The sequence below is a fragment of the Bacillus sp. EB600 genome (assembly GCF_024494385.1).
Taxonomy (GTDB): Bacteria; Bacillota; Bacilli; order Bacillales; family Cytobacillaceae; genus JAEVLT01.
In genome coordinates, this window is the sequence record NZ_JAEVLT010000016.1 from 1 (window position 1) to 98,896 (window position 98,896).

General features: G+C 36.5%; 89 protein-coding genes, 1 other RNA gene and 9 pseudogenes. 63 read left to right on the forward strand and 36 right to left on the reverse strand.

From position 1 onward, the window contains the following. Positions 1–235: 235 nt before the first annotated feature. Both JN080_RS16300 and JN080_RS16305 read right to left on the reverse strand, forming a co-directional pair. Positions 236–1,456, reverse strand: coding sequence for an MFS transporter (locus tag JN080_RS16300; protein ID WP_256237051.1), 1,221 nt, complete (start codon positions 1,454–1,456; stop codon positions 236–238). Further along, on the reverse strand, positions 1,446–2,669 hold the full coding sequence (locus tag JN080_RS16305; RefSeq protein WP_256237052.1) for an MFS transporter: 1,224 nt from the start codon (positions 2,667–2,669) through the stop codon (positions 1,446–1,448). The genes JN080_RS16300 and JN080_RS16305 overlap by 11 nt, the downstream gene beginning before the upstream one ends. A gap of 157 nt (positions 2,670–2,826) precedes the next feature. Between JN080_RS16305 and JN080_RS16310 the strand changes: the two genes are divergently transcribed. From JN080_RS16310 to JN080_RS16320, 3 genes and pseudogenes are all read left to right on the forward strand, one after another. Next, complete coding sequence (locus tag JN080_RS16310; RefSeq protein ID WP_256237053.1) at positions 2,827–3,708, forward strand: LysR family transcriptional regulator; 882 nt, start codon at positions 2,827–2,829, stop codon at positions 3,706–3,708. Between the two features lie 416 nt (positions 3,709–4,124). Beyond that, positions 4,125–5,168: pseudogene (locus JN080_RS16315) on the forward strand (alkene reductase); the annotation flags it as partial. A gap of 42 nt (positions 5,169–5,210) precedes the next feature. Then, positions 5,211–6,320 (forward strand): Gfo/Idh/MocA family protein, encoded by a 1,110-nt coding sequence (locus JN080_RS16320; RefSeq protein WP_256237055.1) that lies wholly within the window; start codon positions 5,211–5,213, stop codon positions 6,318–6,320. 1,180 nt (positions 6,321–7,500) lie between these two features. Here the strand turns inward: JN080_RS16320 and JN080_RS16325 are convergent. Beyond that, entirely contained in the window at positions 7,501–8,385 is an 885-nt protein-coding gene (locus JN080_RS16325; protein ID WP_305474056.1) for an aldo/keto reductase, read from the reverse strand. Positions 8,386–8,632: 247 nt separating this feature from the next. On the opposite strand from JN080_RS16325, the pseudogene JN080_RS29650 reads away from it, so the two are divergent. Beyond that, a pseudogene (locus tag JN080_RS29650) lies at positions 8,633–8,728 on the forward strand (DUF1259 domain-containing protein); the annotation flags it as partial. A gap of 260 nt (positions 8,729–8,988) precedes the next feature. Here the strand turns inward: JN080_RS29650 and JN080_RS16330 are convergent. Both JN080_RS16330 and JN080_RS16335 read right to left on the reverse strand, forming a co-directional pair. Next, positions 8,989–10,134 (reverse strand): SLC13 family permease, encoded by a 1,146-nt coding sequence (locus JN080_RS16330; RefSeq protein WP_256237056.1) that lies wholly within the window; start codon positions 10,132–10,134, stop codon positions 8,989–8,991. Positions 10,135–10,322: 188 nt separating this feature from the next. Next, positions 10,323–10,715 carry a YkvA family protein gene (locus JN080_RS16335; protein ID WP_256237057.1) on the reverse strand — a complete coding sequence of 131 codons (393 nt, stop codon included), beginning with the start codon at positions 10,713–10,715 and terminating at the stop codon, positions 10,323–10,325. Positions 10,716–10,986: 271 nt separating this feature from the next. Here JN080_RS16335 and JN080_RS16340 point away from each other — a divergent pair, with 271 nt between their 5' ends. Continuing rightward, entirely contained in the window at positions 10,987–11,442 is a 456-nt protein-coding gene (locus JN080_RS16340; RefSeq protein WP_256237058.1) for a C40 family peptidase, read from the forward strand. Positions 11,443–11,743: 301 nt separating this feature from the next. On the opposite strand, the gene JN080_RS16345 is transcribed toward JN080_RS16340, so the two are convergent. Continuing rightward, on the reverse strand, positions 11,744–12,484 hold the full coding sequence (locus JN080_RS16345; RefSeq protein WP_256237059.1) for a metallophosphoesterase family protein: 741 nt from the start codon (positions 12,482–12,484) through the stop codon (positions 11,744–11,746). A 419-nt stretch (positions 12,485–12,903) separates the two neighbouring features. Here JN080_RS16345 and JN080_RS16350 point away from each other — a divergent pair, with 419 nt between their 5' ends. After that, on the forward strand, positions 12,904–13,233 hold the full coding sequence (locus JN080_RS16350; protein ID WP_256237141.1) for an NADPH-dependent FMN reductase: 330 nt from the start codon (positions 12,904–12,906) through the stop codon (positions 13,231–13,233). 171 nt (positions 13,234–13,404) lie between these two features. Here JN080_RS16350 and JN080_RS16355 read toward each other — a convergent pair whose 3' ends face one another. Then, on the reverse strand, positions 13,405–14,103 hold the full coding sequence (locus JN080_RS16355) for a DUF542 domain-containing protein (RefSeq protein ID WP_256237060.1): 699 nt from the start codon (positions 14,101–14,103) through the stop codon (positions 13,405–13,407). A gap of 179 nt (positions 14,104–14,282) precedes the next feature. Between JN080_RS16355 and JN080_RS16360 the strand changes: the two genes are divergently transcribed. Further along, on the forward strand, positions 14,283–14,582 hold the full coding sequence (locus JN080_RS16360; protein ID WP_256237062.1) for an SIR2 family protein: 300 nt from the start codon (positions 14,283–14,285) through the stop codon (positions 14,580–14,582). Between the two features lie 152 nt (positions 14,583–14,734). Here the strand turns inward: JN080_RS16360 and JN080_RS16365 are convergent, their stop codons facing one another. Further along, positions 14,735–15,205 (reverse strand): hypothetical protein, encoded by a 471-nt coding sequence (locus JN080_RS16365; RefSeq protein ID WP_256237063.1) that lies wholly within the window; start codon positions 15,203–15,205, stop codon positions 14,735–14,737. Between the two features lie 510 nt (positions 15,206–15,715). On the opposite strand from JN080_RS16365, the gene JN080_RS16370 reads away from it, so the two are divergent. Continuing rightward, positions 15,716–15,961 (forward strand): hypothetical protein, encoded by a 246-nt coding sequence (locus JN080_RS16370; protein WP_256237064.1) that lies wholly within the window; start codon positions 15,716–15,718, stop codon positions 15,959–15,961. Between the two features lie 486 nt (positions 15,962–16,447). Here JN080_RS16370 and JN080_RS16375 read toward each other — a convergent pair whose 3' ends face one another. The 5 genes from JN080_RS16375 to JN080_RS16395 form a co-directional block, all read right to left on the reverse strand. Continuing rightward, a complete protein-coding gene (locus JN080_RS16375; protein WP_256237065.1) occupies positions 16,448–16,798 on the reverse strand; it encodes a hypothetical protein in 351 nt (116 codons plus the stop codon). A 16-nt stretch (positions 16,799–16,814) separates the two neighbouring features. Continuing rightward, positions 16,815–17,177, reverse strand: a complete 363-nt coding sequence (locus JN080_RS16380) for a hypothetical protein (RefSeq protein WP_256237066.1) — start codon at positions 17,175–17,177, stop codon at positions 16,815–16,817. A gap of 16 nt (positions 17,178–17,193) precedes the next feature. After that, on the reverse strand, positions 17,194–17,379 hold the full coding sequence (locus tag JN080_RS16385; protein ID WP_256237067.1) for a hypothetical protein: 186 nt from the start codon (positions 17,377–17,379) through the stop codon (positions 17,194–17,196). 13 nt (positions 17,380–17,392) lie between these two features. Continuing rightward, entirely contained in the window at positions 17,393–17,788 is a 396-nt protein-coding gene (locus JN080_RS16390) for an Hsp20/alpha crystallin family protein (protein ID WP_256237068.1), read from the reverse strand. Between the two features lie 195 nt (positions 17,789–17,983). After that, positions 17,984–18,391, reverse strand: coding sequence for a hypothetical protein (locus JN080_RS16395; RefSeq protein ID WP_256237069.1), 408 nt, complete (start codon positions 18,389–18,391; stop codon positions 17,984–17,986). Between the two features lie 360 nt (positions 18,392–18,751). On the opposite strand from JN080_RS16395, the gene JN080_RS16400 reads away from it, so the two are divergent. Genes JN080_RS16400 through JN080_RS16410 form a run of 3 tightly spaced genes read left to right on the forward strand, consistent with a single transcriptional unit; the run spans position 18,752 to position 21,660 of the window. Then, complete coding sequence (locus JN080_RS16400; RefSeq protein ID WP_256237070.1) at positions 18,752–19,327, forward strand: DeoR family transcriptional regulator; 576 nt, start codon at positions 18,752–18,754, stop codon at positions 19,325–19,327. 15 nt (positions 19,328–19,342) lie between these two features. Next, positions 19,343–20,998: a copper resistance protein CopC gene (locus JN080_RS16405; protein ID WP_256237071.1), complete on the forward strand. Its 1,656-nt coding sequence runs from the start codon at positions 19,343–19,345 to the stop codon at positions 20,996–20,998. A gap of 23 nt (positions 20,999–21,021) precedes the next feature. Beyond that, a complete protein-coding gene (locus JN080_RS16410; protein WP_256237072.1) occupies positions 21,022–21,660 on the forward strand; it encodes a YcnI family copper-binding membrane protein in 639 nt (212 codons plus the stop codon). A 215-nt stretch (positions 21,661–21,875) separates the two neighbouring features. Here the strand turns inward: JN080_RS16410 and JN080_RS16415 are convergent, their stop codons facing one another. Both JN080_RS16415 and JN080_RS16420 read right to left on the reverse strand, forming a co-directional pair. Further along, entirely contained in the window at positions 21,876–22,817 is a 942-nt protein-coding gene (locus JN080_RS16415) for a TIGR03943 family putative permease subunit (protein ID WP_256237073.1), read from the reverse strand. Positions 22,818–22,827: 10 nt separating this feature from the next. Beyond that, the gene (locus JN080_RS16420; protein WP_256237074.1) at positions 22,828–23,835 is read right to left on the reverse strand and encodes a permease; all 1,008 of its coding nucleotides are present in this window, start codon (positions 23,833–23,835) and stop codon (positions 22,828–22,830) included. A 229-nt stretch (positions 23,836–24,064) separates the two neighbouring features. Here JN080_RS16420 and JN080_RS16425 point away from each other — a divergent pair, with 229 nt between their 5' ends. From JN080_RS16425 to JN080_RS16445, 5 genes are all read left to right on the forward strand, one after another. After that, the gene (locus tag JN080_RS16425; RefSeq protein ID WP_256237075.1) at positions 24,065–24,706 is read left to right on the forward strand and encodes a L,D-transpeptidase; all 642 of its coding nucleotides are present in this window, start codon (positions 24,065–24,067) and stop codon (positions 24,704–24,706) included. Between the two features lie 175 nt (positions 24,707–24,881). Then, positions 24,882–25,664, forward strand: coding sequence for a metal ABC transporter ATP-binding protein (locus JN080_RS16430; RefSeq protein WP_256237076.1), 783 nt, complete (start codon positions 24,882–24,884; stop codon positions 25,662–25,664). Between the two features lie 14 nt (positions 25,665–25,678). After that, on the forward strand, positions 25,679–26,500 hold the full coding sequence (locus JN080_RS16435; RefSeq protein ID WP_256237077.1) for a metal ABC transporter permease: 822 nt from the start codon (positions 25,679–25,681) through the stop codon (positions 26,498–26,500). A gap of 69 nt (positions 26,501–26,569) precedes the next feature. Continuing rightward, the gene (locus tag JN080_RS16440; RefSeq protein WP_256237078.1) at positions 26,570–27,523 is read left to right on the forward strand and encodes a metal ABC transporter solute-binding protein, Zn/Mn family; all 954 of its coding nucleotides are present in this window, start codon (positions 26,570–26,572) and stop codon (positions 27,521–27,523) included. A gap of 12 nt (positions 27,524–27,535) precedes the next feature. Then, positions 27,536–27,946, forward strand: coding sequence for a Fur family transcriptional regulator (locus JN080_RS16445; RefSeq protein ID WP_256237079.1), 411 nt, complete (start codon positions 27,536–27,538; stop codon positions 27,944–27,946). A 169-nt stretch (positions 27,947–28,115) separates the two neighbouring features. Here the strand turns inward: JN080_RS16445 and JN080_RS16450 are convergent, their stop codons facing one another. Continuing rightward, positions 28,116–29,126 carry an N-acetylmuramoyl-L-alanine amidase family protein gene (locus tag JN080_RS16450; RefSeq protein ID WP_256237080.1) on the reverse strand — a complete coding sequence of 337 codons (1,011 nt, stop codon included), beginning with the start codon at positions 29,124–29,126 and terminating at the stop codon, positions 28,116–28,118. Positions 29,127–29,632: 506 nt separating this feature from the next. On the opposite strand from JN080_RS16450, the pseudogene JN080_RS16455 reads away from it, so the two are divergent. Continuing rightward, positions 29,633–29,955: pseudogene (locus JN080_RS16455) on the forward strand (recombinase family protein); the annotation flags it as partial. 96 nt (positions 29,956–30,051) lie between these two features. Here the strand turns inward: JN080_RS16455 and JN080_RS16460 are convergent. Next, positions 30,052–31,326 carry a M20 family metallopeptidase gene (locus tag JN080_RS16460; protein ID WP_256237081.1) on the reverse strand — a complete coding sequence of 425 codons (1,275 nt, stop codon included), beginning with the start codon at positions 31,324–31,326 and terminating at the stop codon, positions 30,052–30,054. Positions 31,327–31,716: 390 nt separating this feature from the next. On the opposite strand from JN080_RS16460, the gene JN080_RS16465 reads away from it, so the two are divergent. Further along, positions 31,717–32,343, forward strand: a complete 627-nt coding sequence (locus JN080_RS16465; RefSeq protein ID WP_256237082.1) for a hypothetical protein — start codon at positions 31,717–31,719, stop codon at positions 32,341–32,343. 93 nt (positions 32,344–32,436) lie between these two features. On the opposite strand, the gene JN080_RS16470 is transcribed toward JN080_RS16465, so the two are convergent. Continuing rightward, positions 32,437–32,742, reverse strand: coding sequence for an iron-sulfur cluster biosynthesis family protein (locus JN080_RS16470; protein ID WP_256237083.1), 306 nt, complete (start codon positions 32,740–32,742; stop codon positions 32,437–32,439). 464 nt (positions 32,743–33,206) lie between these two features. Between JN080_RS16470 and JN080_RS16475 the strand changes: the two genes are divergently transcribed. Continuing rightward, positions 33,207–33,344, forward strand: coding sequence for a hypothetical protein (locus JN080_RS16475; RefSeq protein WP_256237084.1), 138 nt, complete (start codon positions 33,207–33,209; stop codon positions 33,342–33,344). 117 nt (positions 33,345–33,461) lie between these two features. Here JN080_RS16475 and JN080_RS16480 read toward each other — a convergent pair whose 3' ends face one another. Continuing rightward, a complete protein-coding gene (locus tag JN080_RS16480) occupies positions 33,462–33,542 on the reverse strand; it encodes a YjcZ family sporulation protein (RefSeq protein WP_375141678.1) in 81 nt (26 codons plus the stop codon). Positions 33,543–33,755: 213 nt separating this feature from the next. On the opposite strand from JN080_RS16480, the gene JN080_RS16485 reads away from it, so the two are divergent. Next, positions 33,756–34,529 carry an LssY C-terminal domain-containing protein gene (locus JN080_RS16485; RefSeq protein ID WP_256237086.1) on the forward strand — a complete coding sequence of 258 codons (774 nt, stop codon included), beginning with the start codon at positions 33,756–33,758 and terminating at the stop codon, positions 34,527–34,529. Between the two features lie 259 nt (positions 34,530–34,788). Here JN080_RS16485 and JN080_RS16490 read toward each other — a convergent pair whose 3' ends face one another. Beyond that, positions 34,789–35,493: an aspartate/glutamate racemase family protein gene (locus JN080_RS16490; RefSeq protein ID WP_256237087.1), complete on the reverse strand. Its 705-nt coding sequence runs from the start codon at positions 35,491–35,493 to the stop codon at positions 34,789–34,791. A gap of 276 nt (positions 35,494–35,769) precedes the next feature. Between JN080_RS16490 and JN080_RS16495 the strand changes: the two genes are divergently transcribed. From JN080_RS16495 to JN080_RS16520, 6 genes are all read left to right on the forward strand, one after another. Then, the gene (locus tag JN080_RS16495; protein ID WP_256237088.1) at positions 35,770–36,330 is read left to right on the forward strand and encodes a class I SAM-dependent methyltransferase; all 561 of its coding nucleotides are present in this window, start codon (positions 35,770–35,772) and stop codon (positions 36,328–36,330) included. A gap of 332 nt (positions 36,331–36,662) precedes the next feature. After that, positions 36,663–37,610: an amidohydrolase family protein gene (locus JN080_RS16500; RefSeq protein ID WP_256237089.1), complete on the forward strand. Its 948-nt coding sequence runs from the start codon at positions 36,663–36,665 to the stop codon at positions 37,608–37,610. 355 nt (positions 37,611–37,965) lie between these two features. After that, entirely contained in the window at positions 37,966–38,730 is a 765-nt protein-coding gene (gene aroD, locus JN080_RS16505) for a type I 3-dehydroquinate dehydratase (RefSeq protein ID WP_256237090.1), read from the forward strand. 381 nt (positions 38,731–39,111) lie between these two features. Next, the gene (locus tag JN080_RS16510) at positions 39,112–39,879 is read left to right on the forward strand and encodes a pirin family protein (protein WP_256237091.1); all 768 of its coding nucleotides are present in this window, start codon (positions 39,112–39,114) and stop codon (positions 39,877–39,879) included. A gap of 41 nt (positions 39,880–39,920) precedes the next feature. After that, the gene (locus tag JN080_RS16515) at positions 39,921–40,367 is read left to right on the forward strand and encodes a MarR family winged helix-turn-helix transcriptional regulator (RefSeq protein ID WP_256237092.1); all 447 of its coding nucleotides are present in this window, start codon (positions 39,921–39,923) and stop codon (positions 40,365–40,367) included. 83 nt (positions 40,368–40,450) lie between these two features. Continuing rightward, positions 40,451–41,464 carry a pirin family protein gene (locus tag JN080_RS16520; protein ID WP_256237093.1) on the forward strand — a complete coding sequence of 338 codons (1,014 nt, stop codon included), beginning with the start codon at positions 40,451–40,453 and terminating at the stop codon, positions 41,462–41,464. A gap of 91 nt (positions 41,465–41,555) precedes the next feature. On the opposite strand, the gene JN080_RS16525 is transcribed toward JN080_RS16520, so the two are convergent. Beyond that, a complete protein-coding gene (locus JN080_RS16525; protein WP_256237094.1) occupies positions 41,556–42,497 on the reverse strand; it encodes a DMT family transporter in 942 nt (313 codons plus the stop codon). Between the two features lie 329 nt (positions 42,498–42,826). On the opposite strand from JN080_RS16525, the pseudogene JN080_RS16530 reads away from it, so the two are divergent. From JN080_RS16530 to JN080_RS16555, 6 genes and pseudogenes are all read left to right on the forward strand, one after another. Then, positions 42,827–43,170, forward strand: a pseudogene (locus JN080_RS16530) (DUF898 family protein). Between the two features lie 896 nt (positions 43,171–44,066). Continuing rightward, on the forward strand, positions 44,067–44,243 hold the full coding sequence (locus tag JN080_RS16535; protein WP_256237095.1) for an alpha/beta hydrolase family protein: 177 nt from the start codon (positions 44,067–44,069) through the stop codon (positions 44,241–44,243). A gap of 64 nt (positions 44,244–44,307) precedes the next feature. Beyond that, on the forward strand, positions 44,308–44,490 hold the full coding sequence (locus tag JN080_RS16540) for an aspartyl-phosphate phosphatase Spo0E family protein (protein WP_256237096.1): 183 nt from the start codon (positions 44,308–44,310) through the stop codon (positions 44,488–44,490). A 190-nt stretch (positions 44,491–44,680) separates the two neighbouring features. Next, positions 44,681–44,881: a hypothetical protein gene (locus JN080_RS16545; protein WP_256237097.1), complete on the forward strand. Its 201-nt coding sequence runs from the start codon at positions 44,681–44,683 to the stop codon at positions 44,879–44,881. Positions 44,882–45,287: 406 nt separating this feature from the next. Next, a complete protein-coding gene (locus JN080_RS16550; RefSeq protein ID WP_256237098.1) occupies positions 45,288–47,165 on the forward strand; it encodes an ATP-binding protein in 1,878 nt (625 codons plus the stop codon). Between the two features lie 1,189 nt (positions 47,166–48,354). Continuing rightward, positions 48,355–48,651: pseudogene (locus tag JN080_RS16555) on the forward strand (C40 family peptidase); the annotation flags it as partial. Between the two features lie 21 nt (positions 48,652–48,672). On the opposite strand, the gene JN080_RS16560 reads toward JN080_RS16555, so the two are convergent. Beyond that, positions 48,673–49,146, reverse strand: a complete 474-nt coding sequence (locus JN080_RS16560) for an AAA-type ATPase lid domain-containing protein (protein WP_256237099.1) — start codon at positions 49,144–49,146, stop codon at positions 48,673–48,675. Between the two features lie 717 nt (positions 49,147–49,863). On the opposite strand from JN080_RS16560, the gene JN080_RS16565 reads away from it, so the two are divergent. Continuing rightward, on the forward strand, positions 49,864–50,391 hold the full coding sequence (locus JN080_RS16565) for a hypothetical protein (RefSeq protein WP_256237100.1): 528 nt from the start codon (positions 49,864–49,866) through the stop codon (positions 50,389–50,391). Between the two features lie 323 nt (positions 50,392–50,714). On the opposite strand, the gene yppF is transcribed toward JN080_RS16565, so the two are convergent. Then, the gene (gene yppF, locus JN080_RS16570; RefSeq protein ID WP_256237101.1) at positions 50,715–50,936 is read right to left on the reverse strand and encodes a YppF family protein; all 222 of its coding nucleotides are present in this window, start codon (positions 50,934–50,936) and stop codon (positions 50,715–50,717) included. A gap of 374 nt (positions 50,937–51,310) precedes the next feature. Beyond that, positions 51,311–51,441: pseudogene (locus JN080_RS29880) on the reverse strand (DUF6584 family protein); the annotation flags it as partial. A 491-nt stretch (positions 51,442–51,932) separates the two neighbouring features. On the opposite strand from JN080_RS29880, the gene JN080_RS16580 reads away from it, so the two are divergent. Then, positions 51,933–53,051, forward strand: a complete 1,119-nt coding sequence (locus JN080_RS16580) for a GerAB/ArcD/ProY family transporter (RefSeq protein WP_256237102.1) — start codon at positions 51,933–51,935, stop codon at positions 53,049–53,051. Positions 53,052–53,286: 235 nt separating this feature from the next. On the opposite strand, the gene JN080_RS16585 is transcribed toward JN080_RS16580, so the two are convergent. Together JN080_RS16585 and JN080_RS29885 are read right to left on the reverse strand one after the other, a co-directional pair. Then, complete coding sequence (locus tag JN080_RS16585; protein ID WP_256237103.1) at positions 53,287–54,813, reverse strand: arylsulfotransferase family protein; 1,527 nt, start codon at positions 54,811–54,813, stop codon at positions 53,287–53,289. A 722-nt stretch (positions 54,814–55,535) separates the two neighbouring features. Next, positions 55,536–56,104: pseudogene (locus JN080_RS29885) on the reverse strand (tyrosine-type recombinase/integrase). Positions 56,105–56,301: 197 nt separating this feature from the next. Here JN080_RS29885 and JN080_RS16600 point away from each other — a divergent pair. The 8 genes and pseudogenes from JN080_RS16600 (at position 56,302) to JN080_RS16635 (ending at position 65,068) form a co-directional block, all read left to right on the forward strand. Further along, complete coding sequence (locus JN080_RS16600) at positions 56,302–56,640, forward strand: ATP-binding protein (protein ID WP_256237105.1); 339 nt, start codon at positions 56,302–56,304, stop codon at positions 56,638–56,640. Positions 56,641–57,273: 633 nt separating this feature from the next. After that, positions 57,274–59,151, forward strand: coding sequence for a XylR N-terminal domain-containing protein (locus JN080_RS16605; RefSeq protein ID WP_256237106.1), 1,878 nt, complete (start codon positions 57,274–57,276; stop codon positions 59,149–59,151). Positions 59,152–59,404: 253 nt separating this feature from the next. Then, on the forward strand, positions 59,405–59,608 hold the full coding sequence (locus JN080_RS16610; RefSeq protein ID WP_256237107.1) for a hypothetical protein: 204 nt from the start codon (positions 59,405–59,407) through the stop codon (positions 59,606–59,608). A gap of 830 nt (positions 59,609–60,438) precedes the next feature. Then, complete coding sequence (locus JN080_RS16615) at positions 60,439–61,671, forward strand: ATP-binding protein (RefSeq protein ID WP_256237109.1); 1,233 nt, start codon at positions 60,439–60,441, stop codon at positions 61,669–61,671. 467 nt (positions 61,672–62,138) lie between these two features. Continuing rightward, a pseudogene (locus JN080_RS29890) lies at positions 62,139–62,219 on the forward strand (hypothetical protein); the annotation flags it as partial. A gap of 269 nt (positions 62,220–62,488) precedes the next feature. Next, positions 62,489–63,226 carry an SDR family NAD(P)-dependent oxidoreductase gene (locus JN080_RS16625; protein WP_256237110.1) on the forward strand — a complete coding sequence of 246 codons (738 nt, stop codon included), beginning with the start codon at positions 62,489–62,491 and terminating at the stop codon, positions 63,224–63,226. 327 nt (positions 63,227–63,553) lie between these two features. After that, positions 63,554–64,210 (forward strand): nitroreductase family protein, encoded by a 657-nt coding sequence (locus JN080_RS16630; protein ID WP_256237111.1) that lies wholly within the window; start codon positions 63,554–63,556, stop codon positions 64,208–64,210. 360 nt (positions 64,211–64,570) lie between these two features. Beyond that, entirely contained in the window at positions 64,571–65,068 is a 498-nt protein-coding gene (locus JN080_RS16635; protein WP_256237112.1) for a DinB family protein, read from the forward strand. 352 nt (positions 65,069–65,420) lie between these two features. On the opposite strand, the gene JN080_RS16640 is transcribed toward JN080_RS16635, so the two are convergent. Both JN080_RS16640 and JN080_RS16645 read right to left on the reverse strand, forming a co-directional pair. Next, positions 65,421–65,624 (reverse strand): hypothetical protein, encoded by a 204-nt coding sequence (locus tag JN080_RS16640; protein WP_256237113.1) that lies wholly within the window; start codon positions 65,622–65,624, stop codon positions 65,421–65,423. 41 nt (positions 65,625–65,665) lie between these two features. Next, a complete protein-coding gene (locus JN080_RS16645) occupies positions 65,666–65,812 on the reverse strand; it encodes a hypothetical protein (RefSeq protein WP_256237114.1) in 147 nt (48 codons plus the stop codon). Positions 65,813–66,636: 824 nt separating this feature from the next. Here JN080_RS16645 and JN080_RS16650 point away from each other — a divergent pair. Beyond that, positions 66,637–66,966, forward strand: coding sequence for a hypothetical protein (locus JN080_RS16650; RefSeq protein ID WP_256237115.1), 330 nt, complete (start codon positions 66,637–66,639; stop codon positions 66,964–66,966). 175 nt (positions 66,967–67,141) lie between these two features. Here JN080_RS16650 and JN080_RS16655 read toward each other — a convergent pair whose 3' ends face one another. Next, positions 67,142–67,861 carry an LppM family (lipo)protein gene (locus JN080_RS16655; protein WP_256237116.1) on the reverse strand — a complete coding sequence of 240 codons (720 nt, stop codon included), beginning with the start codon at positions 67,859–67,861 and terminating at the stop codon, positions 67,142–67,144. A 422-nt stretch (positions 67,862–68,283) separates the two neighbouring features. Between JN080_RS16655 and JN080_RS16660 the strand changes: the two genes are divergently transcribed. Further along, positions 68,284–68,772 carry a sigma-70 family RNA polymerase sigma factor gene (locus tag JN080_RS16660; RefSeq protein WP_256237117.1) on the forward strand — a complete coding sequence of 163 codons (489 nt, stop codon included), beginning with the start codon at positions 68,284–68,286 and terminating at the stop codon, positions 68,770–68,772. A gap of 257 nt (positions 68,773–69,029) precedes the next feature. After that, entirely contained in the window at positions 69,030–69,437 is a 408-nt protein-coding gene (locus JN080_RS16665) for a hypothetical protein (protein WP_256237118.1), read from the forward strand. A gap of 540 nt (positions 69,438–69,977) precedes the next feature. On the opposite strand, the gene JN080_RS16670 is transcribed toward JN080_RS16665, so the two are convergent. Beyond that, positions 69,978–71,054 carry a mechanosensitive ion channel family protein gene (locus JN080_RS16670; RefSeq protein WP_256237119.1) on the reverse strand — a complete coding sequence of 359 codons (1,077 nt, stop codon included), beginning with the start codon at positions 71,052–71,054 and terminating at the stop codon, positions 69,978–69,980. A 563-nt stretch (positions 71,055–71,617) separates the two neighbouring features. Between JN080_RS16670 and JN080_RS16675 the strand changes: the two genes are divergently transcribed. The 5 genes from JN080_RS16675 to JN080_RS16690 all read left to right on the forward strand — a co-directional run bounded on the left by JN080_RS16675 (position 71,618) and on the right by JN080_RS16690 (position 77,005). Then, positions 71,618–72,850: a GerMN domain-containing protein gene (locus tag JN080_RS16675; protein WP_256237120.1), complete on the forward strand. Its 1,233-nt coding sequence runs from the start codon at positions 71,618–71,620 to the stop codon at positions 72,848–72,850. Between the two features lie 403 nt (positions 72,851–73,253). Then, positions 73,254–74,402, forward strand: a complete 1,149-nt coding sequence (locus JN080_RS16680; protein ID WP_256237121.1) for an ArgE/DapE family deacylase — start codon at positions 73,254–73,256, stop codon at positions 74,400–74,402. Between the two features lie 546 nt (positions 74,403–74,948). Further along, positions 74,949–75,434, forward strand: a complete 486-nt coding sequence (locus JN080_RS16685; RefSeq protein WP_256237122.1) for a glutathione peroxidase — start codon at positions 74,949–74,951, stop codon at positions 75,432–75,434. Next, positions 75,317–76,138, forward strand: a complete 822-nt coding sequence (locus tag JN080_RS29895; RefSeq protein ID WP_375141676.1) for a CBO0543 family protein — start codon at positions 75,317–75,319, stop codon at positions 76,136–76,138. Before JN080_RS16685 ends, JN080_RS29895 begins: the two co-directional genes overlap by 118 nt. 276 nt (positions 76,139–76,414) lie before the next feature. Next, positions 76,415–77,005 carry a hypothetical protein gene (locus JN080_RS16690; protein ID WP_256237123.1) on the forward strand — a complete coding sequence of 197 codons (591 nt, stop codon included), beginning with the start codon at positions 76,415–76,417 and terminating at the stop codon, positions 77,003–77,005. 269 nt (positions 77,006–77,274) lie between these two features. On the opposite strand, the pseudogene JN080_RS16695 reads toward JN080_RS16690, so the two are convergent. Continuing rightward, positions 77,275–77,391 (reverse strand): annotated as a pseudogene (locus JN080_RS16695) (protein teg); the annotation flags it as partial. Between the two features lie 338 nt (positions 77,392–77,729). Continuing rightward, complete coding sequence (locus tag JN080_RS16700; RefSeq protein WP_256237124.1) at positions 77,730–78,347, reverse strand: hypothetical protein; 618 nt, start codon at positions 78,345–78,347, stop codon at positions 77,730–77,732. 466 nt (positions 78,348–78,813) lie between these two features. Between JN080_RS16700 and JN080_RS16705 the strand changes: the two genes are divergently transcribed. The 3 genes from JN080_RS16705 (at position 78,814) to JN080_RS16715 (ending at position 80,730) form a co-directional block, all read left to right on the forward strand. Further along, the gene (locus tag JN080_RS16705; protein ID WP_256237125.1) at positions 78,814–79,107 is read left to right on the forward strand and encodes a hypothetical protein; all 294 of its coding nucleotides are present in this window, start codon (positions 78,814–78,816) and stop codon (positions 79,105–79,107) included. A 182-nt stretch (positions 79,108–79,289) separates the two neighbouring features. Further along, a complete protein-coding gene (locus JN080_RS16710; protein WP_256237126.1) occupies positions 79,290–80,228 on the forward strand; it encodes a LysM peptidoglycan-binding domain-containing protein in 939 nt (312 codons plus the stop codon). Positions 80,229–80,472: 244 nt separating this feature from the next. Next, positions 80,473–80,730 (forward strand): DUF4236 domain-containing protein, encoded by a 258-nt coding sequence (locus tag JN080_RS16715; protein ID WP_256237127.1) that lies wholly within the window; start codon positions 80,473–80,475, stop codon positions 80,728–80,730. Between the two features lie 303 nt (positions 80,731–81,033). On the opposite strand, the gene JN080_RS16720 is transcribed toward JN080_RS16715, so the two are convergent. Further along, positions 81,034–81,978: an alpha/beta hydrolase gene (locus tag JN080_RS16720; protein ID WP_256237128.1), complete on the reverse strand. Its 945-nt coding sequence runs from the start codon at positions 81,976–81,978 to the stop codon at positions 81,034–81,036. 534 nt (positions 81,979–82,512) lie between these two features. On the opposite strand from JN080_RS16720, the gene JN080_RS16725 reads away from it, so the two are divergent. From JN080_RS16725 to JN080_RS16735, 3 genes are all read left to right on the forward strand, one after another. Then, positions 82,513–82,737 carry a helix-turn-helix transcriptional regulator gene (locus JN080_RS16725; protein WP_256237129.1) on the forward strand — a complete coding sequence of 75 codons (225 nt, stop codon included), beginning with the start codon at positions 82,513–82,515 and terminating at the stop codon, positions 82,735–82,737. A gap of 72 nt (positions 82,738–82,809) precedes the next feature. Further along, positions 82,810–83,145: a DUF4386 domain-containing protein gene (locus JN080_RS16730; protein ID WP_256237130.1), complete on the forward strand. Its 336-nt coding sequence runs from the start codon at positions 82,810–82,812 to the stop codon at positions 83,143–83,145. 208 nt (positions 83,146–83,353) lie between these two features. Then, complete coding sequence (locus tag JN080_RS16735; protein WP_256237131.1) at positions 83,354–84,322, forward strand: NAD(P)-dependent alcohol dehydrogenase; 969 nt, start codon at positions 83,354–83,356, stop codon at positions 84,320–84,322. A gap of 213 nt (positions 84,323–84,535) precedes the next feature. Here JN080_RS16735 and ssrS read toward each other — a convergent pair. Continuing rightward, positions 84,536–84,729, reverse strand: a non-coding RNA gene (gene ssrS / locus JN080_RS16740) — 6S RNA. A 376-nt stretch (positions 84,730–85,105) separates the two neighbouring features. On the opposite strand from ssrS, the gene JN080_RS16745 reads away from it, so the two are divergent. Beyond that, positions 85,106–85,855 (forward strand): hypothetical protein, encoded by a 750-nt coding sequence (locus JN080_RS16745; protein ID WP_256237132.1) that lies wholly within the window; start codon positions 85,106–85,108, stop codon positions 85,853–85,855. A 102-nt stretch (positions 85,856–85,957) separates the two neighbouring features. On the opposite strand, the gene JN080_RS16750 is transcribed toward JN080_RS16745, so the two are convergent. Continuing rightward, positions 85,958–86,557, reverse strand: a complete 600-nt coding sequence (locus tag JN080_RS16750; RefSeq protein ID WP_256237133.1) for a hypothetical protein — start codon at positions 86,555–86,557, stop codon at positions 85,958–85,960. Between the two features lie 802 nt (positions 86,558–87,359). Here JN080_RS16750 and JN080_RS16755 point away from each other — a divergent pair. Beyond that, positions 87,360–89,855 carry a glycoside hydrolase family 3 protein gene (locus JN080_RS16755; RefSeq protein ID WP_256237134.1) on the forward strand — a complete coding sequence of 832 codons (2,496 nt, stop codon included), beginning with the start codon at positions 87,360–87,362 and terminating at the stop codon, positions 89,853–89,855. Between the two features lie 201 nt (positions 89,856–90,056). After that, complete coding sequence (locus tag JN080_RS16760) at positions 90,057–91,154, forward strand: DUF4236 domain-containing protein (protein ID WP_256237135.1); 1,098 nt, start codon at positions 90,057–90,059, stop codon at positions 91,152–91,154. 540 nt (positions 91,155–91,694) lie between these two features. On the opposite strand, the gene JN080_RS16765 is transcribed toward JN080_RS16760, so the two are convergent. Continuing rightward, on the reverse strand, positions 91,695–93,035 hold the full coding sequence (locus tag JN080_RS16765) for an MFS transporter (RefSeq protein WP_256237136.1): 1,341 nt from the start codon (positions 93,033–93,035) through the stop codon (positions 91,695–91,697). A 1,732-nt stretch (positions 93,036–94,767) separates the two neighbouring features. Here JN080_RS16765 and JN080_RS16770 point away from each other — a divergent pair. The 4 genes from JN080_RS16770 to JN080_RS16785 all read left to right on the forward strand — a co-directional run bounded on the left by JN080_RS16770 (position 94,768) and on the right by JN080_RS16785 (position 98,217). Continuing rightward, the gene (locus JN080_RS16770) at positions 94,768–94,920 is read left to right on the forward strand and encodes a hypothetical protein (protein WP_256237137.1); all 153 of its coding nucleotides are present in this window, start codon (positions 94,768–94,770) and stop codon (positions 94,918–94,920) included. 315 nt (positions 94,921–95,235) lie between these two features. Next, on the forward strand, positions 95,236–95,673 hold the full coding sequence (locus tag JN080_RS16775) for an Hsp20/alpha crystallin family protein (RefSeq protein ID WP_256237138.1): 438 nt from the start codon (positions 95,236–95,238) through the stop codon (positions 95,671–95,673). A 53-nt stretch (positions 95,674–95,726) separates the two neighbouring features. Then, complete coding sequence (locus JN080_RS16780; protein WP_305474102.1) at positions 95,727–96,308, forward strand: thermonuclease family protein; 582 nt, start codon at positions 95,727–95,729, stop codon at positions 96,306–96,308. 310 nt (positions 96,309–96,618) lie between these two features. Continuing rightward, entirely contained in the window at positions 96,619–98,217 is a 1,599-nt protein-coding gene (locus tag JN080_RS16785; protein ID WP_256237139.1) for an ATP-binding protein, read from the forward strand. The last annotated feature ends 679 nt before the right edge of the window (positions 98,218–98,896 follow it).

The window sequence follows — 98,896 nt, forward strand, 5'->3', positions numbered from 1 at the left end:
ATTCAAAAGTTAATCAAAAGTCAACTACAACAATGGATCGCAGGCTTGCCCAGCTATATCAAGGCATACCTGCCTATTTCAGTGTGCGAAAGTTGAGTTAATAATAATACATGTGAAAAGATCAGGTTTCGGGCAGGGAGATCGAAACCTGATCTTTTTTAATTTTTTTTATGAGTTCTATTCTTTTAAGATTAAAAAATAGGATGAAATCGCCTTTAGTTTCCTAATCATTTAATCATTGTACATCCACATTCCCTTGATAATCCCTCTTTGAAGATTGTATTTTACCCTTTATTAGTGCAATCCCATAAAGGATAAGAAACAGAACCATAAATAGTGCTGAAATTCGATACATTTCTGAATTACTTGTAACATCAGCGACAAACCCTAGCAACATAGAACCAACAGCAATTCCAAAATCAATCGAATTGAAAAACATAGCATTCGCTATTCCTCTTTTCTCCGGTGTAACACGTTTAATTGTCCATGCTTGCAAGGAAGGCTGTAAAATGCCGAAGCCTAACCCATAAACTATCCCGGATAAGAGAAAAACAAAAGGCGTTGTTGTAAATGACAATAAAACAAGAGCAAGAATTGTTAGGATCGTACCTGGAATCAAAACTGCAGCAGGGCCCTTTTTATCAAAAAGCTTACCTGCTATTGGTCGAACTAATATAATTGCTAAAGCATTGCACAGAAAAAAATAACCAGGATTCATTATGTGCAACTCTTTACCAAATACGGCTATAAAACTTATAATTCCGCCGTAAGTAAGCGACAAAAGCGTATTCAGAATACATGGAAGCATGATACCGCGATCCATTATTACTTTATGAAATTCTATAGTAGAAGCTTGAGTCGGTGTCTGTTGGTTTGGAACAAAGTGAATGAAAACAGTAAGTACGAATACCATGCATACCAAAAAGACAATGGAAGAAACAAGTATATTAAAACTATAGTTATTCAGAAGAGGCAGGCCAAGGGCGGGACCAAGCCCTAGAGCAATGCCTGCAGATAATCCAAAGTATCCCATCCCTTCTCCCATTCGATTTAATGGAATAATATCGGATACCATTGTCGCAGTCGTTGTACTCGTAAACCCAAATCCGATTCCCATCATAATACGCAGCATGACCAAGATGGCAACGATACTTCCCCAATAAAATCCAATAATAGAAAGTAAATAGATACAAAGTCCAATATAAAAGATCTTTTTTCTACTTGCAGTATCGAGAATTTTTCCTATAAATGTTCTTGTTACAACTGCTGCAAGGGCAAAAACGCTGATTACAATACCAGCGGTAAAACTAGTACCATGTAATGTTCCAACAACATAGACTGGCAAAGCAGGAACAATCATTTGTAAAGCTAAATATAATAGCATGTTTGAAGATGTTAACAAAATAAAATCTTTACTCCATAATTTCAATGGTTTTGTTTGAATCTTACCTCCCATTTGTATCCACCTCCCTTTTTATTAGACCTTCCTTTAATCTACTGTATAGTGTAAATTTTCCATGAAGTAAATAATAAACTCCGATTCCGGCTAGGACAATGAAGGTGCAATAAAAGTATAATGAACCATAGCCTACTTTTACCGTTGCAAGACCGAATAAAAAGGAACCAATTCCAAATCCAAAATCAAATATTGATAGGAATGTAGCCGTAGCCAAGGCCCTTTTATCAGCTGGTGCAATTTGAATGGCGATGGTCTGAAGACTTGGAAAGATGGTTCCCCAGCCTAAACCAATTAGGGCCGCTGAAAGAAGAAATATGAGTGATGATGTTGATACGCTAAGTAAATATGTACCAACAGCAAAAAGTAAAATTGCTGGATAGATAACTTTATTTGCTCCATATTGATCAAACCATTTCCCGGTAAACGGTCTAGAAATTAAAAGGACGATCGCATACACTACAAAGAAATAACTAGCTGCTTCAACTAAACCAATCCTTTTGGCATATACAGACACAAAGGAAACAATCGCAGAATAAGCCAGTGCAAAAAAAGCAGAAATCAATGAAATGGGAATAGCAGAACCCTCAAATAACGACTTAATTCCTTTATTTGATTCTATTTCTTTGACTTCTTGTGTTACTGTCTTTTTAGGAATTCGAACGAAAAAGCCTGCTATCAGAGCAAATAGGGCCAATAATGCATTAATGTAGAACATTGAATTTGTTCCTGCATGGTGCATAATCGTTAATCCTAAAAAAGGCCCAATTACCATACCGAGATTGAGTGTTAAACCATAATAGCCCATCCCTTCACCTTTTCGTGATTCAGGGATGAGATCAGCTACGATGGCTCCGGTAGCTGTCGTTGCCATTCCAAATCCAATTCCATGAAAAAAGCGAAGAATAAGTAGTTGTGTGATCGATTGCGTTATAAAATAAAAAAAGGATGAACCGCAAACAATTAAGAAAGCTATCAAAAGAACAGGATACTTTCCAATCCTTTCTATCCATTTTCCCGCGAATGGGCGAGTAATGATCGCTGCAATTAAAAAAATGGTAACAATAAGCCCAGCTTCCGATTCATTACCATTTAGTCCTTGCAGAGCATAAATCGGTAAAGTAACCAATAGATAGTAAAATGTTGTAAAGGCAAGAAAATTAGCGATTGCAATACTAATAAAATTTTTTGTCCATAATTTTGGTTTGAGCAATAGATTCCCTCCAATATTCAAGCATTATTAAAAAGTATTTAATTTTCGAAAAATATTAAATACTTGCTGTTAGTCATAATATCATGTATAAATTTATATGAATAATATTAATAAAGTTACTTTTATATATGTTTATCATATATATTGGAGGTTAAAAGTGGACATAAGACAGTTACGCTATTTTACCGCTATCGCTGAAGAAGGCCAAATATCTCTAGCGGCTAAAAAATTAAATATGGCCCAGCCCCCTTTAAGCCAGCAGCTTCAGCTGATGGAAGAAGAGCTGGGAGTAAAATTAGTAGAACGAAAAAGAAACGGAAAAAAGATGGAACTTACGGAAGCGGGGAGGGTTCTCTACGAAAAGGCTCAAAGTGTTTTACATTTATTTAGTGAATCTATAAAGGAAGTAAAAGAGATTGGCGAGGGTTTGCAAGGAACGTTATCAATTGGTGTGGTACCATCCTGTGTTTCCTATCTTCCTAATAGAATTCAATGTTTCCACCAAAGATTTCCCCTGGTTTCCTTTAAAATATGGGGAGGGGATCCATATGAAATTAGAAAACACTTAGAATACCGGAAAATAGAGCTTGCAATTGTTCGTTTTCCCTTGGAAATGAAAGGGCTTTCGATGGTTCAATTAAAAAAAGAGCCATTTGTATTTGTTGCTCCAAAGGTTTGGAAGACATTTCCCCTGAGTGAAAAGATTTCATTAATCGAAATCAAGGATATTCCTTTACTATTAACCCATCGAACGAAAGGAGAAGGGGTATACGAAAAAATCATAGAAGAATGTAACCGTTTTGCATTTCACCCAACTGTTTTGTGCCACTGTCCTGATGTAAATATCCTCCTTTCTTTAGTAGCTTCTGGCGTTGGAGCAAGTATACTTCCTAAATCTTCCATTCCGGCATTTTTAAATGAGGATGTAAATGTATTGGAGATAGTGGATTCCTCTCTCCAATCGGATATAGCACTAATATGGCTGGAAAATCGGTATATATCAAAAGCTGCTAGGAGCTTTATTGAATGTTTTAATTAAACTTCAGTATTCGAAACAGTATGACAGAACATTTGTATGCTCTACACAAAATGTAAGAGAGGATGACACCCAGTAAAATAAATCCTCACATAATGGAGCCGATGATTCCTTATACATAGAAGTCATCGGCTATTTTCATTGATATTTAACTTAATGGTACCGCGTTTTGTTGGCAGGATTCCAAAGAAGTTTTTACCATACTTAGCCTTATGCGTATAATACAGCTGTTAATTGAGTTTCCGAGGTATTCGGATGAAATAGTGTTCTCATAATTGCTTGATAACATAAAAATGTTATACTGTTAAATAGTTCGAATATATTCGAACTATGAAACGAATAAATAAGGTAAGAATATAGAATTATATGGTGCACCGCCATATAGAACAGGAGGAAACACAATGAAACAATCAATACAGGAAAAACTATTTGAGACTGTTCAAGTTGGCGCTTGGAACTTAAGAACCCGTACGGCTATGGCACCGATGACACGCTGTTTTGCTGACGACCAGACAGGTGTTGTAGGCCAAGATGTGGTCGAGTATTACCGGAAACGCGCGGCAGATGGTATCGGTCTTATTATTACAGAAGGAACAGTCATCAGTCCACGAGGAAAAGGAAATCCGAGAGTGCCAGGTCTGTATACTGCAGAACAAATGACAGCATGGAAAAAAGTGACCGATGCTGTTCATTCAGAAGGAGGCACGATTATTGCTCAGATTTGGCATGTAGGAAGACTTACACATCACGAATTAGCAGGAGGCCTTCCTCCACAGGCACCATCCTCCGTTCAAAAAGAAGGATTAGTTCATCGTTTACGCAAACCATATGATTTGCCTGAGGAGATGTCGATTGAAGAGATTCATGAAGTGGTACGCCAATATGCTCAAGCGGCAAAAAATGCAATAATAGCTGGCTTTGATGGAGTAGAGATACACGGAGCTCATGGATACTTGATTGACCAATTCAATTCTGACCTTACTAATAAGCGAACGGACCGCTATGGTGGAGAATTTGCTCAGCGCCTTACTTTTATGAAAGAAGTATTAACTGCTGTCATTGATGCAATTGGTGCGGAACGCACATTAATTCGCTTCTCTATTATGGCAGGCGGGTATACAAACACCGTATTGAAGGATCCAGAACAAGCTATTCGGACATTTACTGATGCTTTTAAAGAAGTGGGAGTAAAAATGATCCACCCCTCTACGATGGAATTTCAGCAAGTGCTTGCTGATGGGAAAACGCTGCATCAACTAGTGCGAAAATACTGGGATGGTGTCATTATCGGGGTAGGTCATTTAAATCCAGAAATAGCTGAACAAGCTTTGCGAGAGGGAACAATCGATATAGCTGCATTTGGCCGGCCGCTCCTTGCCAACCCTGATTTTCTGCATCGTATCAAAAATGGTCAAGAATTAATTGAATATGATGTCAATAAGCATTTGTCTACACTTGTGTAAAGATATAAATGGAATAAGTAATTTTGTAGGAGGATAACAACAATGAAGGTAAATAAATTAGGTGTTGGAATCATTGGAGCAAGTCCGAATGGTGGATGGGGTAGCATGGGGCACATCCCTGCGTTACAAGCGTTGCCAAATTTTGAAGTGACAGCGGTAAGTACCACCCGTCAAGAGAGTGCAAATGAAACATCTAAACGTTTTGGGATTCCTCACGCATTTACTGACCCTTATGAACTTTCGATTCATCCTGATGTAGATATTGTTACTATCACTGTTAGGGTTCCGGAACATGACAAATTGGTACGAGCAGCATTAAGTGCCGGTAAACATGTGTACTGCGAATTTCCTCTGGGGCGTACAACGAAGGAAGCAGCCGATCTTCTTCAAATTGCGGAGGGAAAAGGGGTTCGTCATATTATCGGGCTTCAAGCCCGAGCAAATCCTGCAGTGAATTATGTCAAGGATCTCATTTCAAGTGGTTATGTTGGTAAAGTTCTATCGGTAAATGTAAGCTATTCACTACCGCCCTTTCCGGCCGCCAGTGGTACGATTGATCAGGCACACCGTTATATTCTCGATAAAGCAAATGGAGCAAACCAGCTGACCATTGGGAGTGGACATTTGCTAGATGGAATCACATACATGTTGGGACAATTCTCTGAGGTATCAGCGATTTTAGGGACACAATTTAAAAACGTAAAGGTTATGGAAACGGGAGAAATCATTCAAGCAACTTCACCAGACTATGTTCTGGTAAATGGATTCATGGAAAATGGAGCAATCATATCAAGTCATGTACGTAATACTATTGTTGCAGGGTTAACATTGGAAATCAATGGTACGGAAGGGGATCTTGTGATGGTTTCCAAGGATAAGATGATGTTTCAAATGGATCCGTTTATTTTAAAAGGGGCCCAAGGGGAAAATAAAGACTTCGAAGAATTGACGATTCCTTCGCAATATTACTGGGTACCTTCCGAGTTGAACTATGGGCCTTCTTTTAATGTTGCACAACTTTATTCTGAATTTTATAAAGATATCCGTGAAAATACCTATAACACTCCTGACTTTAACACGGCGGTTAAAATGCATCATTTATTCGATACAATAGAGAAAGCCGCCGAAACAGGTATTCGCCAAAAAGTTTAAATTGGTGGAGAAGTAGAAATTTTGAAATAACGCTACCTAGTTTAATTGAAACCATCACCTTGCCACCAATGTATTGTTATAAGTCGGGTTCGTATCATTAAAGAATGTATGCTGCCCATTTGGATATACGATAGCCACTGCATACGGCGTTCCAACTAATTCGATTCATTCAGTTTCCTGCAACACTATTAATTTAAATAAAGGATTCTTGTTATGACAGTGCCAATCGCTATTTCCAAGTTCTGCTCCGGTTACCGAAAACTTTCCATATTGGGCTATCAAGTAAAGAATTTCAAACACTGGCTTCCTATGATTGAAATAAATTAAATAAACAAAAATAGCATTACCATGTATTAGCAAAAAGGGCAGTATCACGTTATGATACGTGCCCTTTTTACATGCTATATATTTATTTAGGAATTTTCTATTTACAACGATTTATGGTCAAAAGAAACTCTATTACTTTCATTTATTCATTCAGTAAATACATAAAAATGATAGATTCGAGTTCTATCCGGCATTTCGGTTACATATGTATGTAAGGGAAAAACAAAAGAAGGGTGATAAAAATGGCTGGCAATAAACTTTGGTCTCCATAAGAAAATAAATTAATTCTTCCACATCGAACAGAACTATCTAACATGCTTAAATTAATATAGATAGAAAGAATTAGGAGAGGGGATAAAAAATTGGAACTTTTATTTGAACAATGTGAACATAACCAGTCGGAAGAATCTTGTGAAGAGTGTACTCCAACAAAAGAAATGGAAGTGAACTCCATTACATCTGAATACGATTATAATAAAAGACTGTGGTTTTAATATAAAAAGAGTGGCCTTGGTATTATTTCCTACAGGTTGACAGTAAAAATAGATTATACGGGAGATGGTAAGTTAAAACAGTGTTGCCATTGACTTATAGATAGTAATGAAATAGTTATCAAGAGTGGCCGTATATAAAATCTTGATCTTTTAACAGGTGTGATGAAGAAACAGGAAAAGCAATTTTATTTTTTATCCGGGACTTGGCAGGAACTTCTATGTTCTTACATAGTAAGATAATAGATGGACAATATCTACATGAAAGTTACAGGCTGTTTAAGAGCCGGTTACATTTTCGTAACTGGCTCTTGTAAAAAAAATGAATCACTATCAAACTAAATGTTTCATCAATAATAAAATCAAATAATATCCAAAGAAATTTTTTTAATCGGTGCCGGGAAAATTTTATCAAGCCTTGCTAAATCTTCTGCTGTTAATTCGATCGAAGCTGCCTCCGCATTTTCCTTTATATGCTCCAACTGTACAGCCTTTGGGATCGCAATAACATGATTAGAACGGATCGACCAAGCCAGAATAATTTGCATCGGTTTAACACTATGCTCCTCGGCAATAGAGCGGACAGTGGCATCCGTTAGAAGCTGCTTCCTCAAGGAGCCTCCTTGGGCAACTGGACTATAGGCCATAATTGGCATTTGCTGGCTTTTATGCCATGGCAGCAGATCAAACTCAATCCCCCTGGATCCTAAATGATAGAGAACCTGATTGGTCATACAGTTTGCACCATTTGGGATCGTAAATAACTCTTCCATGTCATCCATGTCAAAATTAGATACACCCCAACGCAGAATTTTACCTTCCTTTTTTAACTTTTCCATTCCTTCAACGGTTTCTTTTAAAGGAATCTGGCCTCTCCAGTGTAAAAGATACAAGTCTAAATGATCGGTCTTGAGCCGTCTCAAACTATTCTCACAAGCCACCACAATTTTATTTCGTCCTGCATTATGAGGATAGACCTTGGAGACGAGAAATACCTGTTCTCTAAGGCCCTTGATTGCTTCTCCTACAACTGATTCTGCACCGCCGCTGCCATACATTTCGGCCGTGTCAATTAACGTCATTCCTAATTCAATTCCGAGCCGAAGTGCTTTCACTTCCTGCTCTTTCATCCCTTGTTTTTCTCCCATATTCCATGTTCCCTGGCCTAAAAGGGGAACAGAAGTACCATCCGGAAATGAAACAACTCGCATACCAGGCGAATTACTATTTTTTGGCTTTTTATTCATATACTTTCCACCTTTCTCGATGTTGCATTTTAAAATGATGATCACTAAATTGGGTGCCATTCAAGCCAGTAGGACATTTTCTTTGTGAGAAGAACACCCCGCCAACAAACCCCCTAAGATAATGTTGATTAAAACTTTTTCATTTTTCCCCCTTGTTTTTCTCTTTAAATACTTTTTGTACATTTCTTCCAATTATTAGTATGAAAGAATAAAAGTGGATTAGCTATAGAAGGTTAGATGTTAAAGACATATCCAGTCAGTTGAGCCGCCACTGAACTTCGCCAGAAAGATCGCAAACGCATTTAGAACATTAACCAGTTATCCAATTCAAGAAGCCAAATAATCAAAACATACTAAAGACCAAAATAAATGGCATCAGTGCCAGGCATCAAAAAAACACTTTTTTACAGAAAAAAGCTATCAAAACATACATGGAATTGTCCGGAAAAAAATAAAAAAAGCTGAAATGTACAAATTCTCAACTTGTATATTTCAGCTTTTTTTATTGAAAATAGAAAGAAAACCGGCATAATTTCGGATAATTTATAATTTGGAATATTAAAGAAAACTGCCCGATTTAATCCACCTTTCGGGTTCATTTTTTTAAAAGATTCTTAGAAATTTAAAGATGAAATATTGTATGGATGCAAGTGTTGCTAAAAATGAAAAGTTGTAAATACTAAATTTGATTAAATACTCTTTGCTCTCTTTACGGTTAGCCTGAATGTACAGTTTATAGGAGATTACACTGGCTAAAGACGCGATAATGGTTCCAAGTCCTCCGATATTAACTCCTAATAATAAGGGCTTCCAATCAGAAGTAAAGTTTGATAGGAGGATGGTAGCAGGCACATTGCTGATCAATTGACTTACAAATATGGAACTAAAAAAGACCGATGTACCTCCTCTTAAATTGGCGTGAGCAAATGCTTTCATTGCATTCGAGTTTGATATATTACCAATAAAAATAAAAAAACAGACAAAGGTAATCAGAAGTAAATAATCAATCTTAAATAGTAATTTTCTATTCAAAATAAATACTGTCATCAATGTGATGATAAGCGCAATGTAATAATGGATGACTCCAAAAATAGACGTGATAATAATAACAAGAATTAGGCTCCAGACTCCAGCTTTTTTTCGATCCTCTATGGCAATGACAGGAAGTTCTATTTTTAATTCTGTTTTATGAAGTTTTTGAGTAACGATAAACAACGAACTGATGCCAAGCACAGCTAATAACAGAATTGAACCAAAAAATGGGATCGGCTTAATTCCATAGTAAGAATAGATGTACAAATTTTGCGGATTCCCCATAGGTGTCAGGCTGCTTCCGATATTTGCTGCAATTGTCTGCAGGATGATCGTATTGATCATATTCATTTGTGTCTTCTTACTTATGACAAGTGTTATGGGTACAAAAGTGAGCAAAGCCACATCATTCGTTACAAACATAGAGCAAATAAAGCATAACAAAATCAGAATACCTGATATTGTCCTGCTGTTATTGCATTTATTTAATATAGCAACTGCAAATTTGTCTAATAACTTTAGCTCTTCAAAGGCCTTTATGGCCACCATTAGATTAAATAAGCTAACTAGCACTTTAAAGTTAATATATTCAAGCCTTGGCGGATGTATAAAACAGCTGACAACTGCCAGTATCAGTGAAATGGTAAGCACTATGTCCTTTTTTAGAAAACCAAATTTCAAAAGTATTCTTTTTTTATTTAATATTAATTCTTTCACGATGCACCACCTGTAAACTATGTTAATTGAAAGAAGAGTAATTCTTACCCTAAATAAGAATTCTCTCCATTATCCAACAAAGGACATAGATTACAATAAATTTAATATTTTTTAATTAGTTGTTTTATAATCCAAACGGACCATTACGGTGAAGTGCTATAAACTAGGAAACAGATAGCTCCGTTTGTTTAATTATTTTCTTTTTTTTTCAATTTGTCGTCAACTGTGTTTGTTTCGGAAACGGCGCTCTCACCAAACCAAATTCTGATTCGTTCTCTGGCCTTTTCTTTGACTGATTCATCAATATACATTGCGATAGTAACAAGAGCACCAAACATACTGCCTAAATCATCCGTATAGCCTCCTGGAACCATATCCGGAATTAAATCAATCGGAGAAATAAAATATCCCAATGCTCCAATAATCACCGCTTTAGCCCAAATTGGTGTTTCCTTTTTCTGAAGAGTATAGAATAATAACAACGCTACATATACAACGGATACTCCAGCTTTTTTACCATACTTTTTTACTTTATCCCAGAATGATTCTTCCGAAAAGTTAGTGGAATAATCTTTTGACAACTTTTTGCATCCCCTTAGTAAGAAGTTAATATTAGTATAAATCTATAAACTTATTTTACTCCAATTAGTTTAAATAGGGTCTTTTTAGACAAGCTGATTCTTCTACCTGCCTACACCAATTGGTAAAGCAAAAAGAAAAATTACATCGTCAAGAGAAGCTTGAAAAGCGTAATGCACATATTATTGTAATATAATTGTAATCCGGCTGTGACTTCGTTGTTATTCCTCTCTAGTATTATGAAACTATCAAATCACAGGAGGACAACAACTAATGCTAAAGAAATTCATCGTAGCTATTGCAATCCTTGTTTCTTTTAGCTCAGTGTTTGCCAACACTAGTGATAAAGCGGAAGCAGCAACATATAATTATCATACAGCAGCCGTCCATATCGCTGAATCATATATCGGGGTTCCATATCGTTGGGGTGGTATGTCGCCAGCCGGTTTTGACTGTTCAGGCTTGGTGAAGTATTCCTATGCAAAAGCAGGTAGAACATTGTACCGCACTGCCGCACAAATGTATTATGGAAATGGGTACAGACCTTCAAACCTTCAGATCGGCGACTTATTATTTTATGCACCAACAAAAGCCAGTGCACCGACACATGTTGCGATCTACATCGGATACGGAAAAATGATTATGGCTTCTTCATCAAAAGGAGTAATCATCACTTATACAAGCAACCCATATTGGCATGCAAGATATATTGGAGCAAAACGAGTGTAAAGATCATCGGAGACGATGGTCTTTTTTTTTGTTTCCTAAAGAAGATCAATTGACGGCGGTTCCATCCATCCATCACTGGGTGATACCTTACCACAAATAGCAGTTGAATTTGGAACAACGATTAAGCAGTTACAGCCCTGGAATCGGATCACCAACCCATATAAAATTATAGGCGGCTAACTACTGAATGGGTATGAATGAATCTAATTATTTTGAAATGTTGACAGATGTCATTCTATTAAAGGAGGGGGCTGTCAGGTACTTTCCCAGACAGCAGATCCTTAACCCAATACAATTTCCTCTACTTTTTGGAACCTCTATATTTTGCTTTTGTTAACTCATTTATATATTCCTCAAGCTCCGGCATTTCAGCTTCTCTTGCTAAATGTATTGATAATTCAATATCATAAGGAACGCGAACAAGCTGAATCGAAAACACTCCATTTTCGGATTGGTTATATTCTCCTTCAAGAATTGCATAGGAGGCTTGGGCGATATCGAGCGGATTGCCCACACTGCCTACGTTGCATAATAGTTTACCTTTTATTATTTGCTGGTAGGCATTATGAACATCTCCATAGCAAACGACATCCGGTTCCCTTTTACCTGCTATATTTTCCGTTGATTCTGTGTTTTCGAACATACTTAAGCGACGGTCGAGTGAGTCCCACGGTTGTATTCTTTCATACACGCTTCGCGGTGAAGCATGATACATTCTGACTAGTTTTCCACTCATCATAAACTCTACAGAAAACGGCAGTTCTTTTAAATAATTCATTTGTTGTTTCGTTAATTGATTTTGGTGCCACTTGATAGTATTGGATTCTTGAGGTTTGGGGAAAAAATCATCCCAATTGCCTCTAATCACTGAGTCACAATGCTTTTGGATCATTTGTATTGCCATGCTTGATTGTGGTCCCTTACCAACTAAATCACCGAGGCAAATGATTCTCTTAATGTTTCTCGAATCGATGTCAGCAAGGACTGATTCCAGTGCAGGGATATTTCCATGAATGTCTGAAATAACAGCGATTTTTTCCACTTTTACAAAACTCCTAACGATTTATGCGAAAATAATTCTCGACTTGTCTCCTCGTATACAATCATTTATTTTAGTTTTTATTTTATACCAAAGTATAGAAGAATAAAAAAAATAGGCTTAAATAAAGAATTAAGTGCTGATTTGCAACCATATTTTAAAAGACATAGTGTTAGAACACAATATTTACGAGAAGTCAAAATTAGCTACAAGTATTTCTGATACACTTAAATTAAGAGAGTATTTGCAACAGGATAAAATTATATAATGCTCAAAATCGTGTGGATATGAAAAAACTTCCACACGATTTTTTCTTTGCAATAAAGAATCCTCAACTAAAAAGTCAATGCCAGAACTATATTCTGGTAATACATGAACGTTACAAGGATAAATTTGACATTGAAATGGCAGACATCTGATCACTGCCTTATTTTGACCAGGATGAGAAAAACAACCCACCGCGGGCAGTAAAAGAAATTAAGGAATCAATCGCAAGTGCTGATGGAGTTATTATCTTTACTCCAGAATATAATTGGTCCATTCCAGGAGTCTTAAAGAATGCTCAAGATTGGTCTTTAAGAGTTGATAAAGTTTTCATTGATAAACCAGTAATGGCTTTAGGCGCTACTATTGGCATGCTCGGTACCGTTCGTGCTCAAATGCACTTGCGTGAACTCCTAGCCTCTCCTCGAATTCAAGCAAAAATACTTCCACCAGGAGGAAATGAGGTACTGATTAATTTTGCGAATTAGGAGTTTGATGAACAAATAGGTCATTTGGTTGATGAAGGGGCACTAAGATTCTTAGATAGTAAAGTAGATACGTTTATTGATTTTGTAAAGTCAGGCTTAAAATCTGGGGGCCAGACCCCAGGTGCGTTAATGCTTTAACGAACTGGGGATCAGGCATCTTTTTCATTTTTTTCATTCGTAACGCTTGAAAAGAACGCCATTTTCCTTAGCAATATGAAGGAAAATATCATCTGCTAATTCATGGAGTTTCAAATAGGCAGCCTTCATGGATGGACAGGCATACTCCGGTGGCGTAAAATCGTTAGTCTCTTTGATTAGGTGCTTAATAGTCTGTCCGGCGCCATCATGTTCGCCTTCCAATTCGAGAATGTTCGAACGAATCGCCGCCCTTTCCTCTGGCGTTTTATTAAGATTGCACATGGCAGGGAAGAGTTCTTTTTCCTCTTTTGCGAAATGCTCCTCCAACTCCATCTTTAACTTGCTTAAGTTATGATGAAGCATCAAAACCAGTTCTTTGCCATGATCATAGTGGGCGAGCAAAATCTTATTCAAAAGCTGATCCAATTCCCTTAGCAGAACACGCTCTGGTTGATGATGGATTTCAAGGATAAGGTCGATGAGCTGTTCATCTGATAGCTCCGTCACAGATATTTCTTTGTCTGGTTTAGCTAAAAATTCATCGTATTCATTCTGTACCTCAGTAATGAAATTTGATGAAAGCCCTGCTTCTTTTATGGCGGCTTCAAGCGTACGATCCCCCTGACAACAGTAATCTATGTGCAGTTCATTCAGGCGTGAAGTGATGGCAGGGAAATAGGTTACCAGTTCTCCAAGATGTGTTTGACTGTTGATAGAAATCATTTGATTCATTAGAATATCCTCCTCGTTTTTATGAAAGTTATTTGGTTGGCAATTTGTTTTCTTCTTCCTTGCATTCATTCTATTTCATACCGAAGATAGTAACCTTGATTAAAATCAATTTTTAGGAAATATCGATTTTGCAAGTTTTGAGCATCAGGCACTCTAGTTAAATGATGCCTTAGTGATTTATGCCAAGAGAGGATTTTGAACATGCAGAAATGGAAGTAGAGAAGGCAGATTTGTTTATCGTTTTGGGATCATCCTTAAGTGTGTCACCAGCCAATCATTTTCCGATTATTGCAAAACAGCATGGAGCAAAGTTGGTCATTATCAATTTGGAGAAAACAGATCTGGACTCAAAGGCCAATCTAGTCATAAATGGAGCAAAGTTGGCCGGTTGTTGGAAATATTGGATGAATCTTTTTAAAAGAGAAAGTAAGCTTACAATGGGGAAGGTGGAGAGGAAAATGGCATCTATAATGTCTTAGCCGATGGAACCTATTCGAAATCAGTAGCCTTCAAAACGGTCTTTAAGGTTAAAAATAAGGAAATTTTTATCGTGCCGCTTCCATCCGTCTTCTGCCAATAACGGCAATTGGCCTAGTAATTGCTAGGAAGACCTTCGAAGTATCGTTTTTATTTACTGGAAGTTATTATTGTTATATATCTGAGAATCAATTAAATCATTATCAATAACAATATTTGTATTAGATTTTACCATAGTAGTACCTACCGATCTTCCCATTCCCTCATTCCGTTTGCCGTGTGCACTCCACCCATTTGACAAATTATCCCCAATTGAAACAGCGGCGTTGGTATGTAGTGAATTTACATTTATTTCTTTAACATCAATGTTATTAACTTGTTGTGTTCCATCCATATATGTCACAGCTCTACTTTCAATGGGGGTGTCAATTACATCATTATCGATGACTAAACCAAAATTATCCGATACGGTAGAATTAGTAACAGAACCAAACCCATGATTACTTTTATAATGTGATGACCAATTATTAACATTATTTATTCCAACAAAAATTCCAGACGACGTATCAATCGAGGTGACGTTAATTCCATTTAAAATGAGATTGTTCATTATTTTTTTCCGCATCTTAGCCTCCAACTTAATGGTATAAGTCAATAAACTGGAAAAAATAAAAAAATAAATTATACATAATTTCGTTCTAGTTATGCACCGAACCTTTAAATATCCGACAAAAGAGATAAGTCATGAAAAATACATCTTATAACAAAGTATGATATTATGACTGTCCTTGTTCTTCGATTGTTTTAAGTTGCCTGACTCCATTACATAAACTTGTTATTGGTGGAAGTCTTTTTTTGTACAAGAAAATATAAGAGGGGTGCGTTTTTGTAGGCACATTGGGGTAGAGTTAGTTGAATAAGCAATACATCGTCACTCACAAAAGAAAAGCCTAATCAACATTGGTATACAGTTGCAACAGTTTGTATTGGAGCTTTTGCAGCGTTAGATGGAACAGGACATGCATATCAAGGCATAAATTAAAACATGAACTTAAAAAGTTGAAATCGATTTAACTGACTTTCAAATTAATGAAAACAGTAAAATATTTAAAAATACAGATAAGAGGTGAGTTTTTTGGCAATTCCTTTATTAGTCGGGGCAATCAACATAAATTCCCAAAATACAAATTCAGCAACATCTATCGGAGAAAACCAATTATCTGGTTGGTCATCTCATAGGAAGACAAACAATGGAGTAGGTCTTCAGATTGGAATCTTCACTAATACATTAAATTACACCATTATTATTGACAGTGATGTAAATGATGGAAATATTTTTGATCCAGATATACTTCCTGCAGTCCAAGGTCAAGCTATCTAATTATCTATAAATAATTAAATCCTAAAATTATTGTATTCATATTCATACTAAGATATGGGCACTTTTTAATGGGTGGGGGGAATGAAAAAAGACTGACTATAATAAATCAGTCCCGGCCGCACTCTTGAACGTTTCGATGTCAATGTTGTAAATCATTGTTGCACTTCATGTTGTGTGGAATGACCTAACCAGGAAATCCAAAAATGAGACGGCTTGCACAAAATTCAACAAGAAAAACTGTGCCATTTCCATACCAAATCCATTTCAAACCACAACGCACATAATTATTACAATTTCCATGTTTGGAGGTAAAGGATACACACTTGCCAGCCAAATAAACCGGACTCCCGGCGGATGGAATTTGGCGGATAAAAGTCATGGATTACGGTCGAAACAAGGTATATCAATGCCATCACGGCGGGTCTGTATACGGGCCGGAATATATAGTAGCCGCCTATAAAAATACTAGAGCAAAGAAAAGATGTATCACTCTGTTTCATTATTATTCTTGTCATCTTGATTATTCTCGTCATCTTGCTCTTCAATATTTAACTCTGAGTTTAACATCTCAGTTTGGATCTTATCGACTATTTGTTCATTTTTTGTTTGATCGAATCCATCATAATGAAAGGAATCACTAATACCATTTTCATCAATTGTCGCTAAAATTTCGCGGATATCATTATGATCACCGGAGATCGAGCCAAATCCCTGATTTTGTTTCTTATAATTGACAAAACCACTGGGAAGATTGTTCCCAAGATTTACACATGAGGCACCTTCGACCGTTCCAATTGAAATCGAACCGATAAAAAATGAGGGGGAAAAACGTTTCAATAGCAGCATCCTTTCCCTAATTTATTGAATAAGGTACTGACTTTCCATTTATCTTGATTTGAATTTGTTCATTTTTTCCTTTTGCCATTTCACCTTGTTTTTGTGTATTTTCATGGGTAGACGGCTTTTTCGACATTGGTTTCCGAAGGACATGAGGAGAGAAGGTGTTTCCAAGATTTAACATTCCGCTTAACTCCTTAATATCTAGTTTATCAAGATGGAATGCCAGTTCCTCAAGATTTAATTGTTGTAAATGGAGATTTTTAACGTCCATTTTTAAAATGAATGGGTGATTGTGTTTTTCTTGGAGAGATTTTTCAAGCTTGTTGATCTTCTGGAACAATTCATCGATCTTTACTTGTAAATTTTCCTGATCCATCAATCTCCATTCCTTTTTATGAGCGTTTTTCTATTACTCCTGCATTTGATTTGAGGTTGTTATGATTTCCTTTAACAGTGCCAAATCCCTCATTCGTCACTACTTCGTTTTTTCTTCCCTTCAGGATGTTTGTTCCCACAAATAATCCAGAAGTATTTTTAATATTGTCAATTTTTAATGAACCGTATTTAATAGATGTCATAATCTTTCTCCCTCTAAATTTCATCTTTTTCTTTACTTTGATAAACTGGGATGGTAATTACTAATATTCCCCTATCAAAAACGGCCTGGAGTTGTTCCAGATGACACTCTTCAGGTAGAGAAATCTCCCTTCGAAAAGAACCATAAAACCGTTCACTTTGAATGATCTTAAAACGATCCTTCAGATGATTCCTGTTGATCGTTCCTTCAATTAATAAAGTATAATTCCTTTGTTTTACTGAAAAATCCTCTTTCCTAGCACCAGCTAAATCAATCGAAATTATAAAGTTCCGATTTGTTTGATATAGGTCGATCCTGGGTTCCACAAATGGTGAGATCTCGTGCAATAATTCGGAGAAATCCTCTCCTAACAACTGCCTGACATTAGAGTGAAAATGAGGCTTTACCACTCATTAACACCTCCTCGTACAGCTAATCCATATGTTTAACCATATGTGATTATTATAAAGGTAATGACAAAAAGGTGAATAGAACTGTTTTGAAAAAATTAGGCCCATTAGGTTATGGAATAACTGATTAGTCAGAAATCCAAATGAAGTTTTCTTTCATTAACCGAAAAGGAGAAGCCATTATGTTTATTAATATTAGTGTTTTTTGATTAAATCAATACTTGACATAACGATTGAAACCAAAAATATTAAAAGAATAACGATAATAATAAGATTAACGAATAAAGGTTTTTTAGAAAATGTTTTTATTTCTTCATCAATTACACGAATTTGCAAAACGTTTATCAGTACGAACAGAAAGTCAATGAAGTATACCATTATCTCTGCAGACTTTGGTTGTAACATGACTCCTAACATGGCACCCATCATTCCACCCATTATGCCTGCGGAGAATCCATCCAATGCAACCAATAGAGAAATTGGCCTTCCTGTCAGGTATCCGACTACCATACCAATTAATACAGATATAATCGTGGGGAGGGTTAGATCTTTACTTGGTATAATGATCCCTAAAATCATTCCTATTGCAATACTCGTCATCATAGAGTTTGTCATGCTCAAAATCATACCAGTCATAGAGGTAATACATTTCCTATTTATATATGTGTAATAAATCACTGTACTTGTTGATAGAAAAATCAATATAAAACTGATTGCCAGTAACATTTTGGTTCCCTCACATCCTACTTAAATAATATGGAAAAACAATTCTGTTATCTTCAATTATAGAAATATATGATACAAGGACGAATCTAATAACTGAGTCATGTTAACGAATGTGAAAAAATGTTAGTATTTTTACTTTTTCACACAATTATCACATTTATAGCTTGTTTATGTTCAAAAAGTATTTTATGCTTTCTATATAGTGTCATAATCTTGAAAAAGTTAAGGAGGTGCAACATGTTACCTATTGAAAGGCAAAAACAAATATTAGACTGGTTAAGTCAAGAAGGTAATTTGACCATAACTGAAATTAGTAAACGCTTAAACGTATCTGAAATGACGATCTATCGAGATATAAAGCCATTAGTTGAAGAAAAAAAGATTCATAAAACTTCACGTGGAATCTCTTTAGCATCCATCTCAACTGTCTCTTCAAATTCCTGTACTTATTGTTTAAAGGAATTAAATAATCGACATCCTGTCCAGATCATTACAAGTGATCTAAAAGTTGAGCAACTATGCTGTCCACATTGCGGTTTATTAAGATATAAAGATATTGAAAAAGAGGTTTCACAAGTGATTTGCCGGGACTTCCTTCAAAATACAACAATAAGTGCCAAATCGGCGTACTTTTTACTGGATACTGATTTTAATTTAAACTGCTGCCAACCACAGGCATTAGCTTTTGAATCATTAAAATATGCTGAACAATTTCAAAAAGGCTTTGGGGGAACTATATTCCAGTTTGAACAAGCAATTGAAGAATTGGTGGATAGAATGAATGGACATAAGGGTTGTGGGTGTCATAAATAGATGGGAAGTGGCGTATTGAATTTTAGAAAGAATAGCTTCCTACTTATGGTTGTATTATCTCTTTTGTTATTTTCATTTCCTTCGTTTACTTATGCTCATGCCTATATAATAAAATCTACCCCTTCTGAAAATGAAACGTTAAGACATTCTCCTCAGAAGGTATCGATTCAGTTTGATGAAACGATTCAACCTGCTTTTCATTCCATTCAAGTTTTTAATTCTAAAGGTAATCAGGTTGATCAGAAGAACGGGCATATTGATCCTATAAATTCATCTATTATTGAATGCGGTTTAAAGCAGAACCTTCCAAATGGTACATATCAAATACAATGGAAAGTTGTTTCAAGTGACGGACATCCTGTAGAAGGAGTAATTCCATTTCAAATAGGAAATGGAAATAAGAATCAAGATGGGTCTACAGTAAATCAAGAATCAAAAGGCTATACTCCTCATTTAGACCTGATCATCATTCGATGGCTTCAATATGTTAGCAACGCTTGCTTTGTAGGGATACTTTTTATTTACCTATTTGTCTTACCAAAGGAATTTGCACAGGACACAATGGTGAAAAATATCCTTCGTAGATTAATAAAATATTCGTTTGTTTTTTTATGCCTGAGTATTATTGTAAGTCTACCATTACAAGCAACAATTGAATCAACTTCATCTTGGGGCACAGCGTTTAACATAGAAATATTGCGAAATATGTTGTTGAACACTTCCTTTGGAAAAGTATGGATTATACAAATGGATAGTTTGCTTTTTCTTTTTATGACTACTTATCTTTTAAGTGTCCATCGATTTAATAAACCAATATGGGTATGGATATCTCTTGTGCTTGGAATTGGTTTGTTATTGACAAAGTCGTTTACCAGCCATGCTGCTTCATCAGGAAATCCCATATTAACCATTGGAATGGATTTTTTGCATTTGCTTTCTGCTTCAATCTGGATTGGAAGTCTGATTGTTTTTGTCGCATTAAGTCCTATAAGAAGGAAGATCGATTCGAAGAATCATTACATGGCCATGATCAAAAGGTTTTCCAAATGGGGAATCATCACCGTTTTAATTTTAACCATTACAGGTGTTTTGAGTAGTTTCTTTTCCATTCCTAATTTTCGTTCCCTTGTTTATACAGATTATGGAAAGGTATTGTCAGGGAAGATTATTCTCCTTTTTATTATGATGATTTTTGCCACTATTAACTTTCAAAAAGGCAAACGTAATAGTGAAAAAGGATTGACAATGTCCTTGTGGGGAGAATTGACAACAGGAATTATTGTTTTGATCCTTGCTGTTATATTAACCAATTTACCAACGGCTATGGCTTCTCCAGGACCAGTAAACAAAACGAAAACATTAAAGAATGGAAATAGTGTGATATTACATGTGACTCCTAATATAATTGGCAAAAATACCTTTGAAGTTTTGTTGAAAAACCGTAATGGACAAGCAACGAAGGATATTGAGCAGATAACACTTACTTTTACCTCACTTGAGATGACCATGAGTGACGATACGATAACATTATCGAAAATCAGGAGTGGTAAATATAAAGCAACAGGTATGGATTTCAATATGGCAGGTCGATGGAATGTTCATGTCCATGTTCTAACAAAGGATTTAGAAACGGTAGATACTGACTTTCAAGTTTTTGTTGGAAGTCAATAAAAACAAATAAAGGAGATAAGATCATGAAACGTACAATGAAAAAGTATTTGAGAGTGTTTTTACCAACTGTTTTAGGTTTATTTTTGTTCAGTAGTATCGCAAGTGCACACGTAACGGTAGCCCCTAAGACATCAACAACAGGTGCATGGGAAACCTATACCTTGAAAGTTCCTGTTGAAAAAGAAGTACCTACTACAAAAGTAACGGTAAAAGTACCTTCTGGATTAGAAATAGAATCTTATCAACCTGTACCTGGATGGAATTATTCAACGGAGAAAGATGCTAATGGAAAAGTAAAATCATTCACATTTGAAGCAACTGGAGAGGGGATTTTACCTGGTCAATTCCAACAATTTGTCTTTGTTGCTAAAAACCCCAATACAGCTACAAAAGCACCTTGGGATGCTTATCAATATTATAAAGATGGAAGCGTCGTAGAATGGACTGGAGACGAAGGAGCGAAAGCACCTCATTCTATTACAGATATTGTAAAGGCAACCACAGCCGACCAAAATGCAATGCAGAATATGAATAAGACCACAAGTGAAAAGACTAGCACGAAGGTAGCGCCAAACCCAACAAGTTCACTTCCGACAATTTTATCAGTAGTTGCTGTTTTATTATCTTTGATTGCTGTTGTGGTTGCATTTCGTAAAAAATAATACAATCAAGACAAAGCTTAGTTTTTTGTGTAAAAAATTTATTTAATAGAAAAATGTTGAAATTGTGAGTGTCTCTATTTATAAAATTCTAAAAATTGTACATCATACCACTGGATTAGTACTTTCAAAAGCAACTCGTATTAACTTTAAACGAGTTGCTTTTACTATTTTATTGAGTCAATCTAAATAAACTAAAACAAAAGCGTTTTAAAGAACTATTCAATTTGGACACCTGCATCAAAAACATATGGTTGTGGTGGCGGAGCAATTAAAGAAAGTTGTTGAATTTTTAGTAAAGGAGCGGGTGATCCATTATAATTGGATTTTTCTATCGTTCCAGTCACTTCTATCCACTTATCTTTAGGTAATTTTGCGACATTTCCTGCTGCCATTATTCCGTATACAGAGGCATCCGCCACACAACAAGTAATTCCAAATCGTGCGATGATTATCTTGTCCTGATCGAAATTCTTTTCCCTATAGACAAAACCTTTTGTCGTTATTGTTTTTCCTATCATTTTCGATACATTGTCTTGAATAATATTCAGTATCGGAACATAGAGATCGTCCGTCATTTTAATATTCTTTGTTTGTAATAAACGATTTTTTATAGAAGTGTATTCGGCTTGAGATATAGGGTCCGGCATGCTAGGAGAAGGAGTCGAACCATTGTTCTTTGTTATAGCTTTGATAACATCATCGCCAGAAGGGGTGTTGTCTTTTTTTGAATTTACGTTATTTTGAATGGCGTTGCTGTTTGCCGAGCCCTGTGAACTGGATCCCAGCTTGATCGGACGATTCATTGCTACGGAGCTATTAAGCACGTTGTTTGAAAAAAGAAATCCAGTGATGATAGGGATAATAAACAATAAATAAAAAAATAGACTTTTCATAAATGATGGAGGATATGAATGTTCCCCGGCACAATGACAATGATAATGGTGTTCTTGATCCGAAGTTCCTCTGAGTATTAATAGAACGCCTAAGATTAAAAAAATAAAAAGAGTAAAATAAATGAAATGAACCATTTTTGGTGCAAGTAATAGTATAATATCATGTGTTAAGAGTAATTTAAAAAAGAAAAGCATAAACCCTATAAGAATGGTTCCTCTTACAAGATGATGAAATGAAGCTACTTCATCGAATGTATTTCTCATAATTGACCTCCTATAAATACAGCAGCTGGAAAACAGAAACGGTTATATAGACGACAATGGGTGTTACCAATAAAAGTTTGAGAACAAATTTTTTCTTAAAGTATGCGAATAACATCAAGGTGTTTTTTATGTCAATCATGGGTCCAAATACTAAAAAAGCAAGAATTGCTCCTTTGGTAAAAGTTGTACCAAAGGACGATGCAACAAAGGCATCGGCTGAGGAACAAACGGAAAGGACATAGGCGAACCCCATCATTACTCCTGGTGCAAAGATAGTGTTTGTCCCTAATGAAAGAATTGTATTTCGGTCAAAAAATGCCTGAAACAAACTGGCAAGGAAAGCGCCGATAAATAAATATTTTCCCGTATCAAATAGTTCATCACAAGCATGATATAAAGTATCTAAAAATTTATTTCTTCCTTGATGAGGATGATCATGATGATGGTGCTCATCTAATCGATGTTTTAAGATATTTTCTCCCTTAAATAATCGAAAGATGATCATGCCAATGATGACCGAGCTAATAAAACCAACGACCATTCTAGCATTTGCCATGTCTGGAGAGCTTTTAAAAGCAAAATAGGTAGAGGCATATACGACAGGGTTAATGATAGGCGCACTAAGCATAAACACAATTCCAACATGAGAAGGCATACCTTTTTTTATTAACCTCCGAATGACAGGGACAACAGCACATTCACAAATAGGAAAAATGATTCCTAACAGTGCTGCAGGTATAATGGCAAGAAAAGCATTTCGTGGCAGTATTTTTTGGATGGCGTTCTCGGAAACAAAAGATTGGATAATAGCTGATACAAATACTCCTAATAATATAAATGGGATAGCTTCTAAAATGATACTTAGAAAAATGGTATTAACATTAAAAAAGGAACTTGGAATTTTGGTGAAAATAGAATTGGTTCTAATCTCCTCTGCAAAAAGAAAGAGAAGTACAAATATAGAAAACAGAAGAAAAACCGTCCAATCTCTTATGATCCTTCTAAGTGCTACTATCATAAATCTACCTCCTTCATTTCGCAACTCTATCATATTGTTATGCCTAGATTAGGTACTTATTCATTAAAAATATATTAACAACCTCAAATATCCACCTTTTATAGTTTTCAAAATGCGCAAAAAGGTCTGACGAGCTTATGAGAAATGATTAAAAAGCCAATAATATTTGATAGATATATATTTCAATATTTTTTAGTATGATTAATGAAAGTAGAGAGAAGGGATAAAGATGCTTAAACTACCCCGATTATTTAAAATAGGCTTAGGATTTTTTTTAGGAACTATCATTTTACTAGTTGGATTTAGAAATTCTAACTTTTTGATAAATAAAAAACTAGAGGCAGCAGTAAAAAATATAAGTACAAATACTTCTCATGATAACAGTATGCTAAGCAAACAACAGTTAAAAAATGAGAAAACGACTACACCTATTAATTGGTTAGAGCCTACTGGAGGTGCTTATCCATTGTTGGGGCCAAACGATCCCATTTGGATAACAGTTTCTAAAGAAAAACAAAGAGTTTATATTATGAAAGGGAATAAAATTATGTATACCATGGTATGCTCTACAGGGCTGGATACAAGTCCCGACACTTCTACACCTGAAGGAACATTCCATATCCAGCGGGAGAAGGGGACAAGCTTTTATAATGCGAGTGAAAAAGAGGGGGCTAAATACTGGGTTTCATGGGCAAATCACGGAGAGTTCTTATTTCATTCGGTTGCAACGGACAAGAACGGTAATGTTATAAAAAGTGAAGCAATGAAGTTGGGGCATAAGGCATCACATGGTTGTGTAAGGCTAGCCGTTCCTGATGCAAAATGGATTTATGATCATATAAGCTATAATACCAAGGTTGTAATAAGCTAACGAATAACACAAAAAAGTCAAGAAAAGAAGAGGTTCTCTTATCTTGGCTTTTTTTGTGTTAACTTTTTGATTTGTATGCTCACAAGAAAAATAATTGACATATTAAATCGAAATCGTTACTATTTATAAATAGTAACGATTTCGATTTAATATTAATCTTTAAGGATGTGTTGAGTTGACTGAAGCAGTAACCCTTAAAAACGTAAATGTATCTTTTGATGGGAAATGGGTTTTACGAAACCTTACTTTCTCAGTTGCTTCTGGTGAATTCTTAGGAATTATTGGTCCGAATGGTTCGGGGAAAACTACGCTTATGAGAGTTTTACTAAGAATGCTCAAACCACAGGAGGGTACCGTTGATATCGAAAATCCTTATGGGCTTGGCTATGTACCACAATCCAGACAAATCGATCCTGAAACACCATTGTCGTCTCGGAATTTTGTAAGCTTGGGGCTCTCGCATAAATTTAGACCATGGCTGACTCGCCAGGATAAAATGATAGTTGAAGAGGCAATGGAGATGACCAATTCGAGGGATTATGCAGATAAACCAATTGGAAAATTATCGGGTGGGCAACGACAACGTTTATTTTTAGCGCAAGCATTAGTCAAAAACCCACAGATATTGCTGCTTGACGAGCCTACATCTAATTTAGACCCGGGTGCTCAAGAAACCATTGCATCAGTGGTGGATCGAATCCGACGTGAGCGTGGGATTACTGTTTTATTTGTAAGCCATGATATCAACTTAATTTCGAGGTATGCGGACAAAATCCTATATATGACCAAGGACTCTTATGCTATAGGTACAGTTGAAGAAATTATGCAGACCTCAGTGTTGTCAGGCCTTTATGGTACGCCTGTCGAAGTCTTACAATCGGGTCCGAATCTACTAGTCTCCTTTGCAAATACAAAAGAAACCGCCTCATCCATTTGTGCTCATTCGATGGCGGAATAGGTGGTGCTTTTTTCATGTTTCAATTCGATTTTATGCAACATGCTTTTATCGCTGGAACGATCGTCTCTATTATGTGCGGTGTAATAGGAGTATACGTGATTGCTAGAAATAACTCTTTTATTGCCCATACCTTTTCCCATATTGGATTCTCTGGCTCTGCCTTTGCTGTATATATGGGGTTCAGCCCGTTAATTGGGTTTCTCCTTTTTACGCTTGCAAGTGCACTAGCAATTGGTCAGATGGGTGTAAAGGTCTTTAAACGAGAGGTATCCATTAGCGTTGTTTTAAGTGTTTTTCTCGGGCTAGGCTTGTTATTTTTGTCACTTTCGACTAAAAATGCTAATTCGATGACTTCTCTACTTTTTGGAAACATACTTGGTATAAGTTCAAATGCAGTATGGCAAATATCGATTTTATCTGTTTTGGTTCTTCTTTTCCTAACGCTAGGTTATAGAATGCTTAATTTTGATTCTTTTGATCCAGTGGGTGCTCAAGCAGCAGGATTACCCATACGTTTTATCTCGATTGCTTTTTTACTTTTACTTGCTATTGCAACCGCAGAAGCATCCCAGATGGTAGGTGCTTTACTGGTATTCACACTTATGACCACACCTGCTGCAGCTGCTCGTAACTTGACTCATTCGATTGGGCGAATGATTGGGTATTCTTCGCTTATTGCTCTAATTGGAGTGTGGACTGGTTTGGTGGTTGGGTATTATACAAACTTGCCAATTAGCTTTTTGATAACAGCGTTTGAAGGAGCTTTGTATTTCGTCTCCTTGGGATGGCGTTCTCTTCGTGAAAGAATGATACCAAAAGAAGCTACTACTGTTTAGCAATATAATCAATGAATATACTAATTATTTCTATCTACAAAGATAAATTAAAAGGAGATGTTTCAGAAAATGAAAAAAAATAAACTAGCAAGGAAATTTTCATTAATTGCAGGAATGGGAGTAATAACTTCAGTGTTACTACTAAGTGCATGTGGTGCTACTTCTAACACAACATCAGGATCGAGTGCTGCAGATTCGTCTAGCAAGACATCATCAACCAGCAAAATTAAAATTGTTGCAGCGGAGAACTTTTACGGGGAAGTGGCAAAAGCCGTTGGAGGAGACAGGGTAGATGTTACGAACATTTTAGACAATCCTAACACAGATCCACATGATTTTGAACCAACACCAGAGGTGGCAAGAACGGTTAGTAAATCTCAAATGATTGTATATAACGGGGTCGGATATGACGCATGGATGGATAAACTGATTAGTGCTGATTCCTCCTCAAAATCAAAATCTATCACTAAAGTGGCCGATGACGTGATGGGCAAAAAAGAAGGGGATAACGAGCATGTCTGGTACAATCCGGAAACGATGCCGAAGCTAGCGAATAAACTTGCAGATGATTTGGCAAAGTTAGATCCAAGTAAGGGTGAAACTTACCATAAGAATGCACAAACATTTATTGCTTCATTAGCACCGCTTCAAGAAAAAGTTCAGAAACTAAAACAAACATCCGGAGTAAAGATTGACGTTTCGGAACCAGTATTTGATTACATGGCAAATGCACTTAACTTGAGTGTTAATGATACAAAGTTTTCAAAAGCGATTGATAATGGGACCGAACCTTCTGCTTCTGATGTTGCTCAGTTGCAAAGTGATTTAAAAGACAAAAATGTAAAAGCATTTGTTTACAATATACAAAACTCTAGCCCGACAGTAGATAACCTCGTAAAACTGGCAAAATCTTCTGGAGTTCCAATTGTAGAAGTCACCGAGACGAACCCTAAGGGCAAAACTTATTTGCAATGGATGAATGATCAATTAGATCAAGTTGGGAAGGCTTTAGGCATTCAATAAGGAGATGGCATTATGGATGTTAACGATGCTTTAAAAATATTGAAAGATCATAAGTATAAATTTACAGGTAAACGAGAAATGATCGTGGAGATATTTTGTAATGAAAAACGATACATGCCAGCTAAGGAAGTAATGAGACGTATGGAGGAAAATTATCCGAATCTCAGCTTTGATACAGTATATCGAAACCTTTCACTTTTGGAAAAACTTGGTATTTTAGAATCTACAGAGTTACATGGAGAAAAACAGTATCGTTTTTCATGTTCATCGAAGGAACACCATCACCATTTGATTTGTAAAAAGTGCAGAAAAACCATCCATTTCGATATGTGCCCTATGGAAATACTAAATGACAGGTTTGAAGATTTTAAAATAACAGGTCACAAATTTGAAATATACGGATACTGCAGTGAGTGTGGATAATACTTTCTTTAATAGGTTCCTAAAAAATTTGGATTAAATTTTAACAGGACAATAAAAATAAAGTCCTTCACAAATGTCCCTTATTTCATGAGTGACTAAGGAAATAAATCTTAAGATAACAAAAATGATCAAAGACACTAGATTTTATGATTTGTGTCTTTGATCTTTTTTACGTTACTTGTTTTTTGGTTGAAAAATAATCGAGTAATCCTTGGTAAACCCCTTGAGCTACGTTATCACGGTAAGCAGAGCTTTCCACAACTGAATCATCTTGTTTATTTGAAAGAAAGCCAAGTTCAATCAGTGTACTTGGTTGTGAATTGTTTCGTAAAACATCCAAGTTATCGAATCTTGTCCCATCGTTATTTAATCCCGTTGTTTTGACAACCTCCTTTAAAATATACGAGGCTAAAGGGTTATCTTTTGACTTTTGATAGTAAAAATCAGTCAATCCATTTACCGATGGGTCATTTAACCAATTGTAATGAAAACTAATAAAAGCATCCGCATGGTTTTGGTTTGAGAGATCTGCCCGCTGCTGTAAGGGAATATAAGTATCGTTAGTACGAGTCATAATGACAATGGCACCTGCATTTTCAAGCTTTTGTTCAACAACTTGAGCTGTTGTTAAGGTCAATGTTTTTTCATGTGTTCCAATAATGCTTGTTGTCCCATCATCGCTCCCTCCATGACCTGGATCAAGCACAATGGTTTTTCCTTTAAGGGGCTCCGGACTATTTTGGAAAAGCTCTTTTGATGTTGTTGGCGCATTAACAGGTTGTGTTTGATTGTTGCTAGATACGTCTTTAGTGATGTAATTTGAGTACACCCACCCCTGATCCCCAGAAGAAGACACTACTTTTGCCCATCCAGTTTGTTCTTCATGGACGGTTATTTTTGTTCCTAATTTTAATTTACCTACAACCTGGCTAGTTAAACTCGGCTTTTCTCGAACGTTTAAAACAGTTACTCCTACTGTTGCTTCTTCTTTATTTTCAGTTGGAGTTTCTTGTTTTGGAGTTTTCGTTTTTATCTTTGCCTTTTTTATGTAATCATTATAAACCCAACCAGTTTGGTTGCTTGATAGTTTAAATTGATACTTTTGAGAAGGAAAAACGAATAGGGAAAATAAAATAACACTAAGGATAGCGAGTACTCTGATTTGGCTTATGTTTTTCATTTAGAATTTTTTGTGACCTCCAATTTTTTTTAACAATAAAACTAATATGGACAGATATTTATCAAAATATAATAAATATTTGTAAATAAGTTAAGATTTGAAAAATAAACCATGGAGAAAGCAGAAACAATGTTTAGATTCAAAAATGGAATATATAAGCCCGAGGCTACTCCGAGAAACGAATCAAAACTCACACTTGCAAAAATCTGAAGAACAATCTTGAAATTACCCGTCTTGTGTACATGGTGTGTATTCAAAGCTATCTTCTATGGACTTTTCTGGTTCGACATTAGAAGAGACGGAATACTAGAAGTTATTTAATGTTTGGGACAGTGAGTAAAAGTAAAAAATTAATTAACGAACGTCTTCTTGTTTTTAATACACTTTTACGGACGCATTATTAAGAGAAAAAGAATAAAAATGAGGGAAATAAAGTGGACGTTAGAAAGTTTGGATACATACGAGGCAGCAGCAAAGATCAAAATGAAGGTCGGTAACTTGAGGAAATGAAGGAAAAGGGTATTGGAACGGGACATTTCACTGGAAAGCAGAATGGAAAAGAATTCAAACGAGCTCAATACCAATTACTCAAGCGTATTTTACTAAAAGGGGACGTACTTTATATTCATTCGCTCGACGCTTTGGCCGAAACAAAGAAGAAATTATACAAGAGTGGAACGACATCACAAAAAACATCCAGGCTGAAATTGTAGTATTGGATTGTCCTTATTGGATACCTCAAATTAAAGATAGCTAAAGTACTTTCATTGCCGATTTGGTTTTACAAATTCTATCTTGGATGGCAGAAGACAAACGCAACGGAATCCGAAACCTTTAAAAGTATTCATGTGATGATAAATAAAAATAGCTTCAACAGGTTAAAGTATTTTTTTATTGATAAAATTTAGTGAAATTAGGTTTAAAATCACCTAAGATACTTGGATGCCGTCTCAGCATATATCTCGGCAGATTTTATTAAGTTCTCCACTGAAACTCGCTCATCGTACCCATGGATTGTGTGTTGCAGACCAGGACCGTAAAGGACGGTATCAATGCCATGGCGCCGGAAGTGACTGGCATCACTTGAACCAAGCAAGAGTACACTAAAGACGGGATCCTCTATTCCGAGGACACGCTGGATTCCCAGTTCTATTGCCCGCACAATTGGACGATTCTCTAAGGTCCAGTTCGGGTTAGTAAGGGATACCATTGGCTCTACAACCGAACCTGGTGCTACAGATCTGACAAGATTCCTGGCGACATCCAGTACAAACTCGGGCTTCATACCGAATGGAACCCTGGTATCCACTTTAATGATGCACTTGTCTGCGATGACGTTCACATTTGTTCCGCCTTGGATAACACCTGGATTGTAAGAGGGGCGATAAAGTAATTGTGACAGTAAAGGATTTCGTAGACGCTGAGATAGGAACCACTCAGTATTGTACAAAAGTTGACCAAGCTCTGCCGGAGGCGTGGCCTTGAGCTCCCATAGCTTGGCTAGTGCTTCAACCGCGGCTGCCCCTCTTCGTACAGCGGAGATTCCAGAAAGCGGTTGTTGGCTGCCATGCCCAGTCTGACCCGGTATGGTCACCTGCATCCATGCCTCGGCCTTTTCACCGGCATTCGGATGGTGGGGGTACGTTGGTTCACCAATCAGACATGCATCACCATTAATCAAACCTTGATCCAGGAGCGAAGCCACCTCAATGCCGCCAGTTTCTTCATCCGGAGAGGTAATAACTCCTAGGCTACCTTTCAAATTAAGAGTGGGGGCGAACTCCTGAAGTAGTCCGGCCACAAAAACCAGTGATGCCAAGCCACCTTTCATATCGGAGGCTCCCCGACCCAAAAGCATATCATCTTTGACTTCTCCTGAGAAAGGATCAAAGCTCCAATGTGAACGATCGCCTGCAGGTACGACATCTGTATGTCCGCAAAATAAGAGCCGTGGACCAGGTACCCTGGTTAAGGGAGCATCACAGACCACGGTAACCAGCGAATCTTCGCTACGTCGGTGCTCGGTAATCAAGAACCCCTTTGCTGCCAGGTAACTGCTAATATGGCGCCCCATTTCTGCTGACCGCTTCTTAAACTCGGGCGAGGGATTTTCAGATGGAACTCGAATAAACGCAGAAGCAAGGTCGACTAATTCCTGTTGTCTTAACCTTATCAGCTGTCGGAGCATGCTGGTATCCATATAAACACATCCCCTCCATGTCCAGCAAGTCGCAGTATTTCTACACTATGCTATGCGCTGTGTCTAGAACATATTACGGGAGGTTTCCATATCATCCAAAGTGGTATCTTGGAGTTTTCAATGAACACTAGAATAAAAATGCAAAACAAAAAGACCACTTGGATCAAAAATAAAAAATAGCTTCAAATCGGATAAAAAATCAAATATGAATAGATCCAGTTCCATTTTTATTCATGTTTGATTTGTTTTAAAATCAGTACACGATTCGGCAAATGAACAATCCTAACTTGTCAAATTGTTATTTTTAAAATAAAATGTTATAGGTGATTATGAGCAAGGTCTCATAATCATTTGTATGAGACCCTGCTAAAAAGCAAAGGGGATAATTGAATGGCAGTAATTGCACAAAATGAAATCGAATTTTTCAATTTTTTAAAAGATGAATTTAAAACAGGTACCTTTTATCTAAAATTAGTAGAATTAAATAATCAAGATAAAATAACAAAACGTAAGAAAAAGTCTAATAAACGAAAAGTATTGATTTACAAAAAGCAAACAAAGCCCGGAACAGTCACTCTTTATGAAAAAAAGAATGGTAAAGTAATTGGCATTTATATGAAAGAAACCAATACATTAATGGCTGAAAATGTGAAAAGGTTTATTAGTTTACGAATTAAGCTATTAGAAAATGAAAACCCAAAGGATTCATCGAAATCTCGTTCCCCTCGACTCAATGAGGAAGCTGCAACAGTAAGTGTGCAGGAAGAAGATTCGATCGTGAGAAATGCATTTCAAAAACCAGCTTTGGAAGAAAATGGTCATATACAGAACTTTTTAAATAATGATTTAAATGGGGCAAAAAAAGTATGGGCCATTATGACATCTGGTGAAGAGATTCAAGTAGAAAACCGCATTTTTAACGAATCAGATATCGCATATGTTGGAAACAGCAAAACAAAAGTAGACTTAAAAAGGATAAAAGCTATTAAGTTTAGAGGAAAAGTTTATTCTGATTAATCACTAACTTCACTTTTAATCAATTGAGATATTCACAAAAAAGCTTACTTTATGTAAGCTTTTTTGATTTTTAAAAGAAAAAGTAAAAGATACCTATTTGGCATCTTTTATGATAAAACTTTCAAGTCGTATTTCTTGATCATAAGCAGAAGGGGTGTAGTCAATTACTATATTTTTAGTATGGAATAAAATTAAACGATCGTAAATAATTGTTATACCTTCTATTTCTAAAACGTTTTCACCTTCTTTTTGATTTACAGTTGTAAGTGAAAAGCTAGCTTTTCCACCGCCTCCACAACCGATACCTGCCAAATAAATATATACTGCTTGTTTATTTTTGTCCTTTGCTAATAATGTTTTTAATGTTTCTAACGCTATTTCTGTTATATTAATATGCATAAATAAAACCTCCATTCATTTTTTAAAATTTTATCTTAAATCATATAAAATACTATTGTTGTACCAATGATAAAGCCTAAAATGAGCGTTAACGGAACACTGACCAATAACTATTGCAGGGGAAAAATGTGTATAACTTTTCAAGTTGAATCCACATTTGTGTATAGATTTAAAAATCAAAAAAGGGAGTAATGATATTTTTATATACCCAGTGAGGTATAAATTTAATATAGATGAAGTAATACTTTTTGTCAAAATAAAATTATATTTCTCTTTACTATAATAAAGACAAGGACACGCTCAAGGAAAAGTTGTCATCACTGTATGAAAACTTTTAAGGGATAATAAACGAATAGATGAAGACTGGCCTTCAAATATTGCAGGTCTGATTCAACGACATAAAATCTTCATCATTGCGGCATATTATATTTATAAAAAAATTTTAATGAATTGAGGTTTTTGAAATGGCTGAAGTGCGAACCACTAATCAAGTTGAAGAAGTAAATAAACAACTTAAAGAAATTCCCAAGGAAGCCAGAGAAAGAAGAATTGAAAATCAGCCTCAAACTGGTAAAAACGAGAAAGCCATCGAGCCGTTTTAATCCTGAGAACGGCAAACCAAAGGATCTTGCTGATCACAAATTTCATAAGCAAAAAACAGGGCATGGAAATTTCCCATGCCCTGTTTTTATGTGTGTCGTTACAATCTTATAACTCGCTTAATACCCGCTTATAAAGTGTGTGCCAACGATAATTAAGAGGATGAAAAGCACCACGATTAAAGCAAAATTCGAACCCATTCCATAACCGTCTGACATAATGTATCACCTACGTTATTACAAAGGATAGTACATCATATGTTCATACGAATTATCATAATTTTAAAAGCATGTTATTATGTAAAAATAGTTGTTTCATTTTTTTGAAAAAAATGTGTTTTTGGCGAAGAAGGTTAAGCTCAATTTTAACTAAAATGTCAAACATTACATAATAAAAGGGTGTAATTAATTAGAATGACACGTTCAAATAAGGTATTTCGTAAATATCTCATACGGCTATCTTTGTCTGTGGTAATTATCTTAGTTTTCTGTGTTGGAGTTACTCTTTTTATACAATTTTATCCGTTTGAGAAGAGTCTATTATTATCAGACTATCCTTTAAAGACTATAACCAAATCTGGAAAACCTGGTGATCCAATTAATATCCTCATTTTGGGGACTAAACAAACAATCAACAGATATTTTAAAGAAGCAGGGTGGAAGATCCCAGATCCAATAACTGATAAAACGAGTGTAAAAATAGCGGTAGCTTCTTTGGGTAATTTACCGTATCCCACAGCTCCTGTAAGTAACCTTTATCTATATCATCGAAAACAAGATTTAGCTTTTGAAAAACCAACCAATAGCGTCCAAATCAGGGACCACATTCGACTTTGGAAAACCCATACAACAATCAATGATGAGGAAGTATGGCTGGGTTCAGCCACCTATGATCACGGGATTGAACTTAGTGGTAGGTCGCATCTGCCCACTCATCATATTTTACCTTCTGTAGACGAAGAGAGAAAAAGGGTTGTCCAAGATTTAAAACCATTTATGAAATCTACACTGGTTGTTTCGTTTGATCAACCTAACCTTTTTGGATTCAATGGTGGCGGAGATTGGTATTACACGGACGGGAATATTGCAGTTTTATCTGTCCAGCCTTTGAATAAAAATGACTTTTCTACTCATTCAATGGCACTATCTTTAAAACAAAGAGTGTTACAATCCTTTCCCCAATACTAAATTTACTTTTAATATGGAATTGATTTCTTATTAATTTCCAAATTAAAGGTTTGTGAATTATTCTACTTATACTAGCCGGTGCCTTTCTTGAACTTCCTAAGTTGGGCCATAAAAAAGAGGAGGGAATAGTAGAAAGCGAATCGAAGTTCTAATTAAACCATCTTGGAAAATTGGAGGAACAGACTATGTTTATACATAAGATTGAAAAGGATTTATCACTAGCTCCGGCATTCGGTTGTGAATGATTCCTCTCACTGTATTAATCCTCCTTTAAAAAAATTGTGTCAACAATCTTATTCACGTGAATTTCGGCCGTATTTAACACCGGGAGCTCCAAATCGTTCGCTTTGATGATCATCGGCAGCTCCGTACAGCCGAGGATGATTCCTTGAAGCCGATCGCGCTGAACCATCTGCTGAGTGATCTCTATAAATCTTGCTTTGGTATCTTCGTTAACATAACCTTTTTCCAATTCCGCAACAATTTTCCGATGGATATACTCCTGCTCCGCTTGGTTAGGCATGACAATTTCTTTTTGATCAGAAATAAATGGTTTTTTGAAAAAATCATTTTCCATTGTAAACTTTGTTCCAATGAGGCCAATACGATTTAAGCCCAGTTCCTTGGACCGTGCGGCTGTGGCTTCGACAATGCTGATAATCGGAATGTCCACCATTTCTTGAACTTGATCAAAAACAAGATGTGGCGTATTTCCGGAAATGGCCGCAAAATCAGCCCCGGCCCTTGCCAATTTTTGAACCCCATCTGCTATGTATTGAATCAGTTCCGCCTTTTTTCCAGTATCAATCAACCCAAAAATTTTATACATATTCATACTGTTAATGACGAGCTCCGGCAGAACCTCTTTACTGCCGATTCTTTCTTGAAACTTTGAAATAATGGTTTGGTAATAATCGACTGTTGATTCGGGCCCGATTCCGCCAATGATTCCCGCGATGTTCAATCCAATTTCCTTCTTTCCCGTTCTGAATCCATCTGCTGCAAATTTACCACAAATGGCGGGGCCTGTCATGCTTCATTATTTTTATGCAAAAACTACTATTGTACATTCTTTTCCAGATAGAACAAAAAATAAAGAAAAAATGCGAACAGTCACAGTCACTGTTCGCACGCCCCTTTAGTTCCAGTTTTATCGCAAAGAAGTAGTTCAGTATAATTGGTCTTATTACTATCTGGCATGTTACAATTACCCCAATAATTGACAATAGGGAGTTTTCAAATGAACACCGAATTAAAATGGAACGCAAAACATAAAGAACACTTGGAGCATCAAAGGGAACCAGTCGCAAACAAGAGGCTTGAGGGCCTGTCTTCATATCTTAGTGGAGGTATAGCGCTAGATATTGCGTGCGGACTTGGGGGAAACAGTTTGTACCTGGCAAAAATGAACTATCAAGTCCAGGCAGTTGATATTTCAGATTTTGCAATCAACTATATTCAGGAACAAGCTGCAAAACGAAAGCTCGAAATCAACCCTCAAAAATGTGATCTTACCAATATGAACAATCTTTATTGGGCAAACAATTCTTTTAATCTAGCAGTCATTACTTATTATTTAGACCGCGATCTTTTTCCGATTGTAAAAAGGATCATAAGGGAAAATGGATATTTTTTCATGGAAACCTTCTATCAATCATCACAAAACTATCAAAGTATTCCTAACAAATATAAGCTAATGCCGCAAGAATTATTATCTGAATTTAGGGAATGGAAAATTCTCTTTTTTGAAGAAAATGAAAAAGAGGGAAGGCAAACGATATTTTGTCAAAAAACTGACTAAATACAAATACGTTGGGGAAATAGCTCGTGATACACACAAAAAAAAGAATCCTAATTTTTTTAATTAAATCAATTGCCTGAGGAAATCGTTCCTTTTATTAAAAACAAATTAATTAAATTAAAAGGGCAACTTGAAAAAATGAAGGACTCTTATTAAACAAACGACTGCTTTCCTGAAAAGTTAGGCGGATGGGAATTAATTTACAAGCACAAAGAGCAGGGCATTATCTCTTTCTTTATCGTTGGAAATGTAAAACGTGTAAAAATCAAAGCGAAGTTTTGCCAATTTCACTTTGTGAAAGTTAAGTAAATAAGAAGAAGGAGCCATCATATATGCATGATTTTCATACTCATTTCATCCCTAAAGATGTTCTTAACTGGTTAAAGGAAAATAGAAATGCAGTTAATGCTGAATGGATTAATAAAGAGGAAAATAAAGAGCAATTTCTTGTTATCAACCAAAAATGGGGGTTTGAATTAAAAAAAGCCTTTATTGATTTTGAACTTTATATGCAGAAACAAGAACAAGCGAATGTTGAACATTCGATGATTTCTCCGATCCCACAACTTTTTTTGTATGATTTCCCGTTAGAAATTACGACAGAGATTTCGAGAGTCTATAACCAATCTCTCGCTCATTTAATCAGTAAGACTCCAGAAAAATTATCAGCAGTTGGAACCGTTCCGTTAGCAAATTCTGATCAAGCTGCCCAGGTTTTAAATGAAGCCATGAATATTGGGTTAAAGGGAGCCATCATCGGGCCTGGAATCGCACAACATATGCTTTCAGACAGCTTTTTTCAACCTTTTTTTGAAGAAGCTAACAGGTTAAAGGCGATTCTTTTCATTCACCCATTATTATGCGAGGACCCGCGGTTAAAGAGGAGAATGATGCCTAATTTGATTGGGGTTCCATGGGAAACAACGGTTTGTGCAACCGATTTACTAGTAAGTGGAATCGTTGATAAATATCCGGATGTCAAAATATTATTTGCTCATGGCGGTGGATTCCTTCCCTATCAAATTGGCAGGTTAGATAAAGGCTATGAACAATGGGACATGGTATCTTCAAATTTACAGGCTCCACCCTCCGAATATTTAAGACGTTTTTGGTATGATACCGTCCTCTGGAATCAAGATAGTATTGACTTTCTTGTAAAAACAGTCGGGGAAGATCGGGTGGTTGCAGGATCGGATTATCCATTTGATTTATGTGTATGGCCTCCAACAGAAATGAGTGATAAAGGGGCTCATTCTTTACTAGATTGTGCGATTAAATAAATATACGAAAATACCAAAGAAATCGTTTCTTTGGTATTTCCCTAAAACTTCCCTTTTTGTTCCGCAGAAAATAACATTATTGTGGAGTAAAAAGGGAAATGCTAACATGAACAAAAAAATTACTTGAAAAGGTTCAATTATTTATAATTTTCCTGAAGATTTTGAAAAATGTGTTGAATACTTAATGGATGAAAATTTTGATTTGAAACCGGTTGTTTCTAATGTTTTTCCACGGGATTATGAAAAGGCGTACAGTGACGCTCTCTCTGGTCAGTATGGAAAAATTTTGATTGATTTTAGGGAAAAGCAAAATTGATGAAAGTACTCATTTTTCACAACTAAAGGGGGTATATGGATGGGTACGTTAATAATAAAGAATATGACAATTGGGGAAGGAATTCCGAAAATAATTGTTCCTCTAGTCGGTATCACCAAAGAACAAATTCTACAAGAAGCCATTCTGGTAAAAGAATTACAGCCGGATGTAGTTGAATGGCGTGTTGACTGTTATAAAGAAGTTGAAAATTTAGATGAAGTAAAAGATGTTATAGCTATGTTAAAAAATGTATTTATTGATGAACTGATTTTGTTTACTTTTCGAAGTCATAAAGAAGGTGGAAATAAAGAAATTAGTAATGAATTTTACGTTAAGCTAAATCAAACCGCTATACTTACAAAAAACATCGATTTGGTTGATGTTGAGTTATTTAATGAAGAAAATCATGTAAATGCGATACTCACAACCGCAAAAGAAAACGGAGTATATGTTATCATGTCAAATCATGATTTCTTTAAAACTCCACCAAAAGAAGAAATCATTTCTCGTCTTCGTAAAATGCAGGAGTATGGTGCAGATATTCCGAAAATCGCGGTCATGCCTAAATCTGTTGAGGATGTTATCACGCTGCTAGATGCCACTAACACCATGAAAACAGAATATGCTGGTCGCCCCATCATTACGATGTCTATGGGGGGGACAGGTGTGATTAGCCGGTTGACCGGTGAGGTATTCGGCTCTGCCTTTACTTTTGGGGCTGGCAAAGAAGCATCTGCACCAGGCCAAATACCTGTAGCAGAATTAAGATCGGTATTAAAAATCTTACATGAAAGTATGTACTGATTTTATATGTATTATAGGAGAAAAGGAATCAAAGGGGTCGTATGATTCCCGTAGAACCGAAAAAGAAACGTAAGCGTCAAATAGCCCCCACCTTCATGGGGCATATTGTATTATTTGATAATTAATGCCCGCACACTCGTGATTTCAGTCGTGGTAAGGGCATATTTTTTTGGAAGTTTAAGTGCGTAATAGAGGACATACGTGGATAACCTCACAATAACTCAGTAAATGAATAAGGGTGCTTTTTTGTTGACATAAATATACCCTAATGTTAGGATGTATTTATCTTGAAATTGAGATAAATATTCTTAGGATAAATAGAAAAAATTTATAAGGATCTTTTTTAGGAAAACAGTCATCTTACCAATAGGAGGGATCCAAATGGAAGTTCAAAAGATTAAACCACAGGATCAAGCAATGGGGCAATTCGATAAGGGTAAAATAAAAGAGCAAAAGCCAATTGGTTTCCCAAGAGAAGGTTCACTCATCAATCGGCTGGGACCATTGTTTTACTGGGCTTGGGGACATTCTAATGAACCCGCAGCACTTGACTTTCATCCACATAAAGGTTTTGAAATCATTACTTATGTGATCAAAGGGAATGCGTATCATCGTGATACGCTGGGCACAGAAAGTGTTGTAGCTGCAGGGGGCGCTCAGCTCATGCAAACTGGATCCGGTGTATCCCATGCAGAAGTCTTTAAAGAACCATCTGAAATTTTTCAAATCTGGTTTGAACCACATTTAAGTCAGGCAATAAAACGGACACCAACTTATTTTCAATACAATTCGGAGGACTTTTCCGTTATAAATAAAGAAGATGTAACGATTAAGACAATACTAGGAAATGACTCCCCAATGAAAATTGTTACAGATGCGGGGATATGGGATATTACCATCCCAACTGGAACGGTATATACCCATAGTCTTTCGCAAAAACGGATATTAGCTGCTCTAGCCATCAGAGGCGATGGAGCTTTTTCATTAGACACGAATGGAATCACTCGTTTTGAACATAAAGATTTCGTTGTCGTTGATTCAGGACAGGGTGGGGAGGTAGCCATTCAAGCGTTAGATAAAGACCTAAGAATCTTCCTAATTGAAGTTCCGTCAGAAGTAGATTATCCTTTATTCCGAAAACATAGATAATCATTGAAATGTTTACAGTTTTCGTAAAAGGAGGTTCGGGAATGGATCTAGAAGATGAACAAAGTCAGATTGATTTACGGCTTTTCCGCGTTTGGCTAAAGGCAAGTAAAACTATTTTTGGTCATGCTGTAAAAGATATAGAAAAACATGGAATTAGTTTAGAGAATTTTATGGTGCTGGAACTTCTTTATAATAAGGGACCCCACACAGTCCAAAAAATTAGTGAAAAACTTTCAATTCCTAGTGGGAGTATTACCTACGTTGTGGATAAGCTTGAAAAGAAAGAATTCGTAAAAAGGGAACCAAGTCTAACAGACCGACGAGCTTCAAATGTTGTTTTAATCGAAAAAGGTCAATGTTTATTTAAAGAGATCTTCCCTCAACACGTTGAAGTCATATCCGAAAATTTGTCTTTTATCAGTAATGAGGAAAAAATACAGTTAACCAATCTGCTTAAAAGGCTTGGGCTTGGTGCAAGTCAGATTTAATAATTTCAAATTAAAAAAGTATTATCCCTTTTAAAGATTGAAATAAATCCAAAACAGGGTGGTTTACAAAGGAGAGAAATAAAATGAATAGCAAAATCATGACAATCCAAAAGCTGGGATTTCCATGGAAAACAGAAGATCCGTTCCTAATGACAGTGCACCATAAAGATGCGTATCCTTCAGGTAATGAGCAGCAGGGCCCTAACGTTTCATTGGAAGGCAGGAATCTTGGCGAGGATTTTACGTTACGTGACGGTTTTAGAATGTATCATGGCACAACGGTTCCGGGATTTCCTGTACATCCCCACAGAGGTTTTGAAACGGTAACCGTTGTTCTTGAAGGTTTTGTCGATCATTTTGATTCATATGGGTCAGTAGGACGATTTGGAAATGGGGATGTTCAATGGATGACAGCAGGAAAAGGTTGCCAGCATACCGAAATGTTTCCTCTTGTGCATCAGGACAAAGACAACCCGCTTGAACTCTTTCAGATATGGCTGAATCTGCCTGCAAAAGATAAATTCGCTGATCCGGATTATAAAATGTTATGGGCTGAAGATATACCGGTAGTACAATCGGCTGCTGCTAATGGACAAAAAACGACCGTAAGACTGATTGCCGGAAGTATACTGGGCAAGTCTAGTTTAGAACCTAACTCTGTTTCTTGGGCAAACGATAAAGATCATCATGTAGGGGTTTACCTTATTCATATGGAGCCGGAAGCAGTCCTAACCCTTCCATCAGTTTCAGCTACAATGACAAGGAATTTATACTTTTACCAAGGAGATAAACTAACTATCGAAGATACAGCGATTGATCCATACCATCGTGTAAAGCTCGCTGGTGATCAGGAAATCACGATTACAAATGGACAATCTGAGAGTTATATGCTGCTCTTAGAAGGTGAGCCGATACAAGAACCGGTCGCAGCCTATGGACCGTTTGTAATGAATACTGAGAAGGAAATTCATGATGCATTTAAGGACTATCAAAATACACAATTTGGAGGTTGGCCATGGGACCGTCCAGATCCTGTAAATAAGCGTGAATCAGGAAGATTCGCACGTCATGCGGATGGAAGAGTTGAAAAAAGGTAACCACTATTCATTATTTGTAAAATCTCTAAGGGCCAGTCCCTCGGCAAATTAACGCATTAATTCGGCCGGGGACTGACCCGGTTTTACGGTTTTAGTGATTTGCTGCCTTAACCGATTGATGCAATTGGATTTTTTTTCGACGCTGCCTAATCAGGGTCTCCAATGTTCCTGACCCCATAATAACACCCGTGACGATCAATAAAAATCCCATATAGTGAGCGGGTTTAATCGCTTCCTGAAGAATTAGTGCAGCACCAATAACGGAGAATAGGGTGTTAAGATTAAGAAAAATGGAAGCTGTGGCTGCCCCGACCTGACCGATCGCGTAATTATAAATCATTTGTCCAAGACCTGTTGATAAAACCGCTGAAAGGAAAAACACCACCCAAACGTCAGAAAATCCTTCTACAAACGTTACTAATCCGCTTGGCTCCATTCTTAAACTAACCGAAAAAAGGAAAATGGAAGCGATGAGCAGCATATAGGCGGTTAATAGCACCGAGTCCATTGTTTTCGCTGCTTTATTAATTAAAATAAAGCCAAAGGCTTGAATAAAAATGGATAGAAAGACTTCGAAATCCCCAAGATTCATTCCTTGCAGTTCCCCGCTGCCAAAGAGAACGGTCATGCTAACTCCTGTGCTACCTAAAACAAAGCCGATCGCGGCGATAAGGGTAGGTCTCTTTTTAAAAAAAACAAAGGATAATAATACCGTTAATAGTGGCCCCATTCCTAAAATCAGGCCTGCATTCGTAGCGGAAGTTCCCGTTAATCCGATAGATAAGAAAAAGTGATGAGAGACAATACTTGTTAAGGAACCACCAATCATAAAGCCCCATTCGTTTTTATGTGGAAGACGAATACGCCGTGTCATCCCAAGAATAATAAAGACGGTTGCAGCTGCAATGAAAAGTCGAAAGGACGTAGCCGTTACAGGTGGAACGTGACCCACGATTATTTTCACAAAAGAAATATTACATCCCCAAAAAACCATATTAACTACTAAGATTAAATAAATTTTCATTGTATTCATATTCTGTATCCAATCCTTCCTTTCATCACAGAATTCATTTTAGCATCATTTGAATTTTATGAAAATAAAAAGAATTCGGATAAAACGGAACGGTTTCACAATGTTGAGGATGGGGCGTACAAACTTCAAAAGTCATATTAGTTTATCCAGTTTATTGAGGTTAGACCCCCCTGTCTCTTTCAAAAAACAAGAAGTAGAAAACTTTAATAAAAGAGAGCAGATACATTCAACAAACGCCATGTTTATATTAGCTGATCCAACTCTTGAAATATTCGGCACTAAAGTACCAAGATTCCTAAGTACGGGGTTATTCGAACCCTAGAATAGGAATGAGTGATACTCTAGTTAGCCAAACAATTGTACAAGAAACAAGTACTGGTAACTCTTATTTTGATGGTGGACTTTTATCGTACATAGGTTGGCAGATGGTTGGATCGTTAGTAACTGTTTGCACACTAGGAATTTGTTAACCATGGGCTTTGTGTATGGTTTATGCATGGAAAATCAATCATACTGTTGTGGAAGGCAGAAGATTGCAATTCCATGGAACTGCCATTGGTTTGTTCGGGAACTGGATTAAATTGGTTTTTCTGTATTATTACATTAGGTATTTATAGTTTGGTTATTTATTTCACTGGAAAAATGGAAAGCAAAACACACAACATTTGCATAAAAGCAAGCCCTTCTCTTAATCGGGAGGGGCTTTCATCTTATGTGAACGCTTTCCTTAATCAACTGTATCAGATTAGATATCGCCACTTGTTCATAGTTTCCTTTCCTATATAAGCAAAACGATCGAAAGTGAAGAAATGGGCATAGGTTTAAAATATATCTTGGAAAGTATTATCATCAAGGAATTTCCTGAAGTTAACGTGTTAGAAAATATGCAGGTAAAGCTGAGGAAAGGAACTGTACATGCGTTCATTTCAAAATACAGATACTGGTGTCTAAATTGAGTGGCTTCAAACTTCTTCAGGAATTAATGTTTTTTTCTGAGTTTAAAAATATCATTTTTTGATAACGGCAGATAGTCTGAAAAAGGAACAAGGGACATTTAGTACTCACATCTTAATTATTCGGAATATTATTAATTCAGATACTAATACCGGGAAAAGTCAACCATCACAATTTATGGAAAACTATGTCATTTTCAGCTAAATTTGTTTCTATAAATGTGTACTGTAGCAAAAGTGAGAATAGTTGTCGCAAAATTAAGAATAGTTGAATATATAGTAGGTCATTTACCCTATTTTTAAAATTCGTTGTTTCAAATTTACTACAAAAAAAAACACACATAAAGAAAAAGCGGAAAAGACCTCGAAATTTAGTTTGGCACGGTAATTGCATATTAATTAAGTGATTCATCTAAGAAGACTTAAAAGATGAAACCGTATTCAATAAAAAAGGTGAAAATGAGCCAAAAAATGAAGGGGGAAAACAATTATGAAATCAATGGAGCAGAAAACTAAATAGTATCAAAGGAAGCAAGTTACGTGATCCATTAGCCAATCCGCTACACGCTGATTTCAACGGCTATCCGCCGCTCTACATCGTCGCGGGTGGAGCCGAATGCTGCTTGACGACGCGCGCCGCCTGCATGCTCGTGCGGTTGAGACCGGTGTACAAGCGACACTTTCAGTTGTAGATGAAATGCAGCATGTTTTCCCATTCCTAGCTGGACGCGCTCCTGAAGCGGATGAGGAAGTCAGCAGGAGTGCAGCTTGGTATCGGGCACTGCAAAAATAAGGAATCACCTTTCAAAATATCATGAGAACCAATAACATACAAAATAGAAAAAGGAGATTAGGAAATGTTGCTGAGAACTGCACTAGAAAGTTATAAACGAATAGGAGAATATCGCTCGGATTTGTATACATTAGCAAAAAGTAAAGGAATTTCACATACAAATGTCACTGACATCAGTCAAAAATTAGATAAAGAAATTACGATACTACAAAAAATAATGCAAGAAGTAAATCCATTCAGAATCTAAGAAGACAAATAGGACAGGGAATTTTTATCAATAGTTAGACCAAAACGGAGTGCTCGGCAGCCCTTTATAATAAAGGCTAAATCCAAAGTGTATTGAAGATTCCTTATAAATTGAAAAATTCCCATTTTGAAATTCATAAGCCTAGTGAATAAATAAGTTTACCAAAATAGGAATTAAAAGAGAAAATGTAATGAACTACCTCACAGATAGTGACGAACATGCAACTATGCTTGATGGAAAACTTGTTTTCCATCAAGAAGTATCCGTTTTAGGACACCCAATTCTTTTTACCGATGGAAATCTCAATATACTAGAACCGACTTTTGGCGGAGTGAATTTAGAAGACATTGCTGCACCTCAGTGCCGGATAAATATTTTTCCATTTCACTAATATTCGTATGGTGTTAACAATGCTTTAGTTCTGATATCCCGACTTTTGGTAATGAACATCATAAGACGTTCATAATCTTTTGACGTGAGGAGTTCTTCAATTTCTTATACTTTTACATACTTTTGTGAAACACCAGTTTTCATCGCGGCGTCAGCAACTGCTGATGCAACATGTGCTGCCACACGGGGGTCGAAAGGATATGGAATCACATCCCGCACTCCTCTTAAATTGCCAAATGCTAAAAGGATAGAGCCTGAACCAAGTAAAATAGAAACATTGATGTCAAATAGACTGATAGGACAACTAAAGAAATTAGCTAAGACATTCCTGTAATTACGTTACATACAGTCGGTCTTGGTATAAAAGTTAGGGCCGTAATGGTTAAAAGAAGGGCAGGCTAATCGCTTTGGTTAATTTACCTACCACTCATGGGATCTCTTATGGAATTATCGAAATAAATCCCGATGGTGTGATCCAAAAGTTTAACAGTGAAGGAAAAAAGCTGTTATTGTCGGATGATGACGACACAAACTACCTATTTCACCGCATTAAAAATCAAGAAATTAAAACAAAACTACATGAATGCTTTATGGGCAGAGCGAATGACTTTATCGTAACCGTTGACACACAACCATACTTTTTCTTATTTCATCGGTCATTCAACGAAGAAAAGCTGGATAAAATTCATGTCTATATGTTCAATATTGCTAATTTGGAAAGTTCTTACGAACAGAATAATTGGAATAACCACTTAATGTCCTCAATTGGTGAAATGGCTGCCGGTATAGCTCACGAAGTTCGAAATCCGTTGACGGCGGTAAAAGGGTTTCTCCAATTATTGGAGCAGACGTATAAACAAGAATATACGCAAATTGCCCAAAGTGAGCTGGACAGGGCTATTCATATTTTAAATGATTTAATGAGTGTTTCAAAACCGGAATTCGTTCAGGAAAAACCAACAACCTTTAACTTATGTTGGGAAATTGAATCCATTTTGCTGTTATTTCAAACCCAGCTTTATGATATTAACGTAATCAAAAAATTTATGAATGAAAGTTCGGTAATTTTTGCTAGTAAGGACCAAATTAAAAAAGCTGTATTTAATTTAATTAAAAATGCTCTTGAAGTGATGAGTTCAGGCGGCACCTTAATGATTGAGCAGTATGAGGATTATCAGGAAATTCACATCAAAATCTCCGATTCCGGCATTGGCATACCAAAAGACAAGCTGCGGTTGCTTGGCACCCCATTCTTTACTATGAAACAGGACGGTAAAGGTTTGGGTTTAGCACAGGTCTTTAACGCGATCCGGACAAACGATGGCAAAATACGTGTCACAAGTGAAGAAGGACAAGGAACTACTTTTTTTCTATCATTTCCGAAAGCACGATCTCACTCAAATCAATTTTTAGGAGGGCATTCAATGGTACAAACAATTGAGTCAACAACTGAGCTGGAAAAGTTCTTAAAAAATAATATGGATTTTTATACGGAAGAATGGATGGATTATTTGAAAAAGAATAAAAGCTACACTACATCTTTACTAAAAGAAAACGGCTATCTAGATTTCCTTAAAGAAAACGGCCATCCAATCATGCAGCTTGTGTCAGAAAATATTAGTCAATTAAATATGGAAGATATCATGGAGGCTGCCCGAGAACTTGGTGTGAAACTTGCAAGAACGGAGTTTCCAATTCATTTGATATGGGAGCTTTTCCAATCATCGAGAGGTTTTATTTGGAATGCGATAAAATCGTTTTACATTGAATCCAACAATACCCTTTCAGTTGAGGAATTCTTTACGTTAGAGCGCAATGTAAACGATATCGTTGATTTTTATATTGATTCCTACACTGCTTATTATGTCAACTACAAAGAAGAATTGTTAAAAAGTCATCGTGACACAGTAGATGAACTGTCAGTCCCGATCATTCCAATTGCTGAGAGTGTATGTATTCTTCCGGTAGTCGGGACTGTTGATACGTTTCGACCCAAAAAAATCCGTGAAAAAACACTTCAACGTGTAAAGGAACTAAATGCACAGCAATTAATTATTGATATATCAGGTGTACCATTCGTTGATACCGCAGTTGTTAATCATTTATTTAAAATAGTGAAAGGAATTAAATTGTTAGGCTGCTCGACCATCTTAACCGGAATCAGCCCAGAAATTGCCGACACGATGATCGAACTGGGCATTGAAGTCGATAATGAATTAAAAACAAGATCTGATCTTCAGCAAGCATTACAGGACTTTCAGCCATTCTTTAAAAGAAACAATTAAAACGGAAGAACTTTTTTAACAACAACGCTATGACTTAAACACACCGCACCATTTTTATTTTCAACAACAAAGAAGATGCAAAGGGTCTAAAGATAAACAAGAGGGGGACACAAGCATTTCTTGATAAAAGGCAGGCTCTCTTCAAAGGAATGTAAGAGTACAAATTGCAAACAATAACATAAAGGAAAGAAAACAAAAAGTAGCTCCGAAAACACAATTTTTAGCTTGTATTTGGGGCTACTTGACGTTTACTTTTCTTTAAAGTCGATATAATGGCTAGTACTTGGTTACAGCAACCTTATTTAATTTTTACATATCAAAATCCCTATTCACTGCATCCATTGAATCTATTAATAGATGAAGAGCTAGACCTGCAAATGGTAAAGACAACTATGCTTTTGAACATTCCTCCATAACAGCGGTTAAATCCTTGTATACATTGGCTAGAGTGGCCTCCAGTTTGTATTCTTTTAGGGGTACTGTATATAATAAATTCACGTTATTTAAAAATCAGCAACTTTTTACCTAATTCACTTTTTGAAGAAATAGTTTAATATAGAGTATATATGCTTCTCTTAAAAAATTATTAAATTCAAATTGATCAGAATACAGTGTGGATTAAAATACTTAATTTAATAAATCAAAATATAAAGAGGGGACTGTTATGATTAAACCAATTTTAACACATGATGAAGAATGCCCCGTATGTAATGGTGAAGGGGAAATCTGGTTTAACACGATAATTGGAGTTGACCACAAAACTTGCGATAATTGCAACGGAACTGGTAAGTTGTGAAGATAATTCAGTAATAATTTTATATAAGGTAATTCTGGGAATTTTTTGTGGTGCTTTTGATGTGAAAGTGACAGAGCAAATTTTTATGGATATACCCTGGCCAAGTTATATTAGAAAAAAGCATACTCTAAAAGAGTTAAGGTTCTCTTATATATCTTCCGTATCTTACAATTGTTAAAAAATCAGTATAAAATTATTCAGAATAAAAATAAAACCCAAAAAGCTTGAGAACAAATTTTCCTCAAGTTTTTTTGTATACTGTTAATACTAAAAACAACACTTCTTTGGTGGTATGAAGGAAGTTCTCCATATCCTAAACTCACTAGCCACCCTTACACTAAAATTATTAGCAAAGAAGTTGTTATGGGAAAGAATTGCTGGTGATTATATTTTGTTTTTGATTGTTCATCTTTTGTTCATTGGGCTTTTGCCCAGGAAGGGGTTAATCTCGCCCCTTTAGAATCCACTAGTACGGATACTTTAAAGTATTTAGGAAAACCGGTATCCCTTAATGAAATGCAGCCAGGTGATCTTGTATTCTTTGATACTTATAAACCGGATGGACATGTCGGTATCTATATAGGAAATGGAAAATTCATAGGAGTACAAACCTCAACAGGTGTTGCGATTGAAGATATGACGACAGGCTATTGGAAAGAAAAATTCAAAGGCCGTGTTAAGAGAATATAAAGTGTGAAAGTTTAACCTAAATTAAACGAAGCCCAAAATAATTAATGCTGCTTTCCGAACACTAGGAAATAGATCTATTGTTTCTTGTATTAAGTTGAATTCCACCTCTTCAAGCTTTGATTTCAATGGTTGTATTTTCTCGGAAGATGCTCTATTTGCAGTATTTATATCACTTTGAGCACTTTGGGTTCTATCTTGGCTAAATGCCATTTCATTTTGGATGTCTTGAATATCTATTTTAGAATTTGTACTTATCAAGGAAATACGCTCGACAATATTTTGAAGCTCTTGTACATTACCGGGCCATTCATGGTTTTGAAGACTTGTTAGAGCCTCATGTGTAAAAGAACGATTTAATCCATATTTATAATTAAGACCCTTTAAGAAATGATAGATCAATGGGATAATATCTTCTTTTCTTACCCTTGGAATATAGATTGGGATAATATTTAATCTATAATATAAATCCTCTTGAAATGTTCCTTCCCGAATCATATTTTTAAGTCTTTATGTGTTGCAGCAATAACCCTAATAGTTAACAGGAATTGGTTTAGAACTTTTGGAATTTCCTTAACGCTGTAAATCCGCATTTTCCTGACGGCCTCAGCACGTCAACGTACCTTATGACGTGCTGAGGTATGCGTTACTCCGAAGTATATATGCCTGTAGAGTGGACAGACGTGAATGGGTATAGAGTATGTAGGAAGAATTGGATAGGTAGGTAAGATCAAGAGAGAGTTAGTTAGTAAGTGAAGGTTGAAAAAACCACTTCCAAAATTGCTGCCATTTTTGTTTTTCGCGGAATTTTGGGGATATCCCATTCTCAACGAAATTAACTTCATACTATAAAGTAAACTCTATGAAAGAAGTGTGACAATTGACTCAATATATAACAACTGGAAAAATGCCTGGTCATCCTGAAGGGTGTATTGCACAGTATAACCACCATATCCTTAACCACACCCCTACTCATCACTCTAACCCTCATTATGTTACTCAATACTACTCTCCCCATCACATAATGCCACACATTTACCAAACAAATACAGCTTATGGTCATTATGTTGTTCCTCACTGGAGCCCACCAGGGGGATCATTTTCTTCTTTTTATTAAACCTTTGAGGAGCTATTTGATGAAATTTTTTAACAATCCAGATACCTATGAGCTTCCAGGACTTAAAATTGCTGCCGAAAGAAAAGCAGTTTCAAATATTGGATGATTACAATGAATGTTTTAATATGCCTTCGGTTGCTAAGATTTGGGGGAAAGATGTTAAAAGCGTTTATAGCCTCCGATACACATTGAAAAAGAGCCTGGAAAAGGAAAAGAAAAAGAAGGCAAAAGTTAAAGAAAATGTTGATGAGCATACACAAATGGATTTGAATACAGGTATCGAGCCGAAAATAGAAGAAATTTTGGGGGAAAATGAGACACTGACATCTGCAGAGACAGAGGAAGAATTAACTGATACCCAAAAAGAATTAGAAAAGTTAAAATTAATAGTAGAGCAGCAAGCTCAATTATTACAGAATTTTATAGAATCTCAAAAAACTGCTGAATATGTAGCTACAGCTGGTGAGAACGTTCTGGAATCTGTTCCTGCCTTTACCATGAAATTTGAAAAAGAGAATGAAGGGTTTATTCTCCATCAAGATCTCAAACGATTTATTACCGTTTTAGAGAAAAATCCTGATATGTTCAAAGTAGAAGTCAAGATTACAAGAATAGAGGAAATATAAAATGGAAAGAAAAGAAGAAAAAAGAACAGGTCATTACTTTTAAAAGGGGGATTTTGAAGGGATTTTGGGTGGATGTTTAATTCTCTCCTTTCTATTGTTATTTATATCCAATAAGTATATAAAAAAGAAATTAAATCAAAATGGTACAAATGATTAATTAAATGGAAACAAACAAGTTAAACAAAAAGATTTTTCAAACAGGAAAAAAATCCATCCTGGGTATGACTGCCAAGATGGATTTTATGCCGTAAATCAAGGTTTTAGGGGACAAAATGAATATAATATGCAGTGAACTAAAAATGTGATTTGTTAGAGTGTAGAACTTAATTTGCATTTTTCAAAGGGAAAAGGTCTTGTTTTACAAAAAATGAATTTGGCTTTTCTGCTTTAAGTTTGTCTAGTTCAAAAAAAAGTTTTTTATATTCAACAATAGATAATTCTCCATAAATATAACTTTTTTGAATATAATCTAGTAATTCATTGGCATGTAATGGGTTTCGTTCTTTTACTAGTTCAAAACGATGTATTAGGTTTTCTAATAACATAGTAATCACTCATTTCATCGGTTTTTTTGAACGATGTATGCGTTTACAATTAGTATAACATGTATATCGTTTTAAGTTTATCTTTTCGAAAATTCAAACACGAGGTACTTTTTTACATATTTATAATAGGTATAGTGACAGGGTAGCTTCTCTAATCCGCAAGATAATTCACATGAAATGTAATTAACGTATCGGATTTTTAGGAGATATTTCTGCTCACAAAGGAAAGTTACTGATAATCTGTTTTTGTAATTTGACCAGTGCTTTTTAATTGAATTGAATGATAGGTTATCCATTAAATTAAAATTAATTCGCTTAAAATCGCCTGTAGCAACTAAAAATGGGCAAAAAAATAGCCTTGGAGCTTTCAAGGGCTTTGCAGCCATGGATGGATATTTTAATGCAAAATATCCCCTAACTTTCAACGGAGTTCTAATTGATTAAGAAAGGTGGAAATTAACCCGTGTAGTCTATCTCTTGCTTTTCCTAAATCATTTTTTTCAATGTCATCCTATATCTTCTTTATAGTTGAACAGGTATCTTTTCTATAAAACACACCTCCTTCTTCACTCCCTGTTAATTGAATACCTTAGAGCTTCGATTCAATTTCTAATATTTCCTTCTCTTATTTAAGATAATGGCCCGTAACATAAGGAAAGAGCACAATTCTGGAACAATTATCAAGAAGGTGAAAATTCCTTGATTTTAAAAGGCTCCTACAAATTAGATATGTATAATATGTTGAATTTTCACCAAAAAGGCGTACATTTTGTACATAATGTACGCTGATTTTTATGGTCTGGTTAATGCTGTAGAATCGCTCCCGATTATTGAATAAGAAAAGCATCACATACGTGCCACTTATACGCACAAAAAGAATCCTCGATTGGAAGCTCCTTTTTATACTGCTGAACCTTCTCCATCATTTCTAAGTGTAGTCATAAATTAGGAATTTATTGGGATACTGAGTATTATCCGGAACTATTGGAGGAAATTATGCTCGAAAAAGGAAAAATTAACGCCGGCGAATTTCTAGTAATGGTGGTTGCATTTACGATTGGAAGCTCCATACTTGTTGTCCCGGCTCCAGGTGCAGAAACTGCAAAACAGGATGCCTGGATTGCCGCTGTCATTACGACTTTTACAACTTTATTTATTATTTTCGTGTTTAATCAATTAGCAACCCTTTATTCTTCCATGACGTATGTTGAGTACAATGAAAAAATATATGGAAAATGGATCGGGAAAATCTTGACCCTTCCCTATCTTTTTTATGTTTTCTTAATTGCTTGCGGACAGCTTAGAGATATTGGGGATTTTTTTACGACGGAAATATTAGTTGATACTCCGATTCAGATGATCATGATCATATTTGCACTTACAAGCTTAATTGGTGTTCGGTTAGGATTAGAAGTTATTTGCCGTTCGGCAGTTATTTTTTTTCCGTGGATTATTATACTGATTGTCTTATTATGCTTATTGATTATCCCACACATAAAATTAGAAAATATTCAGCCTGTTTTTGGGGAAGGTTTAAAACCAATTATAAAGAATGTATACATTAACTGGGGACAAACTTTACAGATGGGCATCTTCTTAATGATCATGCCGTATGTTACTAAAAAAGAAGAAATGAAAAAATCCTTTTATAAAGGGTTTTTAATCGGTGGAATTGTTATGACGACTGTGATTACTCTGAGTATTTTAGTATTAGGTGCCAGTATGACTGCAAGACAAACCTATCCCACGTATATGTTAGCGAAAAAAATAAGTATTGGGACCTTTTTACAAAGAATTGAAGTCATTGTTGCCATTATTTGGATGTTGACAGTATATTTTAAGCTGACAATTTGCTATTATGCACTTTCGCTTGGGTTAGCTCAATTATTTGGCTTAAAAAGCTACAAACTCCTTACCTTTCCATTAGCGTTTTTAATTATTCCCTTTGCCATCTTTATGAGTTCAAATATCGTCAGTAGGAATCAATATATTACTAAAGCGTTACCACCTTTTTCCTTTACCATTTGTTTTATGCTTTCGCTGTTATTGTTAGTGATTGGAAAAATTAAATTAAAACGTTCTGCTTCAAAAGCAACTAAACAGCCACTTAATTGAATAAATTAGATTTTCGATTACATTTTACCGGATAGTAAAGGAATATGAAGAAACGCTGAGCCCTCAACATTGATGTGTGAGGGCTTTTTTATTTATTTCCTATCCTCTTTGGTACATATCATGTCAGTACCGGTACATTTCGGTGGCCGTAATCAGTTAAGTGGAAAACCCATCATTGTTTCTGTAAAAATAAGTTTTAAACGATAAAATTACATCAAAAAGGTAAAGTCCCAAATTATTTTCGTTTATATTTTCTTACTTTTACATAAGCGGTCCGTGATGTACCAATGATTTTTCCAGTTGAATCCAATGCATTGACCTGAAAATATGGCCCTGCAGAATGAACTTCTATATCTGTCTCAAATCCGGTTCGAGGGGTGCTAGATACCACTACTGACAAATTAAATGGTGTTTGACCCGATAGCACCTGCCAAGCGACAGTTTCAGTTGAACCGTTCCATGAGGCATAAACAGTCGCCTCGTCTTCACGTAATAGATCTACAGCAATACTAGGTGGATAAATTGGAAAACCTACCCATTTATTTTTAAATGCCCTATAAGATTGATTTTGATTAGGAAATTGCATATCGTATATAAAATTTAATGAAGGATTTTCTTTCGTATTACCTTCATTTTTAAATTCAGAAAGATATGGTTCCTGTCCCCATCCAACGAATTGATTTCCATTAGATAGTTTTTGAACATTTCCTTGGCTTGGAACATATAGCGGTGGATCATGATAATAAGTTCGATCTACATTTGCAGTCATGTTTTGGAAATCTAGCTTAAGGATTAAACCATGTGCTTGGCATTCAGGCGGAGAGCTTGGTGATGCACAACAAGCATTGTCAAACAAACTTATCCGGTTTCCAGGTCTATGGCGCGGATTATGCTGCCAAGAAAATGCAGCGTTCGGACCAAAAGTAAAGTCACTTTGCTTTCCACCAAGCTGCCAAATTATATTTCCGGTTTCTTTATCAACATTATACATGGCCCACATATTACGCATGTTAATAAGAAGTGTATTGTCTGGCCCTTCTTCAACTGAATTAACGTGGAAAGGGTCCCAAACATTATTGGAGCTTGTTGCAGATGAGGGGGGTAACATTGAATAGGCCGGATTAACATGTTCAAGCACATTCCAAAAGAAAAGGAGTTCGCCTGTCTCTAGATCGACTTCTTGAATGGAGTAATTATCAATATATCCATCTACTGGACCTCCATACTGGGATAAATCTACAGGGACTTGTTTCACAGCAGTAAACAAAGCAGTATTTCGTTTTGTAATAGTAAATTCATGAATATCAGCAGTGAACCCCTTTTTGGCAGTAAGTTTCTTAATAACTTCATAATTCTGATTTATGATTAGGAAATAAGCACCAGGCTCAGGAGCCCCTACGGGAAGATTTGGATTTGCAGATTGAGTTCCTGATATAGTTCCTTGCCACATAGTAAGAACTGGGTGCCCGTAGTAGGTTTGTACTCTAAAGTCCGTATTTTGTATATATCGACTATCAAGCGGTCTAAACCAGACTGGGTTACCAGATTGGTCCATGATAAGTGCGCCTGTTTGCCCAATCATGGTAGATCCATAAAGAGTATATGGTGCAACGAATATTAAGCCGGGAGCTTTTCCGGGTTTATTTACATTTATAGTAACCTTCATGGGATGTAAGTCGGGGACTGAAACAAAATTCCATACTTGTTGGTTTGAATTATTTGCGAAATTTCGTGATGGTTTCCCCGATATATTGTAATCCATTTTTAATTTTCATCTCCTGCTATCGTTCTAATCATAACTAACAAAAATTGGTTGTATAAAAAAGTATATGAATCTATCTTAAAAGTGTGTATCTTGAGGACGAGTATTTTTTAGAGTGAGTAGTATATTACTTGCCCTTTTTCCGCTTTCGGCAATTCATATTCCTTAATTGTCATTTCTCTTAAGCCCGTCATTGCCGCTACTCTACCCTTCATTACATGATCCTCCATCTTTATAAGATTTGACATTTCTAAACAACAGGCGGACCTCGTTCAATCATATGTGCTAAGGCAAAAGAGATTGTCAGGCAGGCAGAGGTTTGAAGATGGAGGGGTTAGACATAGAGGAAATGTATGCGAGTTAACATTTTCTTGACTTTAGCCTATCCTGTACTGATCGTCAAAATTGCTTTTGTTCGTATTCATCTCCTTTTATTCAAAATCCGAAATGGCTGCTTTTATCGCTTGTACTAACTTCTCTTTCCTAACAGGATCCTATTCCAATATTCGATTTTAATATTAATCCTTTTCTGGACGTTCCATCCTTATATCCCAAGCGAATGTGATTACAGGAATGAGAATTATATATCTGTCGGAATAAATATCCTTAGTTATATACATAATTGCCTCTGTCTCGTTATCAAAACCGAATCCTTAATATCAATAGCGACTGTTTTCATGTTTTCAAGCTTCATTTTTTATCACTTCTATAAAATATTCATTTTATTGATTAAATCGTCTTTGCTTGGGTTTGTATAAAGCAAAGTCGTATGAATATTGGAATGGCCAGCTTGATTGGCTACTTCGAATACTCATTCCTTTACTAATGGCATGTGAACAAAAAAAATGGCGAAGATCATGTGGAGTAATCTCTTTGCCTAACTTATCAGCGTATTCTTGAAAGAGCTTATTAATCGTTGTTCTATCCAGCGTTTATTACGATTACTTACAAAGACATAATCTTTTTTAATCCCTTCCTTTTCACGTTCTTTTAACCAGGATTGGAGAGCTGCTTTTACTTTATCGTTCATAAACACGGTTCTTGATTTGCTGCTTTTCCCATTTGTCACAAGAATCTCACGAGACGTAATATTAAAATCTTCCATTTTGAGGTTTAGAGCTTCAGAAATCCGTAATCCAGCATAAGCAAGAAGGGTGATAAGGGCATAATTTCGCTTATTTCCACTATCCAAAATCATTTGCCGGAACTTTTCAAGGTCCTTATATTCCACTTTGGCCAGTGAAGCGTATTGCTGCTGAATCTTTACATAATTTTTCTTTGTCAGAACCATTTCTTTCTGTACGTTGGATTCAATGAGGAAATCATTAAACTTGACTAGGGCATTGATTTTCGTATTAATCGTTTTTGGCTTTGAATTTTTTACGGTTTTAGGAAGCACATAAATATGTACCAAACAGTGACTTATCAAAATACCGCTCTTCTAAAAAATCTATTGAAAGAATAGCTAAAGAAGGAAGAAAATATGGTGTGACATTATTGCTAGCAAGTCAAAGGCCATCTGAATTATCTGAAACCATTTTTTCTCAATGTAATAATTTTATTGCAATGAGATTAACAAATCCTAATGATCAAAGCTATGTAAAAAAACTTTTACCCGATACACTGGGAAATCTTATTGAAAAAATGCCTTCATTAAAACCCGGTGAAGCTTTATTAATAGGAGAATCTGTTGTTCTACCTTCGATTGTACAAATTGATAAATGTGATTTACCACCTTCTTCAAATGATATCCCTTATTGGGAGTTGTGGAAAGAAGAGTGGAAGGATGTTGATATATCGAAAATTAAAGATGAGTGGTATAAATAATGTTAATGATTTTGTACTAATATGGTGTGATCTTGAAATTTTCATACAGATAAAGTTCACATAATTACTGGTTATCGGTTATCAAAAAACACCGTTAATGTTAATTTGATTTTGATATGAGTTTTGCTATAAAAATGCACTTAAAAAGAGGTGAACAATCACCTCTTTTTAATTTGCCTCAAAAACGATGGTTTTTGAGATTATTTAAAATAAGGATCATTTCCTTTGTATAGGAAAAGTTTGGTTATGGGAAGGCTGATTAGCCGTTCTGGAGTTCAAAGATAAGGACAGGAATTCTTATAGACGCAGAAAATACGTGATACTCCTCGGATTTGTAGGTATTTTAGCGATTTTTGTGTAGATCGATTTTACTCCTAGCTAATTTATCGAGCTAGTAAACTACCAGATTCTAGATGGTTCACGAAGCCAAGGAATTATTATACAATATGCTAAGGGTGGGGGATGTGGACTTTGTAAGATCAGTCGAAACAGGTGACTTTAAAAAAGGAAAATGCTTGAAGGCTGTACTACCCGATTCGGAAAGAGAACTAAATTAAGCGCTGGCTTGTAAGACATATCCCAAGAATCTAATTCAACCATCCTAAACAATTCATTCCTGGGGCGGTGAAAACGTTGAATCGTGTTGAATTAAACGCTGGCAGGTTAGAGTCATTAAATTTTCTTGAATCTCAACGAATGATTTCTATTCCCAGCTCCGCCTTCGGTTCGCTACGTCAGGAACTGCTTAATACATTAGGGCTACCTAGAGCTAAAGGGTTCCTTCTTCGTTATGGATGGAATTGTGGTGCAAGTGATGGTTTAAAGGTAAAGGAAATGGAGTGGGAGAATGACCTTGACCCTTTATTAGCCGGACCTAAGATGCATACATTAAATGGCCATGTAGAAGTAGAAGTAGAAGTATGTAATGCTAATTTTGAAAAAGGAACCTTACATTTTGAAGGAAATTGGAAAAATTCCTATGAGGCAAACGAGCACCTAATGCTTTTTGGCTCTAGTGACCATACTGTCTGTCATACATTGGTTGGCTATGCAAGCGGTTACCTATCAACGATTTTAGGAAAAAAAGTAATCGTGAAGGAAACTCAATGTGAGGCAATGGGAGATGACCATTGTCATTGGGTTGGTAAAACGGTGGATGAATGGAATGAAGATATTGACATCAAGAGTGAAATTAGCTTCTATGAAGCTGACCGCATCATCGATGAATTGGATGAAACATATGAAAAGCTAAGAATTGAAAGAGATAATTTAAGCAAAACATATCATGTACATCATAAATTATTTAAGGAAGTACTTCGCGAAAAAGGCATGAAATCTATCGCTGATGTCTTACACCAAACGATGAAAATGCCTGTCATTATTGAAGACCGCCAGTTAAACATTTTGTCAGTTGGAGGGCTTCCAGCTCAGCAGGCACAGTCACACTCAAAGGAATTTAAAAAGTGGGTAGGTCATCAGCAACAAAAGAAATCATTTAAATGGAAAGAAATTAAACAAACGCTGTTGCTTGATATTTCCGAAAGCCATAAAAGAGTGATAACACCAATTTATTTGGGCCAAAATGTCTATGGATATTGTTCATTTCTTTATAATGAAACCACGCTCAAAGAAGTGGACAAGATGGTATTAGAACAAGCGGCATTAGCATGTTCACTTTATCAGTTAAATGAGAAGACTCGTTTTAATACAGAGCAGCGCATGAAAGGAAGTTTTTTAGAGGATATTTTAAACAAAAGATTATCCATGCCCGAAATTGTTAAACGAGCACACTATATAGATTTTAGATTAGAAGAACCCTATTTTGTAATTGCTATTAATCGGCGCATGTATCACCGAATACTCAATGATGAAATCGAATTTGATGATCAATTTATAAATAATCTTTTAAGCTTCTTTAAAAGAAATTATGTAAACGCTTTAATTGATCAACGAGCGGAAAACTTTATCATATTGTTAACAGAAAGCTCACTTTTGAGCACGTACAGAAATACAGAAGAATTTTGCAAGCAGTTGCTTGAATATTGTTCAAGCCTTTCTTCCGGGTTTTTATTAAAAATGGGAGTTAGCTCGAATTCCCCTTCTATCGAAAACGTTGATAACTTATATAATGAAAGTCTTGCCGCTGTAAAAGTAGCCAATCGCCATCAAAACTTAGTCTATTTCGATTCCCTCGGACTTGTAGGGATTTTGCTGCAAACAAATAATCTTGAGACAATTGAAAAGTTTGCATATAAAATATTAGGAAATTTAATTGAAGAAGATAAAAACAAGAATATGGAGTTAACCAAAACGCTTTATTATTACTTGGAAAATGGATCAAACGTTCATAAAACTGCACGGGCGATGAATCTATCGATCAGTGGATTACGTTATCGGTTAGGTCGCATAAATGAAATTTTGCAAATGGACATTAACGCTCCCTATGTTAGACATGAAATTTATATAGCCCTTCAGTCTCTATTTGTTTTGGGAGAACTAGAGCTAGATTAAAACTTGGGCACCTCGCCCAAACCCAGCCAACGGTAGCCCATTGGATCGCTTTATACGCGCACACCCTATTTACCTTTGTTCTCCTTACTGTAATTGTTTATTCATAATAGAAGTCATGGGTGCTACGCTATGATTCGCAAAACTTTGTAAACTTTTTTAAAAGAGAGCTTAAAAAACTTCACAAACTTCAATCCTGTTAACGGCCATTTTCGCGAAGATTTAGAGAGGTCAAGCAGAAAAGGAGTGATGGAGAATGAAAACAAGTGGTCATGAGTCGAAGGTAGCAAAATCAAGTACAGGCTATTATGTAGGTAGATTTTTTCAAGAAGACGAGGTCATTACACAATTTACTCCACTAACTGATAATTTCAGAGCAAACAAGAAGCCATCGAGGCTCGAATCCATCATGGAAAAAGTCACAGAAAGAAGGGGGACCGAGTTCTCCCTTTTTTTTTAAAAGTATACCGCACCCCATGGAAAATTCCTGGCCAACGCCAAAATCGTGTCGATTGCTTCACCTTGCTCCAAATGATTTAAAGAGTGTTAACGGTTTTTTGGGGACATCGACACCTCCATGAGAAAGAACCCCTTCAAAGGAACTCGTTATTTTGACACTTTAAATGTCGCACGTTTTATTTGAATTTTTCCAATCACTAATAATAACAGCGGAAGATTAAAACAAACCGTTAAGGAAAAAGTGGGCCATGTTTTAATAAGAAAGTTATATAAATGTACAATATTTGGATGGTAACTTTTAACTTTACCTTGAGGAGCTAGGAGCCGCAGCGAGATTAGGGGTGCTTCAGTCCAACGTTACTAAACGGGGCTTTCGCTTTTTAATTTAATACAATTCGTATGAAAATAATCACAAAAATGAGCGGAACTGATTGTTCAATTCTGAAAATCATAAAATAAGAATACGCTTACAAATCGCACAAAAGAGGCGCTGTTTATGTCGATTATGCATATTGGCTAAACTGAACTAAGAGTTATGGATCTTGAGGAATCTGTTGTTATTACACAAATGTTATCGGGTTGGTTGTTGTGGGGAGCAGTGAAGGAAGGTTTATTTAAAAGCATAGGATGAATATGATCATCATAGTTTGATTCTTCAAGAAGCGGATTCTCCGGGAGTCGATCACTTTTCTTTTAAAGTAGAATCAGAAGAAGAACTGGCGAACTTCGAAAAAATTTTTTCCGGAATCCAAGTAAATTCCAATTATTCAGCAAATTGAGATTTAACTTAGTAAGGCGAGAGGTGTTTACATCTTAGAAAGGAGGTTCAACTTGATTGAATCCTTACTATTGAATTTTCTTTTTCTACTTTTTCCTGTTGTTATTTTTCTAATATTCTTTGAAAACAGAATTCAAAATTATTATAAATATATTCTTATCCTTTTTTCAGCTATTTCAATGGTTTTGTGTATGGAATATCCTATTATAAAATTAAAAATCGGATTTATTTTTGATTTACGCTATATTCCATTTCTCCTGGTTGCCCTTTTTGGTGGCTACAAATACACCTTCCCACTTTATATCGTATTAAATGTCTATCGGTTTATAATCGGCGGGAAAGGGATAATTCAATCGCTGGTTTTTTCTACCGTTATTTTTATTTTAGTTCCCTTATTAAGTAAAATTTTTCTTAAACAGAATTCAAAAAAACGAATCCTTATTGCGGCATTTGCTGCTTTTCTCACGATGGTTCTCTATCTCATCTCCCTTGTGTCATTTTTACCAGCATTGAATAGGGAGCACTGGATATTAACCACCATGAGCACTCACGTGGCCCTAATGGTCATCTTTATGATTTTAGTGGAGAAAATTATTGCTAATAAAAACAACCGTGAATCTTTTTTACATTCGGAAAGATTACATGTGATTAGTGAGTTATCAGCAAGTATCTCACATGAAATTAGGAATCCGCTTACAGTAACGAACGGATTTCTGCAGCTTTTAAATAAGTCGGAGAGGGTCACGACGGAAGATAAAAGGTATATTGAACTTTCATTATTAGAACTACAATGCCTAGAAAAAATCGTTAGTGATTTTCTTGCATTTGCCCAGCCTCAATCTGAAAACATGATTTATTCCAATCTTAAGGACGAAACAGAATATGTAAAAAATATTATTACCCCTTATGCAAACATGCATCAAGTCAAAATAAACTATGATTTTCAGAATAATCTATATTTTTGGTTTGATAAAAACCAATTACAGCAATGTTTAATGAATCTATATAAAAACGGAATAGTAGCGATGAAAGAAACAGGAGGTACTCTTTTTATTCGTGTTTCGGAGCAAAAGAAAAACATCGTAATTCATATAAGAGATATGGGTGTTGGAATGACAAAAGAGGAAATTTCATATTTGGGAAGACCCTATTACTCGACCAAAAAGGAAGGTACAGGTCTTGGAATGCTTATGGTTTATAGTACGATTAATAAAGTAAATGGCAAAATTGAAGTAGAAAGTGAAAAAGGGAAAGGAAAGAATTTTACTATAACCATTCCTGTATAGTTGTGTCATATCATTCCTTTTCTTCGATAAAAAAAATTCTGGTTTCTTTTTCGAGGATCGGAATTTTTTTGTGGCTTTTATTTAACCGCAGTATTGAAAAACTTCACGTATACTGCTTGGAAATTTTCATTTTGGAAAGAGTGCCCTTTGTCATTCCATATGTGTCGCTAACAAAATAGTAGTTAAATATGATTTTGCTCATAAGAATGATTTATTTATCGTCTTAAAACAAAAGATTCGACTATTTACCGGATCGTTAAAGAAGTCCGGCGGTAATATGTCAAGCACTAAAATCTAAGGGATTAGAAATTTTAAACCCATCAACATCTGACAAAAAGTAATGAGGAAAAAGTACAGTTAACGGATCTTCTCTAAAGGTTTGGACTTGGTGCCAGTAAGATTAAATAATAGCAAATTTTCATTAGAATATGGAACAACCAGGTTTGCTGACAAAGGTGGGGGAAAGAATAAAGGATTATTTAGTAATAGCCTATGATGGGCAGGCACGTGCATATGCAGCCACGACTACAGAAACAGTAGGAGAGGCTTAAAGCCGGCATTATACATGGCCAACTGCCTCAGCTGCCCTTGGCCGCTCCATTTCGATGAAGACCTTGTGAGGATTTGTACTTAAAATAACCGGAAAATAGTTCAATATGAAAATTCAACAAAGTATGTATTATACTTCCCCAAAAGGGAAAATTATAAAAAGCAATTTCTTTGATTAATTATTATAGTGAGTTTATAATTATCTTGAATTGAAAATAATTTAATTTGAGAGAGGTTTATTAAACTAAAATATTGGAGGTAGTATAAAATGGGAAAACTAGAAAATAAAATAGCAGTCATTACAGGGGGGGCATCAGGTATTGGTGCTGCAACAGCAAAATTATTTGTTGAAGAGGGCGCAAAAGTAGTACTTGTCGACTTAAACGAAGAAAAAGGAAAAGCTTTTGAAGCAGAGTTAAAGGCGCAAAATGCAGAAGCGCTTTTTGTAAAAGCAAATATTACAAGTGAAGAAGAGGTAGCTGATGTCTTTAAACAAGCAGTTGAAACTTTCGGTAGAGTAGATGTTGTGTTCAACAATGCAGGTATTGGGCGCGTTCATTCTTCACATGATTTAGATTACTCTGAGTGGCGTAACACAGTAAATGTTGACTTAGATGGTGTATTCCTAGTAGCACGTGAAGCAATCCGTGAAATGCTAAAAACGGGTGGGGGTACAATTGTGAATACTGCATCCATGTATGGTTGGGTTGGTTCACCTGGTTCAGCAGCCTATAACGCATCAAAAGGTGGCGTGATCAACTTAACACGTTCACTTGCACTTGAGTATGCAGAACAAAATATTCGTATTAACTCATTATGCCCAGGTTTCATTGATACACCAATTATTCCAGAAGAAAGTAAACAAGCATTAGCTGCGATCACTCCGATGAAACGTCTTGGCAAAGCAGAAGAAATGGCAAAAGCTGTATTATTCATGGCTTCTGATGATTCTGCATTCATGACTGGTAATAGCTTAACTGTTGATGGTGGTTATACAGCTCAATAATTGTATAACTAATAAAGGAATCTTGTTTTATTTTGCTCATCACCTTGATCGGTGGTGGTTTTTTTGTGTAGGGCTCATAGTTAAGAGAGACCTTTATACTTAGGCTATTAGCTGGTTTAAAATATAGGTGGGATTAATTATTAAGAAATATCAAATTTTAGAGCTTATCTATTCTTAAATGATAAGTGCTGGACAGTGGAAATTACATGAAAATGCACGATCTTTTATCACTTTTCATGCTAAGGTTTGAACCCTTGCTATAAAAGAATTTCCCTTAAAAATTCGTAGAAGGGATGAAGTAAACGATCAGTACTAGGAGGAATAATGATGAAAAACTCACAAACTATTCAAATGCTTGAACCACCAATATTCTTGGATGTCATTAAGGAACGTCGTTCTGTTCGTAAATATGATCCAACTGTGCAGATCCCACGCGAAGAAATGACCGAGATACTGGAGCTAGCAACGTTGGCTCCTTCTTCATCGAACCTGCAACCATGGCGTTTTCTAGTCATCGATAAGCCGGAGTTGAAGCAAAAGCTCCTGCCAATTGCGTATAATCAACAACAGGTAGTCGAGGCTTCTGCCGTTATTGCTGTGCTTGGCGACGTGAAAAGCTACAAGAAGGCTGAAAAAATATACGACCAAGCAGTTGAAGCAGGCTTTATGCCGGCGGATACCGCTAAATCATTCATCGAGCGTACGGTCGGAATGTACTCAAGCTTGCCGCCTGAAGTGGCTCGCCGAATCGTATATACGGATGGAGGACTTATCTCGATGCAGCTCATGCTTGTCGCCCGATCCAAAGGTTACGACACCGTTCCGATGGGAGGATACGATCAAGCAAAGTTCGTTGAAGCCTTCGGAGTTTCCGAACAATACGTGCCGGTTATGCTCATTGCTATCGGAAAAGCAACGGAACCAGGACATCCGACTACACGTCTTCCTATTGAGGATGTAGTGTTTTTTAACGAAATGCCTTAAGACATCATGCAAAAGAAAAGACATTTATACCTGAATTATTCCGACGCTTGAAGGTCACTCATAGGAATTCCAACCATAGATGTCACCACAGAGAGCAAACATTTCAAACCCTTATTTGATTTGTATCATAAGTACGAACCCATTTTTAAAAGCCTTTGATATTCAAGTAAAGGGCGCACTTCTTGAATATGTGCGTCTTTTTTATTAGATCAGATTATTGAATAGGGTTTTTACAAGAACGGCAAAATATCCTTCGATTAACAGCCTTTGAGAGAAGCAGGTGGTTAGCTGAACATGATACAATGGATTTGAAAGACCTGTCAAAAGATGGGTGATTTGCTAATCTAAGGAGGAAATGGAATGTTTGCATCAGTAAATGATTTCGTAAATGAATGGAAACAAGAAGCAGCTGTTACCCAAAAAGTGCTGGATGTGCTGACGGATGAATCGTTGAATCAGGAAGTTTCTCCAGGATTATACAGCATTGGAAGCCTGGCTTGGCACATTACTGGGGCAGTTTACTTCTTTCCTTCACAGGTTGGATTAAAATTTGAGATTCCTGATCTTCAAAAAGAGGCACCGAAATCAGCTGCTGAAATCAGTGAGACCTACAAAACAGTAAGCCAGCGATTAACACAAGCATTTTCTGAACAAATTTCAGATGAAAAAATGAACAAAATGGTGAATTTATTTGGAATGGAAATGCCAGTTCAAGGTGTTTTCCGTCTGCTAATTCAACATCAGGCTCATCATCGCGGACAATTGACTGTCCTTATGAGACGAGCTGACTTAAAAGTTCCTGGCGTATATGGTCCTAGCAAAGAAGAATGGGAAGCAATGAATGCTCAAAAAAGCTGATATCGTAATGAAAAAAGCCGGCGTCTGCTAGTTTTTTGTTATCAGAATTTTTTCATCTGTTAACTCAGTTTGCACTTAATCCGTTTTAATATTCATTCTAAGAAAAGTGATATTCAAGAATCGGGCGCAATTCCAGAATAGACATTGCGCTCTTTCTTTTGTATAGGAAAAGATTAACTGTTCCAGTCCAAGTCCAAAAGCCATTTGCGTGACTTATAAACTCTTTTAACTTGATATTGTTTTAATTCTTCATCAGTAGCAGGAATAGCAGTTGTTCCTTTGTTTACCAGACGAATACAGTTTTTATTGCTGAGGAGTTTAGCGTTAATATTATTGACTAACGCTACCCGTGTTAATATTGCTTATTTGCATAACCTCTTGCCATTGTTGAAGGTGAAAATATTATTCTGTATTTTTCTCTAAGTTCCTTCTTTACTTTTTCTGCTAATTTAGCACCTTGTTTATTGTGTTCTTCTTCCATTTCAATACCATTAGGAATTAATTTATCTTTATCCCAATTAATCCATTCTCCGTACTTAATTGCCCATTTCATCAATTCGTCTTTAACCCATTACAATTTTCAATAACTTTCAAAAGCTAACATGGTTCTAGTGATCCTGCAGCAAGCAACCACACGCTGTCTATCTGGGATTCAAACGCTGATTCCTGGAAAACTTTAGATGGTAAATACAATGTATACGTCGGAAACACCTCTGACAACATCACATTGACTGATTCAATCACAGTCCGCACCCCTGCAGGACACAGCAAATGAAAATAGCGGTATATTGTGATGCATTGATTTATATCGAAAATTTTTAGATGGTATAAAAACAAATCTTTCTAGTCCATTACAGAACTTAGAGGGCTTCCTATTTAGCAAAAGGGAGCCCTTTATTTGATGCTTGAACTCGGACCAACAATGGGGTCAGTCCCTTGATAAAATTAACGCTTAATTTGGTGGGGAACTGACCCCAAATATCTCGTCATTAATAAAAAGTGAAGGTGATTTTTTGTACCAGTAATAAAATTTTGTGGCTGTACATATATTTCCCTTTAGATAATTTAAGACGTGGAAGTTAGTGAAGGGAGATCTTCTCAAGTTCATATTCAAGCTTCAGCATCGTATGGTGTTCCCGTCGTATCCTATGAAGCTCTTTAAAATTTGTTAAGACTAATGTTTGTAGGGGTGAGAAGTGCTCCAAGTTCAGTGTGGGAGGTAAAACGGCATGAAAAGTCCGTTACGATTTACCTATTGCTATAAATCCCAAATGAAACAATTTTTTCAAATATTTTGGAAAAGAGGTCAACCGCAGCTCCAACAAAAAAAGCATTACACAAACACATAACCGCTTATTCCTTCTATATCAATCCTCTTGCAATCTTCTATATTTATTTCATAATGGCAGCTAGTGCTATTTTCTTTGTTGCTATTCTCAAAAAAAGGTAGCTAAAAATGGCATTATAGAACTTGAAGCCGCTCTTTCCAGTGTTCTCCGTATGGCCCTTCCCGTTGCCGGTTTAGGATCTGCCATTTGTCTAATTTCACACGTTTAGGAGTGTTTTTTATGATATCAGTATGGATAGAAAAACAGCGTGCAAAAGATGTCTTATTACAGGTTTTTAAAAGTGGGAACATTGGTGTTACCTATGCATATGGTAAAACCAACGGAACCATTTATCCTAAAATCCGAAATGTTCATTTTGATTACGACAAAAAAGCTGTTCTTTATACTTTCTCTCTCCCTGTTGGCATGGATCCGAAGGAGATTAAGAAAAAGGAATATTATCTTCAACAGGTGTTTGGGGAGAATATCGAAATAGAAGGGAATTACAGAGAATTTAAACTCATTGTGTCACTGCAGCCATGCCATTATTTAGAGAATGAAAGAGGATGAACTAGCTGACTTGTTCAAATAAACAACAAAATCTCCTGTACATAAATAGTACAGGAGATGAATTTTTTCATGTCTAATTTGAAGATTATGCCAAGCACCATCAATGGAAAAGTGTCTTTTTATGGTGCCATTTCCTCTAAAATTCCAATCGACAGGCAAGATGTAAAGAGGCTATTTAAATAGATTTGTTGAAATTGTTTTTTTGCTTTCGTCTGCTAATGAAAATTCCTACTACAGAAAGAATGACGATTAAACCAACTGCGATTGTAATCATAATGTTGGTGCGATTTAGCGTTTCAATGGATAAAGATACATCTTTTTTCTTATTCATTTGCAAATTCCATTGATATGTATTTCCCTTTACATTATCAGCGTTATTGGATACAGCTTTGTTCGGCAAAGTTACTGAAAATTGTAGTTCTGCGTTTGACAGGATTGCACTTGCCATTCCACTACCTAGGTCATTGCTAGAATTATCATTTTTCATACGTAACATAATGGTACCGCCCATTTTGGTAACATTCTTGAAAAGCCCTTTGTCCACAGTGACTTTTACATCTACTAGTTGATCTTTATTATCCTTAATCATATTCGTTTTCAACAGATCTTCCACGCTGTTAAAATGTTTTTTAAGTTTATATCCTACATACTTATCATCTGTAAACTTCTGAACATCAAATCCTTGTTTTTCTAGCTGATTCTTTTTATTATCGGGCAAAACCTCGCTATTATCCATGATTTGCGGATTATTTGCAATTTGTTTAGCTAAGCCAATCACCTGTGTGAGGTCCGCAGTTCCATCAGAGTGAACATTGACATTTGTGTTCCATTTCACACATCCGGCTAACATGACCGAAATAATTAAAAACACAGCAAGTAAAGATACTTTCCTCATATACTTAGCCCCCTCTTTTTTATAGTACTGTTTGGTAATCATATCATAGATGGAAGGAGAAAATGTAAAACTATGTAAAATAATAGTTATTTAGACTCGAATCTTTCTATCTAGTTGCTATGAGCCCGCTAAATACTATGCTCAAAACAAGGGAGATTTGCTATGTAAAAATTTTGTAGTTCGCTAGGTACATAGGAACCCCCTTCTTCAATCAAACAGTACCCACTTGAAATTTACCCCTTATTTGTTTCAAAAGTTAAAAATCGCCCTCAAAAGTCACTTTTGTATGCAAAAATTGAAGTTTATGCCCGTTTTTCTAAACCAAAAGTGATTATTGGCGATTCGCTGCTATTTTCTATTCCATGTATGGTAGAGATACCCGGGAATACATTGGAGGCGCGCTATCCTGAAAGGATTCGCACATGGAAAGTTTCGAGAAAATAGCAGAACAGTATCAGCCTATGATTCACAAAATTATCCATACCTTGCATATTTATAAGAACGTTGATGATTTCTATCAAACTGGTTTAATCGCACTTTGGGATGCACAGAAATACTATAATGACGAAAAAGGAAGCTTTACCAGTTTCGCCTACACGTGGATTAAAGGTTGCATCTTACATGAAATGGAGAAAAACAAAATATTGTCTGAAAGATACGTCTGTCCTGATAAGGAATACTGGGAACTGATCACGGAACAGAGTGACGTCCTGCCCTTTGAGGAGGAATTCCTGCTCACTTATGGCAAAACCTTAAACGAAAAGGAAATCAACTGGCTTATCAAGGCTTGTTTCACTGGACTGTCTGTAAAGGAAATCGCTGAAAGTGAAGGTGTCACCGTATCCGCCATTAAACAACGGAGGATGAACGCCAGAAAGAAATTGCTGGAGCAGATCAAAACAATCGATTAATCATTGTGGGTGGATGGATTCACTTCTGTTAATTTTCTCACCCTTTTCCGTCCTTCCGTTTCCAGCAGCCTTTACTATTGAAATTGTGTGGTCTATGACATCATAAGAAAGAACACAACGCTAATCTTGAAAAGAGGTTAGCGTTTTTTCATATATTCGAACCATCTAAGTGGATTTAAGGATCGGTTAAAAAAGATTGGGATTTTGCCAGTTAGCTGTGAGTTTATTTTTATGATGGAAAAGATCCTTTACTTAAGGTGAGAAATGAGATTTCAAGATGCAAAGCTGTTATTGCAATAGGTCTAGAGAGAAGCAATGCCTACTATATAAAAGATACAGAAGGATCAAAGAAAGAGCATATAGATACCCACAGAAAATACACATCAGGTTGGCTTCATTTAGAAGCTGAGATGGCAAATGCACTAGGCAAAGAAGTATTTGTGTTATGTCAGCATGATATATATAGTGATGGGATATTTGATCGAAAATGGAACGCATATTCTGTTATGGAGTTCACGGAACTTGATGAATATTCAAGGGAATTCTCAATGTTTTTTGACTACTTAACAGCATTGGTGAAGGTGAATAATACAACGTGTATGGAAGTCATTAAAGATGAGAATTTGTCTAATGATGAATCTAGTGAACTAATTAATAGGATATAGTTTACTAAACTACATAACGTAATGTTACAAAGAATTGTGTAGGGATGGCAGAAAAAATAATCAAGTAATAAAGATCCTAATACAATTAATGAGGAGAAGACGGAGTTTTATGAGTTCAATTAAACAAGATTACCATTTATCTGAACGTTTTGAAGTGGCATTTAATCAAATACACGAATCGCTAAAATCTCCGTAGTGAAAATAAAAGATGACAGGTTTAATAGAGATTGATTATACTGTAGATTGATTGAAAAGATGGCTATATTTAATTTCACCAATTTAGTTTGAGTTACTATACATGTATTTAGCTTGTTAAGAGTGAAAATGAGGTGAGAGTTTTTCTGCAACAAAAAGTGATAAAATTACAATTTACATTTGATTTTGCAATTGCAGATCATTAAAAAGAAAAAAAGGTGCCTCTTTTTCCTTTAATATAATTTTGTTTTTTTCTTAATTATTACACAAAAAAGGGGTTAGTCCCCCGGCAATTTAACGCGTTATTCTGCCGGGGGACTAACCCCACCAATTTGTTTAAATGGATTAATTCCTTACTAATTCCTTATCTTTTTCCACCATACTTCTAATATGCAAATCCATTTGTGGATAAGGGATATCAATGTGATTTTCGGTAAAGATTCGATTGATTCTAAAGTTGAGATTACTTTTTATCAAGCCTAATTTATTTGGGTCCTGAACCCAAACATTCAATTCAAAATTCAGTGCAAAATCTCCAAAGCCAACAAAGCTTACAGATGGTTCAGGTGAAGCCAGTAAAACTGGTGAAACGGCATGCTCTTCCATTGCCGCTTCCAGCAGCAAGTCACGTACATTTTCCACGTCCGTTCCGTAAGCAACGCCAATGGGAATGACAACGCACGTTCTTGGGTCACCAAATGACCGGTTAATGACTTTTTGTTGTAAAAAATAGGAGTTTGGTACAATAATATGCTCATTAAGCACCGTTTTGATGATGGTTGCCCGCATATTAATTTTCTCAACATCACCGGTGATGTTCTCAATAATGACGCGGTCACCAACTTTAATCGGCCTTTCAAAAAGCAAAATAATCCCAGAAATAAAATTGGAGGCAATATTTTGAAGCCCGAAACCGATACCGACACTGATTATTCCGGCAAATACAGTTAAGGCGCTAAGATTGATTCCAACAGTATTTAAACTCATGATAATTGCTATAATCATAATTGAATAATGGACAATCCGGTCAAGAGTAAATTGCATGCCTTTGTCTAAGTTGTACCTATGATAGAATCCAGGCAATATCACATTGGTTGATATTTTCGATAATCTGCTTGCTAAAGAAATAATCAGAATCGCGACAATGATGAGAAAAAGGGTAACATCAACACTGCCAATTTTTATGATTTTCGCAAACATCCATTTTGCTTTTGAAAAATACATTAGTAAAAAAATGAGAATTCCAAAAAACGTAAACCAATTCACAATACTTTTTGTCGCATCATAGTATTTCGGAAGTTTCCTTGCACCCCACAAAAGAAACATTCGAATAAGATAGATTCCGAGGATCCCCCCAACGATAATAAACAAACTGCCATAATCAAAAGTTCGAAACGATGTTGTATTTATAGCAAACTTCAACTGCCTACATCCCCTTACAACCTTTTAAACTGTAAAACACAATCGTTTCATATTATAACATTTAACTTGATCTCATACTCGGGTCATTTTAGCCTATTTTTCTCGTCAAAAAGATACAAAAGGAAAAAAAGGGGACAGATCCAATCATTCAGGAGTTTTAAGTGTCAGGCATTCCTGATGGACAATTGTCTTTTTACAGTGCCTGGAACTGTATTCCTATCCTAAACAATCGATTAATCATTGTGGGTGGATGGATTCACTTCTGTTAATTTTCTCACCCTTTTCCGTCCTTCCGTTTCCAGCAGCCTTCACTAAATTGTGTGGTCTATTTCATCATTAAGAAAGAACAAAACGCTAATCTTGAAAAGAGGTTAGCGTTTTTTCACATATTCGAACCATTTGATAAAAACAATGAAAATCGATTTCATGTATGGCAGGGATTCCTAGAAATACATTCGGCCATTGCTCCATATTTGGGTTATTTATTAATGCAATATTATATAATTAGATAAGGAACTATTGGTTAGACGGTTCATAAGGAAATTGGAAAGGGGAATATGGGGATGAAAAAGATGATTGCCTTCTTTGCCCTTGTCATGCTAATTGGAAACCTGTCAGGTTGTGTGAGTAATAATGAAAACAACAGCACTGGAAAAAATAACAACAAGAACCAAAATAGCAAGAGCACCAACCAAGACAGCAAGAGCACCAACCAAGACAGCAAGAGCACCAACCAAGACAGCAAGAGCAACAACCAAGACAGCAAGAGCACCAACCAAAACAACAAGAACCAAAATAGCACGAGCACAAATGATAACAGCAGCAGTAATAAGGAAATGAAATCACCAAATACCAATTTGGCAACGATTAAGGAATATTTCCCAATGAAGAAAAATACGCGCTATATTTATGAAGGAGAAGGAAACGAATTTGCCTCGTATGATGTGTATAATGACTATATTTCAGGAAATAAAGTTCAACAAAGAATAAATAATGGCGGTACTGCCAGGGTTCAAGTATTGGATCTAAATGGTGGCAAACTTTCCAAGGTTTATTCCAAGGGGGAAGCCTATTACAGAGAAAATCAATTAAACAAAAAAGATGGTGGGCAAGAAATTTTGTTGATGGAACCATTAAAAAAGGGAACAACCTGGAAATTGAACGATGGAAGAAAAAGAACGATAACAAATATGGCAAGTGGTATTACCACGCCAACAGGAAATTACAAAGCGATCGAGGTCACGACAGAAAGTGCCAAAGACAAAACCATTGATTATTATGCCCCAAATGTTGGTTTAGTCAAATCCACTTTTGTTGCCGGAGCAACCAAAATATCCTCCACCCTGGCTAAAATAGAGGAAAATGTTCCTTTGACCCAAAACATCAACTTTTATTATCCAAATATCAATGACGAAAAAATTTATCATAAAAGCCAGCCCATTCGTTTTTTTACGAATGAGATTACCAGAAAAGTAGTGGGAGAGGCGTACAAAAAACCAATTAATAATCAATTGGGCAGCGTTTTTTCAAAAAATACTGAAATCAACAGTTTATATTTAAATCAGGATGGAAATGTGTATATCGATTTGAATCATGCTTTTATTGATGAGATGTCTGCAGGTGCCGGTTACGAAGCGATGATCCTTCAAAGCATTGTCAACACAGTTGGTCAATATTATCAAGCTGAGAAAGTATATCTAACGATTGATCATAAACCATATGAATCCGGTCATATAAGAAAAGAAAAAGGAGAGTACTTTAAGGTACAAACTCAAAATTCGATCGAAATTCAATAAGTTAATTTATGAAAGAAGAAAAGTCTCTAGTGTTAAGTGTCAGGCACTGCATTTAACAAGTCATCTAAATAGTACTATAAGCCTCCATCTCTTATAAGGTGGGGGCTATTTGACGCTTACGTAGAGCCAAGCTAAAGGTATTAGAGAAACGAGTACTTTATTGGTTGTAGATATTATTCTGAAATAAAAATATAAAAAATACATAATAGCTAACGTAATTCTTCATCAAACCTTCGTAAGACCCTTTTTTATTTGCCAAATACAGAAAGGCCACACCACTAGTCTTTCTATGTATTAAGGAGTATAGTATTTCCGGAAGTGGCTAACATATTAATGGACTTTTCGGTTAATTACAGTTGTATTCTCATTGAGGATAGACAAAAAAATTATGGAGGGATTTCGTATGAAACAATTTACAAAAGAAGAAAAGATAAAGATTTTATCTGACATTATAGCGATTAAATCTGTTAATGAAAACGAAATCGAAGTGGCAAATTACTTGAAAGATTTATTTGCCGAATACGGCATCGAATCTAAAATTGTTCCGGTTACAGACACTCGTGTAAACTTAGTGGCTGAAATTGGAAGCGGGAGTCCAGTCATTGGCATTTCTGGTCATATGGATGTCGTTTCTCCTGGTGATGAAAGCCAGTGGACTTCAGATCCGTTCACATTGACAGAAAGAGACGGAAAATTATACGGACGTGGAACAAATGACATGAAAGGAGGTTTAGTAAACCTTGCTTTAGTGATGATTGAACTCAAAGAAAATAATGAACTAAAAAATGGTACTGTCCGTTTTATGGCAACGACTGGTGAAGAAGTCGGTGGCGCAGGTTCTAAAAAATTATACGAAGAAGGCTATATGAATGATGTAGAGTATCTATGGGTAGCTGAACCTTCTCATGACACGATTATTTACTCTCACAAAGGATCACTAAACTTGCGTGTAACGTCTATTGGTGAAGCAGCACACAGTTCTATGCCTGACCAAGGTTATAACGCGATTAATCCATTAATGGAATATCTATTAGAAGTAGACGAAAAATTGAATGGCGATGATCGTAAAAATGAAGTTCTAGATAAATTGGTTATGAGTACAACTATTTTTAATGCAGGGAATCAAGTAAACTCAGTTCCAGCAAAAGCAGTAGCTGAAATAAATGTGCGGACTATTCCAGAATTTGATAACGATGAAGTGATTGACCTATTCAACACAACAGCTAACAAATACAATAAAGAAGGCTCTGATATTCATGTTGAAGTGACAATGTCATTACCAAGTGTTTTCACTTCAGGACAGTCTGAAATGGTTGATCTTGCTAAAGAACTTGGTAAAAAATATTTAGGTTTAGAAATTTCTGTTAAAGGTTCGCCAGGGGTGACGGATGCATCAAACTTATTACGAGGTAAAGATGAAAACTTCCCATTCATGATGTTTGGTCCAGGCGAAACAAAAATGGCACACAAAATAGATGAATATGTCTACAAAGATTACTACTTTGCATTCTTCGATATCTATAAAGAGTTAATTTTAGGATTATCGAAATAAAAAGAGATTTTTTAAACAATATAGAGGTGACTACCATTTTGGGTGGTCATCTTGACCACCATTTCCATCTTCACCAACCACACATTTTCCAATTTTTCTTACCTTAGAAATCCATTTTTCGGTTCCCCTTCTAAAATTTCAACCCAATCTTATTCATCATTTTGTATGTTTTATTCAAGGCAGATTCCTATTTGAAAAGCATTCTATCTCGTATTTTTAATCGTCATTCATCCTATAATCGTTATTTAATTTTCCGTGATTTATTTATTTTAAAATTAACGTTCTTTTACATTTAAAGCTGTTTCTTATGTAAAATTTAATTCAGGAAATTAAGGAAATCGGGAGGAAGCATACCCATAATGTGAAGGAACTTAAACTATCTGGAGTTTAGCTCAAGAAGGAAAATTAACATCTATTGAAGAAATTTTAAATGAGGTAAGATATACACGACTATGGTTTTCCAAGGAGAAGTGTACTATCAAGTGGATACACGTGTATCGAAGTGGTTAGTGAAGAGCAAAAGGATACCTTGGGAGGTGAACAAAAATGAGCATGTATGACTTTACAGCAAAGAAAATCAACGGTCAGACAGAACCGTTGTCTCGTTACGAAGGAAAAGTCGTCCTTATCGTCAATACGGCGAGCAAGTGTGGCTTTACACCACAGTATAAGGGATTACAAGCGTTGTATGACAAGTACCGTGATTTAGGATTGGAGATTCTAGGGTTTCCTTGCAATCAATTCGGTCACCAGGAACCAGGAACGAACGAGGAAATTCAGCAGTTTTGCGATTTGAATTACAATGTGAGTTTTCCAATGTTTGCAAAAGTAGACGTAAATGGTGCGAATGCGGATCCACTTTACCAATACCTAAAAAAGGAGGCCAAAGGCGCGTTAGGGTCACAGGCGGTCAAATGGAATTTCACGAAATTCTTAGTGGACCGAAAAGGGAACGTGGTAAAGCGTTTTGCTCCACAGATAGAACCGGAAAAACTGACAGCCGACATAGAAGAAGTGCTGAAACAGTGCTGACAAACAATCGGGTAGAATACTGGAACAGCCGGGCTACCATAGCCGGCTGTTTGTTTCTTCAACAAAATGGCAGAATAGTTAAATCGTGTTTGATACCCTTTTGCCTTTTGGGAATAATAAGAAGCAACAAAGGGGGGAGGATATTGAAGACAATTCACGACCCAGAGAAGCTAAAAAAGGTAGGAGAATTTTTTGATAAAATAGCTGACACTCACTATGAATTTATTCATTACTGGCTAAAAAATACATTGTTTCATTGGGATTTTTGGTTATCTGTAGTTTTCAGTATTCTTCCTTGGGCAGTATGGATTAAATACAGGAAGAAAGATAGTACACAAAGGCTGTTGTTTGTAGGATTTTTCGCTCTCATTTTCTCTTGTTGGATGGATTTTTTTGGAGTAGTGTATGGTCTATGGTATTACACGGGAATAGTTATACCTACAATGCCTTCATTCATTCCTTGGGATATGTGTATTATGCCTGTTTTCGTTATGTTACTAGTACAATACAAGCCTAACAGCTCAGTATTAGTTAAAACCTTGGTATTCGCATCAGTTTGTTCCTTTATTGGGGAACCCTTTTTTTTATGGCTAGGATTTTATGTATTAAAAAAATGGAGTATTTTTTACTCCTTTCCAATTTACTTTTTGTTTTATCTTGCCTGTCACAAAATTAGCCGGCTTAGAAACTTTGCTGGTATATAGGTTATTACCTTTTTCACGAAGTCCAATGTGTATGAGGACTAAGTTTGTATTGTTTGAATGTCAAAACTAGCCTTTTGTCTATAACCGAATGGTGCGTTTCTACGATAAGTGGAGGACGCATTTTTCTTATTGAAGTAACGTGGCAGAATAGTAAAAAAGATCTTGGTTTAAGAGAGAATTTTATCTCTGTACATAAACAGACGCAAAAATAGGAAGATTATTTAGAGAATAAATTAGAAAATTTTTTACAAAGAATAAATTAAAAGGATGGTTTCATTGGAGGATAATCGGATAGAGCAATTTGATAAAATTGTAAAGTCGATTAAAGAGGCTCGTAAAGATTTAATTGATTATTGGATAGATTATTCCATATACACTTCCTTCGAATACTGGATGGTAGTAGCTCTGTTTATTGCTCCACTCATTGTTCTGTTTTTTAAAATTGATAAAAATAAAATCTTTCATATTGGATTTTATGGACTTTGCGTTCATATGTTAGCTTTTTATATTGATACATTTGCTAGAGGGATGGGTTTTTGGAATCACCCATTTCCATTAATACCATTGATTCCAGGTTTTGGAATAGACTCCAGTGTTATTCCTGTTACGTTTATGTTGGTGTACCAATGGACACTAAATTATAACAAAAATTATTATATCTTCGCTGGTATAACTGCCTTAATTTTTGCATTTTTAATGAATCCGATTTTCGTTTCAATGGATTTGCATAGAATATACGGAAAGACTAACTACTTACACATATTTTTAGGCTATGTTTTGGTTATTGTTGGTGCAAAGTTCATTACAAATGTTTTTTTATGGACCGAAAGGAAATATTCGAAGACAAACCAAGTGAATCTTGAATAAATAATAAAATCAAATATCTAATTATTTTTTATCTGAAATATTAAGGAGGAGAAAAAAACGATGAACTCATCATACGTTGCAATAACTACATATATATTGGAAACAATCTTGCTTTACAGAGTACATTTATTTTGTGATGTGTTTCACTTAATGTAAACGGGTGCTTTCGTTAAACAAGAGGTTGCTGCGGCAGCCTTCTTTTTTTTTCGCAATAACTGCAGCTTGTATTTTAATTGTTCCTGCATTTTATTATCTTGACTGAAAATAATAAGTTCGGTTCCACTTATTAATTGTGGTGTTTGTTGAGCCAGACTGTTCAAAAGTTGTAAACTTACAGCACCTGCAGTGCCGCCTCCATCAAAGGACATGATCCGATATTTTGTCAATGCTGCTTTCTCCTTTCTAATCTGATCACAGGTATCATTCAGTATATGTTTATCTTGTGTCTGTTGTACGGGCTATGAATACCTCTTAGACCTGAAATCCTTCAGGAGCCGGATTACCAATTTTTAAAATACATCAGAAAACAATTTTTTTGCAAAGTATGGAATGTGGATATGCAGTTTCAATGACTTGCATCTACACCTGATGCCAGTAGTAATCATCATTAGGACCATTCCCCTTCGAAGAGTTAAAGATGGAGACTGTTGCCGTTTTTGACAGGGTCTGTGTAAACCGATTATCTATAGATTTCGTAACATTTTTTTGTAGCATTTTACTGATTTTAATTAGCATATTGATGAACTAGAATTGGTTTATATGGAGAATTAAATCGGTCTATTAATAAATAAGGATAAATGATGGGTTGGTTGCGGTGCCATGGATTTGAATAATCCAGTACAAAAAAATCCAGTACAAAAGGAAGGCTACCTGAACCATAATAATATGCTTGATAAGGTATTTTTGAGCAATAAGTAGGATTTGTAGAATAAAGATTACCAGTAACACCATATGACGCAAATATATTTTGTATTGAACTTCCTGAAGTAGAATAGTAATGTGTGTCTGCCCAAGTACCGGCGGCGCTAGCTACGGAATCATATTGAGAAGGAACTCGATAAACTTTAACCCAACCATCTGCAGCATATGTATGTATCCACTGATCAGTTGGCATTTGTCTAGTGTAAGATCCTACATCAGGAATATCTAATATATGGTTATCACCATTTGCAATTGCTACATGACCAGTTAATCCAGCACTGCTTGCTGTATTCGTAACAAAAATATCCCCTTTTTTAACAGTGAACCCATCTACTGTCATCGCATTTACAGAGTTGTTAGCAATAAATAGAGTAAAACCAGGTATCAATAGAAATAATGCGGAAAATATTTTTTTATACATTTTGACATCTTCCTCCTTTTTTCTATTACTGCAGTTTTTTATAATTTTTGACATTTCCTCAAAAACAATACGCTAGGAAAAAATCAGCAAAATCTTATTTCTTTCAAAGATAGTAGGTTACTGCCCAGATCCTCTTTAAATTTTCGCTCGATAACTAGGAATGTTCCAAATACACGTATTTTCCTTGCAATTCCCTTATATATCAGTAATCGTTGCATGGTTGATTACCGAAAACACACCCTGGTACATTATTGTATTGGGGCTTTACTATCATTTTTCGTACTCTTTTTTTTCGCTAATAAACTTAAAACAAAAGGTTCACGTCTTTGTCACAAAATTCTCCTATTTATCCTGTCCAATGCCAATACGGATCTGTATATAAAAGGTGAGGGTGGATTGAGTCAATGGATAAGCAAGATAGCGGAACAGAACCATTGATCAAACAAAGAAATTAGAGGGGAGGTTTGTGGAAAAACGTTTGATTCAGGAACGCCCGTTAGTTATTCTTCCGTCTTTAGCCATGAAAATTGGCCTGCGGGAAGCAATCATTTTACAGCAGATTCATTTTTGGCTTACGGCAAGTCTGCACATCATTGAAGAACGCAGGTGGGTATATAATACCTACAAAGAATGGCAAAAACAATTTCCATTTTGGTCAGAGTGCACCATTAAGCGTTCCATCCTCCATCTCGAGGAACAGGGACTTTTGATATCGGGAAATTGGACCAGACGAAAGTGGATTTATGGCATCATGCTCTGAAAATCTACCAGTTAGAAAACTTGAAACACTTGAAGTGATCCTTGCCAAGCATCGCAATGGGCCAACTGGGACGATCGGACTGAGTTTTTAAAGCATTTACGGACAGATTGTTAATTTGGATAAGCTTGAGTGAGAAAAGGTAACTAACTTAACTAATTAATACTGAAGAGGGTGAATGGGTAATGGCAGAATTAAATGGAATTGATTGTGCAACCAAGATCCATCAAGATGTGGCTGTAGGATTAAAAGCGGCTGGAATTGAATATGTGGGGCGCTACCTGGGAGACTCCTGGAAATCGATAACCAAAAAGGAGGCAGATATACTGGTTCATGCAGGATTAAAGATTATTAGTATATGGGAAACCAATCCAACCTTTGCCGGATATTTTAGCGAGGACAAAGCGATCGCAGATGGAAAGGAGGCTATCGCTTATGCAAAATTGATTGGACAGCCAGAAGGGAGTGCCATTTATTTTGCGGTTGATTATGACGCACAGCCAGCTGATCTTCCAGCCATTTTAAGCTATTTTTTGGGTGTCCGCCAAAGTCTGGGCAAAGATTACAAAGCAGGCGTTTATGGCTCCTATGCTGTACTCGATATGCTTCAACGGTCTAGAGCAGCTGACTGTTATTGGCAGACTGCCGCATGGTCACGTGGAGAGGTCGCCGACTTTATCGATATTCTGCAATTTGGCTTTAATAAAAACATAGCAGGCATTCCAGTAGATTATAATCAGTTTGCAACAAGTGCCGGTTCGTGGGGCAAGAGTTTAGTGCCGTCACCGTCCTTTCAACCATCACCACCGCCGTCATCAGCGACCACCTATACGGTTCAGCCTGGAGATACGTTGAGTGGGATTGCAGCGCGGTATCGAACGACGGTGTTGGATATGGTAAAAGCAAACAATATAAAAGATCCCAATCTCATTTATCCTGGCCAGGTTCTGACCATCCCATCTTCAGCAGGATTAACAGAGCAGATTGAATATAGGATAAGACCAGGAGATGCCTTATCAGAAATAGCCATGAAATTTGGAACCACCGTTAACCAGTTACGGGCCTGGAATCAGATAGCTAATCCAGATTTAATCTTTGCTGGTCAAAGAATACGGGTGAAATAATGGGGCCATTTCGTATGAAAAAAAGATTAGCCAGTTCCGCCTTAATCGCGGCGTCTTTGGTTCTGCCCCTTCAACCCGTGCTGACGAAAACAGGTGATCCCCAAGTGCAGCTGGATAAGACTTTATGTTTTTTTGTTCATTATCCCGTCCCTTCATACTATTATTCTCCTATTATTTTACCTAATTGATAGCAAATGATAATTGGTAACATAATAAATTATATGATAAAAGAGAGGGAGTAAATATGGGCTTTCGGTATAGGAAAAGCTTTAAAATTGCCCCAGGGGTGCGATTAAATGTTGGTAGTAAAAGCTCAAGTATTTCTTTCGGGGGATGGGGTATGCGTTATACAATCAACAGCAAGGGAAAAAGGACAACCAGTATGGGCATTCCAGGGACTGGACTTTCCTATGTAACTACTTTATCAAGCTCTAGCAAAGGGTTTAACCGAACGAATGCTTATAGTCAACGCCAACAGCTTCAACAAAGACAAAAGAAATAGCTAAGGATGTTCAACTTCCAGATAATGGAGCCAGAGTATTAACACGCAAGTTCATAGAGGGTTAGCTCTGTATTATAAAGCCTATTCACGATTAGTTGAATGTTAGGTTTACGAGTTTTTAATGGAGAGGCGGGCATGATTGATTAATTAGACTACGGAGATTCCGGGTTCACCGCAGTTCACAAGGAATCATGCTCTCAGAGTCTCCATATTACTCTCCTATAATTATGCCAAATACTTTGATACGTTTAACTATAGCCCCTTGCTCTGTTCAATTTATACATCAAGTTGCTATCGAATCCTTCACATAAGCGCTCCAAAAAAGCTTTCAACTTTTTTCGTGTACATTACCTCATATTTGGCATAAGATCCAACATGGCCAACTCCCGTGGTTTCCCAGAACTGGAACTTGTCTTTATGTTTTTCCCACATGGTTTCACTATTCATATAAGGGACGTCCTGATCGGTTTGGCTGTGGATAAACAGAACTGGTCGCGGGTATATGCGGTCAACTGCAGAAAGAGCGTTTACCTCTTCCGGATGCATGCCGGTAAGTGGAGGGATAATGTCAAGAATCAGTGGTGTAAAAGGGAAATTCGGAAGATGTGACCAAACTGGCAAGTTGTCTTGCAAATAGGAGAGTAAATTATTAAACGGACTGTCAGCAATAACCCCAACGATGGAAGGATCGTCCGCCGCCGCAAGCAGTGATGTGGTGGCTCCCATGGAGAAACCAATCATCCCCACTTTGCCTGGATGATTTTGTTTTACCCAGTCCACCGCGCCTAGGAGGTCTTGCTTTTCCAATTGGCCGACAGTCGTTTCTGTTCCTCCTGATTCCCCAAAATCACGGAAATCAAACATGACAACATTATACCCATCGTTGACGAGCGATTTTGCTAGAGAGAGGGCTGGCAGCTCTTTCTGTAAACGGTTTTGCGCATATCCGTCAGCAAAAATAAGTGTCCTGTCCTTTTTTTCCGTTGCAGAAGGGAGAAACCAGCCTTTTAATTGGACGTCTTGGTTTCTACTCATAAACCGGATATTGTCATAGGACAGATGAAGGGATGCAGGTGTTGTCGTCACGGGTTTTCTAGCCGGATGAGTCAAACTCCATCCTACGAATACGGATATACCAAAAACGGCAATGATGGCTACAAGAAGGATAATGATAACTGCCCAAATAAGCCACTTCCATGAGATCCTTCTTCTTACCAATTGTGGTTTTGAAGTCTGCAATTTTACCATTCTTTTCTCCTCCATTCCTTCTAAGTTTCTAAATATAGAGCATTTTCAATAATAGACATTTCATATAGATCAATTAGGTCTAAGTGATTATACGTGGTGTTAGTGGTACATAGAACATTTTAGGCGGAACTAAAACAAAAGAACAAAAACCTATTGAATTTTTTATTCAATACCTGATGAAACACTCCAATTTTTATTAGTGGCGAACAGTGACTGGCACTGTTCGCTATATTCAGGGTCAGTCCCCATAGCCAACAAGTTTAATGAGACAGAAACAAGGATTAATTGGGAAATAGAAAAATCAGATTGATTTTTAAAGAATTAGAGATTTATTTTTCAATTAAAGTTAATTGACTTGAAGGCGAACCGAAATTCTTTTTTTGTATTTATCATCGGCTTTCTACTTGCAATGGGATCGCTTGTTATCTATCAGCCGTCACAGGTAATGTTCATTATCCTGATCATTTCAGGGTTCATTTCCGATGTGACTGGATCCGTTACGAAACTTTATCACTATCGGAAAGGAGTCTAATAATGGGTAATAAGCTTGTCGGCAATCATATCAGAAGATTACGATTCGACCATAATGAAATGACCCAGCAGCAACTGGCAGACAAGGCAGGTGTAACAAGACAAACCATCGTGGCTCTCGAAAAGGGAAACTACTCCCCGTCACTAGAACTTGCTTTTCGCATTGCTCCCGCCTTTAACTTACCGTTGGAAGAGGTATTTTTCTATGGGGATCACACAAAGAAGTAAGAACTATGGTGGTAATTTGCTTTACCGTTTTTTAATTTATAAAGAGAAGGGGATATCAAAATTTCAGGTATTTTGTTAAAAGCGGTACATGACTGGACATTTTTGCTTGGTCCCAATTTCATGCTGGGCATCAATTCGATGATGTACAGTTATCTATTTTTTAAATCAAAGCTCGTACCAAGATTTATATCCATCTTGGGTATGACAGGGGCAACTCTTGTTTTTATGGCAGCATTGTTAGAAATGTTTGGAGTAATTCAACAAGTTTCGGTTTGGGGTGTTATATTGTCGCTACCAGTAGCTGCTAATGAAATGATTTTAGCAGTATGGCTCATCTTTAAAGGATTCAGTGAATCTGCACTGGCTACCATGTCTACAAAAAAGAAGGCATTTGGAAGCTCCACTTGAGATAAAAAGCTCCGATACAATAAAAATAACAGACTTAGTTATGTACCACTACCTTCAATGTCATTCAAATAAGGTGCGTAAGCCTTTAGTCGAATTAAGTAATTGAAATTTTTTCCAAAAATTACTTATCAATGTGTTATCTATTATTTATAAGAATAAGTTTATCAAGGGGATAGTAGATGGTTTCAGGAGAGGCGGAGGAAAATTAATGAAAGCGATCGTTTATAACAAATACGGATCACCCGATGTTCTTCGCTTAACAGAAGTAGATAAACCGATTCCTGAGGACAATCAGGTACTAGTAAAGATTCATGCATCATCCTTGAATTATGGTAATCTAGTGCTTCTGAAAGGAGAACCCTTCTTGGCACGTTTTGCCTTCGGTCTTCTAAAACCAAAATACTCCATACCTGGAGGTGACATTGCAGGTCGGGTCGAAGCGGTTGGCAAAGATGTTAAACAGTTCCAGCCGGGTCAAGAAGTATTTGGAGACCTTTCTCTTTCTGGTTGGGGTGGTTTTGCTGAATATGTATCTGTTCCTGAGAATGCATTGGCATTAAAACCAGAGAAATTGACATTTGAGGAAGCTGCATCGGTACCTATGGCGGCAGTTACAGCCTTACAAGGTCTAAGGGATAAAGGCAAGATTCAGACGGGGCAGAAGGTATTGATTAATGGTGCCTCTGGAGGAGTTGGGACTTTTGCAGTACAGATTGCCAAAGCTTTCGAAGCAGAAGTAACAGGCGTTTGTAGTACGGGGAATTTAGAAATCCTCAAGTCCATTGGTGCAGATTATGTCATTGATTATACGAAAGAGAATTTCACCGAAAAAGAACAGAAGTATGACTTGATTCTTGCGGTTAACGGGCACCATTCGATTACAGCTTATAAGCGGTCCTTAAATGCAAATGGAACTTTTATTCATGTCGGAGGTTCGGGTGCACAAATGTTTCAAACAATGACCTTAGGTTCTTGGTTCTCACTCACTGGAAGAAAGAAAATGTCTAGCTTATTACAAAGACAAAACCAAAAAGATTTAATTGATATGAAAGAACTCCTTGAAGCCGGAAAAGTAAAACCAGTCATTGATAAAACTTTTAAGATGAGTGAAGTTAAAGAAGCATTCAAGTATTTTGAACAAGGGCACGCTCAAGGAAAAGTTGTCATCACTGTATGAAAACTTTTCGGAATAATAAACGAATAGATGAAGACCGGCGATACTCTAAGGTGGTATCGCCTTTTCTGATTAACAGATTGCTTATTGCTTTTGAAGTAATTCACTTAAAGCAACAGTGGCTTTAGGGAAAGAAGGGATTACGCCGGGGACCTCTATATTAAAAAAAGACAATAAAAAAACAGCGTCCAAATAGACGCTGGTCAGTTTAAATTATGTACAGCCGCCTTTGCCGTAGTTGGATAAGAAAGTTTTAAACCACCACTCCTCAAAGTGGGTGTTCGCAGAAACATTCCTGCATGTCCTCCATGTCATATAGACAGAGGCTAGTCATTCCTGTTTCAATTAAAACTCCCTGTTACAGCTTAAAGGTTAAAACTTTATTATATATACGAACAACGCAGCTTGTGTGATTATATTACTCTAAATATCTTGTTCGTTCAATGGAAATTGTTTCCTAATTCATCCGAGTTGGGCTTTTTCAATTTCCTTTACTTTTTCAGTGTTGTCGTCTCCGTCCGCGATCACCTTCTCGAGCTCCTCACCCAATGGCATTTCACTTTTTATTATCCTAAACCATTCATAAGCCACAACATCCTTCGTTTTTCCTCCAGGAAATACAAAAAGACTCCGGTGACATATTGATGTGTAAGATTAATGTTTTTCTGCGGTGACTGACACTCTTTATTATTGAAAAAAATATTAACAATTTGTTCATAATTTGTTAATAGTTAGTGGAAATACTGCAATCTGTAAAACCAAATATAAAATAAGGAGGACTTACAGATGAAAAAGAGGGTAATAATCTATTTATTGTCAGCGGCAGCTTTGTTTTTACTTAGTGTCAATACTGCCCAAGTTTTTGCAGCAGGAAACGAAAAAACTGTTACTCCGTCTTCAGCAGCAAATGGTCAATTCCACTCTAAAGGACATTTTAAGCATGACCCGCAGCTGGTTAAAATGGAGGCTGAAAGATTGGGGATTCAAACAGAAGGGAAAGATACGGCAAGTCTATTAAAAGAAATAAGAGAGACAAAGATAAAAAAGAACGCTCAGTCACTAGGTATTGATACGAAGGGAAAAGATTTTAAAACCCTTGCCGGCGAAGTAAGGATGGCGAAGTTAAAACAAAAAGCAAAGGAATTAGGAATCAACACGGAAAACAAGAGTTTGGATACTTTATCCGCTGAAGTTCAAGAAGCTGTAATTAAAAAAGAAGCGAAAGAATTAGGGATTTCAACCAACGGGAAACAACTTCAAGACCTAGCGCAAGAGGTGTATAAGGCACGAATTATGAAGGATGCCAAGGAACTGGGGATTTCAGTTCATAATAAAACGCTCAAAGAGCTGGCAAAGGAAGTAAGGGATAAAAGGATATATGATGCGGCAGAGAAATTAGGGATTAATACGAAAGGAAAAACAACACACGAAATTTTTGCGGAAATCATGACAAATCATGCCGACAAAGCAAAAGAATTGAATTTGTATCCTTACAAAAGAATGGGGATCTGTAACTTTAAACATCTAAAAAACTGAATGTACTCTTAAGGCGGGCAGTGCGAATAACTGTTCGCCTTTTCATTGAGTGAAAGCAGCTACAAAAAAAATGCCAGGATGATCCTGACATTTTTTCAGATATTAACTGGCAACATTTCCTGTTTGTGCATTTCCGCTTTGCCCGTTTCCGCCTTGTCCATTACCATTAAATGGTCTTTGAACTCTAATTCTTTTGATTGTTTTTCCATCGGTTTCATAATAAATTGATAAGACACTACCAGTTTGTATATCATTTAGGTTGACATTCGTTTGAGTCATTCCATTTGTTCCTCTGGTCATTTCAGTTATAGAAACATTATTAGGGATCGTTATGGTTTGTTGTTGTCCGGTATAGGAACGTGCTCTCATTCCGCCTCTTCCTTGACCGCCATTACCATTCCAATTGCCATTACCATTACCATTTCTATTAGCAGGTGCTCCATTTTCCGTACCCATATTACCATTGCCTCTTACTCCGCCATTTCTTTTGTTCATTTTCGGAAAGTTCATAAGCTTTAAAGTAACATTGTTTCCGCTTATGGAAGCAACCTCACCGTATACATTCGGTTTTTGCAAAGCTGGTCTATTCCCGCCATTACCATTCGATGTGGTTTGGTTTGAATTTCCTGAATTTGAACAACCTGCAAAAACAAAAACCATCAAAATTGAGAATAATGTTGTCAATAAGCGTTTCTTCTTCATTTCTATTCACCTCTTATGTTGGATTAATTTTTCTCAACGAATTGTCCTACTGCAAATCATTATTGAACAGGTTCCTTAATTTTTCCTTAATACAGGAAATCCTCTATTTAATAGATTTTGGTAAAATCTCCAAAGAAATTACCTCCGAGCTATACTTATCACCAGTTACAAATAGTCGTAAAGTATGGAAAAGATAAATTCCCAAAACCAGTCAGTGAAAAGATAAATTATTATTATAACCGTTTGTGCATATGAAAAATATTAATCGGAGCTGAATTGGCGGGACGATCATAGTATCGTCCCTGCTTTTGAACAAAAGGGATATGCCCATTTAAAAGGGGGGTATTCATGATTGGCTAAGGTAACAAACACAACAAATATCTTAGTATTTAAGCAAATTTTTTAAAGGAAACGGATGAAGAACACAAATTACCACTCGCACAATTAATCGAATAACTGCAGCGATCGTTACCTACCAATGACCCCATTATTAAAAAAGTGGCCACATTCCGGAAAGTAATTGTGAATTTTGAGCTAATTTTAGTTGAAATCACGTAAATATGGTTATAGAAATAATCCCGACAATTAAATGCAGGCGTTGAATAATAAGTTTTGCCTCCTATTCAATCACCAGTTTTTTCTTTTTTCAACTGACTTTTTTTGATTAACCACCCATTCCTACTGAAGGATTACGATAATTGCAAAATGAGAATGATATTCGCCTATTTAGATTGATTGCAGGAAAGCAGGCTAAAAAAGCCAAAAGGCGAAAAGAAAAAAAAGAAAAAAAAGGGTGAATATCGTGAATTTTGGTAAGAAGATTATCAGGAGGCTAGCCAACCTCGTAACGAGTGTTATGGCTCAGGACGAGAATACGAAGATTAATGGACCGAAGGAGATACAGGACGGTTTGGCGGAGTTGGCTGGAGAGGCGGCCGCAGAAGGAATTGTATTACTGAAAAACCAAGGAGGAATTCTGCCATTAGCGGCAGACAAACCAGTGTCAGTGTTCGGGAGGGTTCAGATCGATTATTTTACCGTCGGATATGGGTCCGGAGGCGATGTTAAAGCTCCATATACCATAAATTTACTGGATGGCTTAAGGGAAAACCCCACAATACAGATCAACAAACAATTGGCAGGAATTTACGAAGCGTGGTGCGGCAAAAACAAAGCGGATCATGGGTCCTGGGGCCATTGGCCAAGATTCCATCAGGAAATGCCCATAGACGAGGCATTGGTGATGCAAGCTGCTGAAGCTTCGGATGTGGCAATAGTCGTCATTGGACGCGGAGCTGGCGAGGATCGGGAGAATGTGCTTGAAAAGGGCAGCTATTATTTGTCGGATCAAGAAGTAAATTTGCTGGATAAGGTTACGGCTGCTTTTAAAAAGGTGGTAGTTCTGCTAAATTGCGGGAGTATTATCGACATGTCGTGGGTGGAACAATTCGGTGATCGTATCAGTTCCATTCTGTATGTATGGCAGGGCGGCATGGAGAGCGGCCGCGCCGTGGCAAATGTGCTTTCCGGTGCCGTGACGCCTTCCGGAAAGCTGACGGCTACGATTGCAAACCGGTACAAAGACTATCCAAGCTTCAAAAATTTTGGCAATATGGAGTTTAACAACTATGTGGAAGATATTTTTGTTGGATACCGCTACTTTGAAACCTTTGCAAAGACGGCAGTAAAATACCCCTTCGGATATGGTCTGAGTTATACTTATTTTGAAATAGAAGCAATGAGCGTGGCAGAAAAGAGAGGAAAGATTTTCGTGGACGTGATTGTGAAGAATCGTGGTGATAAATATGCCGGCAAGGAAGTGGTGCAGGTGTACTACGGTGCGCCACAGGGTGTCCTTGGGAAGGCGGTAAAATCCTTGGTGGCCTACGGCAAAACAAAGCTTTTGCAGCCTGGAGAAAGCCAGGGACTGACACTGGTTTTTGATGTGGCACATATGGCATCCTACGATGACGGTGGAAAGACTGGTTACAAATCGGCTTTTGTCCTCGAAGCCGGAGACTACCCGATATATGTAGGCAATAACGTTCGAACTGCAGAGGTCCAGGGCATTTATACACAACCGACCCTTAAGGTGATACAACAGTTTGCGGAAGCTGCAGCCGTAAGGCCGGAACATAAATTTGAACGAATGGTAGCGAAGGCAGATAGGGCAGAACGTGTAGCTGTCACATATGAGCCGGTGCCGACTGTGACAACTTCCTTAAAGGATACGATTCAGTCTCGATTTCCGAAGGCCGTTCCTCAGACAGGTGACAAGAGGTATAAGTTAATTGATGTGAAAAAAGCCAGTGTGACGATGGGGCAATTTATTGCTCAGCTGTCCTTGGATGAATTGGAGGCCCTCTGCCGTGGTGACTATACCATGAACAGTCCTTTAGGCACACCAGGTAATGCCGCTGTGTTCGGCGGTGTTCTCTCATCACTAAGAGACAAAGGCGTGGTGCCGGTTACCACCTCTGACGGGCCATCTGGTATCCGCCTAAGTGCATATGCCTCCCTACTGCCTATTGGGACAAATCTGGCCTGTACATGGAACGAAGCTTTGGTAGAACGCTTGCACCAAAAGCTGGGAGCGGAAATGATTAATAAAGGCTCTCATGTATTATTGTCACCGGGCATGAATATCCAGAGAGACCCCTTGTGTGGGCGGAATTTTGAGTATTTCTCTGAAGATCCGTTGTTGACAGGGCGCATCGCGGTAGCCTTTGTAAGGGGAATCCAATCCCAGGGCGTTTCGGCCTGTCCAAAGCATTTTGCCTGCAACAATCAAGAGACAAATCGTACCCATCATGATTCCCGTTTATCGGAGCGGGCCCTAAGGGAGATTTACTTAAAGGGCTTTGAAATCTGTGTGAAAGAAGCTAAACCGCAAAATATGATGACCTCTTATAATAAAATCAATGGCGTGTGGGGCCATTATCATTACGAACTGTGTACCATCATTTTACGGGAGCAATGGGGGTACAAAGGAAATGTTATGACTGATTGGTGGATGCAGCCGTCGGCAGATCCTAATTTCCCGAAATTGCGTAATAATGCATATCGAGTACGGGCTCAGGTGGATGTTCTAATGCCGGGTGGAAAAAGGAAGATGCTCAAAAAGAGAAAGCAGGATCCATCGCTGTTGGAGTCCTATGATAAACCAGGAGGGATTACACTTGGGGAAATGCAGCGATGCGCTGCCAATGTATTGCGCTTCGTAATGATTAGCGCACCATTCGCTGAAGCTAACGGGCTTCCGTATCATGAATACAAGCCTGGAAAAACGAAAGAATGAACTGAATGGGCAATATAGCAGTGATGGTATTATTATTTTAATCGGTTTAATACAGTGTTAAAAAATTATTGACCTCACATAAGATTTACACCATTTTTACCGGAATCTAAAAAGGGGAAATCTATAATCAGATGTCCCAATTCTTATTAACAGTTATAACCTAATAGGTTGTTTTCATTACAGACTCGGGAGGATAGCAAGATGGGTTTAAACTTTCGCAAAAGCTTTAAGATTGCTCCAGGAATACGAATGAATGTCGGAAAAAAAGGAGTGGGTGTGAGCTTTGGGGTTCCAGGTTTAAGGTACACGATTAACAGCAGTGGAAGAAAGACGACAACTGTGGGAATCCCAGGCTCAGGAATTTCCTATTCTACAACATCAGGCTCGAGGAGCTATAAAACTCCTGCCTATCAGAGAAGAAGCGAACTGGCCCGATTACAAAGAGAACAGCGGAAGCTCCAGGAACAAGAATACGCAAGGCTTCAGGTCACCCTTTACGAAAACAAACTAGATCAGATTCGTTCCATTCATCAAGAATGCGATGATCCGGTTGATTGGAAGGAGGTCTATCGTCGTTTAGCCCCATTTAAAAATGGACAGGAAGGACCGAATACGAAAGCAGCCAGGGAACAGTTGGAATCCTACCAACCAAGCGTCATGGAGCGTATTTTTAATAAAACGGAAGCTAAACTGCAAGAATTAGCACAGGAAGTTGAAAAAGCAAAAGCAAAGGATGCAGAATTGTGGAACAGCTGGAAACATATGCATACGGTTGCTGAAAAAATCTTGAAACGAGATATGGATTCATACCTTGAAGTGATTCAAGAATATACCCCATTAGATGATTTAGTTGAATTTGGGAGCGGATTCGAGTTTGGTACGGATAATCCAAACATCATGCAGGTTTCCTTTGAAGTAAATGCGCTCAATGTTATCCCCAATAAAGCACTATCTCTTACAAAAACGGGAAAGCTTTCTGAAAAGCCTTTATCAAAAACAGCATATTATGATCTTTACCAAGATTACGTTTGCAGCTGCGCATTACGCATCGCAAGAGATCTGTTTGCACTGTTACCGGTTTATTACGTATTTGTCCATGCATATGAAGAGGTTATTAATACGGCGACGGGACACAAACAAGAACAGGCTATTTTATCGGTAAAATTTGATCGGCCTATGCTAAATCGCCTGAACTTTGAAAATCTCGATCCATCTGATGCCTTAGTAAACTTCCCGCACAAAATGAAATTTAAGAAAACATCAGGATTTGAGGATATTGGAACAGTGCTGGATGATTAGGGGAATATTACAAATGGGGATCCACACAAATGCTCTGGGACTCGACTCATAACCAATGAGGCGGAAGCCTTAGTAGACTTCTCGACACCTTGGGTTTTCTTTCGCATATTACGAACCTATTTATTTTTACCAGGCAAAGAAATGTTGAAAGAACTAAATAGGAAAGTGAAAAAATCAAAGGGAAGACAAAAGGTGCTCCTATTCTATTAGTGGAGGAAAAACCATCGTTTTGAACCGTCGCTTTGGTGAAAGAAAAGGTTAAGAAACAGAAGAGAAAAAATGGGCGGACATTAGGAAATTATTAAAAAGGAAAAAAAGGAACAGGGTCATTTTAATGCCCTATTCTCCTTTTTCCACTGAAGTTGAAAAGTAAATGGAAAATTTTCGTATTAATTCAATTTAATTACTTTTGTGCAAGGCCAGTAGGACTGACCCCATAGCCACTGAAACCAGTACCTGACACCGTAATAAGACATTTTTTCATATCTGTCTTTCTGCGGTGTCAGGCATTTTTTTCAATTTTGATTGTTGACCAAAGCTTTATTTAGCAATGTCCAACGATTGTTTTTCAGTAGCTAAAACTTTACGACCTTGATGATTTGCTAAGAAAACAGCTAATGCAGCAATAATCCCTGGTATGGCAAATATCATGAAGTTAATCTGTAAAGTCAATTTTGAAGCTAGTAAAATACCGCCAATGGTTGGCCCAAGTATTCCTCCAATTCGTCCGACCCCTAATGCCCATCCCAGCGCTGTTGAACGCATAGTAACCGGATAGAATTGGGAAGTATAGGAATGTGTAAGGTTTTGTGTTCCAACTGTTGCAGCTCCCGCAATCGCTATTAATATATATAATAAAACCATATTGGTTGCATAACCCAGACTAGAAATTGAAATAAAGGCGATCAAAAAGAATAGAATAAGAGCTTTACCAACACCCCAGCGATCGGCTAACCATCCCATTAGAACGGCACCTACTGTAGCCCCCACATTTAACGCCAGGAGAAAGCTTAAACTTGAACCAAGAGGGAATCCAGCTTCGGTCATGAATTTAGGCAGCCATGTATTCAGTCCGTAGAGCATTAGTAACGACATGAAGTATGTCAACCAGATCATTACTGTTAAAAAGCCTCTTTTCTCCGTAAATAAATTTTTAACTGGAGATGAATCTTGTTTTGGTTTATTTAAAACGAATGTTTCATTTTCTGATGGCTGATAGGTTGCATTAACCTTTACAAGAATATTTTGTATTCTTTTTTGATCATTTTTAGCAATCAACGTCCCAATTGAGTCCGGTAAAAATTTTGCCAGGAAAGGCAAAAACAATAATGGAAGAGCACCAAAGAAGAAAACGGACTCCCATCCAAAATTAGGGATCAAAAACATACTTAGGAAAGCAGCTGTAACTCCACCGATTGAATATCCAGCCATAATTGCAGCGATCATCCTGCTGCGGGTTCCTGCTGGAGAATATTCACTGATTAATCCAATGACATTAGGCATCATGCCTCCTAGTCCTAAACCAGTAATGAATCTAAAAACTCCAAATATTTCTGGACTTGGAGCCAATCCTGTAAGAAACATAAATAGACTGAAGATAGAAACACAAATCAAGATAATCTTTTTTCGGCCTAGCTTATCTGCCAAGGTTCCAAATAGGAATGCTCCAAACATCATGCCAAATAAAGCATAACTTCCATACATTCCTGCTTGAACAGGAGAAATTCCCCATTCCTTCATTAAAGTAGGAACCACTGCACCATAGATGACTAAATCAAAACCATCAAACAGCATTAAGGCAGCTCCCCAAAAAAGTATCATCCAATGAAACTTATTAAATTTTGCTACTTGAATAAATTTTTCTGCGTTTGTTTCCAGCATACATCCAACCCCTTTAATAATATTGAGCATATATAATTAGCCTTGTTTTAAAATTTTTTATAGGCTATTAATAGTTCGTTGAAAAATTCCCCTTGTCGATTGTTCTATAGAAAGCCATTCATCTTCAATCTTTTCCTATTTATAACTATTAAGTTGTATAATATAGTGTTTTTAGATTAATCTTTTCTCTTATTTGGAAAGGTGAAATAATTTTAAAAAAATGACTTTGTCGTACATAATCGATTAATTAAAAAATTCCATTTTAATAGAGTTGCATACAATTCGTAATTTTCGGAAATTAGACGTGAAAAGTTCACATACAGTTTGTGAAAAGGGGCTGCCCCAAAAGGATGTCTACTTTCTTAGAAACCATCCTAAGTATGTTTTTCGGAAAGTGTATACATTATACTGCCTGATGGATGGGGCTGCCTGGTCCCATTAGAATAGGAACATTATATTTGGTTAACGTTTTAAACTGCAACATGACCATCTTCAAGAATTAAGTTATGAGGGTAATTACTACTTCTTAGGCAATCGCTTCCATCAACTTGTCCACTTAATGCATTCAGACAATGTGTGTAAAAATCCACTGAATTTAGAAGATTTGTAACGCAATACACCATACCCTAGTTTTTTGTAACGGATATTCAAGCTTATCCATCAATGATTTTATTATCAGAATATAGTATAAATTTATATTATTTGGAAAATAATATCAACTAAAAATTTATTTTGGTAAAACTTGGAAAATCCAAAATAAATTTTTGCTTTTTAGTGTTAACATTTTAAATAACTTATATCTTCAATCTTTATAGGCTCAATTGGAATGTATCTTTTCCTTGGGGCATTGGCGGTTGGTATTGCCTTGATACTAAATTATTCCTATTTGGTTTTCAAAAGGATAGTGGATAGAATCCAAATGTACTATTATTGAAATAGCAATCGCGGTCACTGACTTTGAAAAATCCTAGGTCCTGTCCCTGGAAAAATGGAAGAGCTGATTACACGCGGTGAGGCGGTCGTGTATTTTACAATCGGGGGTTTTTGCGAGCAAATGGAGAAAACGGCCTAGGAGGAGAAAATTAATTACTGAATCATCCAATTGGGGCACAGAGGATGCCAAACAGTGCTCTGGGGAAGTCTTTGATGAACCCGTACCAATACCTTGACCCAATCTATCTATATCAAACAAAAGGATATCCATATAAGAAATTAGATATCCTTTTTATCACTTTTTTCGTACAAATTTTCGTTTAATCTATCTTTTTTTATAAAAATTATTAGATTCTGGAATCAAATAATGTCATATTTTTTTGTAATTTTTTACATTTAAATTATTGAAATTTTTATTATTCTTTTATATATTTTAATTGTACTAGCACTCATTCCACTCGAGTGCTAACAAAGCTAATTGGAGGAAGGAGGTTTGTACGAGTCCATTTTTTACTTAAGGTCTATAGGGGCTACGTAAATTTCAAATACAATACAGGAAGGGGTGTGTTTAATCATGTCATTTGTCCATTTTGATGAGGTTTACGACATTTGCTGTGAAGTGTGTATAAACTCACTTGAAAGGACAGAACCAAAGCTTTGGAATGATTCCAACAAAAAATGAAAAATGAAAACTTACAGCAAGACCTTTCGAAACATAATCTATGCCAATCCTCACATTTATCTCTTAAAAATTTGACGGTTTTCATAGCTTATCTTTTGACAGAGGAGGTGTTTCTTATTGGAAATGCACGATCCTGTATGTATTTATTGCGGTGAACCACTTTCCAAATGGGAAAGAACTAGAAGCTACTGCTGGAATTGTGATGAGTTGACGACCTCTGAGCCTTGTCACGAAGAAGATGATGGTGATTGGATTCACTCATTGTTTTAATTGTTAATAGTGGAACAAATGAATGAATACCCCTTCAGAAGAATCTTGCATGTAACTTTTCTTTAAGACAAAAGAGCCAAATAGACCTTAGAAAACAAATTACTAATCAAATAAGATAAGTGGAGGTTTTCTATGAATATTAAAACAGGTTTATGGTTAAGACTCCCACAACTTTTTCGATTACGTTTGTTGAATGCTAGGATGAAAAAGCAAAAAAAAGAACATAAAAAGTAATGGCTACAAGTTGCATTATAAAATATTTACAATTACTAATTTATAATGTTTTGTTTAGCAAAAAAAAGGAGGAATCAATATATGACTACTTTATCTCCATTCAGAAGAAGAAAAAGAGATTTAAGGAGTGGTATGTGGGATTTATTCTCGGATTTCTTCAACGATAGTTTCTTTGCACCTGTTCTAAGTGACACTCACCACTTCCGCACTGATATTAAAGATGATGGTGACCAATATGTAATTGAGGCGGAATTGCCTGGCCTTGAAAAGGATGACATCATTGTTGAATACAGTAATAATTATTTAATGATTTCTGCAAAAAGAGAAGCAGATATGAAAGTTGAGGATGAAAACTATATTCGTCAGGAAAGATACTTCGGCAACTTTATCCGTCGTTTTTATGTGGAAGACATTGATGACAATGCCATTGACGCTACATTTAAAAATGGAATTCTCACTTTGAAGTGCCCAAAATTAATGCTTACAAATACAGACAAAAAACGCATTGAAATTCATTAATATGTGACATAACGTTCAAAAGCCTCATGGTGAAATGATGGGGGACTCCTAGTATGAAAAAAAGATTGGCAGGATCCGCCTTAATCGCTTCATCTTTGATGGTAGTCTTTCATCCTTTGTTGCTGGATACTAGTAAAACCCAGCAAAGTGAATTTCAAACAGGGTCCGTAATGAGGGCCATTCCTTCTGGGCAAATGCCGGTAACGTTGGTTGAAACAATCGATGGAGACACCATTAAAGTGAAGCTAAATGGAAAAGTAGACACTGTTCGCTATTTATTGGTCGATACTCCGGAATCAAAAAAGCCGGGGATGTGTGTCCAGCCATACGCAGTGGAGGCTTCGGAACGAAATAACCAATTAGTTCGAGCCGGCCGGTTAACCCTTGAGTTTGAACAAGGGGTACCAAGGGATGCCTACGGACGTCTCCTTGCATATGTTTATGCAAACGGTCAATCTGTTCAGGAAATGTTAGTAAAAGAAGGCTTCGCCCGTGTCGCTTACATTATGAATCCCCCATATAAATATCTCTCTATCTATCAGAATGATGAAACATCTGCAAAAAGAAATAAAGTAAAAATCTGGAGCAAGCCAAACTATGTTTCACAATGGGGATTTAATGGATGTGGAAAATGATCCTGGAACAATGGGGTCAGTGCCCTATGACATTAATGCTTTTAAATACAAGTGCCAGGCATTCCAGAAGGACAATTGTCCTTCTGTGGTGCCTGGCACTAAAATTTGAAAAAGTTTGTGAAAAAATGTACTTACGCTAACTGATTGGACTTTGTTCCCCATTCAAACTAATGAACACTTGAAATTAATAATTGATATTCTTTATAATATTAAGCTACGAGAAAGGGGTTTAGGGTTATCCTGGGTAGTAGTACATCTTAGGATCATATGTTAGAATATTATTAAAATAAAGATATTAAAGAGGATTTTAATGATGTTAAAACAGGATGATTCTATTGTTATTCAAGCAAAAGAACGCTGTAAAGAGTACGGTATTGATCCAACTATTGTACCAACATTTACACAATGCTTATCTTCTGAAGCTTATGCTAAGAAAATCACGACATACTCCGAAATATTAAATGTAGTAAAATTTTTTATAAAAAAATTTCTCTCTTCAGTTGAAGGTACTCCGATTCTTGTTGCGGTAACAGATGAAAAGGGACATATCCTAAAATTCGAAGGTGATTCGACAATTCTGCATGCCGTCAAACAATTGGGAATTAAAGAAGGAGTTCGTTATGTTGAGAAAGATGCTGGAGTAAACGCTGTATCGTTAGCCCTTCAATATGATCAACCTATTCAATTGGTTGGAGAAGACCATTACTGCCAAGTATATTATGATGCTGCATGTTATAGTGTACCCTTTCGAAATAAAGGCAATACAAAACCTCTGGGTACGATCTCGTTATTAACTTATATCCCACATGATAACCCATTGTTATTAGTGATGTTACATACCATCGTTGATTCTATAGAACGAGAACTGCTAGTTCAGGAAAAAAATAAGAAGCTTTTTATTTTGAATCAGGGACTGCTTCAAACGAGTTATCAAGCGGTCATTGTTACAGATGCCAAAGGGGATATTATAGATTGTAACGAAAATGGAAAACAAATTTTAAAGTTAATGTGTCCAAAAAGAAGCGATTATGAAAGTTCTAGTATTCTTTATGCAGAAAAGATAGGTTCCTATTTTAAGGATGTGCTTTCAGACAAACAAGAAATTATAGGAATTGAAATATCTATAGCTATAGATGACGCTCTTCAATATTTTATTTTAGATGTTATCCCAATTTTTGATGATAGAAATTCGCTCATTTACATTGTTGGAAGTCTTCGGGACATCAGCGAAATGAAAAGCACAGAAGCGTACTTACGTAATACTGAAAAGCTTTCTGTAGTGGGGCAGATGGCTGCAGGTGTTGCTCACGAAATCCGTAATCCATTAACAACCATTAAGGGACTGCTTCAGTTTTCAAAGGATCAATTTAAGCCTGATCATTACAAACTCCTTATGTCTGAAATAGATCGAATGAACTTCATTGTAAGTGAGCTTCTGGTTTTGGGAAAACCTCATGTTGTTCATTATAGTAAAGTAGAGTTAATTTCAATAATGGATGATATTTTGAAAATATTTGAAAGCCAAGCTGTGATGAATGGTATTTCCATTACGAGAGATATCAATAGGTTTGGGACTATTTATTGTGACCCAAATCAAATCAAACAGGTATTTATTAATATTCTTAAGAATGCCATGGAAGCAATACCTTTTGGAGGAAATATTCATGTCACAGTGGATATTGAGGGATCGGAGCAACTTATTCGCTTTATAGATAATGGAGAGGGTATACCTGAAGACGTGTTGAACAAAATAGGACAACCTTTTTGTACTACGAAAAAAGATGGAAATGGTTTAGGTATTATGGTTACCAAGAAAATCATTGAATCCCATAATGGGAAAATTCAATTTAACAGTCAAGTTAAATCAGGTACCACAGTTGAAATTCGCCTTCCTTTACTTAATTTGTGATTTATCAAGCTTCCATTTTACTGTGACAAAGGTAATTCAACCTTATTTTTTTAGTGAAAGTAAGATTGTGAAAAATTATACTTGAACTATAGGGGCGTTAGTTGAAGAAGCTATCGAAAATAGATAAGAGAAATGGCTCAGTATAGTGAACTGAGCTATTTTATTTTCATTACAAAAACAGATACAAAAAGCGGGACAAATTTAATTCCAAACGGGTTTTTCGATAGGAAACGGAACCCGTTTGGAATAATCCTAGTCTTTTTTTAATTATGTATTTTTGTAGATTCACAGAAAAAAGAATTCTTAATTAGTATCAGCCCCAGCCTTCGCTTGATACCTATGATAACCCCACTCGTTATCCCTAACCATCTTTATTATAAATGAAAACGCTTACAAATGTCAAATGATTTAGTTGCTATTTCATAAATATGTCATAAATAATGACTAAAATATTTATGAAAGTAATGGCACCATCTATTTAATTGCTTTATTCTTTATTAAATAACCTTTTGAAAAATAAGAACCTTATTAATAAAAAACATAAGGGCTTGGAACGGAAACATTAACAGATCTTATCAATCCATCAATCTTTTGAGGAATTTTTATGATTAAGAAGTTTATTAAGCTGTTTTTAATATTAATTACTCAACTTTCGCACACTGAAATAGGCAGGTAATTA

What these genes read in the sequence shown, in the direction of transcription:
- JN080_RS16580 (WP_256237102.1), top strand. Translation starts at nt 51,933, where the DNA reads ATGCTCGAAAAAGGAAAAATTAACGCCGGCGAATTTCTAGTAATGGTG.
- JN080_RS16710 (WP_256237126.1), top strand. Translation starts at nt 79,290, where the DNA reads ATGGCAGAATTAAATGGAATTGATTGTGCAACCAAGATCCATCAAGAT.
- JN080_RS16525 (WP_256237094.1), bottom strand. Translation starts at nt 42,497, where the DNA reads ATGAATACAATGAAAATTTATTTAATCTTAGTAGTTAATATGGTTTTT.
- JN080_RS16320 (WP_256237055.1), top strand. Translation starts at nt 5,211, where the DNA reads ATGAAGGTAAATAAATTAGGTGTTGGAATCATTGGAGCAAGTCCGAAT.
- JN080_RS16380 (WP_256237066.1), bottom strand. Translation starts at nt 17,177, where the DNA reads ATGGATCAGGAAAATTTACAAGTAAAGATCGATGAATTGTTCCAGAAG.
- JN080_RS16630 (WP_256237111.1), top strand. Translation starts at nt 63,554, where the DNA reads ATGAAAAACTCACAAACTATTCAAATGCTTGAACCACCAATATTCTTG.
- JN080_RS16400 (WP_256237070.1), top strand. Translation starts at nt 18,752, where the DNA reads ATGTTACCTATTGAAAGGCAAAAACAAATATTAGACTGGTTAAGTCAA.
- JN080_RS16675 (WP_256237120.1), top strand. Translation starts at nt 71,618, where the DNA reads ATGAAAAAGATGATTGCCTTCTTTGCCCTTGTCATGCTAATTGGAAAC.
- JN080_RS16660 (WP_256237117.1), top strand. Translation starts at nt 68,284, where the DNA reads ATGGAAAGTTTCGAGAAAATAGCAGAACAGTATCAGCCTATGATTCAC.
- JN080_RS16765 (WP_256237136.1), bottom strand. Translation starts at nt 93,035, where the DNA reads ATGCTGGAAACAAACGCAGAAAAATTTATTCAAGTAGCAAAATTTAAT.
- JN080_RS16365 (WP_256237063.1), bottom strand. Translation starts at nt 15,205, where the DNA reads ATGCGGAAAAAAATAATGAACAATCTCATTTTAAATGGAATTAACGTC.
- JN080_RS16535 (WP_256237095.1), top strand. Translation starts at nt 44,067, where the DNA reads ATGCTGCTTGACGACGCGCGCCGCCTGCATGCTCGTGCGGTTGAGACC.
- yppF (WP_256237101.1), bottom strand. Translation starts at nt 50,936, where the DNA reads ATGTTATTAGAAAACCTAATACATCGTTTTGAACTAGTAAAAGAACGA.
- JN080_RS16785 (WP_256237139.1), top strand. Translation starts at nt 96,619, where the DNA reads ATGATGTTAAAACAGGATGATTCTATTGTTATTCAAGCAAAAGAACGC.
- JN080_RS16415 (WP_256237073.1), bottom strand. Translation starts at nt 22,817, where the DNA reads ATGAGAAATACATTCGATGAAGTAGCTTCATTTCATCATCTTGTAAGA.
- JN080_RS16745 (WP_256237132.1), top strand. Translation starts at nt 85,106, where the DNA reads ATGAAAAAGAGGGTAATAATCTATTTATTGTCAGCGGCAGCTTTGTTT.
- JN080_RS16715 (WP_256237127.1), top strand. Translation starts at nt 80,473, where the DNA reads ATGGGCTTTCGGTATAGGAAAAGCTTTAAAATTGCCCCAGGGGTGCGA.
- JN080_RS16560 (WP_256237099.1), bottom strand. Translation starts at nt 49,146, where the DNA reads ATGATTCGGGAAGGAACATTTCAAGAGGATTTATATTATAGATTAAAT.
- JN080_RS16545 (WP_256237097.1), top strand. Translation starts at nt 44,681, where the DNA reads ATGAACTACCTCACAGATAGTGACGAACATGCAACTATGCTTGATGGA.
- JN080_RS16515 (WP_256237092.1), top strand. Translation starts at nt 39,921, where the DNA reads ATGGATCTAGAAGATGAACAAAGTCAGATTGATTTACGGCTTTTCCGC.
- JN080_RS16410 (WP_256237072.1), top strand. Translation starts at nt 21,022, where the DNA reads ATGAAACGTACAATGAAAAAGTATTTGAGAGTGTTTTTACCAACTGTT.
- JN080_RS16485 (WP_256237086.1), top strand. Translation starts at nt 33,756, where the DNA reads ATGACACGTTCAAATAAGGTATTTCGTAAATATCTCATACGGCTATCT.
- JN080_RS16460 (WP_256237081.1), bottom strand. Translation starts at nt 31,326, where the DNA reads ATGGATACCAGCATGCTCCGACAGCTGATAAGGTTAAGACAACAGGAA.
- JN080_RS16395 (WP_256237069.1), bottom strand. Translation starts at nt 18,391, where the DNA reads ATGATGACGAGTATTGCAATAGGAATGATTTTAGGGATCATTATACCA.
- JN080_RS16300 (WP_256237051.1), bottom strand. Translation starts at nt 1,456, where the DNA reads ATGGGAGGTAAGATTCAAACAAAACCATTGAAATTATGGAGTAAAGAT.
- JN080_RS16465 (WP_256237082.1), top strand. Translation starts at nt 31,717, where the DNA reads ATGGCAGTAATTGCACAAAATGAAATCGAATTTTTCAATTTTTTAAAA.
- JN080_RS16650 (WP_256237115.1), top strand. Translation starts at nt 66,637, where the DNA reads ATGATATCAGTATGGATAGAAAAACAGCGTGCAAAAGATGTCTTATTA.
- JN080_RS16445 (WP_256237079.1), top strand. Translation starts at nt 27,536, where the DNA reads ATGGATGTTAACGATGCTTTAAAAATATTGAAAGATCATAAGTATAAA.
- JN080_RS16750 (WP_256237133.1), bottom strand. Translation starts at nt 86,557, where the DNA reads ATGAAGAAGAAACGCTTATTGACAACATTATTCTCAATTTTGATGGTT.
- JN080_RS16480 (WP_375141678.1), bottom strand. Translation starts at nt 33,542, where the DNA reads ATGGGTTCGAATTTTGCTTTAATCGTGGTGCTTTTCATCCTCTTAATT.
- JN080_RS16440 (WP_256237078.1), top strand. Translation starts at nt 26,570, where the DNA reads ATGAAAAAAAATAAACTAGCAAGGAAATTTTCATTAATTGCAGGAATG.
- JN080_RS16340 (WP_256237058.1), top strand. Translation starts at nt 10,987, where the DNA reads ATGCTAAAGAAATTCATCGTAGCTATTGCAATCCTTGTTTCTTTTAGC.
- JN080_RS16420 (WP_256237074.1), bottom strand. Translation starts at nt 23,835, where the DNA reads ATGATAGTAGCACTTAGAAGGATCATAAGAGATTGGACGGTTTTTCTT.
- JN080_RS16720 (WP_256237128.1), bottom strand. Translation starts at nt 81,978, where the DNA reads ATGGTAAAATTGCAGACTTCAAAACCACAATTGGTAAGAAGAAGGATC.
- JN080_RS16700 (WP_256237124.1), bottom strand. Translation starts at nt 78,347, where the DNA reads ATGTATAAAAAAATATTTTCCGCATTATTTCTATTGATACCTGGTTTT.
- JN080_RS16450 (WP_256237080.1), bottom strand. Translation starts at nt 29,126, where the DNA reads ATGAAAAACATAAGCCAAATCAGAGTACTCGCTATCCTTAGTGTTATT.
- JN080_RS16425 (WP_256237075.1), top strand. Translation starts at nt 24,065, where the DNA reads ATGCTTAAACTACCCCGATTATTTAAAATAGGCTTAGGATTTTTTTTA.
- JN080_RS16775 (WP_256237138.1), top strand. Translation starts at nt 95,236, where the DNA reads ATGACTACTTTATCTCCATTCAGAAGAAGAAAAAGAGATTTAAGGAGT.
- JN080_RS16385 (WP_256237067.1), bottom strand. Translation starts at nt 17,379, where the DNA reads ATGACATCTATTAAATACGGTTCATTAAAAATTGACAATATTAAAAAT.
- JN080_RS16685 (WP_256237122.1), top strand. Translation starts at nt 74,949, where the DNA reads ATGAGCATGTATGACTTTACAGCAAAGAAAATCAACGGTCAGACAGAA.
- JN080_RS16635 (WP_256237112.1), top strand. Translation starts at nt 64,571, where the DNA reads ATGTTTGCATCAGTAAATGATTTCGTAAATGAATGGAAACAAGAAGCA.
- JN080_RS16470 (WP_256237083.1), bottom strand. Translation starts at nt 32,742, where the DNA reads ATGCATATTAATATAACAGAAATAGCGTTAGAAACATTAAAAACATTA.
- JN080_RS16625 (WP_256237110.1), top strand. Translation starts at nt 62,489, where the DNA reads ATGGGAAAACTAGAAAATAAAATAGCAGTCATTACAGGGGGGGCATCA.
- JN080_RS16585 (WP_256237103.1), bottom strand. Translation starts at nt 54,813, where the DNA reads ATGGATTACAATATATCGGGGAAACCATCACGAAATTTCGCAAATAAT.
- JN080_RS16780 (WP_305474102.1), top strand. Translation starts at nt 95,727, where the DNA reads ATGAAAAAAAGATTGGCAGGATCCGCCTTAATCGCTTCATCTTTGATG.
- JN080_RS29895 (WP_375141676.1), top strand. Translation starts at nt 75,317, where the DNA reads ATGGAATTTCACGAAATTCTTAGTGGACCGAAAAGGGAACGTGGTAAA.
- JN080_RS16760 (WP_256237135.1), top strand. Translation starts at nt 90,057, where the DNA reads ATGGGTTTAAACTTTCGCAAAAGCTTTAAGATTGCTCCAGGAATACGA.
- JN080_RS16510 (WP_256237091.1), top strand. Translation starts at nt 39,112, where the DNA reads ATGGAAGTTCAAAAGATTAAACCACAGGATCAAGCAATGGGGCAATTC.
- JN080_RS16500 (WP_256237089.1), top strand. Translation starts at nt 36,663, where the DNA reads ATGCATGATTTTCATACTCATTTCATCCCTAAAGATGTTCTTAACTGG.
- JN080_RS16495 (WP_256237088.1), top strand. Translation starts at nt 35,770, where the DNA reads ATGAACACCGAATTAAAATGGAACGCAAAACATAAAGAACACTTGGAG.
- JN080_RS16360 (WP_256237062.1), top strand. Translation starts at nt 14,283, where the DNA reads ATGCCAAGAGAGGATTTTGAACATGCAGAAATGGAAGTAGAGAAGGCA.
- JN080_RS16435 (WP_256237077.1), top strand. Translation starts at nt 25,679, where the DNA reads ATGTTTCAATTCGATTTTATGCAACATGCTTTTATCGCTGGAACGATC.
- JN080_RS16540 (WP_256237096.1), top strand. Translation starts at nt 44,308, where the DNA reads ATGTTGCTGAGAACTGCACTAGAAAGTTATAAACGAATAGGAGAATAT.
- JN080_RS16680 (WP_256237121.1), top strand. Translation starts at nt 73,254, where the DNA reads ATGAAACAATTTACAAAAGAAGAAAAGATAAAGATTTTATCTGACATT.
- JN080_RS16610 (WP_256237107.1), top strand. Translation starts at nt 59,405, where the DNA reads ATGAAAACAAGTGGTCATGAGTCGAAGGTAGCAAAATCAAGTACAGGC.
- JN080_RS16655 (WP_256237116.1), bottom strand. Translation starts at nt 67,861, where the DNA reads ATGAGGAAAGTATCTTTACTTGCTGTGTTTTTAATTATTTCGGTCATG.
- JN080_RS16475 (WP_256237084.1), top strand. Translation starts at nt 33,207, where the DNA reads ATGGCTGAAGTGCGAACCACTAATCAAGTTGAAGAAGTAAATAAACAA.
- JN080_RS16325 (WP_305474056.1), bottom strand. Translation starts at nt 8,385, where the DNA reads ATGAATAAAAAGCCAAAAAATAGTAATTCGCCTGGTATGCGAGTTGTT.
- JN080_RS16520 (WP_256237093.1), top strand. Translation starts at nt 40,451, where the DNA reads ATGAATAGCAAAATCATGACAATCCAAAAGCTGGGATTTCCATGGAAA.
- JN080_RS16735 (WP_256237131.1), top strand. Translation starts at nt 83,354, where the DNA reads ATGAAAGCGATCGTTTATAACAAATACGGATCACCCGATGTTCTTCGC.
- aroD (WP_256237090.1), top strand. Translation starts at nt 37,966, where the DNA reads ATGGGTACGTTAATAATAAAGAATATGACAATTGGGGAAGGAATTCCG.
- JN080_RS16355 (WP_256237060.1), bottom strand. Translation starts at nt 14,103, where the DNA reads ATGAATCAAATGATTTCTATCAACAGTCAAACACATCTTGGAGAACTG.
- JN080_RS16725 (WP_256237129.1), top strand. Translation starts at nt 82,513, where the DNA reads ATGGGTAATAAGCTTGTCGGCAATCATATCAGAAGATTACGATTCGAC.